At 60.1% G+C, this 115,343-nt stretch carries 79 protein-coding genes, 1 tRNA gene, 1 pseudogene and 1 riboswitch (2 of these 82 running past the window's edge); of the genes and pseudogenes, 58 read left to right on the forward strand and 23 right to left on the reverse strand.

Annotation, left to right across the window (positions count from 1 at the left end; genetic code table 11):
• The 8 genes from KSX58_RS03285 to ilvC (KSX58_RS03320) form a co-directional block, all read left to right on the forward strand.
• Positions 1-768, forward strand: partial view of a LamB/YcsF family protein gene (locus tag KSX58_RS03285; RefSeq protein ID WP_035010513.1) — the 3' portion only. 18 nt of this gene lie to the left of the window's left edge; the window shows 768 of its 786 coding nt (coding positions 19-786); its start codon lies beyond the left edge, outside the window; its stop codon occupies positions 766-768.
• Positions 769-780: 12 nt separating this feature from the next.
• Entirely contained in the window at positions 781-2,592 is a 1,812-nt protein-coding gene (locus KSX58_RS03290; protein WP_070122335.1) for an urea amidolyase family protein, read from the forward strand.
• Positions 2,592-4,559: a biotin carboxylase N-terminal domain-containing protein gene (locus KSX58_RS03295; RefSeq protein WP_195561017.1), complete on the forward strand. Its 1,968-nt coding sequence runs from the start codon at positions 2,592-2,594 to the stop codon at positions 4,557-4,559. The genes KSX58_RS03290 and KSX58_RS03295 overlap by 1 nt, the downstream gene beginning before the upstream one ends.
• A gap of 109 nt (positions 4,560-4,668) precedes the next feature.
• Positions 4,669-5,592, forward strand: a complete 924-nt coding sequence (locus KSX58_RS03300) for a DUF4392 domain-containing protein (RefSeq protein ID WP_195561018.1) — start codon at positions 4,669-4,671, stop codon at positions 5,590-5,592.
• Between the two features lie 253 nt (positions 5,593-5,845).
• A complete protein-coding gene (gene gtfA / locus KSX58_RS03305) occupies positions 5,846-7,360 on the forward strand; it encodes a sucrose phosphorylase (RefSeq protein ID WP_195561019.1) in 1,515 nt (504 codons plus the stop codon).
• Positions 7,361-7,651: 291 nt separating this feature from the next.
• A complete protein-coding gene (locus KSX58_RS03310; RefSeq protein ID WP_117838142.1) occupies positions 7,652-9,244 on the forward strand; it encodes an MFS transporter in 1,593 nt (530 codons plus the stop codon).
• A gap of 477 nt (positions 9,245-9,721) precedes the next feature.
• Positions 9,722-11,071, forward strand: coding sequence for an MFS transporter (locus KSX58_RS03315; RefSeq protein ID WP_011742628.1), 1,350 nt, complete (start codon positions 9,722-9,724; stop codon positions 11,069-11,071).
• 286 nt (positions 11,072-11,357) lie between these two features.
• Positions 11,358-12,410 (forward strand): ketol-acid reductoisomerase, encoded by a 1,053-nt coding sequence (gene ilvC / locus KSX58_RS03320; protein ID WP_003807354.1) that lies wholly within the window; start codon positions 11,358-11,360, stop codon positions 12,408-12,410.
• Positions 12,411-12,606: 196 nt separating this feature from the next.
• Here the strand turns inward: ilvC (KSX58_RS03320) and ilvC (KSX58_RS03325) are convergent, their stop codons facing one another.
• The gene (gene ilvC / locus KSX58_RS03325; RefSeq protein WP_217735778.1) at positions 12,607-13,647 is read right to left on the reverse strand and encodes a ketol-acid reductoisomerase; all 1,041 of its coding nucleotides are present in this window, start codon (positions 13,645-13,647) and stop codon (positions 12,607-12,609) included.
• A gap of 426 nt (positions 13,648-14,073) precedes the next feature.
• On the opposite strand from ilvC (KSX58_RS03325), the gene KSX58_RS03330 reads away from it, so the two are divergent.
• Positions 14,074-15,924 (forward strand): sialate O-acetylesterase, encoded by a 1,851-nt coding sequence (locus KSX58_RS03330; RefSeq protein WP_217735779.1) that lies wholly within the window; start codon positions 14,074-14,076, stop codon positions 15,922-15,924.
• 137 nt (positions 15,925-16,061) lie between these two features.
• Here KSX58_RS03330 and KSX58_RS03335 read toward each other — a convergent pair whose 3' ends face one another.
• Entirely contained in the window at positions 16,062-17,591 is a 1,530-nt protein-coding gene (locus KSX58_RS03335; RefSeq protein WP_217735780.1) for an amino acid permease, read from the reverse strand.
• 352 nt (positions 17,592-17,943) lie between these two features.
• Here KSX58_RS03335 and KSX58_RS03340 point away from each other — a divergent pair, with 352 nt between their 5' ends.
• Entirely contained in the window at positions 17,944-20,940 is a 2,997-nt protein-coding gene (locus KSX58_RS03340) for an ABC transporter permease (protein ID WP_217735781.1), read from the forward strand.
• An 18-nt stretch (positions 20,941-20,958) separates the two neighbouring features.
• On the opposite strand, the gene KSX58_RS03345 is transcribed toward KSX58_RS03340, so the two are convergent.
• Positions 20,959-22,425, reverse strand: coding sequence for a cation:proton antiporter (locus KSX58_RS03345; RefSeq protein ID WP_038443838.1), 1,467 nt, complete (start codon positions 22,423-22,425; stop codon positions 20,959-20,961).
• A 705-nt stretch (positions 22,426-23,130) separates the two neighbouring features.
• Between KSX58_RS03345 and KSX58_RS03350 the strand changes: the two genes are divergently transcribed.
• The 5 genes and pseudogenes from KSX58_RS03350 (at position 23,131) to KSX58_RS03370 (ending at position 31,442) form a co-directional block, all read left to right on the forward strand.
• The gene (locus tag KSX58_RS03350; RefSeq protein WP_237976388.1) at positions 23,131-24,309 is read left to right on the forward strand and encodes a class C sortase; all 1,179 of its coding nucleotides are present in this window, start codon (positions 23,131-23,133) and stop codon (positions 24,307-24,309) included.
• Positions 24,310-25,035: 726 nt separating this feature from the next.
• Entirely contained in the window at positions 25,036-27,291 is a 2,256-nt protein-coding gene (locus KSX58_RS03355) for an FctA domain-containing protein (protein ID WP_254882472.1), read from the forward strand.
• 96 nt (positions 27,292-27,387) lie between these two features.
• On the forward strand, positions 27,388-28,965 hold the full coding sequence (locus KSX58_RS03360; protein ID WP_217735783.1) for a SpaH/EbpB family LPXTG-anchored major pilin: 1,578 nt from the start codon (positions 27,388-27,390) through the stop codon (positions 28,963-28,965).
• Between the two features lie 207 nt (positions 28,966-29,172).
• Positions 29,173-29,788 (forward strand): annotated as a pseudogene (locus KSX58_RS03365) (hypothetical protein).
• A 115-nt stretch (positions 29,789-29,903) separates the two neighbouring features.
• Positions 29,904-31,442: an amino acid permease gene (locus tag KSX58_RS03370; protein WP_237976390.1), complete on the forward strand. Its 1,539-nt coding sequence runs from the start codon at positions 29,904-29,906 to the stop codon at positions 31,440-31,442.
• A 180-nt stretch (positions 31,443-31,622) separates the two neighbouring features.
• Here KSX58_RS03370 and KSX58_RS03375 read toward each other — a convergent pair whose 3' ends face one another.
• The 3 genes from KSX58_RS03375 to thiS form a co-directional block, all read right to left on the reverse strand.
• The gene (locus KSX58_RS03375) at positions 31,623-32,537 is read right to left on the reverse strand and encodes a thiazole synthase (RefSeq protein WP_021912915.1); all 915 of its coding nucleotides are present in this window, start codon (positions 32,535-32,537) and stop codon (positions 31,623-31,625) included.
• Positions 32,538-32,693: 156 nt separating this feature from the next.
• Positions 32,694-33,407, reverse strand: coding sequence for a sulfur carrier protein ThiS adenylyltransferase ThiF (gene thiF, locus KSX58_RS03380; protein ID WP_026646632.1), 714 nt, complete (start codon positions 33,405-33,407; stop codon positions 32,694-32,696).
• Between the two features lie 52 nt (positions 33,408-33,459).
• Positions 33,460-33,654, reverse strand: a complete 195-nt coding sequence (gene thiS / locus KSX58_RS03385; RefSeq protein ID WP_055308902.1) for a sulfur carrier protein ThiS — start codon at positions 33,652-33,654, stop codon at positions 33,460-33,462.
• A 227-nt stretch (positions 33,655-33,881) separates the two neighbouring features.
• Positions 33,882-33,985: riboswitch (TPP riboswitch) on the reverse strand.
• Positions 33,986-34,089: 104 nt separating this feature from the next.
• Between thiS and KSX58_RS03390 the strand changes: the two genes are divergently transcribed.
• From KSX58_RS03390 to KSX58_RS03410, 5 genes are all read left to right on the forward strand, one after another.
• Positions 34,090-35,121 carry an aldo/keto reductase gene (locus tag KSX58_RS03390; protein ID WP_217735784.1) on the forward strand — a complete coding sequence of 344 codons (1,032 nt, stop codon included), beginning with the start codon at positions 34,090-34,092 and terminating at the stop codon, positions 35,119-35,121.
• Positions 35,122-35,304: 183 nt separating this feature from the next.
• Entirely contained in the window at positions 35,305-35,796 is a 492-nt protein-coding gene (locus tag KSX58_RS03395; protein WP_003807375.1) for a MarR family winged helix-turn-helix transcriptional regulator, read from the forward strand.
• Between the two features lie 126 nt (positions 35,797-35,922).
• On the forward strand, positions 35,923-37,674 hold the full coding sequence (locus tag KSX58_RS03400) for an ABC transporter ATP-binding protein (RefSeq protein ID WP_117805447.1): 1,752 nt from the start codon (positions 35,923-35,925) through the stop codon (positions 37,672-37,674).
• Positions 37,675-37,685: 11 nt separating this feature from the next.
• Positions 37,686-39,527: an ABC transporter ATP-binding protein gene (locus KSX58_RS03405; RefSeq protein WP_217735785.1), complete on the forward strand. Its 1,842-nt coding sequence runs from the start codon at positions 37,686-37,688 to the stop codon at positions 39,525-39,527.
• 170 nt (positions 39,528-39,697) lie between these two features.
• Entirely contained in the window at positions 39,698-40,678 is a 981-nt protein-coding gene (locus KSX58_RS03410; protein WP_217735786.1) for an aldo/keto reductase family oxidoreductase, read from the forward strand.
• 13 nt (positions 40,679-40,691) lie between these two features.
• Here the strand turns inward: KSX58_RS03410 and KSX58_RS03415 are convergent, their stop codons facing one another.
• Positions 40,692-41,714, reverse strand: a complete 1,023-nt coding sequence (locus KSX58_RS03415; protein WP_217735787.1) for an FAD:protein FMN transferase — start codon at positions 41,712-41,714, stop codon at positions 40,692-40,694.
• Positions 41,715-42,892: 1,178 nt separating this feature from the next.
• On the opposite strand from KSX58_RS03415, the gene KSX58_RS03420 reads away from it, so the two are divergent.
• The 7 genes from KSX58_RS03420 (at position 42,893) to KSX58_RS03450 (ending at position 51,116) form a co-directional block, all read left to right on the forward strand.
• Positions 42,893-44,599, forward strand: coding sequence for an FTR1 family protein (locus KSX58_RS03420; RefSeq protein ID WP_237976406.1), 1,707 nt, complete (start codon positions 42,893-42,895; stop codon positions 44,597-44,599).
• 73 nt (positions 44,600-44,672) lie between these two features.
• Positions 44,673-45,341 carry an iron transporter gene (locus KSX58_RS03425; RefSeq protein WP_026646624.1) on the forward strand — a complete coding sequence of 223 codons (669 nt, stop codon included), beginning with the start codon at positions 44,673-44,675 and terminating at the stop codon, positions 45,339-45,341.
• A gap of 232 nt (positions 45,342-45,573) precedes the next feature.
• Entirely contained in the window at positions 45,574-46,845 is a 1,272-nt protein-coding gene (locus KSX58_RS03430) for a DUF2318 domain-containing protein (RefSeq protein WP_217735789.1), read from the forward strand.
• 25 nt (positions 46,846-46,870) lie between these two features.
• Positions 46,871-48,370 carry an ABC transporter permease gene (locus KSX58_RS03435; RefSeq protein ID WP_021913206.1) on the forward strand — a complete coding sequence of 500 codons (1,500 nt, stop codon included), beginning with the start codon at positions 46,871-46,873 and terminating at the stop codon, positions 48,368-48,370.
• A 30-nt stretch (positions 48,371-48,400) separates the two neighbouring features.
• Entirely contained in the window at positions 48,401-49,717 is a 1,317-nt protein-coding gene (locus tag KSX58_RS03440; protein ID WP_195524676.1) for an ABC transporter permease, read from the forward strand.
• Positions 49,718-49,734: 17 nt separating this feature from the next.
• Positions 49,735-50,565, forward strand: a complete 831-nt coding sequence (locus KSX58_RS03445) for an ABC transporter ATP-binding protein (protein WP_217735862.1) — start codon at positions 49,735-49,737, stop codon at positions 50,563-50,565.
• Complete coding sequence (locus KSX58_RS03450; RefSeq protein ID WP_217735790.1) at positions 50,562-51,116, forward strand: FMN-binding protein; 555 nt, start codon at positions 50,562-50,564, stop codon at positions 51,114-51,116. The genes KSX58_RS03445 and KSX58_RS03450 overlap by 4 nt, the downstream gene beginning before the upstream one ends.
• Positions 51,117-51,181: 65 nt before the next feature.
• Here the strand turns inward: KSX58_RS03450 and KSX58_RS03455 are convergent, their stop codons facing one another.
• Genes KSX58_RS03455 through KSX58_RS03465 form a run of 3 tightly spaced genes read right to left on the reverse strand, consistent with a single transcriptional unit; the run spans position 51,182 to position 56,888 of the window.
• Positions 51,182-51,862, reverse strand: a complete 681-nt coding sequence (locus tag KSX58_RS03455; RefSeq protein ID WP_217735791.1) for a TetR/AcrR family transcriptional regulator — start codon at positions 51,860-51,862, stop codon at positions 51,182-51,184.
• Positions 51,859-54,054, reverse strand: coding sequence for a YhgE/Pip domain-containing protein (locus KSX58_RS03460; RefSeq protein ID WP_217735792.1), 2,196 nt, complete (start codon positions 54,052-54,054; stop codon positions 51,859-51,861). The genes KSX58_RS03455 and KSX58_RS03460 overlap by 4 nt, the downstream gene beginning before the upstream one ends.
• Positions 54,051-56,888 (reverse strand): YhgE/Pip domain-containing protein, encoded by a 2,838-nt coding sequence (locus KSX58_RS03465; protein ID WP_217735793.1) that lies wholly within the window; start codon positions 56,886-56,888, stop codon positions 54,051-54,053. The genes KSX58_RS03460 and KSX58_RS03465 overlap by 4 nt, the downstream gene beginning before the upstream one ends.
• 460 nt (positions 56,889-57,348) lie before the next feature.
• On the opposite strand from KSX58_RS03465, the gene KSX58_RS03470 reads away from it, so the two are divergent.
• A complete protein-coding gene (locus tag KSX58_RS03470) occupies positions 57,349-58,653 on the forward strand; it encodes a putative ABC transporter permease (RefSeq protein ID WP_217735794.1) in 1,305 nt (434 codons plus the stop codon).
• A 215-nt stretch (positions 58,654-58,868) separates the two neighbouring features.
• Here KSX58_RS03470 and KSX58_RS03475 read toward each other — a convergent pair whose 3' ends face one another.
• The gene (locus KSX58_RS03475; RefSeq protein ID WP_003807419.1) at positions 58,869-59,105 is read right to left on the reverse strand and encodes a glutaredoxin family protein; all 237 of its coding nucleotides are present in this window, start codon (positions 59,103-59,105) and stop codon (positions 58,869-58,871) included.
• A 539-nt stretch (positions 59,106-59,644) separates the two neighbouring features.
• Positions 59,645-59,717, reverse strand: a tRNA-Lys gene (locus KSX58_RS03480).
• Positions 59,718-59,820: 103 nt separating this feature from the next.
• Here KSX58_RS03480 and KSX58_RS03485 point away from each other — a divergent pair.
• Positions 59,821-61,425, forward strand: a complete 1,605-nt coding sequence (locus KSX58_RS03485; RefSeq protein ID WP_217735795.1) for a C69 family dipeptidase — start codon at positions 59,821-59,823, stop codon at positions 61,423-61,425.
• Between the two features lie 184 nt (positions 61,426-61,609).
• Here the strand turns inward: KSX58_RS03485 and KSX58_RS03490 are convergent, their stop codons facing one another.
• Together KSX58_RS03490 and KSX58_RS03495 are read right to left on the reverse strand one after the other, a co-directional pair.
• Positions 61,610-62,641, reverse strand: a complete 1,032-nt coding sequence (locus KSX58_RS03490) for a glycosyltransferase family A protein (protein WP_003807423.1) — start codon at positions 62,639-62,641, stop codon at positions 61,610-61,612.
• Between the two features lie 183 nt (positions 62,642-62,824).
• On the reverse strand, positions 62,825-63,700 hold the full coding sequence (locus KSX58_RS03495) for a TetR/AcrR family transcriptional regulator (RefSeq protein WP_035010331.1): 876 nt from the start codon (positions 63,698-63,700) through the stop codon (positions 62,825-62,827).
• A gap of 109 nt (positions 63,701-63,809) precedes the next feature.
• Here KSX58_RS03495 and ftsY point away from each other — a divergent pair, with 109 nt between their 5' ends.
• The gene (ftsY, locus tag KSX58_RS03500; RefSeq protein ID WP_217735796.1) at positions 63,810-65,081 is read left to right on the forward strand and encodes a signal recognition particle-docking protein FtsY; all 1,272 of its coding nucleotides are present in this window, start codon (positions 63,810-63,812) and stop codon (positions 65,079-65,081) included.
• 86 nt (positions 65,082-65,167) lie between these two features.
• Here ftsY and KSX58_RS03505 read toward each other — a convergent pair whose 3' ends face one another.
• On the reverse strand, positions 65,168-66,358 hold the full coding sequence (locus tag KSX58_RS03505) for a cation:proton antiporter (protein WP_011742657.1): 1,191 nt from the start codon (positions 66,356-66,358) through the stop codon (positions 65,168-65,170).
• A gap of 414 nt (positions 66,359-66,772) precedes the next feature.
• On the opposite strand from KSX58_RS03505, the gene KSX58_RS03510 reads away from it, so the two are divergent.
• The 8 genes from KSX58_RS03510 (at position 66,773) to KSX58_RS03545 (ending at position 77,053) form a co-directional block, all read left to right on the forward strand.
• A complete protein-coding gene (locus KSX58_RS03510) occupies positions 66,773-68,068 on the forward strand; it encodes an ammonium transporter (protein ID WP_003807439.1) in 1,296 nt (431 codons plus the stop codon).
• Between the two features lies 1 nt (position 68,069).
• Entirely contained in the window at positions 68,070-68,408 is a 339-nt protein-coding gene (locus tag KSX58_RS03515) for a P-II family nitrogen regulator (protein ID WP_003807443.1), read from the forward strand.
• A gap of 156 nt (positions 68,409-68,564) precedes the next feature.
• Entirely contained in the window at positions 68,565-70,391 is a 1,827-nt protein-coding gene (locus tag KSX58_RS03520; RefSeq protein WP_217735797.1) for a nucleotidyltransferase domain-containing protein, read from the forward strand.
• A gap of 387 nt (positions 70,392-70,778) precedes the next feature.
• On the forward strand, positions 70,779-72,236 hold the full coding sequence (gene dnaB, locus KSX58_RS03525; protein ID WP_011742660.1) for a replicative DNA helicase: 1,458 nt from the start codon (positions 70,779-70,781) through the stop codon (positions 72,234-72,236).
• A gap of 1 nt (position 72,237) precedes the next feature.
• Complete coding sequence (locus KSX58_RS03530) at positions 72,238-73,821, forward strand: Mur ligase family protein (protein WP_085380130.1); 1,584 nt, start codon at positions 72,238-72,240, stop codon at positions 73,819-73,821.
• A gap of 65 nt (positions 73,822-73,886) precedes the next feature.
• Positions 73,887-74,645: a type 1 glutamine amidotransferase gene (locus KSX58_RS03535; RefSeq protein ID WP_038443889.1), complete on the forward strand. Its 759-nt coding sequence runs from the start codon at positions 73,887-73,889 to the stop codon at positions 74,643-74,645.
• A gap of 148 nt (positions 74,646-74,793) precedes the next feature.
• A complete protein-coding gene (locus KSX58_RS03540) occupies positions 74,794-75,033 on the forward strand; it encodes a phasin family protein (RefSeq protein ID WP_021913220.1) in 240 nt (79 codons plus the stop codon).
• 139 nt (positions 75,034-75,172) lie between these two features.
• Positions 75,173-77,053: an AarF/ABC1/UbiB kinase family protein gene (locus KSX58_RS03545; RefSeq protein ID WP_021913221.1), complete on the forward strand. Its 1,881-nt coding sequence runs from the start codon at positions 75,173-75,175 to the stop codon at positions 77,051-77,053.
• Between the two features lie 166 nt (positions 77,054-77,219).
• Here the strand turns inward: KSX58_RS03545 and KSX58_RS03550 are convergent, their stop codons facing one another.
• Complete coding sequence (locus KSX58_RS03550; protein WP_021913222.1) at positions 77,220-78,239, reverse strand: LacI family DNA-binding transcriptional regulator; 1,020 nt, start codon at positions 78,237-78,239, stop codon at positions 77,220-77,222.
• Positions 78,240-78,723: 484 nt separating this feature from the next.
• On the opposite strand from KSX58_RS03550, the gene KSX58_RS03555 reads away from it, so the two are divergent.
• The 7 genes from KSX58_RS03555 (at position 78,724) to KSX58_RS03585 (ending at position 95,400) form a co-directional block, all read left to right on the forward strand.
• Complete coding sequence (locus KSX58_RS03555; RefSeq protein ID WP_021913223.1) at positions 78,724-80,049, forward strand: ABC transporter substrate-binding protein; 1,326 nt, start codon at positions 78,724-78,726, stop codon at positions 80,047-80,049.
• Positions 80,050-80,347: 298 nt separating this feature from the next.
• On the forward strand, positions 80,348-81,274 hold the full coding sequence (locus KSX58_RS03560; RefSeq protein WP_021913224.1) for a carbohydrate ABC transporter permease: 927 nt from the start codon (positions 80,348-80,350) through the stop codon (positions 81,272-81,274).
• A 19-nt stretch (positions 81,275-81,293) separates the two neighbouring features.
• Positions 81,294-82,112 carry a carbohydrate ABC transporter permease gene (locus KSX58_RS03565; RefSeq protein ID WP_003836777.1) on the forward strand — a complete coding sequence of 273 codons (819 nt, stop codon included), beginning with the start codon at positions 81,294-81,296 and terminating at the stop codon, positions 82,110-82,112.
• A gap of 130 nt (positions 82,113-82,242) precedes the next feature.
• Entirely contained in the window at positions 82,243-84,216 is a 1,974-nt protein-coding gene (locus KSX58_RS03570; RefSeq protein WP_085380132.1) for a glycoside hydrolase family 127 protein, read from the forward strand.
• Between the two features lie 407 nt (positions 84,217-84,623).
• Entirely contained in the window at positions 84,624-90,206 is a 5,583-nt protein-coding gene (gene hypBA2, locus KSX58_RS03575; protein ID WP_085408097.1) for a beta-L-arabinobiosidase HypBA2, read from the forward strand.
• Positions 90,207-90,315: 109 nt separating this feature from the next.
• Positions 90,316-93,729, forward strand: coding sequence for a family 43 glycosylhydrolase (locus KSX58_RS03580; RefSeq protein WP_236836775.1), 3,414 nt, complete (start codon positions 90,316-90,318; stop codon positions 93,727-93,729).
• A gap of 606 nt (positions 93,730-94,335) precedes the next feature.
• On the forward strand, positions 94,336-95,400 hold the full coding sequence (locus KSX58_RS03585) for a glycerophosphodiester phosphodiesterase family protein (protein WP_085380134.1): 1,065 nt from the start codon (positions 94,336-94,338) through the stop codon (positions 95,398-95,400).
• 160 nt (positions 95,401-95,560) lie between these two features.
• On the opposite strand, the gene upp is transcribed toward KSX58_RS03585, so the two are convergent.
• The 4 genes from upp to KSX58_RS03605 all read right to left on the reverse strand — a co-directional run bounded on the left by upp (position 95,561) and on the right by KSX58_RS03605 (position 100,765).
• Complete coding sequence (gene upp / locus KSX58_RS03590) at positions 95,561-96,202, reverse strand: uracil phosphoribosyltransferase (protein ID WP_003807463.1); 642 nt, start codon at positions 96,200-96,202, stop codon at positions 95,561-95,563.
• A gap of 354 nt (positions 96,203-96,556) precedes the next feature.
• Complete coding sequence (locus KSX58_RS03595) at positions 96,557-97,333, reverse strand: hypothetical protein (RefSeq protein WP_034984138.1); 777 nt, start codon at positions 97,331-97,333, stop codon at positions 96,557-96,559.
• A gap of 1 nt (position 97,334) precedes the next feature.
• Positions 97,335-98,423 carry an NUDIX hydrolase gene (locus tag KSX58_RS03600; RefSeq protein ID WP_046999020.1) on the reverse strand — a complete coding sequence of 363 codons (1,089 nt, stop codon included), beginning with the start codon at positions 98,421-98,423 and terminating at the stop codon, positions 97,335-97,337.
• 107 nt (positions 98,424-98,530) lie between these two features.
• Positions 98,531-100,765 carry an RNA degradosome polyphosphate kinase gene (locus KSX58_RS03605; protein ID WP_085379242.1) on the reverse strand — a complete coding sequence of 745 codons (2,235 nt, stop codon included), beginning with the start codon at positions 100,763-100,765 and terminating at the stop codon, positions 98,531-98,533.
• A gap of 889 nt (positions 100,766-101,654) precedes the next feature.
• Here KSX58_RS03605 and KSX58_RS03610 point away from each other — a divergent pair.
• From KSX58_RS03610 to KSX58_RS03645, 8 genes are all read left to right on the forward strand, one after another.
• On the forward strand, positions 101,655-102,446 hold the full coding sequence (locus tag KSX58_RS03610) for a P-loop NTPase (RefSeq protein WP_085380136.1): 792 nt from the start codon (positions 101,655-101,657) through the stop codon (positions 102,444-102,446).
• On the forward strand, positions 102,427-103,419 hold the full coding sequence (locus KSX58_RS03615; RefSeq protein WP_039774664.1) for a CpaF family protein: 993 nt from the start codon (positions 102,427-102,429) through the stop codon (positions 103,417-103,419). The genes KSX58_RS03610 and KSX58_RS03615 overlap by 20 nt, the downstream gene beginning before the upstream one ends.
• Positions 103,416-104,189 (forward strand): type II secretion system F family protein, encoded by a 774-nt coding sequence (locus KSX58_RS03620; protein WP_237976391.1) that lies wholly within the window; start codon positions 103,416-103,418, stop codon positions 104,187-104,189. Before KSX58_RS03615 ends, KSX58_RS03620 begins: the two co-directional genes overlap by 4 nt.
• Positions 104,186-104,701, forward strand: coding sequence for a type II secretion system F family protein (locus tag KSX58_RS03625; protein WP_003807480.1), 516 nt, complete (start codon positions 104,186-104,188; stop codon positions 104,699-104,701). Before KSX58_RS03620 ends, KSX58_RS03625 begins: the two co-directional genes overlap by 4 nt.
• A gap of 266 nt (positions 104,702-104,967) precedes the next feature.
• Positions 104,968-105,255, forward strand: coding sequence for a DUF4244 domain-containing protein (locus KSX58_RS03630; RefSeq protein WP_003807484.1), 288 nt, complete (start codon positions 104,968-104,970; stop codon positions 105,253-105,255).
• A 2-nt stretch (positions 105,256-105,257) separates the two neighbouring features.
• Complete coding sequence (locus tag KSX58_RS03635) at positions 105,258-105,623, forward strand: TadE family type IV pilus minor pilin (protein WP_003807487.1); 366 nt, start codon at positions 105,258-105,260, stop codon at positions 105,621-105,623.
• 79 nt (positions 105,624-105,702) lie between these two features.
• The gene (locus tag KSX58_RS03640; protein WP_237976392.1) at positions 105,703-106,095 is read left to right on the forward strand and encodes an Rv3654c family TadE-like protein; all 393 of its coding nucleotides are present in this window, start codon (positions 105,703-105,705) and stop codon (positions 106,093-106,095) included.
• Between the two features lie 97 nt (positions 106,096-106,192).
• Positions 106,193-107,308, forward strand: coding sequence for a diacylglycerol kinase family protein (locus tag KSX58_RS03645; protein WP_118234972.1), 1,116 nt, complete (start codon positions 106,193-106,195; stop codon positions 107,306-107,308).
• 103 nt (positions 107,309-107,411) lie between these two features.
• Here the strand turns inward: KSX58_RS03645 and KSX58_RS03650 are convergent, their stop codons facing one another.
• A complete protein-coding gene (locus KSX58_RS03650) occupies positions 107,412-108,008 on the reverse strand; it encodes a TetR/AcrR family transcriptional regulator (RefSeq protein ID WP_033499555.1) in 597 nt (198 codons plus the stop codon).
• 265 nt (positions 108,009-108,273) lie between these two features.
• Here KSX58_RS03650 and dnaX point away from each other — a divergent pair, with 265 nt between their 5' ends.
• The 4 genes from dnaX (at position 108,274) to KSX58_RS03670 (ending at position 113,036) form a co-directional block, all read left to right on the forward strand.
• Positions 108,274-110,718 (forward strand): DNA polymerase III subunit gamma/tau, encoded by a 2,445-nt coding sequence (dnaX, locus tag KSX58_RS03655; protein ID WP_085407476.1) that lies wholly within the window; start codon positions 108,274-108,276, stop codon positions 110,716-110,718.
• A gap of 116 nt (positions 110,719-110,834) precedes the next feature.
• Complete coding sequence (gene recR / locus KSX58_RS03660; RefSeq protein ID WP_085408101.1) at positions 110,835-111,437, forward strand: recombination mediator RecR; 603 nt, start codon at positions 110,835-110,837, stop codon at positions 111,435-111,437.
• A 178-nt stretch (positions 111,438-111,615) separates the two neighbouring features.
• Positions 111,616-112,377, forward strand: coding sequence for an aspartate kinase (locus KSX58_RS03665; protein WP_003807502.1), 762 nt, complete (start codon positions 111,616-111,618; stop codon positions 112,375-112,377).
• Between the two features lie 92 nt (positions 112,378-112,469).
• A complete protein-coding gene (locus KSX58_RS03670; protein ID WP_003807504.1) occupies positions 112,470-113,036 on the forward strand; it encodes an ACT domain-containing protein in 567 nt (188 codons plus the stop codon).
• Positions 113,037-113,251: 215 nt separating this feature from the next.
• Here KSX58_RS03670 and asd read toward each other — a convergent pair whose 3' ends face one another.
• Entirely contained in the window at positions 113,252-114,346 is a 1,095-nt protein-coding gene (gene asd / locus KSX58_RS03675; protein WP_085408102.1) for an aspartate-semialdehyde dehydrogenase, read from the reverse strand.
• Between the two features lie 197 nt (positions 114,347-114,543).
• On the opposite strand from asd, the gene KSX58_RS03680 reads away from it, so the two are divergent.
• Positions 114,544-115,176 (forward strand): DUF5701 family protein, encoded by a 633-nt coding sequence (locus KSX58_RS03680; RefSeq protein ID WP_085408103.1) that lies wholly within the window; start codon positions 114,544-114,546, stop codon positions 115,174-115,176.
• 13 nt (positions 115,177-115,189) lie between these two features.
• Here the strand turns inward: KSX58_RS03680 and KSX58_RS03685 are convergent, their stop codons facing one another.
• A protein-coding gene (locus KSX58_RS03685) for a metallophosphatase (protein ID WP_227561377.1) crosses the window boundary here: on the reverse strand, positions 115,190-115,343 show its final stretch. The gene runs 1,376 nt beyond the window's last position; the window shows 154 of its 1,530 coding nt (coding positions 1,377-1,530); its start codon lies off the right edge, out of view; its stop codon occupies positions 115,190-115,192.

Genomic DNA, 115,343 nt, shown 5'->3' on the forward strand with positions numbered 1-115,343 from the left:
AGCGATATGGGCGAAAGCTTCGGTCGTTGGACGCTCGGCGACGACGAGGCGCTGCTCGACGTGGTTTCCAGCGCGAACGTGGCGTGCGGCTTCCATGCGGGCGACCCGTCCGTCATGCTGAGAACGTTGTCATACGCGGCGTCGCGGGGGGTAATGGTCGGGGCGCATGTGGCGTACCGCGACCTGGCCGGATTCGGGCGCCGCTATGTGGACGAGTCCCCCGACGAGCTCAAGGCGGACGTGATGTACCAGATCGCCGCGTTGGAAGGCATGGCGCGGTCGGTCGGCGCGCAGGTGCGGTACGTGAAACCTCATGGCGCGCTGTACAACCGAATCGTCCGCGACGAATCGCAGGCCGCCGCCGTGGTCGAGGCTATCCGCAGCGTGGACGCATCGCTGGCGATACTGACGCAGCCGGGCGCCGTGGTCGGCCGCCTGGCCGCGCAGGCCGGGCTTCGTGTGTTCCACGAGGCGTTCGCCGACCGCGCGTACAACGTGGACGGCACGCTGGTGTCGCGCCGTTTGCCGGATGCAGTGATCGCCGATCCGGCCGAAGTGGCGGCGCGCGTGCTGCGCATGGTGTGCGAGCATGAGGTGGTGGCAATCGACGGCACCGTGGTGCCGCTCAACGCCGATTCCGTCTGTGTGCATGGCGATTCGCCCTCGGCTGTGGCGATGGCGCGTGCCGTCCGCGCCCGCTTGGAGTCGGAAGGCGTTGCGATACGCGCGTTCGCAGGCGACGCAGCCGCATCGGCCGCGCGGGATTAAGGCGGTGGCGACATGCGATTCCTGACCTGTGGCGCGGACGGCATACTCGTGGAGCTCGCCGATTTGGACGAGACCCTGCGGGTGTTCGCCGCGTTGCAGAGCGCCGTGAAACATGCCGTGGAACAAACTGCGGAATCGCCCGAGCGGGCCGCACAGCCGAGCACGACCTCCGTTTTCGCCGGCGTGAAACAACTCATTCCCGCTGCGCGCACCGTCTACGTCGCCTTCGATCCGCTGCTTTCGTCGCGTGTCGAACTGACCGCCGCGATTCGCGCGCTGAACGTTGCCGCCGACATGGAACGGCATTCCCGAATCGTTGAAATTCCGGTGATTTACGATGGCGAGGATATGGCGGACGTAGCCGACCTGCTGGGCATCTCCGTTGACGAGGTTGTGCGCCGGCATTGCGATACCGCCTGGTCCGTGGCATTCGTCGGCTTCGCGCCCGGTTTCGCATACCTGACCGGCGGCGACCCGATATTCGATGTGCCACGCCGCAAAGTGCCACGGCTGAGCGTGCCCGCGGGCGCGGTGGGGCTTGCCGGCACGTTTTCCGGCGTGTATCCGCGCGTCAGCTCGGGCGGCTGGCAGTTGCTGGGCCACACGGAAACGCCGATGTGGGACGAGCGGGCCGACCCGCCCGCGCTGTTGCAGCCCGGCGACACCGTGCGTTTTACGCCCGTGCGTGACGCCGTTTCCGGCGGTTCGGCTTCTGTTTCTGCCTCTGTGTCCGATTCCGTTCAAGTTTCGCAGGCGCCAGATTCCATGTCCGTCTCGGCCTCGACTCCGGCTCTCGAAGTCCTCCGCTCGGGCCTGCTCACCACCTTCCAAGATGATGGCCGTGTCGCCGCGAACATGGGCGTGACCGGTTCCGGCGCCGCCGATCGCACGTCTTCCCACTTGGCCAACGCACTGGTCGGCAACCCCGCTAATACCCCCGTGTTGGAAATCACCGGTGGTGGCGTGCGCATGCGTGCCATCGGCAGTGTGGTCGTGGCGGTGACGGGCGCTTCGGCGGATGTGACGATTACCGGAAGCCGGCAATCGCAAGATAGTCAAGGCGGCTCAAACGGCACGTTCACCCCAAATTCCCCCGGTGGATGCAGTGGCCGGACCGTCTTGAACGCATCGAACGATGCCGCCGACCGCACCACAATCGCCATGCAACAACCGGTTCTGCTGCGTGACGGGGACGTGCTGTCAATCGCCCCGCCGACCAGCGGCCTGCGCGATTATGTGGCCGTACGCGGCGGTTTCGGCGTCGCGACAACCCTCGGTTCGGCTGCAACGGACACGATGAGCGGCATCGGCCCGCGCCCGATCGCAGCCAAACAGCGGCTCGCCATACGTACCGCGTCCACGGCGTGCGATGCCGGCGTCGGCCTGCCGCAGCCATGGCCGACCGACCTGCCGAAACCCGGCAGACCTACGGATTTATACGTGCGATTGGGACCGCGCGACGACTGGTTCACCGCAGCCGGCCTGTCCGCATTCCTGACGCAAACGTGGACAGTGACCGCGCAGTCGAACCGTGTTGGCCTGCGACTTTCGGGAGCGGCACCCGTGGAACGCACCGACACGCGCGAACTGGCCAGCGAGGCCACGCCATCCGGCGCAATCGAAGTGCCGACCAGCGGACAACCGGTCATTTTTCTGCGCGACCAGCCTGTAACCGGCGGATATCCGGTAATCGCCGTGCTTGAACCGGAATCGTTGGACGTGGCCGGGCAGTTGCCACCAGGCGCATGCGTCCGCTTCCACGTCGTTTCCGCCCATGCCACGTCTACTCCGCAACCTGCGTACCCCACCAAGGAGGTTCGATAATGCCATCCGCATCGACTGCACCATCCGCAACGGCGCTCCCATCCCCGTCGCCATCATTGTCGTCGCCATCGCCCGCAACCCCGAAACTACGACGCATCCTCATCGCCAACCGTGGCGAAATCGCCATGCGCGTCATCCACGCCTGCCATGACACCGGCCGCATCGCCATCGCCGCCTATGCCGACCCCGACGCGGACGCGCTGTTCGTGCACGCCGCCGACGAGGCCTACGCACTGGGCGGATCCGACGCGCAAAGCACGTATCTCAACATCGCGGCCATCGTGGAAACCGCGCACAAGGCGCATGTCGACGCCGTCCACCCCGGGTACGGTTTCCTTGCCGAAAACGCGGAATTCGCGCAGGCGGTCATCGACGCCGGCATGACGTGGATCGGTCCGCAGCCCGCCACCATCCGCGCGCTCGGCTCGAAAGTCGAAGCGCGCCGCATCGCGGCCGAAGTCGGCGCGCCCATGGCCCCCGGCACCACGGAACCGGTGCACGACCCCGCCGAAGTCATCAAGTTCGCCAAGGAACACGGCCTGCCACTGGCCATCAAAGCCGTCTACGGGGGTGGCGGTCGAGGTCTGAAAGTGGTGCACCGGCTGGAAGACGTGCGCGAGGCGTTCGTATCCGCCACGCACGAGGCCGAGCTGGCGTTCGGCAACGGCGACTGCTTCATCGAACGATTCCTCGCCCGCCCGCGCCACGTCGAAGTGCAGATCCTCGGCGACGGCGCGGGCAACGTTGTGGCCGTCGGCACGCGCGACTGCTCGCTGCAGCGCCGCAATCAGAAACTCATCGAAGAGGCACCAGCGCCGTTCCTACCCCCTGAAACCACCCGGGCGCTGGAAGACGCGGCCGTCGCCATCTGCTCCCGTGCGCACTACGAAAGCGCCGGAACCGTTGAGTTTCTGGTCGATCCGGACGGCACGATGTCGTTCATGGAAGTCAACACGCGTATTCAGGTCGAACACCCCGTCACAGAAGAGGTGGCCGGCGTCGATCTGGTGGCCGCTCAGCTGGCGATCGCCGAAGGCGCGCATGTTACCGACATTCCCGGCTTGGAACACGGCACCCCCGTTCCGCATGGGCATGCGATCGAGTTCCGCATCAACGCGGAGGATCCATCCCTTGGTTTCGTACCGTTCCCCGGCATCGTCGAGCGGCTGAACGTGCCGACCGGACCGGGCATCCGCTTCGATCCCGGCGTTGCGCAAGGCGGCGCGATTCCGGGGCAGTTCGATTCGATGATCGCCAAACTGATCGTCTCCGCGCCGTCGCGTTCGGCCTGTCTGACGCGCGCCCGCCACGCATTGGATGAGCTGGCGATTGCCGGCGTGCCAACGGTCCGCAAATTCGACCAGGCCGTGCTCGAACAGCCAGCTTTCGTGGCGACGGACGGCGATTTCGGCGTCTACACGCGCTGGATCGAAGAGGAATTCCTGCCTTCCGTGGACGTGCGCACGCTGGCCGACGGCAAACCGGGTCGCCGGGCCGCAGCGCCCGAACCGGTGGAAAGCTGGGTCGAGGTCGATGGCAAACGCGTGCGATTGGGCCTGCCCGCTTCGCTCGCCTCCGTCGCCGCGCTGGGCGCGGGGCTGGCCGGATTGGCTGGAGCCGGCGCAACGGGGAGCCCTGCCCTCACGTCCGATTCTGGCGAATCGGTCATCCAAGCCCTGCTGAACGCCTATCAAAAGTCCGTTCCAGCAGGATCGGGCACGCAGATCGCCGCAAACTCGGATATCGCAAGCACCCAAGACACCCCTATCGAATCGACCATCACCGGCACGGTCGTCCGCTGGCTCGCCGATGATGGCGCGCACGTTGAGGAAAACGAGCCGATCGTCGTACTCGAGGCGATGAAGATGGAAATCGAAATCACCGCCCCCGTTGCCGGCATACTGCACCGATCGGCGCAGGTCGGCGACACCGCGCAATACGGCGACCCCCTCGGCGCCATCAGTTAACGCGGCGGCCGGCTGACACGGCTGCCGGCCGTCGGGTGAACCGCACGCCCCTTACGCGCAACGCATCGCAATCGCAAAAACAAAACCCAGACCACGGAAGGAACGCAACATGAGCATGCTGGATTGGCGGTATTATCCGAAAATCGCGCGTATCGCACGCATGGCGGGAGCCGACGTCGGACGCGGTTCCGAAACGTTGATGACGTATTCGCGCGGCGATTTGTTCCGATCCGCACGCCACTTGTCGGGCAGCAAGGAAGGTCGGCCCGCCCGCGCGCTGGTGGTCACCGGCTTCTACATTCCGAAGGCCGCGCAACCCGCTGCGGAAACGGACGGCCCGTTGGGTGCGCTGGAAGTATGCATGGCATTGCGTGCGATTGGCGGCGACGCATGGCTGGTCAGCGACGAATGCTGCGCGCCGGTGATTCGCCCGTCCGCATTGGGTTTCCTGCCGGACGACCACGTGCTGATCGCGCCGAATGCCAATCCCAAGGGCGGTTTTGACGCCTGGCTCAACGGCGTCATCGACCTTGCCAAAACCGAACATATCGATACGCTCGTCTACATCGAACGCGTCGGGCCGGCGCGCGACGGCAGCCCGCACAACATGCGCGGCATCGACATCACCGAATGGACCGCGCCGCTGAGCCAGCTCACGCTGCTCGGCCTGCACACGATCGGCGTGGGCGACGGCGGCAACGAGATCGGCATGGGCCGTGTGGAGGACTACGCCATCGAAGGGGTGGTCGACCACGGCGAGAACATCGCCTGCACGGTGCCGACCGACCAGCTGGTGGTGGCCGGCACGTCGAATTGGGGCGCGCACGCGCTTGTCTGTGCGATGCGCGCGTTGGGCAGCAACGCCGTCGACCCGTATCTTGAACCGACGTGGCAGGAGCGCGTGCTGGACGTGATCGTCGAATACGGCGGCCTCGACGGCGTGCATATGACGAACGTGGCGACCGTCGACGGCCTCGAACCCGACCGTTACTTTAAGCAGGTCGGCCAGCTTACGGACTGCGCCCGCAGCTGAAGTCCTGTGCCCAAGGCTGAGGGCCCTGCGTTCGCGGCTGCCCCCGCATGTCCGTCGTTTTCGAATCGGGCGCCGGAGACATGCGCCGCGATTCGGCCGAAAGCCGGTTCGACACGCCCGAACACCGGTTGCGGTTTTGGTGTCGAGCCCCATTTTGCGGTAATATCGAACCGGTTCGACACAACCGTGGGAATGGCCGTAAGGACTCCCGCGAAGAATCTCGCAACGACTTTTTGGAACCGAAGGAGGCTCCATGAAAAACAAGGTGCAGCTCATCACTTACGCCGACCGCCTTGGCGACGGCACCATCAAGTCGATGACCGACATTCTGCGCACCCGCTTCGACGGCGTGTACGACGGCGTTCACATCCTGCCGTTCTTCACCCCGTTCGACGGCGCCGACGCAGGCTTCGACCCGATCGACCACACCAAGGTCGACGAACGTCTCGGCAGCTGGGACGACGTCGCCGAACTCTCCAAGACCCACGACATCATGGTCGACGCCATCGTCAACCACATGAGCTGGGAATCCAAGCAGTTCCAGGACGTGCTGGCCAAGGGCGAGGAGTCCGAATACTATCCGATGTTCCTCACCATGAGTTCCGTGTTCCCGAACGGCGCCACCGAAGAGGACCTGGCCGGCATCTACCGTCCGCGTCCGGGCCTGCCGTTCACCCACTACAAGTTCGCCGGCAAGACCCGCCTCGTGTGGGTCAGCTTCACCCCGCAGCAGGTGGACATCGACACCGATTCCGACAAGGGCTGGGAATACCTCATGTCCATCTTCGACCAGATGGCGGCTTCCCACGTCAGCTACATCCGTCTCGACGCCGTCGGCTACGGCGCCAAGGAAGCCGGCACCAGCTGCTTCATGACCCCGAAGACCTTCAAGCTGATCTCCCGTCTGCGTGAGGAAGGCGTCAAGCGCGGCCTGGAAATCCTCATCGAAGTGCACTCCTACTACAAGAAGCAGGTGGAGATCGCCTCCAAGGTCGACCGCGTGTACGACTTCGCGCTGCCGCCGCTGCTCCTGCACTCGCTGAGCACCGGCCACGTCGAACCCGTCGCCCACTGGACCGACATCCGCCCGAACAACGCCGTCACCGTGCTCGACACGCACGACGGCATCGGCGTGATCGACATCGGCTCCGACCAGCTCGACCGCTCGCTCAAGGGCCTGGTGCCGGATGAGGACGTGGACAACCTCGTCAACACCATCCACGCCAACACCCACGGCGAATCCCAGGCAGCCACCGGAGCCGCCGCATCCAATCTCGACCTCTACCAGGTCAACAGCACCTACTATTCGGCGCTCGGGTGCAACGACCAGCACTACATCGCCGCCCGCGCGGTGCAGTTCTTCCTGCCGGGCGTGCCGCAGGTCTACTATGTCGGCGCGCTTGCCGGCAGGAACGACATGGAGCTACTGCGTAAGACGAATAACGGCCGCGACATCAACCGCCATTACTACTCCACCGCGGAAATCGACGAGAACCTCAAGCGTCCGGTCGTCAAGGCCCTGAACGCGCTCGCCAAGTTCCGCAACGAGCTCGACGCGTTCGACGGCACGTTCTCGTACACCACCGATGACGACACGTCCATCAGCTTCACCTGGCGCGGCGAAACCAGCCAGGCCACGCTGACGTTCGAGCCGAAGCGCGGTCTCGGTGTGGACAACACTACGCCGGTCGCCATGTTGGAATGGGAGGATTCCGCGGGAGACCACCGTTCGGATGATCTGATCGCCAATCCGCCTGTCGTCGCCTGACGGAAAATTTCTTGCGATTACGTATTTTCTTGCGATTACGTACGGCCTTGCGATTGCGTTCCACCTTGCGGTCGCGCACCCGGTCCGTCGCACCCGGTCCGTCGGGCGGACGGCAGTGGCCGCACGTGTTGGTATCGTAAGTTGCGTTGAAGAATCGCCCGAATGCGCTGAAGCAATGCGTCCGGGCGATTTTCGTATGTGTCGCTCGTAGCGGGCGGGCGCATGCGTAGAGTATCGAAGCACATGAAACGCGACAAGCAGAAAACGCGATAAGCCAAGAAAACAGCAGATATGACCGAAGACAATCAGAATAACGAATTCAAACCGCAGCCGCTGCCCGGCCAGGTGTTCATCCGCCCGGGCATCGACGATCGCCCCGATTATGAGAAGACCCTGACTCCCGAAGCGAAGGCGGCCATGCGCCGGCTGTCGGTGCAGCAGCATCCGCGTATTCCGGAAGCGTCCAACGAGCGTCCGGAAACCCAGGCCGCGCGCATCGCATCGGAAGGTGGAGCGCCCCTAACCGCGGCCGCGCATCTTGACGTGGCTGTGCCGAACCTCGAATCGTCCTTCCTCGACCTGCGCGACCCGATGACCGCTCCGGACGGCACCAGGCCGACCGCAATGCAGGCCAACCGGCTCGTTGCGGGTTTTGCGCTTGGCTCAATGCTGCTGTCCGCTCCGATGGCGGCGTTCAACACGGTGCTCATTCCGCAAACCGTCAGCCGTTTGTCGGGAATCAACCGCGTCACGGATTTGGCGATGCTCGTCATCGCAGGTGCCATCATGACGTTCCTGCTGAACGCATGCATCGCCGTCGGTTCCGACCATTCCTACTGCCGGTTCGGGCGCCGTACGCCATGGATCGTCAGCGGCAGCGTATTGGCGGCTATCTGCATGGCGATTCTTTCCGCATGCGATTTTCTCCCGTGGGCCGTGTTCTTCTGGCTGGCCACGCAGGCCGCGTATGCGATGGCGGCCATACCGTTCGCCGCCGCGTTCGGCGAACGTGTGCCTGACAAGTTCCGCGACCGCGCCGATTCGTGGCACGGCAAGGGGCTGGCGCTTGGCCAGCTGGTCGGCGTCGCCGTGGCTGTTGCGCTGACGCCGCATGCCGGTGGCGAAGGTTGGGATGGCACTACGGGTTTCGCGATGCTGGTATTCGCGGGTTGGCTTGTCGTCGCGGCCGTCGTTACGCTGTTGGTACTGCCGTTCGAAGGGGCCAGCAGCTACCTGCCGCGTAGGGATGTTGAGAAAGGCGATTTCTTCTCGCAATACCGTCCGCCGCAGAACGCGCCGAAGTTTTCTGTGGCATTCGCGGCCCGCATGTTCGCCGTTGCGGCCACAGCCGGAATCGCCGTATATCAGTGGTATCTGGCGCCGAATATCGTCGGCAATACCGATGAGGCCGGTTTGTTCGGCATTGCCGGTGCCGGATCGGTGGTTGTGGTCATGGCCATCTGCACGTTTGTCGGTGCTTTGATTGCGGCGTTGCTGCTTGGCCGTGTCGTCAGCCTGTTTGGTGATCTGCGTATTCCGGCCGTCGCGTCCGCCGTGTTGTTCATGGTCGCTGCGCTGCTGCCGTTGCTGATGGACGACGGTTTCCTGGCGGTTGCGCTGTACGCCCTGCTTGCCGGCTTCGCATACGTGGTGTTCGATGGCGCCAGCCAAAGCTTGGATCTTGCGATGCTGCCGGATGTGCGTTCCGTGGGCCGATCGCTTGCCGCTTATAGTCTGGCCAATACGTTCGGCACGATACTGGGCGTCGCTGCCTGCGCCGCGGTGATTGTGGCGACCGGTGCCACCGTGCTGATCTTCGCTGTCGCCACTGTTTCGATGCTGTTGGCGGGTCTGCTGACATTGCGGTTGAAATCGCAACAATGACGGCGACTATGACAGTGCTAGATCGCCAATGATTGGAAAATAAAGCGAAACGGCGCGTCCACATAGTGAACCTTTAGTGGATAGGGGAGATGGACGCGCCTATGTTTACGGCTTAGTTCGAGCGGAAATCCCGCCCGGGGAAAAGACTTTGCGAAAGGAGGTTCGCCAAGATGAACGGAATGGTCGCACACGTACTGCTGTCCGCACGAATTATTATTCCGCTTTCGTTGGCGGACTGATTCGAGCATAGCGGCTTCAATCCCTCGCCAACGAAGGCAGGGTTTGAGGCGCGCGTAACACACACGTTAATGGCCCTGCATGATGCGGGGTCTTTTTGTTGCAGCCCACAAGGCAGACGCAGCGAAAACCTTTTGAAGCCGGCCGGCATAGCGCACAACAGAAAACAGAAAAACTACAAACAACATCGTTATCGGCGGAAGTTGGGAGCCGGTAGCAGGACGTACAGGGAGTACATCAATGAGTACAGTCGAAGCGGCCGCTGGCAAAGCGCAGGCGATGGTCCGCGATTCGGTCAAAACCGTGATCGCAGCATCCATGGTCGGCACCGCCATCGAGTTCTACGACTTTTACGCATACGGCACCGCCGCTGCGAATTATTTCCCGAAGGTGTTCTTCGGAGACACCACCAATCCGACCGTCGCGCTGCTGGCCAGCCTGCTGACCTTCGCCATCGCGTTCATCGCCCGTCCGCTGGGCTCGTTGGTGTTCGGCCACTTCGGCGACCGTATGGGCCGCAAGACCACGCTGGTGGTCTCCCTGCTCACCATGGGCATTGCCACCTTCCTGATCGGCTGCCTGCCGACCTACAACCAATGGGGTGTCGCGGCCGTCGCCGTGCTGTGCCTGTGCCGTTTCGTGCAGGGCATCGGCCTTGGCGGCGAATGGTCCGGCGCCGCGCTGGTGGCCACCGAGAACGCTCCGGAAGACAAGCGCGCGCTGTACGGCTCCTTCCCGGAGCTGGGCGCCCCGATCGGCTTCTTCCTGTCGAACGGCACCTACTTCCTGCTGGAGACCTTCAACGACAATGACGCGATGCTTGCCTGGGGCTGGCGCGTGCCGTTCCTGCTGTCCTCCATCCTCGTGATCGTCGGCCTCGTCGTCCGCGTCCAGATGGAGGAGACCCCGATCTTCCGTATGGCCCAGGAGCAGAAGAAGGTCGTCAAGTCCCCGCTTACCGAAGTGTTCAAGAAGAGCTGGAAGGAAGTCATCCAGGCCACGTTCCTGGTGGCCGTCACCTACACGCTGTTCTACACGCTGGCAACCTGGTCCCTCGCTTGGGGCACCAAGACCGTCGAGCAGGGTGGTGGCAACCTGGGCTTCACCAACCAGGAGTATCTGCTCATGCTGATGATCGCCGTCTGCGTGTTCGCCGCGTTCATCGTGATCTCCTGCGTGAACGCCGACAAATTCGGCCGCAAGCGCGTGATCATCATCTCCTCCTGCTGCCTTATCGCGTTCGCCCTGCTGTTCCCGTTCCTGCTTGACCCGGCGGTCGTCGGTCAGCGCAACTTCGCCACCAACCTGCTGTTCCTGTGCATCGGCTTCGCTCTGATGGGTACCGCGTTCGGTCCGATCGGCGCCTTCCTGCCGGAACTGTTCGACGCGAACGTGCGTTACTCCGGCTCCGGCATCGGCTACAACCTGGCTGCCATCGTCGGCGCGGCCTTCGTGCCGACCATCGCCACTTGGCTGTCCCATCATTGGGGCGTGCATTCCGTGGGCCTGTACCTCGGTGTGATGGCCCTGTGCTGCCTCATCGCGGTGTTGAGCTGCAAGGAAACGAAGAACGTCGACTTCACCAAGTGACGCCGACCGGCTTGCCGGGCTGCTTCGCTTGGGGTGGCTCGGAGCCTTAGAAAAAACGTTTGACGTGAATATAGCCACTATGTGAACGCCAACAGACATCATAAAGAAAGCGGTACTAGAACAGTTCCGCAGGAGAGGCGGAGTGGTTCCTCGGACACAATCCGGGGGGAGCAACATCCTAGGAATCACTCGCCGTGATAACAACCGAAAAAAAGAATAGAAAATAGCGAGTTTGTTCGGAAAAAGCAAGTTCCGAATCGCAAAAAACAATAAAGGAGCGCCAATTATGGCAGCAACTATCTGGTACGAAAAGGACGCCGATCTGTCCGTGTTCGATGGCAAGAAGGTGGCCATCCTCGGTTACGGTTCCCAGGGCCACGCCCATGCGCTGAACCTGCGCGATTCCGGCGTCGACGTCGTCGTCGGCCTGCGTCCTACCTCCAAGTCCGTGGAGTATGCCAAGGAGCAGGGCCTTGAGGTCAAGCCTGTTGCCGAGGCCGTTGCCGAAGCCGACGTGGTGATGATCCTGCTGCCTGACCAGTACCAGGCCGCCGTGTACAAGAAGGACGTCGAGCCGAACCTGAAGCCGGGCGCTGCTCTGGCCTTCGCTCACGGCTTCAACATCCACTACGGCTACATCAAGCCGTCCGAGGACCATCCGGTCTTCATGGTCGCCCCGAAGGGCCCGGGCCACATCGTGCGTCGTGAGTACGCCGCTGGCCGTGGCGTCCCGGTCGTCGTGGCCGTCGAGCAGGATCCGGATGGCAAGACCTGGCCGCTGTGCCTGGCTTACGCCAAGGCTCTGGGCGCGCTGCGTGCAGGCGCCATCAAGACCACCTTCACCGAGGAGACCGAGACCGATCTGTTCGGCGAGCAGGACGTCCTCATGGGTGGCATCAACCACCTGTGCGATATGGGCTTCGATGTGCTGACCGAGGCTGGCTACCAGCCGGAGATCGCCTACTTCGAGGTGTTCCACGAGCTGAAGATGCTGGTCGACCTGGCCAACGAGGGTGGCCTGAACAAGGCCCGTTGGTCCTGCTCCGACACCGCCCAGTACGGCGACTACACCTCCACGGTCATCACCGAGGAGACCAAGAAGCGCATGCAGTACCAGCTCAAGCGCATCCAGGACGGTTCCTTCGCCAAGGAGTTCATGGATGACCAGGCCGCTGGCGCTCCGAAGTTCAAGAAGCTGCAGGAAGAGTACAGCCACCCGCACCTGGAGACCGTTGGCCCGAAGCTGCGCGCCATGTTCTCCTGGAACAACCAGGTGGACGCCGATGCCGATATGGCCGAGTCCTTCAACGGCAAGATCGCTCGTACCCAGGTTCAGTGAGATTGCTTCGCTAGCTGCATAAGCTATTTAGCGAATTAGAAAGCGTCGCCCGCTTCATGCGGACGGCGCTTTTTGCATATCGTCGTGCGTGCGACGGTTGCGTACGTTCCGGCATAACGAAAGGCCGCCACCCAACTTGGGCGGCGGCCTTCAATCGCAGTTAATGCGATTAATCGCAATGAATGCGAGACGTTACTCAGCCACGGGCGATCTTGCCGGTGAAAGTGGCCATGTCAGCGTCGTCATCCTTGCCGTTGTTCCAAGAGAACATGGCGCGCAGCTTCGGGCCAACGCTCTCGATACGCACGTTGCCGTATTCTTCCTGCAGCTTCTTGAACTTCGGAGCGCCGGCGTCCTGATCGTCGATGAACTCCTTGGCGAAGGAGCCGTCCTGGATGCGCTTCAGGTGGTACTGCATGCGCTCACGCACGTGCTCGTCGATGCAGGTGTTGGTGTAGTCGCCGTACTGGGCGGTGTCGGAGCAGGACCAACGAGCCTTGTTCAGGCCACCCTCGTTCATGAGGTCGACGAGCATCTTCAGCTCGTGGCAGACCTCGAAGTAAGCGATCTCCGGCTGGTAGCCAGCGTCAGTGAGGACCTCGAAGCCCATTTCAACGAGCTTGTTCACGCCGCCCATGAGCACGTTCTGCTCGCCGAACAGATCGGTCTCGGTCTCTTCGGTGAAGGTGGTCTTGATGGCGCCTGCGCGCAGGGCGCCCAGAGCCTTGGCGTAAGCCAGGGTGATGTCCCAAGCGTCGCCGCGCGGATTCTGTTCGACGGCCACGACGACCGGGACGCCACGGCCGTTGGCGTACTCACGACGCACGATGTGGCCCGGGCCCTTCGGGGCGACCATGAAGACCGGGTGGTCCTCGGTCGGCTTGATGTAGCCGTAGTGGATGTTGAAGCCATGAGCGAAGGCGACGGCGGCGCCCGGCTTGATGTTCGGTTCGATGTCGTTGGCCCAGATGGTGCGCTGGTACTGATCGGGAGCCAGAATCATGATGATGTCGGCCTCGGCGGCGGCTTCCGGAACGGACTTGACTTCCAGACCCTGCTCCTTGGCGTGCTCGACGGACTTGGAGGTCGGGCGCAGGCCGACGACGACGTCGACGCCGGAATCGCGCAGGTTCAGCGCATGGGCGTGGCCCTGGGAACCGTAACCGATGATGGCAACCTTCTTGCCTTCGAGGACCGAGAGATCTCCATCGTTCTCATACCAAATTTGTGCAGCCATTGTACTTGGCACTCCTTTTGTGTAGTGGGGTGAACGCTTGGAAAGCGTTCGGGTTTCTACCATTCGCAGATGAAATTCGTGGTTTCGTGCATGGATTTTGTCCTGCAAACTGGGGTCCATCCTACCGGAGCGGCTGTTTTGGTACGTATCCAGTCCACAAAGTGAGCCGCGAAATCGTAAAAAATTCGTCGCGGCGCAATCGTGATACCTTTCCTGCGAAACCCCTACGGAAGCGACGTTTCGGGCCGTTGGAATGTTGTTTCCGTTGGGAATTGCGATTAAGCCCCTACCGAAGCGACGTTTCAATCGCTGAAAATGACGTTTGTGTGGGCAAGCATGTGCTTATTTAGGTGACGCTTCATGCATTTTGGTAGGAAAGTGGCTTAGGATAGGCACGTAGGATTGTTTGATGAGGAAGCTGAAGCAATGGTCACTGCGACGGGGATTGCGCCTGGTTCCGAAATGACGGCGCAGATGGAGCAGGTGGAGGAGCGTAATGTCTCGGGCGTGCTGCATATCGCCTCGATCTTCGCCTCGCACATGGTATTGCAACGCAACAAGCCCATTGCGGTGTTCGGCGCATTAGCTGCCGATTGCGCCGGTATGGAGGTTGTGGCGGAAATACACGACTTTGACGGCTCCCTGATTGCGCAGGAACATGCTTATTCTTCGCAGAACGTGGTCAACGGCTTTTCGCAGTGGCGCGTGATGCTGCCCGCGCAACCGGAAGGCGGTCCGTACACGCTTCGTATCGTCGCGGGCAATGATGCCATCGAATTCGACGACGTGCTTATCGGCGAAGTGTGGCTCGCCGGCGGCCAAAGCAATATGGAACTTGAGTTGCGTAACAGCGAGCATGCCGACGAAGCACTTGAGGATTGCGCCGATCCGCTGCTGCGTTTCTACAATGTGCCCAAAACCGGTGTCATCAATCGCAATGCGGAAAATACGTCGAGTTGGCAGGAATCATCGCCGGAAAACAGTGGTGTGATGAGTGCCGTCGCCTACTATTTCGCACGCAAGCTGCGCTCCGAACTCGACCCCGATCTGCCGGTCGGCATTGTCGACTGCTATATCGGCGGCACGTCGATCAGCTGCTGGATGAGCGAGGACGCACTCAATTCCAGCGATGCCGGCCGCGACTATCTGACGCGCTACCAGCGTGCGATCGCAGGCAAGACGCAACAGCAGTTCGAGCTGGAAACCAGCGAATGGCAGTCGCAGATGGACGCATGGAACGCGGCTGTGGAAACGGTGCGTCAGACCAATCCGAACGCAACGAGCAGCGAGTTGAGCGAACAGTGTGGCACCTGCCCGTGGCCGCCGCCGCTCACCCCTACATCGCAATGGCGTCCGTGTGGCCCCTTCCACGCCATGCTGGAACGTATCATGCCCTACTCGCTGGCCGGTTTCCTGTGGTATCAGGGTGAGGAAGACGAGCAATACAGCGGTTCCTACCGCGAGCTGCTCGGCATGATGATCGGCGAATGGCGTGCGCTGTGGAGCGAAAATCTGCCGTTCCTCATCGTGCAGTTGCCGCAATGGATCAACGGCAAGACGGCTGCGGACGGCAACGATCCGATGCGCTGGCCGGTGCTGCGTGAGGCCCAATGGGACGCCGCGCAGTCCATAGACAACGTGTACGCCATCTGCACGATCGACTGCGGCGAATACGACAACATCCACCCGCTGGACAAGCGCACGCCCGGCGAACGCCTTGCCAATTGCGCGCTGCGGCAAATCTACGGCATGGATCGCGTTCCGGTGCACGGCCCGACGGTGCTGGGCTTCCGATGCGACCCGAACGGCCGCGTACGCCTGTTCTTCCGCTATGCGCACGGTTTGCATTTCGAAGGCACCACGCCCGGCGGCGGCGACGACGATGATTTCGATGGCCAGCTGCCGACTTTGGTGCGCGTACCGGAACATTCCGGCTTCGAACTGGCCGGTTCCGACGGTATGTTCCACCCGGCGACCGCCGCGATTTTCGTGGATTGCGACATCGATGATCTCGTCAATTCCAGAGTGAACGTGGTCGATTACAACGCTACGGAATTCGGCATTCCGATTAACAGCCGCAGCATCGGCACGATTACGCTGGCGACTCCGGATGTGCCGGAGCCGATGGCGATGCGATACGCCTGGCGCAGTTGGGGTCCGGCTCCGCTGTTCAACGACGACGGCCTGCCCGCGCAGCCGTTCCGTCTGGACCTGACCGACCATACCTCCCCCGTCGAGTCCGCCGAGCCCGTCACCCCCGACGGCACCGCTGACTGAGGCCGTCGGTCTGGCCACGCCGGTCTAATCGCCCCGTCTAATCGCAAAAACGGCATTCCCATCCGGCTTTTGTTACCGTAACCAGCCGATTCGGGTAACAAAAGCCGGAAGAGGAGGCCGTTTTGTGTTTCTTGCGATTACTCAGCGGTTGCAGCAGCCGCGTCAACGATCACTGCCGCTTCTTCACCCCGTTCGCTGCCGGACTTGCCAAGCGCAAGCTGGGCGGCGGCGAACAGCACCGCCAGCCAGATGACGCCGGCGATCACGGCGATGCGATAGCTTGCGGAGAAGCACATGAGCACCACAACCAGCAGCATGAACGCGATCACCACATACGGCGTCACATTGGCGAACGGCAGCTTGAACGCGATCTTGTCGAGCGCTTCCTTGCCCTTCAGCCCCTTAAGTTCGGCCGGGCCATCGCCAGCCGCAACCATGCGACGGAACTTAATCTCCGTAACCATGATCATGATCCAGTTGATCGCAGCCGCGATCGTGGCGATCGACATCAGATAATTGAACGCGAATTCCGGCCATACGAACACAACGACAACGGCAATCGCAATAATTATCGCGGAAGTGATAACACCCCCGACCGGCACGCCTTTCTTGCTGAGCTTACCCAGGTAAGCCGGCGCGTTGCCCTGCTTTGCCAGCGAATACAGCATGCGGGAGTTGGCGTACAGGCCGGAATTGTAGACGCTCATCACGGCGGTCAGGCACACGAAATTGAGGATGCCGGCGGCCGCGTGCACGCCGACGGAATCGAAGATCTGCACGAACGGGCTGGAATCGCCGTCGATCTTGCTCCACGGAATCACCGCCATAATCACGCCGAGCGCGCAGATGTAGAAGACGAGAATACGCCAGATGATGCCGTTCGTGGCCTTCGGAATGGTGGTGCGCGGATTCTCGGTTTCGCCGGCGGTGATGCCGATGAGTTCGGTGCCGCCGAAGCTGAACATCACCACGACGAGCGCCATCAGCAGGCCGGTCCACGTGCCGTCGGCGTTGCGGGTCATCAGGCCGTGCGGCAGGAATCCGCCGTCCACGGTGAACCAGTTGGCGAAGCTCGCGCGAATGCCCGAAGCGGTCGGCACATTGGCGATGATCACATACAGGCCGCCGAGAATCATGGCCAGCACGGCCACGATCTTGATGATGGCGAACCAGAATTCGAATTCGCCGAACTTGTTCACGCCCATGAGATTCAGCGCCGCGATGGCCACGAGGAACACCGCCGCCGACACCCACTTCGGAATGTTCGGGAACCAGTAGTTCACGAACGAGCCGACCACGGCAAGCTCCACCATGGCCACCAGCACGTAGTTGAACCAGTAGTTCCAGCCGGAAATGAAGCCCGCTCGCCGTGACCAGTAGCGCGTCGCGTAGTAGCTGAACGCGCCAGCCTTCGGATCCTCGACCGCCATCTCGCTCAGAGCGCGCACGATCATGAAGATCGCGAGACCGCCGACGAGGTAGGCGAGCAGAATGGACGGGCCGGCCAGCTGGATGGATTCGCTGGAGCCGTAGAACAGGCCGGTGCCGATGGCGCCACCCAGCGCGATGAGCTGGATATGGCGGTTTTTCAACGATTTACGGAGCGTCGGCGGAACCGGCACGTCGTCGGTTCCACGCGGCTTCTTTGCGGCGGTGACGTCGCTCATGGAGATTTCCTCTTCTCTGTTTCCTTGCGATTGCGCGTTGTGCGTTGCGCTCGCTGCTTGCGTTGCGTGCTGTTGCACGCTTGCATGTGCTTGTTTTGCTTGCTTTTTTGCGATTCGCCCTTTGTGAGGGAACGTTTCCGATTGTAGCGGGAAGCGGCGGGCAAAGTGTTGGTTTGTTCGTTCCGGAATGTCTGGTTTGCTTAACGGGTTGTTTGGTTTAGAAGTTCGATTCGCGCGATTGCTGTGCGATTCGAACGCGCGATTTGGACACGTGTTGCGGATGTGCGGTTTGGCGCGTCTTTCCAAGCTTCATGGTGTTCAATGGAATGAGGGGCTACGAACGGAGGTCGACATGGCATTCGTCAAGGACATGCTGCGAATGTGGGCGCATTCGTGGAAAAGATTCATTTCCATCGCCATGATCACGTTGCTCGGTGTGGCCGTGCTCACCGGCATTTACGCGGGCTGCCGTGACGCGTTCCGCAGCACCGATCGCTTTTTCGACGCGCAGGGCCTGCACGACGTCCAGGTGCTGTCCACTGCGGGCCTGTCGAACGGCGATATCGCCGCGTTGCGCAAGGTGAACGGTGTTGCGAAAGTGCAGGCGGAACGGTCGCAGGAAGTGACGTTCGATTTGGACGGCCGCAAGTCGGCGACCATGCAGGAAATCGGCACGAACGGCATTGACCAGCCATACTTGCAGGAAGGGCGCATGCCGAAGAAAGCCGGCGAAATCGCGGTAACCAGGAAATTTATTCGCGATTCGGGCAAGCGTATCGGCAGCCGCCTCACCGTAACCCCCGAATCGGCTTCCTCCGATACTTCCGATACGAACGATACGAACGGTGCGGACGGCACGAATGAAACGAACGGCACGGACGAGGCGCCGAGCTTCCCGACCAAGCTCACCATCGTGGGCGTGGTGCTCGATCCGCAGAACCTGAGCAACCCGGACGGCTACTCCGCCATGACCTCGTTCCGTTCCACCGCCACCACCGACTACACGTTCTTCGCGCCGTCCGATGGCGTGACCGGCACCCTCTACACGTCCGCCACGCTGCTCGTCAAGGGTGGGGCCGCCGAAAGCACGTTCGACGAATCGTACGAAAACACCGTCAAGCAGGTGACCGACCGCATCGACGGCACCGTGAAAACCGACCGCCAGAAGGCCCGTCGGCAGGAACTGCTCGACGCGGGCAACAAGAAGATCGCCGACGCGCGTGCGGAAGCCGACAAGAAGTTCGCGGACGCGCAGTCGCAAATCGACGCGAATCGGCAGCAATTCAACCAGCAGGTCGACCAGATTGTCAGCATGCAGGCGGGCGCGGCAGCTGCGGGAGCTGCGGCAAACGGCGCGGCCGCAGGTGCGGCGGCGGCCGCAGGTGCAACTACCCCCCAACTTGACGAAACCACGCGTGAAACAATGCGTGAAACCATCATCGCCGCTAGTCCCGAACTGACGCAAGCCAAGCAGCAGCTCGACCAGGCGCAATCGCAATTGAACGAGCAGAAGGCAAGTACCGAACATACGCTGAAAACCAAGGAAAACGAGCTGAAAACCAGCATTCCGCAAGTGCGCTGGTATGTGCAGGACCGGCAGTCGCTCGGGGGGTTCAGCGCGCTCAAATCCGACCTCGACTCCATCCAGTCGCTCGGCAACGCGTTCCCGATTGTGTTCCTGCTGGTGGCCGTGATGATGAGCCTGACCGCCATGGCGCGCATGGTCGAAGAGGACCGCTCGCTCATCGGCACGTACGTGGGGCTCGGCTACGGGCGGCTGGCGGTCGCGTCGCGCTACCTGCTGTTCGCGTTGCTCGCCTGCCTCATCGGCGGCGGCCTCGGCCTGATCGCCGGCTTCCTTGGCATTCCTGCGTTCCTGCTGGTCGTATTGCAAGGCATGTATGTGATGCCCGGCCTGCGGCTGGAATACGACTGGCTGTACGGCTCGCTCGGCATCGCGCTGTTCGTGGTCGGCGTGCTCGCCGCCACCATCTACGCGTGTGTGCAGGAAATGCGGCAGACGCCCGCCTCGCTGCTGCGTCCGAAAGCGCCGCGCGCCGGCTCGCGCATTCTGCTGGAACGGATTCGGCCGGTCTGGAATCGCATCGGCTTCCTCAGCAAAGTGACCGCGCGCAACATTTTCCGCTTCAAGTCGCGCCTCATCATGACGGTCGGCGGCGTCGCCGGCTGCACCGCGCTGATCGTCTGCGGCCTGGCCATCAACGACACCGTCGCAGACCTCGGCATCAAGCAATACCGCGACATCTACCAGTACGACCTGATGGTGGTTTCCGACGATTCGGACGCGTCGGCGATGCGCACGAAAGTCGCGTCAGACGGGCGCGTCACGTCATCGCTTGACGTGCGCATAGAATCGGGCGATTTGACGGTTGCGGGCAGTGGCGACGGTGACAGCGGCAAGGCCGGCAGCAGCGGCAGCGAAAGCATCCAGCTGGTCGCGGTGCCGGAAAAGCATCTGTCCGATTTGGGCGAAATGGTCACGTTGCAGCCGGTCTCGTCCGGCATGCTGGGCACGTCCGGCGTCGGCAAAACCGGTTCGCTGAAACTCGATGACGATGGCGTGATTGTCGCGCAGTCGGCGGCAAGCGCGCTGGGCGTCAAGGCCGGTTCCAAGGTGCGACTGACCAACGGCGACGGCGTGCAGGCCACGGCGAAGGTGAGCGCGGTGAATCGCAACCTCATCGGCTCGGATGTGTATGTAAGCGAAAACTACTACGCCAAGCTTTTCGACTCGAAAGACGCGAAGAACACCAAGAATTCCAAGAGTTCCGAGGATTCCGAGGCTCTGACGTGGAACGCCATGCTCGCCAAGCTTTCCGGCTCCGACACTTCGCAAACCGACTATGCGGAATCGCTCGAAGAGGACAGTTCGGTGATGAAGGCCGTAAGCTGCGCGCACATGGCCGACAGCTTCAAATTCGACCTCATGGGCGCGGTGGTGGCGCTGATCGTGGCGCTCGCTGGCGGTCTGGCGCTTGTGGTGCTGTTCACGCTCGCCAATACGAACGTGTCGGAACGCGTGCGCGAGATGGCCACGCTCAAGGTGCTTGGCTTCTTCGACCGCGAAGTGCACCATTACGTGAACCGTGAGATGATGATCCTCACCGTCATGGGCGTGATACTGGGCCTGCCGCTCGGCCGGCTCGTCGGCGGCATGCTGACGATGGCGCTCAACATGCCCTCGTTGTATTTCGAGGTGGAGGTCAAGCCGCTGAGCTACGTGATCGCGGCCGTGGCGACCATGGCCTTCGCGCTGCTCGTGCAGCTGTTCGTCAACCCCGTCCTCGACCGCATCGACCCCATCAGCTCCCTCAAGTCCGTGGAGTAGCGCCCCTCCGAAGCCCTCTCAGTTCTTCGGGTAGCGGTAGTTGTGAGGGAGTTGGGTGGTGAGCTGCGGGTCGAGGCCGAGTTCCTTGAGTTGGCGGTCGATTTCGAGGCGCGCACGTTCCACAAGTTCGGCGCGACGGCTGTCCAAACCGTTCAGCCCCTCCTGCTTTTCCAGCGATTTCAACGTCTCCGCCATACGCTTGAGCCGGTCCTGATGGTGCAGCAGCGCACGTACCTGCGCATGTTCGCGTACGATCGTCCGCCAATCGGATGGCGTGTGCGCAATCTCCCGAACCGCGGTGACGGGGTGTATGTCGGCCACCTGATACGTGATCGAGCCGAGCAGCGGCATCAGGAACACCGTAATCGCGCCGGCTGCGACCAGCGTCGACGCGGTGTCGCTCTGCATGGTGCCGACCTTCACCGCCAGCGACGTGACGGCGACGATGATCGGCAGCGCGGTCGTGCAATACAGGGCTACGGTGACGCGGTGATGCGATGACAGCGGATTCTTGCGTTTGTCGAGCGATAGCGCAACATATACGGGCACCGCGCGAATCAGCATGAGCATGACGATGAACGCGACGAGCAGCGCGGGCCGGCTTGCCACGGCGCGCACGTTGATCGCGGCGCCTGACACCACGAAAAACACAGGAATGAGGAAGCCGTAGCCGACACCCTCCAACTTCATTTCCAGCGACTTGCTGCCGTCGGGGATGATGTAACGCAGGATGAAGCCCGCGGCGAACGCGCCGAGCACCGCGTCAAGTTCGAACAGCGCGGAAATGGTGACAAGGAAGATGAGCAGGAATGTGGTCAGTCGCATGAGCGTTTGCGATGACGTGTTCGCATTTTCCGTAAGGAAACGGTACAGGCGATGGCCGGTTCTCAGTGCTTTCGTAGGTAGCATCGCGCACAGTAGGCAGATGGCAAGGAACGCGCCGAGCACGAGCATGGTTTGCCAGCCGGTTCGGGTGGATAGCAGGATGGCCATGGCAAGGATTGGGCCGAGTTCGCCCCACGTTCCGTACGAGATGATGGCGTCGCCGATGGGGGTGCCTTCGAGGTTGCGTTCCTTGAGAATCGGCATGAGCGTGCCGAGCGCGGTGGTGGTGAGTGCGATTACCGTGGCCACGCCGTTGATGCCTTGCTTGGTGAAGAACGGAAGGAATGTCACAACCAGCCAGGCGAGGCCTAGCGTGATTCCCCATGTAAGCAGTCCGACTTTGCCTTGATGTCCGGCGAGTCGTTTGGGGTCGATTTCGTAGCCGGCGAGCAGGAACAGGAACGCCATGCCGAGCTCGTTCAAGAGTTTCACGGCGTCGTTTACTTCGATCACGCCTAGTCCGTACGGGCCGAGCGCGGTTCCGGCGGCGAGCAGCAGCACGGTTTGTGGAATGAATCTTCCCGGAATCAGCTGCGCCACGATTGGGCTGACGGCCGCCACCGCCATGATGATGGTCAGGGAAACAAGCTCTTGCGTCATACCGTCGAGCCTAGTGAGCCATTGTGACCGGAGGTTGAAGAATGTGATTTCCGCTATCTGTGGCAGGTTTCTTCGGGGAAACCGACCTAGGGGGCATGATTCCTGCCCCCTAGGTCTGGATTTGCTCAAGGAACCTGCCACACATAACGCAAATCGTTTTCTTGTGAAGGGCGAATCTGCCACATATAGCACGTTTCACGACATTAAGGGGGTCGGTCGCGTTTGCGAGGCGGCCAACCCCTGGTTCTCGTCCGCCGCGCGCACACCGCCCGCCCGCCAAATGCTATCTAGCTTATAGATGGCGGGTGGTTCGCCCCATTTGCCAGTTCGGGGGTGTAAATCATACCCCCGAACCGCCTATTCTCGTCTAGCACCCGCCATCTATAAGCGAAATACCTTTCCGCAAAGCCCCAAATCCGCCATCTATAAGCCAGATAGGCCCATCGGTTTGACCATGGGCAGACTCGGTTAGAGATGCTCTTGGCAAAAATGCCAATTTCGGCCTCCTGCAAGGGTTTTGCTGGGGCTAACCCACGATTTGCGTAAGTCCTAACCCATGATTTGCGTAAAACGTGGTTCGCTCAGAGCTGTGGCCGGAGACCGTCCAAGTTCGACCGACATTATCGGAATCGTTAGGGAAGAAGGCACGCGGGCGGAGTGCAATATAATGTTCCCTATGGCTGGCAGTTCAAGGGGGCAAGACTGATGGCAGTTTTTCCGCATGGGAGCGCGCGCGGCGGGTCGAGAAGCGACGGTCCTCAGCAAATTAAGGACTTACGCGCCGACGATTTTTATGGCGATTCGCACGATGGCAACGACGGCTCGCGCGGTTCGCACGACACCACGCGCAACACGCGCACCTACGTTCCGCCGACGTTCGCCGAGGCGACCGATGTGTCCGAAGAAATTCGCGAGCGTCGCGCCGACGTGGGTAGATCCATTGCCCTGCGTGTGCTTGCGGCGGTGCTGATTTTCTCCGCAATCGGCATTGGTCTTTTCCCGAAAGTGCTGCAATACCAGTCCGCGCAAAAGCTGGCGAGCACGTCCGCCCGTTCCGAACAGAGCGTCGCGGGTTGGCCGTATCCGCAGGCCGACGAGGCATTCGCCGCGGCTGGGGCGTACAACAAGCGTCTCGCCAAGTCGGGGCAGCCGGTGATTGGCGAGGCTGAGGATCCGCTCGCCGAGTTGTACAACAACAATCAGTCCGACTCCAGCGATGGTTCCGGTTCCAGCTCGACGAGCGCAGACGCCACCGGCGATGGTAACAAGGATTCCGCTAGCTCCAAAGACGCGGAATACCAGCGTTTGCTGGATACTGGCGATGGCGTGATGGGTTCCATCCGCATTCCAAAGATTTCTGTGGATTTGCCGATCTACCATGGCACGTCGGAGCAGACGCTTGCGTCCGGTGCGGGGCATTTGTATGGCAGTAGTCTGCCGGTGGGTGGCAAGGATGCGCATGCGGTGATTACCGGACATCGGGGTTTGGTTGAAGCCTCAATGTTTACGCGTTTGGATGAGATGCGGGTTGGTGATTACTTCTATATCGATGTGATGGGCCATACGCTTGGCTATATGGTGGATCGTATTACCGAAATCGAACCTAACGACACATCGCAATTGAAGATTACCTCTGGCGAGGATCGGGTCACGTTGATGACATGCACTCCGTACGGTGTGAATACGCATCGTCTGTTGGTTTCGGCATTACGTTCCGCCATTCCCGAAGAGATTCCCGCGGAGGATGATGCGGCAAAAGATGTGCGTGTGATTGCGGGCGTGGTGTCAGCTGCCACGTTGCTGGTCGGTTTGTTGTTGGTTTGGCTGCTCCGCTGTCCGTGGTATGTCCGTAGGCATGCCGCTTGGTGGCCAAAGCGCAACTAGGGGTTGATGGCGTTAATGTTGCACTTGACAGATGCTTTTTTGTCGGGGAAAATTCTGAAAGAGGCATGACAACGTTTGCTTATAGTTTTTGCATCGCGATTTACGGGGGCAAGAATACTCTAGAATCGCGATGATATGTGCGATTTCAAGGAAAGTATATCCCCTTGATTACCTCGTTGGGAGGGTATGTATCCCTCTGTTTTTCTCCTTAAGGTTTAGGCAACGAAGCGATTGTCGGACGGTATGTGAAGCGAAGACGCATCAAATATACCGGTCGAAGGAGGAAGGTATTTCCCCGATCGCTTAACGGTACAAGGGGGTTGACGTATGAGACACGTCTTTGAGCGAAACAGGGCGAGGGGCACAGGTCTGTTCACGCGTCGTGTCATTGCGGCCGTCGCGACGGTCGCAATGCTCGCCGGCGTGGGGTGCGTCACTGCTTCGTCAGCGGCGGCGGAAGATGCCACGGGAGCCTTGGAACAACAAATCGAGCAGCCGGTATTGCAAGAATCTGGGCAAGAGGATTCACAGCCGGTGGAACAAAATTTGATGGTGGGAGAAGAGCAGCCGTCAGAGCAAGAGCAGCCGTCAGATCAAGAGGCTTACCAGCAAGTCGAACAAGAAACGGAACAAGAAACGGAAGAAGAGACTGAGCAGTGGGTTGAGCAGGAGGTTGAACAACAATCTGAACAACAATCTGAACAACCTGATGAGCAGCCAGTTACGTTGTCCGCTCAACCGATTGCGCGAGCAAATCGGGCGCAGTCGGTTGCGCAGAACGAGACCGGTTCTCAGTTGGGCGCTCCGGAGAAGCATAAGCGCATCAAAAAGAACAATGATGGCAGTTACACCGTGAACGTGGATGTGAAGGGCGCTGCCAGCAGCACCACGGTCACCACCACCCAGCCGATCGACTTCACGCTGGTGCTGGATGTGTCCGGTTCGATGGACGATCCGATGAGTAAGACGGATCGGACCAGGCGGTTAGACGCACTGAAAGAAGCGGTTAAAGCATTTCTTGATGAAGCTGCGAATACTAATACGGAGGCCGGTTCCGAACTGGTTCGCGTTGGACTGGTGAAGTTCGCCGGCAACGAAAAGGACAAAATCGGGGATGACACGTACCGAAGTGGTGGGTACACCTACAACTACTCCCAAATCGTTAGCGATCTGACTGCGGATATGAACGGTCTGAAGAACAAAGTCAGCAAACTCAAAGCCGCTGGCGCCACCCGAGCCGACAATGGATTCAATCTTGCGGCCAAGATGATGGGCAGTGCTCGAACCGATGCGAAGAAGGTCGTTATCTTTTTCACGGATGGTTCGCCTACATCGTCTAGTGGCTTCGAGGGTAAAGTGGCAAATAAGGCCGTCGAAGCTGCCAAGGAATTGAAAGATGGTGGCGCCACGGTGTATTCCATCGGTGTTTTTTCCGGTGCTGATCCCTCCTCGATCCAAGGTAACGAGAACCAGTTCATGCACGCGGTGTCCAGCAATTTCCCAAAGGCAACGAAATACAACCAGCGCGGTGAAGGGAATATCAAAGCCGGCTATTATAAAAGCGCGACGAACGCTTCGGAGCTGAATGCCATCTTCGACGAGATTGAGAAGAGCGAGACCACCACATCCGCATACACCAAGGTGACCATGGAGGACACGCTCTCCGGCTATGTCGAGCTTGCGGATAACAACTACAGGGTCGTTGCCAAGGATGCTTCCGGCAAGGTGGTCTCCTTGACTAATGTCGATTACACCTTGACGTATGACGCGAGCACGAAGAAATTCACGGTCGCATTCCTGAAGGCTCTGGCCCACAACGTGACATACACGCTGGAATACAACGTGAAGCCCACGCAGAAGGCATATGACGAGTATGCCGCCAACCTGAATGCCGGCAAGGATGGATATGACGGCGTAAAGGGTAACGCGAACACCGATCTGCCGGGAAACGCCACGTCCTCGAACCAGCCGGGTTTCCATACGAACGATTCCGCATGCTTGACCTATACGGCCGATGGCGAGACTCATGAGTGCAGGGAGAACCCGTATCCGCACCCGGTGGTGCAGGTAGTCTCCTCGACGTTGCACATCGACAAGCAGTGGAGCGGTAACGGCCAGAAGCCGGAAAGCATCACGGTGGATATCAAACAGGGCAACGATACCTATAAGACGGTCACGCTGAAGCGTGACGATAGCGGCAAATGGTCCACCGACGTGATTATTCCGGCAGGCGCCCAAAAGACGTACACGGTGACGGAAGTCGAACCGGACAGCCACTTGTGGAAGGCTTCCTACCAGCACAAGGTCGGCGATGGAAATCTTGCTGACGGCAATGTGGTGACGGTGCCGGAATCCATGGCATCGCAGAACGCCACAGTAGTCATCACCAACACGTTGAAGCAGACCATGCTGACGCATGCGATTGGCGTGCAGAAGGAGCTGGTCGGCCGCGATTGGAAGGATTCCGACGAGTTCACCTTCAAGCTGAAGGCAGACGATTCCAATCCAGACGCGCCGATGCCAGCTTCCTGCAAGAACCAGTCGGCGTGCACGGTGACGGTGAAACGCGATTCGTCTGACGATCACGTTGCTTACTTCGGCGACATCACTTACAACGCAGGTGAAGCCGAGTACACGTATCTCGTGACGGAGGACGCTGGTGATGCTTCCGCAATGTATTACTCGCAGGCGGAATACCGGGTGGTCGTGTCCGTGATGAAAGACGGAACGTCCGGTGAATGGAAGGCCGTTGTCGAATCCGTGACCCAGCTGAAAACCGATTATGGTGCCGCTGGTTCGAATTGGGACGAGACCCAGCCAATGCTGTTCACCAACCAATACATTTCGGCATCGTCACTGCCATTGACGGGCCGCATGGGTGCGGAACGATGGTGGCAGATTGCGGCCGGCGGAGTTGGCGTGCTGGCATTGCTCGCCGTCGCTGCGGCCGACCAGTGGAGACGCAAGAAGCGGCTCAGCTGAATAACACAGGATTTGCGGATCGCGGGGGCATGTTGGGTTCCCGCCTCCCGCGATTGCAGAACACAGTAACCAACAATCAAGGAAGAGGAGATTCTCATGAAGATGAGGAAGCTTTTCGCAGGGCTGGCCGCCGCGGCAACGTTGCTGAGCGGCATGGCCATCGGCGTCGCCGCCGCACAGGCTGATGATGCTCCATTGCTGCAAGTTAACCACGCACAGGAAGGCCATACGTACACGCCATACAAGTTTGCCACGTTCGAGAATCCTGGCGATGGCTCGGTCGAAGTGAAAACGGTTGACGCATGGAAGGGAGCTGTGACCACCGCTGCTGACGCGGCTGATGGAAGCCACAACGGCATCCCGACAGAGTACAAGGATAATCCAGCCGCCTATGTGGCGACGTTCACTGCGGATCAGCTCCGTGTCTTCGCCAAGACCTTGGCTGGAATTACTCCGCCGGCAGGACCTGATGGTACTGGCCTGACCGTAACTACGGAGCAGGCAAATACGAGCCAGGCGGTCAATGTGAACGGAGAAGGCTGGTATCTGGTGAAGGATACGTTCACCAAGGCTGGCGAAACGACTGTGACGTCGGGAACTCCGGCTGTGGTGGCCACCACCGTCAATGGACTGTCCAATCTGAGGATTGCGGCCGATACGACGACCGGTCAGGGCAACATCACGACTGAAGGCCAGTTCAACGCGAAGAACGCGAATCCGACCGACAAGCCGCTCAAGTTCGCCCGGATGAATGACGTGGATGTGAACGGTAAGAGCGTAAAGGTGGGCGACACCGTGGACTTCACTGTGGCCGCGGACGTTCCTCATGCTGCGGCTGGCTGGGATGCGTACCCCTTTACCATTACCGATACCGCGTCCAAAGGTTTGCGGATTGCGGAAACGAGTGACTTCAAGGTCCAGTTCGGAGATCATACTACTGTGAATCCCGATCTGTACACGATAACGCAGGAAGGCAATGCTCAATCCGGCACCACCACGACCATCTATTTTGCCGATGCCACAACGCTGGCCGGTAGGACGATCGTCGTGTCGTACCAGGGCACCGTCACCAAGGATGCGTTGGATGGCTTGAGCGGCAGTGTGGACAACAAGGCCACAATCACCACCAAGGATGGTACCAGCGGTGAAGGCAAGACTGTCCTTAAGACCTACGGTTTCCAGTTCACGAAGATTGGCAAGGAAGGGAATGAGGCCAAGCCTCTAGCCGGCGCCAAGTTCGTTGTCAAGAATGCGGAGGGCAAGTTCCTTAAGCAGGCTGAGGACGGTGCGTGGTCGTTTGTTTCCGATCAGAATGATGCCAAGACGTTCATTACTGAGAATGATGGTTTGGTGAAGGTCGCGGGTCTTGCGGCAGGAACCTACACGGTTGTGGAGACTCAGGCTCCGACCGGCTACGCCCAGAACTTCAGGGTCACTTTCAATGTGAAGATCACAGATGAAGGTCTCGTCACTTTCGAACAGGATGCCCTTCGTCAGGTCCAACCGGTCGATAACACCACTGCGAATGCCACCGCTACCGTGCTGAACGTGAAGAATGTCACTCAGCTGCCGCTGACTGGTGCTGCGGGAACCGTGCTGTTCACGGTCGTGGCGCTGCTGGTGGGTGGCGCTGGCGTGGCTGTGGCGGTCAAGAGCCGTCGCCGCACGTACTGAGCGCATGCGTTCGGTGTGAGTGAGTTGTGAATTGACTCACTCGCAATAAAAGTCAATGCGGGCGGTTGTGGATATTCCATAATCGCTCGCATTGACGTGTGACCGACCGGTTGAAGTGATATACGGTCAGCAATATTTGAAAAGCTGCTTGTGAGAAGTCGGATATACACTTGCTTCATCACGGGGCATAGCAAAGGGGGTAAAACGATGCGCGGTGGAGGATCATTCAGCATGGACGAGCTCCAAATGTTGCGGGATCTGCCGGCGGTGGCCAACGTATCGAAAGACCGCATCACGTACTCCAACGCTTTCAAACAGGTGTGTGTCATACGGTATCTTGCGGGGGAATCGCCGACCAAAATCTTCCGCGAGGCGGGATTGCCGCCGGAACTGATTGGGTATAAACGTATAGAACGAAGTGTGGCGCGTTGGAAGGCTGCCGTCCTCAAATCCGTGAGTGGTAGCAGTAACATGAGTAACGGCGAAATCATTACGGAGCTCGTCAACCTGTATGTTCATGCGGTGACGCGCAAGGAGAAACTCGACGACATCGCAGGAATCGCCAATCCCGATAAGGCGAACATTGGAAATGCTCCGCATCCGCTGGACGGGGCGAACGTGTCGGGGGGGGTATATATCCGCTGACGTGCCCGTCCCGTCCGATGCGGCTGCCATCGCCGTGCCGCCTGCACCTCTCAGCGCGAGCAGCGGCCTTGACAGCGAGACGGCGCTTGTCATCATCAAACAACAGGCTCGGCGCATCGACGAGCTGGAACGCGAAAACGAATCGCTCCGTGGCAAGCTGAAAACCTTGGCAAGCTGACTCCACCCGTCGCAAAGCGTTTTTTGGAAAAGATGCGAATCTGCCACATATAGCGCATTTCGCGGTGCGAACAACGGCGGAGATTGTGCGGTTGGCGCGGTAGGGTGTGAACATTATGACTTTTGGGAATACGAAAACCGGAAAAACTGGTACAAGCACGTCCGAAGCGACGGAAACCGCGCAAATCAAATCCATCGAAAGCCTCGACAAAGACAACGACATGGAACGCGGCCTGAAAAACCGCCACGTCCAGTTCATCGCCATCGGCGGCACCATCGGCACCGGCCTGTTCCTCGGCTCCGGCAAGTCGATCGCGCTGACCGGACCGAGCATCATCCTCGTGTACATCGGCGTGGGCCTCATCATGTTCCTGCTCATGCGCGCCATCGGCGAAATGATGTACAGCGACCCAAGCCAGCACACCTTCATCAACTTCATCACCCGCTACCTCGGCCGCGCGTGGGGCAAATTCGCCGGCTGGACGTACTGGATCGTGCTCATCCTGACCGGCATGACCGAAATCACAGCCGTCAGCACGTATTTCGTCACGTTCTTCGGTACGTTCGGCATAGACCTCAAATCATGGAAATGGCTTATCGAACTGTGCTTCCTCGTGGCGCTCACCGGCATCAATCTCATTGCCGTGAAAGTGTTCGGCGAGGCGGAATTCTGGTTCTCCATGATCAAAATCACACTGATTGTGGGTCTGATTGTCACCGCCGTGGTGATGCTGTTCCTCGGTTTCAGCTACCCGGCCACGCATATCGAAGGCGTGGACGGCACGGTTTCCGGTGCCACTGTGAGCCTTACGAACATTGCCGACGGCTTCCAGCTTGCGCCGAATGGCTGGATGAACTTCTTCATGAGCTTCCAGATGGTGTTCTTCGCCTACCAGCTCATCGAATTCGTGGGTGTGACCGTGTCCGAAACCCAGAACCCGCGCAAAGTGCTGCCGAAGGCCGTCAACGAGTTGATCATGCGCATCCTCATCTTCTACGTGGGCGCGCTCGTGGCCATCATGGCCATCGTGCCGTGGCGCAACTTCCACCAGAACGCGGACGGCTCGTTCGGCTCCCCGTTCATCATGGTGTTCAAATACGCTGGCCTCGACTGGGCCGCCGCGCTCGTGTTCTTCGTGGTGATCACCGCAGCCGCGTCGGCACTCAATTCGCTAATCTACTCGGCGGGCCGCCACCTGTACCAGCTTGCGCAGGACTCCGAATCGCCGGCCATGCAGCGCTTCGGCGAAGTGTCGAAACGCAAGGTGCCGGCGAAGGCGATCATCGTGTCCGGCTGTATGATCCTGTTCTCCCCGCTGGTTAACGCGATTCCGGGCGTTTCCGGTGCGTTCGTGCTGTTCGCTTCGGCCGCCAGCGCCGTCGTGATCTTCATCTACATCCTGACGATGCTTGCGCACCGCCGCTACCGTCAAAGCGCCGACTTCCTGCCGGACGGCTTCGTCATGCCGGCATGGCAGGTGTGCGACTGGATTGCGATTGCGTTCTACGTGTTCGTGTACGTCACGCTGTTCCTGTCCGCAGATACGCGCGGTTCCGCGATCGCCGGTCTGGTTTGGCTCGTTGCGTTCGGCGGCTACTGCCTGCTGCACGAGCGCTTCCAGAACCGCGACCTGAAGGCGGCTCTAGGGAAGTAGACGTATTGCCTGTCGCTGCGGTATGCGTGGCATGCGCGTGTTGCGCTACGTGCCGCGCATCCGACGAAAGAGGGTCGGTGGAAACCTTGCGAAAATGTGCGTTTCCACCGACCCTCGTCGTGTAATCGCAATAAAACAGTGCGAAACGTTAGTGCACGAATCGTACGAAATCGGCGCGAATCAGCCGATGTAGTCGGCCTCGTTCGTCGGGCTGGACGGGACGGCGTGGTCCTCCGTAACCTTTCCCAGGCCGGACAGGTACGCTTCACGGCCGGCCTCGATCGCATTCTTGAAAGCGCGCGCCATCAGCGGAATGTTGCCGGCGGATGCGATCGCCGTGTATGCCATCACCGCATCCGCACCCATCTCCATGGCCTCCGCGGCCTGGCTCGGCCGGCCGATGCCCGCGTCGATGATCACCGGAACGTTGGAGTTCTTGATGATCACCTCGATGAAGTCACGTGCGCGCAGGCCCTTGTTCGAGCCGATCATCGCGCCGAGCGGCATCACGCAAGCTGCGCCCGCGTCCTCAAGACGCTTCGCTGCGATCGGGTCCGGGAACATGTACGGCATGACCACAAAGCCCTCCTTGGCCAGCTTTTCCGTGGCCTTGATGGTCTCCTCGTTGTCTGGCAGTAGATACTTCGCCTCGTGCTCGATTTCCACCTTCACGAAGTCCGTCTGGCACACTTCGCGGGCCAGACGTGCGATGCGCACCGCCTCCTCGGCGTTGCGCGCGCCCGACGTGTTCGGCAGCATGGTGATGCCCTTCGGAATGTAGTCGAGCAGGTTGTTTTCGGTGGTGCGGCAGCGGCGCAGCGCCATGGTGACGATCTGCGTGCCCGCGTTCTCGATGGTCGCCTTGATGAGGTTCAGGTCGTAACGACCGGAACCGAGGATGAAACGGCTCGTGAACTTGTGCCCGCCGAGAATCAACGGATCGGCGTCTCCTGTGGCGATCTCGTCGTACGCGTGCGCGTCCGGCTCTGGCAGAATCGCCGTGTTCGTGGTGGTGCCGACCAGCTCGTCAAGCGTGGCGTTCGGTGCGGCCGCAACATCGGCGGCTGCGGTGGTGATGGTGTTTTCGGTGCTCATCGTCGGTTCCTTTCGTTGGGGTGTTTGGTGTTGCTGTTGTTGCGATTGCTGTGCTGCTGTTGTGTTGCCGTTGCATCGCTGTTGTGTTGTGTGCAACGTGCGTTTGTAATCGCAATAAAAATTTCGATTACGGCAGTGGAGTAACGTAGCAGTGCGTCAGGCGTCTTCCTCGCCGAGGATCAGTCGCGTGATCATGTTCGCTTCGTGGCAGGCGACCACGCCCACGCGCGGCGCCATCAGGCCGGCACCCGGTACCGGAGCCGTCTCGCCATCGCCACAGAAGTAGAAGTTCTTCGAAACGCGACGCGTGCTCACCAGGTTGGAGCTGCGGAAGCCGGCCATGCCGGACGCGCTGACGAGCTTCTTGCCCGGCAGATTCTCCAGCACCGCGTTGACGAGCATCGTCTTGTTTTCCGGCACGTCGAACGCCTCGCAGATGATGTCCTCGTTTTCGAACAGCGTCGGCACGTTCTCGTCGGTCACCTTGACGGTGTCGATGGTGATCTCGATGAACGGGTTGATTTGGCGCAGATTGCTGCGCAGCGCCTCCGTCTTGTACTGGCCGAGGTCCTTCAGGAAATACTGCTGGCGATTCAGGTTCGTCATATCCACGCGGTCGAAGTCGATCAAGTGCAGGTGGCCGACGCCGATGCGGGTCAGCGCCACCGCGATGGTGGAGCCGAGGCCGCCGCAGCCGCAGATGGCCACGTGCGCCGCGTCGAGCTTGTCCTGCGTGGCGGCGGTGTGGCGGTCGAGCAGGGCCGCGCGGATCTCCTCGCGGCTGACCAGCGTGGCCGGGTCGGGCTGGTTGTCGAAAGCGTGCTGGCGGGCGTCGATCTGCGCCTGCGATGCGGATGGTTCAAAAGTCATGGTTGTTCTCGTATTCTCGTTTCCGTTCGTATGGTTTGTTTCGCTGCTGTGCTCAGCCGCCCTGCACGAACGTGACGATTTCCAACGTGTCGGTGCCCTTGAGCTGCGTCTGCGCACGCTGGGTGCGAGGCACGATTTCACCGTTGAGCTCCACGGCCACGCGGTCGGCGCGCAGACCGCGCTGCTCCACTAGTTCGGCCACGGTGATCGGCGTGGCGACGTCCTCTTCTTTGCCGTTGATGATCATTTCGGTTCCCTTCTGTATGTCAGGCCCCACGAGTGCCGTTCCCGCCGAAACGGACGTTCAGAACTGCTTTGTGGGCTTCCGAGCGTCTGCTTCCGGTGAATCGGACATTCACGGTTGGTACGAAAAAAGGGTCGCCGAAGGAACCGTACCCTATGAGGTGGTGCGCCCCTCCGTGACCCTAATCACGCGATATTCGGTTATCGCGAACGGAAATGAGATGCGCCTCGCGGCGCGAACAACCCGTCTCCTTACGGCGGCATTACCCGCATCAAGTCCTCGGTCGAAGCTCGTCGAGCTCCCTCTCAGCCTTCCGGCTCCCGTTCGGTTGTGCCCTCATCTTCCCGCACCCGCCCGACAACCCGCTCCGCGCTGTTTTGTGCGAGAATGGGTGGCGGATTTTGTAGCGACGGATGTGGCGACGGAAGGGAGACGGTTATGACGACCGCACGAAACATGGGCGAATTGGCGGGATTTGCGATTCCACGGCTCGGCATGGGCACGATGGCTTTGGCGATTGAGGGGCGTCCGGACCGCGATACTGCGATCCGTACGATTCACGCCGGCTTGGACGCGGGCGTGCGATATCTGGACACCGCCTGGTCGTATTACCTGCCAAGCCAACCCGGCACCGGCACCGCCGAAGACCTGGGCTACGGCGAAAAAATGGTGCGCGACGCGCTCGCCAGCTGGGACGGCCCTCGCGATGAAGTGCTGGTCGCCACGAAAACCGGCTATCGACGCACCATGGAGGTTCCCGCTTTTGTTGCTCCTGTGTCCGATTCGCCAGAATCGGACACTCAGGGGCGGGATTCCGAGGGCTGCAGTCGTCGGCCTGGCGGGGAACGCCAGCATTTGCAGGCGGCGGGCAGTCAATACGGGTGGATGGCGGATTCGCGCCCCGAAACCATGATTCGTGACGCCAAGGAATCCGCGCTGCACTTGGGCGTCGATACGCTCGACCTGTTGTATTCGCATGGCCCGGACCCGGAAGTGGCTTATGAGGATCAGGTCGGCGCGCTCAAGCAATTGCTTGACGAAGGCGTGATTCAGTACGCGGGCATCTCCCGTGTTGACAACGCGCAGATCGACACTGCCCGTGAGATGCTTGGCGACAAGCTGATCGCCGTGCAGAACCAGTTCTCGCCCTCGCACCCCGACCCTGAGCATACGATGGAGCACTGCGCGGAACTTGGACTCGCGTTCGTGTGCTGGAGCCCCCTCGGTGGCTTCCTCGACGCGTTCGACCAGCGCGCGTACGACCCGTTCCGCACGGTCGCCGGCAACCACGGCTGCTCCTACCAGCGCGTGGTGCTCGCCTGGGAACTGAGCCGCTACGAGCGGTTGTTCACCATCCCCAGCGCCCGCAATCCTCAGGAGATCAACGATTCCTTCGCCGCCACCGAACTGACGCTCACGCAGGATGAGCTGGCGATGCTGAACGCCTCCGTCGACGCCCGTCGCGGCTGAATTCCGCGCAATACGTACGATTGGCCGCGCCCGATTCCGCACAATAATCGCGATTCGGGCCGCGGCCTTTTTCGTGCCTTCTGTAGCTTGCTCGCTGCAAAATCGCCCTGGGAATAACTTACACTGTAAAATGTTTACACTGTAAGATATTATGACGGCGATTGCGACGGAAGGAGGTGCCGCGTGGGCTTTGAAGAGGAACTGTTCCACGAATTGGCGACCAACACATGGGACAAACGCTCGCGCATGCAGCAGGAGATGGTGAAAGGCGCGAAGGGCGAACCCTTCGCCGTGCAGGAACTCTATAGGAAAGGCCCGCTGACGCCATCGCAGCTCGCCTCTTCAATGAAAACCACCACCGGACGCGTGTCCACACTGCTGTCCGCGTTGGAGAAAAAAGGCCAGATCACACGCGAATCCGACCCCGACGATCGCCGTGTGGTGCACGTGAACCTCACCGAAGCCGGCAGGGAACGCGCCGAACGGCAGCGCGAAAGCATGCGCGAGGCGATCTGCTGGATCTTCTCGCAGATGGGGGAGCGCCGCGCGCGCGAATTCGTTGAGCTCACCGAGGAATTCACCACGTACATGTCGCTGTGCATGCCCGGCAAACCGCGCCCCACGGCGGACGAGGTCAAAGCCGCGTTCTCAGGAAACGCACAGGAAGACGCGTAGTATCTTACGCTGTAAATAATTCACAGTGTAAGTAATCGCAATCCAGTAATCGCAAAAACCGCGAAAAATCGCAAAAACTAATCGTAAGAAAACAAGCAAAACACAAAACAAGAGAAGGAACCAAGCATGCTTCGCATCGTACGATACCTCTCCAAAGCGGAGATCGGTCAGATGCTCGTCGCGCTGGTCAGCATCGTCGGTCAGATTTGGCTTGACCTGACCCTGCCGGATTATATGGCCGACATCACGCAGCTCGTCGAAACCCCCGGCAGTGAAATGCACGACATCTGGGTGGCCGGCGGCAAAATGCTGCTCGTCTCGCTCGGCTCGGCGGCCTGCGCCGTCGTCACCGGCTTCATCGCCGCGCGCGTGGGCGCCTCGTTCAGCCAGCGCCTGCGTTCGCTCGAATTCAACAAGGTGGAAAGCTTCGGACCGGCGGAAATGAACCGTTTCTCCACCGCGTCGCTCATCACCCGCTCCACGAACGACATCACGCAGATCCAGATGTTCATCACCATGGGCCTCATGATGATCGTCAAAGCGCCGATCATGGCCGTGTGGGCCGTGTGCAAGATCGCAGGAAAGGGCTTCGATTGGACGCTCGCAACCGGCATCGCCGTGGCCATCCTGCTGGTGGTCATCGCCGTGCTCATGCACTTCGTCATGCCGAAGTTCAAGGCCATGCAGCGCCTGACCGACAACATCAACCTTGTGGCGCGCGAGAACCTCACCGGCCTGCGCGTGGTGCGCGCGTACAACGCCGAGGACTATCAGGAAGCCAAGTTCACCGAAGCCAACAAGGAACTCACCGAAACCCAGCTGTTCACCAACCGCGCCATGGCCATCATGATGCCGTTGATGAACACCATCATGAACGGCCTGATGCTCGCCGTCTACTGGATCGGCGCGTACCTCATCGACGCTGCCGACGCCGTCGACAAGCTCACCACCTTCTCCAACATGGTGGTGTTCTCCAGCTACTCCATCCAGGTCATCATGAGCTTCCTGCTGCTGAGCATGGTGTTCGTGCTCTGGCCGCGAGCCGACGTGTCCGCGCAGCGCGTGCTCGAAGTCATCGACACTGAGCCGATGGTCACCGACGGCACGCAGGACGCGGGCAAGCCGGGCGAGGAAGGCGAAATCGAATTCCGCAATGTGAGCTTCGCCTACCCCGACTCGCGTCACGCCATGCTCGAAGGCGTCAATTTCAAGGCGAAGAAGGGTCAGACGGTGGCGTTCATCGGCTCGACCGGCTCCGGCAAATCGTCCCTCATCAACCTCGTGCCGCGTTTCTACGACGCCACGCAAGGCGAGGTGCTCGTCGACGGCGTCAACGTGCGCGACTACAAGCTGAAGGCGTTGCGCGACAAGATCGGCTACGTGCCGCAGCAGTCGTTCCTGTTCAAGGGAACGATCGCCAGCAACGTCGCGTACGGAGATACGGACCGCGACGACGACACCGTGCGCCGCGCATGCGACGTCGCGCAGGCGACGGAATTCATCGACAAAAAGCAGAAGAAGTACGATTCCGGCATTTCGCAGGGCGGTTCCAACGTTTCGGGCGGGCAGAAGCAGCGTCTGTCGATCGCACGCGCCGTCTACCGTCATCCGGAAATCCTGATCTTCGACGATTCCTTCTCCGCGCTCGACTTCAAAACCGACCGTGCCGTACGTGACGCGCTCGAAAAGGAAGCGAAGGATTCCACGAAACTCATCGTCGCGCAGCGCATCGGCACCATCATGAATGCCGACCGCATCATCGTGCTCGACGACGGCAAAGTGGTCGGCCAGGGCACGCACGAGGAACTGCTCGACACGTGCGAAGTGTATCGGCAGATCGCCGAATCGCAGTTGAGCGAAGACGAACTGAAGCGCTGAAAGGGGGAGACATGCCAAGAGGAATGGGACGCGGACGTGGGGCCGTGGAAAAGCCGAAGGACTTCGGCGGAGTGATGAAGAAGCTCGTGAAATTCTGCAGCCGGTACATTCCGGTGATGATTCTCGCGCTGGTTCTGGGCGCTGCCGGCACGGTGTGCCAGATCATCGGCCCGGACAAGCTCAAGGACATGACCAACGAGATCACGAAGGGTCTGCCGGCCATGGTGCACGGCAAGCCCGTCATGAATTCGATCGATATGGACGCGGTGTCGCGCATCGCATGGCTGCTCGTCGCGCTGTACGTCGGGTACGCGCTGCTGAGCTACCTGCAAAGCTGGCTGATGGCCAACGTCACGCAACGCACGGCACAGCAGCTGCGTGAGGCGATCAGCCAGAAAATCAATCGCCTGCCGCTGAAATATTTCGACAAAGTCAGCTACGGCGACGTGCTGAGCCGCATCACCAACGACGTCGACGCGATCGGACAGACGCTCGGCCAGTCGGTCGGCTCGCTGATCACTTCGATCACGCTGTTCTTCGGCGCGCTCATCATGATGTTCTACAACAACGTGACCATGACGCTGTGCGCCATCGGCTCCGCGCTGCTCGGCCTGATCGTGATGGGCCTGATCATGAAGGTCTCGCAGAAATACTTCGCCCAGCAGCAGATCGCGCTCGGCGACGTGAACGGGCACGTGGAGGAGATGTACTCCGGCCACACCGTGGTCAAGGCATATTGCGGCGAAGAGGACTCCATCAAGCGCTTCGAAAAGTACAACAACGACCTGTACGTTTCCGGCTGGAAGAGCCAGTTCCTGTCCGGCCTGATGATGCCGCTGATGAACTTCATCGGCAATTTCGGCTACGTGGTCGTGTGCGTGGTGGGCGCGGCGCTCGCCATGGATGGCAAGATCGAATTCGGCGTGATCGTGGCGTTCATGATGTACATCCGCCTGTTCACCCAGCCGCTCTCCCAGTTCGCGCAGGCCTTCCAGAACCTGCAGCGTTGCGCGGCTGCCTCCGAGCGCGTGTTCGGCTTCCTTGACGAGCCGGAACTGGCCGACGAATCCGGCAAGCGGGCGTTGCTCGGCGTTGACGCGGACGGCAAGCCGCAGCCGGTGCGCGGCGACGTGGAATTCAGCCATGTGCGTTTCGGCTACGATTCGGACAAGACGATCATCAACGACTTCTCGGCCTCTGTGAAGTCCGGCCAGAAGATCGCCATCGTCGGCCCGACCGGTGCCGGCAAGACCACGATGGTGAACCTGCTGATGCGCTTCTACGAGATTTCCGGCGGTTCGATTTCGATCGACGGCGTGGATACCAAGTCCGTGCCGCGCTGGAACGTGCACGACCAGTTCTCCATGGTGCTGCAGGACACGTGGGTGTTCCGTGGAACAGTGCGTGAAAACATCGCGTATTCGAAGTCCGGCGTCACCGACGAGCAGATTGTGGCCGCTTGCAAGGCCGTTGGCCTGCACCATTACATCATGTCGCTGCCGGACGGGTACGACACCGTGCTGGACGACAAGACCTCGCTGTCGCAGGGGCAGAAGCAGCTGCTCACCATCGCCCGCGCCATGGTGGAGGACGCGCCGATCCTGATCCTTGACGAAGCCACCTCCTCGGTCGATACGCGTACCGAAGAACTGATTCAGAAGGCCATGGACGCGCTGACCGTGGGGCGCACGAGCTTCGTGATCGCGCACCGCCTGTCCACCGTCCGCGACGCCGACATGATTCTGGTGATGAACGGCGGCGATATCGTCGAGCGCGGCACCCATGAGGAGCTGCTCGCGAAGTCCGGCTTCTACGCCGACATCTACAACAGCCAGTTCACGCTGGCCGAGTGAGGTTGGCGTGCTGACTCGCTAAAAAATCCGGAGGGACCACTCCTCCGGATTTTTGCGTTTTGGCTTCGGCATTTTTATTGTGTTGCGCTGACGGGACGGCGGATTTACCATTGAGGTGACTGACGTCAATCGATTGACGTATTTGAAAATCACAAAGAAAGTGGGCAGTCATGAAAAGCATCGAAATCGGCAAATCGGCAGTGGTCGCATCGCAAGTGGCGTTAGGCGTGATGCGCATGGACGCGCTGGACGCGGACGCGGCGGCGGAAGTCGTGCGCACGGCCGCCGAGCATGGAGTCAATTTCTTCGACACGGCGGACATCTACGGATTCAACGTCAACCGCGACCATGCCAGCTCGCGTGTGCTCGGCCGCGCGTGGAAGGACGCCGGGCTCAAGCGCGAGGACATCTTCCTGCAGACGAAGTTCGGCATCAACATCGACTTCAGCGACCCGAACAACGTGCACGCCACCCGCTACGACTTCTCCGCGAAGCACCTCATCACGCGACTCGACGAGGAACTGGAGGCGCTCGGCACCGATTACGTGGACTTCGCGCTCCTGCACAGGCCCGACACTCTGATGGAGGCCGAGGAGATCGTCGAAGCGTTCACCACCCTGCACAAGGCGGGCAAAGTGCGTCACTTCGGCGTGAGCAACGTGAACCCGTGGCAGGCGGAACTGCTGCAATCCTGGCTCGGAGACGACCCGGCCATGAGGCTCGAGGCGAACCAGCTGCAGTTCGGTCTGATGCACGCGCAGATGGTCAGCGACGAGCTGATGACCAATTCCGGCGCCGAAGGCATGGTCGTGGCCAACCATTCGGACGGACTGCTGTCCTACTCGCGACTGCGCCACATGACCATCCAGGCATGGAGCCCGTTCCAGTCCGGCACGGAATACGGCCCGTTCGTAGGCAACGAGCACTTCCCGGAGTTGAACAAGGCGCTGGACGAAAAGGCCGCCAAGTACGGTGTGAGCGCCAACGCCATCGCCACCGCATGGGTGCTCAGGCATCCGGCGAAGATTCAGATCGTGCTCGGCTCGATGAACCCCACCCGACTGGGCGAAATGCTCGACGGCGCGGACATCGACCTCGACAAGCAGGATTGGTGGGACCTGTACGTAGCCGCCGGCAACCTCATTCCGTGAGTTCTGTTGGAAATCAGAAGAAGCGGCCGGGGAAACCGGCACTGATGGTGGCGTGACGGTCGGCGCCCAACGTGGCGCAATCGAAAGCGAAAGTGCTGCTCAGCTCGCTCGGATCCGCAACGAACAGCGCCGTAGCCAACCCGTCCGCCACCGCAGTCGGATAGCCGCCAAACGACGCGGATCGCACCGCAACCCAGGTGGCCTCCGTCTGCTGCACGGGCAGGCCGTCGATGGCGTTGAGCAGGTGGTGGATCGCCAGATGCGTTTGCTCGCTGACCGCCACCTCCCAATGGCGACGGCTGGGCGCGCTCGCGCAGAACGCGCCATCGCTGATCCGCGCGACGCCAACCGCGCGGGACGGATCGTCCGGATCCTCAAGCGCCACACGAATCGGCTTGTTCGTGCGCACCAGCAGATCGCCGCCCGCATCGATCACAAATTCCGGGCCGGCGCTTTTGCGCTTGCCGCCCGAGGTGGCGGGCTGATGCGCGGAGCCGGGCGCCTTGGCCGAATCGGTGAGCAATCCGCCCAGCGAATCAACCAGATAGCCTTTGCCGCACGCGCCGAAATCCATATGAACCGGGCCGCGCGTGACCAACGTCGTACCACCCGAACGAACCACATCCCGACCCCATACGGCCCGACCGTGCAGTGCGCCCAGGCACTCGCCGGCGCCGGCTTCAACGGTGAAACTCAACGCGGGATCGTAGCCGAGGAGAATCAGATCCTCGCCCACGCACGGGTCGATCGCGCCGCGCGTGGCGGTGTGCAGCGCGTCGTACAAATCGAACAGCGGACCGGCCCAATCGGGAAAATCGAAATGCCCGCCGTGCTCGGCGTTGCCAATGCGCGCAACCAGTGAATCGGCGCGGAATCGCGAAAGCACATGCTCGTATTCGTCGATGAATCGTCCTATTTCGGCGCGCAGTTCCAGGGCGATTGGGCGAGGCGTCGAAATCAGCAGCCCCGTGCCGAGCGCCTTGGGGAACGCGGCAGTGTACGGCATGCGATGCGCGAGCGGTGCGAGGGAATCCATACCCACGATGCTAGCGCGTGCCCGGCTTGGCGGAGTTCGTGCCTGGGCAACCTGATATGCGCTATATGTGGCAGATTCCTGGTGTCCGCGAAAATGATTTGCGCTATATGTGGCATTTGTCTCGGCGAAGCTCATGCTTAGGGGGTGGGAATGATACCCTCTAAGCGCGTTCGCCCAAGGGAATCTGCCACACATAGCGCATATCACTTTCCGCACATGCGGGAATCTGCCACACATAGCGGGTTTCGCCTTCTACAACGAGCGTAAGGTGCTCGCCATGCTGAAGCAGTGAGCTTACTGTTGACGAAAAACGTAAAGTATACTTTCACATTTTCTGGAGGAGCAGACGCGCAGACGGGAGCTGTCCGACGCATTTCCCCGCATGGTCATCACGCTTGACCAGTTCAGCGCGGGCGTCACCGAGGATGGTATCCGCATTGTCAATGCCATTGATTGGCTGTTGGGTGATTGAAACGGTTGAGCCAATTGAGACGTGTATCTCGCTTATAGATGGCGGATTCCGGGGCTCGCCCGGTGCTATCTCGCTTATAGATGGCGGGTCTCGGCGGAGAAACGAACCTAGGGGGCATCTTTTCGCCCCTCTAACCCTTGTATCTCGCAAAGGGGCCGCCATCTATAAGTGAGATACCAACTGTCACCCTGCCAAATCCGCCACTCATAAGCGAGATGTTTTTTCGTGGGTGTGGCATGAGGCATCGCCTTATTTTGATACCCCCGTAGCTTTGTATAGTTACGATTATACTAATCGTGATTATACAAGTCGCGATTATACAAACCGACGCTTTGGCATGGAGTTCGCTTCACGTTTTCGGGCGGACGGAGGTGTTGCGGAACGGCGGTGAGCGTCACAATGTGAGACGACACGCGGAAGACGGGAAAAATAAAAACGGCGGAATTCCGCCGTTTTTCCATGCGCGATACAACAAGACCAATCAAAAATCAAGACTGTTATTCAAAAAAGTTTCGTTCTATCTTGGCTTCCGATGCGCGCTTCGTACGTCGGGCACGTCGGGGAAAAGCGCGCCGAAAAGATTTGCGGAAGAAAGGTTCGACCCATGTCATCTCGCGTCGCGCAGCGCCACGCAGCCGGTTCCTACGATTCGTGCGATTCGCGCGTCTCGGCTTCCGGCCGTCTCGTCACGCTCGTCGCCGCGCTGATGATCGCGCTCGCCACGCTGTTCGCCGGCACCGCGATGCCGCGGCAGGCGTCCGCCGCCGACGACAGCCAGACGAATTTCGATTCCTGGACCGCCGTCGCGCAGAACATCGCCAAGCAGCTCGCCACCGCCGAAAAAGACTACAACGACGGCGATTACGGCCAGGCCGGCACCGACTTCCAGACCGCGCATTGGATCGGCTACGACGCATCCAACTTCTCGAAGGCCGTCAACGACACCATCTCCGCCGACAAACAGGCCGAACTGCTCAAGCAGTTCACCGACTTGGAAGGAATCGCCTACCAGCAGGGGCAGGGTGACGCCATCTCCGGCGCCGTCGACGCGTTGAACACCGACCTCGCCGCCGCCGCAAAGACGCTCGACGCGAACACCAGCCTCGCCAAACCGCGCGACTACGCCAAACAGCGCGCCGCCGAAACCGCCAAGGAACGCAAGACGCTCGACGCCGCCAAGAAGAACTCCTCCAAAGGCAAAGGCGATCGCACGTGGAGCGACGTGGCCAAGGAAATGAACGTCATCCTCGACAAGGCATACAAGGCCGCCATCTCCGGCAAGGGTGCAGAAGGCTCCAGCCTCGTCAACAACGCGTACTACCAGTACTACGAAAAGCTCGGCTTCGAAAAGAACGTCATGAACGCCATCTCCGGCAACCGCGTCTCTCAAGTCGAATACCAGTTCAAAATGACCCGCAAGACCATGCGTGACGGCGGTTCCGACAAGGAGATCAAGAAGCTCGTCGACGACCTTAAGAGCTGGCTCGTCGAAGACGCCGCCACCCTCGACGGTGGCGCGTCCGGCAACGTCAACGGCTTCACCAAAGCCGTCACCAGCTCTGCCGGGCAGGCGTTCCTCATCCTCATCCGCGAAGGTCTCGAAGCGCTGCTCGTCGTGGCCGCCGTCGTGGCCTACCTCGTCAAATCCGGCAACCAGCGTTTCACCAAGTGGATTTATCTCGGCGTGCTCGCCGGACTCGCCGGCTCCGGACTGATTGCCGTGCTCTTCACCTTCCTGTTCGGCGGCTCCGGTCCGATCCAGGAAATCTCCGAAGGCGTATGCGCGCTCATCGCCATGCTCATGCTGCTGTGGACCAGCAACTGGATGCTCAACAAAAGCTCCGTGGAAGCATGGAACCGCTACATTAAGAACAAAACCGAAACCGCCGTGGCAGACGCGCAAGGCAAGGTCGAAGCCGGCGAAGGCGTGAGCCTGGGCATGGTCGTCTCGCTCGCCATGCTGAGCTTCCTCGCAGTATTCCGTGAAGGCGCCGAAACCGTGATCTTCTACGAATCCATCTACTCCATGAGCCAGGATTCGCAAGGCATGTGGATCGGCGGCATCGCCGCGGCCGTAGTGCTGCTGATCATCTTCCTCGTGCTGCGCTTCACCTCCGTGAAGATCCCCATCGGCCCGTTCTTCCTCGTCACCTCGATTCTGATAGCCGTGCTCGTGGTCATCTTCGCCGGTGGCGGCATCCATGCGCTCATCGAAGGCGACCTCATCGACGGCCACTATCTGTCGAGCGTACCGACGAACGACTGGATCGGCCTGTATCCGTACGTCGAATGCCTTGCCGCCCAAGCCATCGCCGCCATCGCAGTGATAGCGCTGTTCATCGTCGGCTTCGCGCGCAAACGCAGACTGCGTACGGCGGCCGATACGGGCGATACGGGCGCGGCGCACGCCTGACAATGGCGATTCGCAATCGCAACAAATTTCCAAAATTTTTCCTCACCATCCGACAACACAGAAGGAAAGAGAAATGAAGAATAAGAAGATCGCCGCTCTGCTCGGCGTCCTGCTGGCCGGCTCCATGGCCTTCTCCCTGTCCGCATGCGGCGGCTCCGACAACGCCGCCTCGTCGGACAAGTCCAGCACGTCCACGTCGGACACGGCGAAGGACACCAAGGCCGCCGACGATTCCAGTTCCGACGATTCCGGCGCCGGATTCGAGGAGATCCAGGTCGACGAGAAGCATTCCGACCAGGAAGTCGGCCCGCTGACCGTCAACGCCGTGTACTTCCAGCCCATCGACATGGAACCGTCCGGCATGGGCCTCAAGGCCGCCGATGCGAGCTTCCACCTCGAAGCCGACATCCACGCCAACAAGAAGGGCACCGAACTCGGCTACGGCAAGGGCGACTTCGTGCCGGACCTCACCGTCAACTACGACATCATCGACAAGACCTCCAACAAGTCCGTCGGCTCCGGCACCTTCATGCAGATGAACGCTTCCGACGGCCCGCACTACGGTGCCAACGTCAAGCTCGACAAGGCCGGTGCCTACAAGCTCGTGCTGAAGATCGAATCCCCGGAGAAGAAGGGCTGGATGCTGCACGTCGATCCGGAGACTGGCGTCAAGGGACGCTTCTGGACGGAACCGATCGAGGTCACCTTCCCGGACTGGAATTACACGCCGCAGGAATGGTGATTCGCTCCTTGTAATGGTTGCCGTTCGCGGCCGCGCCATATGTTGCTCGACACACTCAAGGCCGTTCGGCCAAGCTTACGGTCGAGCAACATACGGCGCGGCCGCTCTCTCGCGTTTTAAGGGAGCGACTTATTCCTTGCGATTGCAGGGTGGAAAGGCCGGGAACTCCTCGATTTTGGGGGAGGGATGATTGGGAACTCCTCGGGTTGGGGAGGGACGAAAGGATTTTGGGATGCTGCTGCAGTTTGTGACGGTGTTGCAGGGCGTATTGGCGCCCGCTCTGCTCGTCATGGCACTGAACGTCATGCTCACCGTCGGTGAGGGACGGGACAAGCCGTTGAGCGCATATTGGAGACTGGCCGGCTTCGTTGTCGGATTCGCCGGTGCCATCGTCTTCGCCGCCTTGCGTGCCACGGCCGTCATCACGCAGCGCACGTTCGTCAACTATCCGACCTTGTGGTGCTGCGTCGTCTTCGACGTGGCCGTGTTCGTCGTCGTCATCCTCGCCCGTCGCATCACTACCGACTGGCATCGCCACCGCGCATTGCTGGACGTTGCGAATCTCGTGGCCGCGCTGGCGATCGCCGCCACCACCTTCCGCGCGCTGCCCGACGTGATTCTGCGATTGACGATTTTCGTCGAGCCCGGCGATCCGATCTTCACTTCCGACATGCTGCTGCGCGCGCTCGGCTTCGCGCTGGGCGCCGCCGTCGCGATCATCGCGGCGCTGATATTCCGTACAATGCGTTCCACCGCCGTACGCTGGTCGTTCACCACGGCGGTGCTGCTGTTGGTCGCGCTGTTGTTCGCACAGCATTTCACCGACCTTGCGCAGATCCTCCAATCCAAACGCATCGTCAGCTTCCCGACCGCCGCCTTCCTCGCGCTCGTGTGGGGCATCAACCATCAGCGCAGCCTGACCATCGCAATGGCGCTCGTCTTCGCCATTCCGGCAATCGCCAGCATCGTCATGGGCTTCAAAGTCAAGCCGACCGGCGCCAACGAGGCGATCGCACGCACGCATATCGCGTTCCGCCGCCGCGCGAAAGCGGCCGGCGCGTTCAGCCTGGTCGCCATGATCTGCGTCACCGTGGCCCTGACGTACGGCGTCGCGCAAACGCAGAAAGTCGTCACGCTGTCGCCGCCGGAAGACTACTCGCTCGCCGACGGCGTGGCCACCATCAAATTCAGCCAGATTTCCGACGGCCACCTGCACCGCTTCGAATACCGCGCGAAGGACGGCACCTCCATGCGATTCATCATCATCAAGAAGAACGGCGGCGCGTACGGCGTCGGCCTCGACGCGTGCGACAACTGCGGCGACGCCGGCTACTACGAGAAGGACGGCAAAATCATCTGCAAGAAGTGCGATGTGGCCATCAACCTCGCCACCATCGGCTTCAAAGGCGGCTGCAACCCGATACCGTTCGACTACCAGGTCAAGCCGGGCAAAATCGTCATCCAAACGTCCACGCTCGACGCGCTGTCGAGCCATTTCCAGTGAGCGCCGAGAAAGGTAAGGGGGTGCCATGTTCTTCCTGAAAATGATCTCTCGCTCGTTCAGCCGGCAGTTCAAACGCCGTCTGCTCATCGCCGTCACCGTGTGCCTGTCCGCCACCGTCAGCGTGGCCATGCTCGGCGTGGTGTTCGACGTGGGCGACAAGCTCAACGCGGAGCTGAGCACGTACGGTTCGAATATCGTCGTGCAGCCGAAGTCCGATGCTGTGGTGAGCGATTTGTACAATACCGGCGATTCTGCTGGCTCGGCTTCGGGTAGTTCGTCCGGTTCGGACGGGGGTTCCACTTCCGACGGCTCGGCTGCGGCGGACAGCGCCGACCCGACCGCGTTTCTGAAGGAGTCGGACGCGCAGAAGATCAAGACCATCTTCTGGGCGTTCAACATCACCAATTTCGCGCCGGAATTGAACATCCACGCGGATGCGGGGTGTGTCGGTTCGGGGGCTGGTTCGGCTGGCTCTGCTGGAACGGCTGGTGCGTCAGGTGCGGCTGCTTCCGCGGCGAAATGCAAGGCGACCAACGTGCCGATCGTGGGCACGTGGTTCGCGAAAACCCTGCACATGGACTCCGGCGAGTCCACCGTGGCCGGCATGAACGGCATGCGCTCATGGTGGAAAATCAACGGAACCTGGCCGAAAGACGACAGCGAGCAGGCGATGGTCGGCAGCGCGCTCGCCGCGAAACTGGGCGTGAACGTCGGTGACAGCGTCACGCTCGACAAGACGATCGCCGTCGGTGCGGACGACAATACGAACGGAGGTACCGGGAAAACCGGCAAATCCTCCACCGAACGCAATCGCGTGAAAGTGAAAATCGTCGGCATCTTCGATTCGGGCGATTCCGACAACAGCGCCATTTATATGCCGTCCATCGCCGCGCAAACGCTTGCGAATCTGCCGAATTCCATCGACAAGATTGAAGTCAAGGCGCTCACCACGCCCGACAACGACCTCGCGCGCAAGGCGTCGAAGAATCCGAACGCGCTCACGCAGGACGAGTGGGAGACGTGGTATTGCACCGCGTATCCGTCGTCGATCGCGTACCAGATCGAAGAGGTGCTGCCGGGCGCGGTGGCCAAGCAGGTGCGCCAGGTGGCCGCGCTGCAGGGCGATGTGCTGAACAAGACGCAGGCGGTGATGGTGCTGATGACCGTGCTGTCGCTGGTTGCCGCCGCGATCGCCGTGGCGAACCTGATGGCCGCGTCGATTGGCGAACGCGGTTCGGAATTGGCGCTGTTGAAGGCGATCGGCGCCACGGACGGCGCGGTTTCGCGCCTTATGCTCGCCGAAACGGCGGTGATTTCGCTGGTTGGTGCGATTGCCGGTGCGCTGCTTGGCTCGGGCGTTGCACAGATCGTGGGGCACGTGGTGTTCGGCTCGGGCATCACCATGCGTCCGATGGTGTTCGTGTTGGTTTTCGTGTTGCTGGCGGTCACTGTGCTCGTGGCCTCGCTTTCGTCGATTCGGGCGATTCTGGGCTTGCGTCCGGCGGAGGTGCTGCATGGTAGGTGAGTTGTGCTTGGCTTTCGTAGGGGGTGTGCGATGACGAATCGCAAGATGTTCTTCACTATGCTGTGGGGCGCGGTGTTCCGCCGTCGCTCCCGTGCGATGATGGCCGTGATCGCGTCGCTCGTCGGCGCGGCCACGCTGTTCTGCCTTGCATCCGTGTGCGTCGCGGTGCCGCAGCAGATGAACGAGGAAATGCGCGCGTACGGCGCGAACCTGATCGTCACGCCCGCGTCCGCAACGGGCAAATCGCAAGGCATCGATACTGCAACCGTACGCAACGTGACGGCGCTCATCGGCGCCGGACACAGCGTGAAATCAGCCGCATACCGGTATGAGAGCGTGCGCATCAATTCCGCGCCGTACACCATCGCCGGCGTGGACGTGAAAGCCGTCCGCGCGCTCAATCGCCATTGGAACGTGACGGGCGATTGGCCCGGCTCGGGCAACGTGATGGTCGGCCGCGACGTCGCCGACGCGCTCGGCGTGAAGGTCGGCAGCCGCGTCACCATCGGCTACCGCGCCGCCGACGCGTCTGCTTCAGCGTCTTCTTCCGCGTCCGCAAAATCCGATTCGGACGAATCAACTGAAACGGCAGAATCGTCCGCGCAGGGCACGCAGAGTACGCAAACTACGCAAGGCGAACAGACCACGCAAGCCACGGAAAACGGCCGCGTCTCGTCCGACATCATGGATAACAACGGCACCGAATTCCGTATCGCCGGCATCGTCGACACCGGCGGCAACGAGGATTCCATCATCTACGCCACCACCGCGGACGTGGCCAAACTCGCCGGTTCCAAGCGCGGCGCCGACGTGGTCGAATACTCCGTGAACGCCATGGGCGACGAGCTCAACGACATCGTCAACAACATCAATCGCAGTGCCGACAAAAACCCGAACAGCGCCGTCAAAGCGCAGACCGTCACCAGAATCACCTCGTCCGACACTCGCATCATCGCCATGCTGCAGACCCTGTTCTGGATTGTCTCGCTCGTCGTGCTCGTGCTGACGCTCGTCGGCGTGGGCACCACCATCAGCTCCATTGTGAGCCAGCGTCGCAACGAAATCGGCCTGCGCAAGGCCCTCGGCGCCGATTCACGCGCCATCGGCGTCGAATTCTACGTGGAATCCGGCATCTACGGCTTGATCGGCGGTCTGCTCGGCACTGCTATCGGCTATGTGCTGGCGCGTGTGCTGTGCTCCACCGTTTTCGGCCGTGCGCTCGGCCTCAACTGGCTGCTTTGCGTTGGATCGCTGTTGCTTTCCGTGGCGATCGCCGTCATCGCCTCCATTCCGCCGGTCCGCCGCGCCACCCGTATCGACCCCGCCATCGTTTTGAGGGAGGAATAATCATGGACAACGAACATATGCTGCTGGAACTCGACCACATTTCCAAGATTTACGGCGATCTGCACGCCGTCGACGACCTGAGTCTGACCGTTCCGCAAGGGCAATGGCTGGCGATTGTCGGCTCGTCCGGTTCCGGCAAAACCACGCTGATGAACATGATCGGCTGCATGGATACGCCGTCGAAGGGTTCCGTCATGCTTGAAGGCCGGCGATTGGAGGATTTGAACGCCCGCCAGCTCGCCGACGTGCGCAAGAACATGATAGGACTAGTGTTCCAAAAGTTTTACCTCGTGCCTCATCTGACGGCGGTGGAGAACGTGATGGTGGCGCAATACTACCATTCCGTGGTCGACGAGAAGCAGGCGATGGAAGCGCTGGAACGAGTGGGATTGAAGGAGCGTGCGCATCACCTGCCCGGCCAGCTGTCCGGCGGTGAGCAGCAGCGCGTGTGCATCGCCCGCGCGCTCATCAACTGCCCGAAGCTGATTCTCGCCGACGAGCCGACCGGCAACCTCGACGAGAAGAACGAGAAGATCGTGCTCGACCTGTTCCGCCAGCTGCACGAGCAGGGCACCACGATCATCGTCGTCACGCATGACGCGCTCGTCGCTTCCTGCGCACAACGTGAGATCATGCTTAACCATGGCGTGCTCGTCGGCGAACAGTGGAACGACGAGGAGGCGAAACGTGCGTACGAGGCGGCCGGTGGCAAGCCTGCGCACACCGGTTCCGCCGAGGAAGGCGCGCAGAACGGGGGTATTGCGATTTCGTTCGCCGACCCTACGAAGGCCGCAAAAACCGGAGATACGGACGCGGACGCCGACGGCACGGAAGGGGAGCGCGCATGAGCGCCGCACAATCGAACGCAATCAAAGTCATCGCACTGTCCGCGGCGAGTATCGCGCTGTTGTCGGCATGCGGCGAACCGAAGGCAACGCCGATGGACGACGAATACGCCGGCAATTCCGGTGAAAGCGTGCAATCGCAGGAAGAGAAGTCGAAAACTGACGGCAAGGCGTTCGGCGACACGGCAGACGACGGCGACGCCACCAAAAACCGTGCCGACGCGAATTCCGCAACATCCGACAAGCAGGACACCGGCAACTACGCGGATGGCGACTATTCGATCAACGGCCAGTACGGGCCGGTCGGCGAGGACACCATCGACGTGCATCTGACCGTTAAGGACCAGAACGTGACGGCCGTGGAAATCGTTGGGCATCCGTTCACGTCCATCTCCAAAAAACATCAGAACGACTTCGCCAAAGCCGTACCTGACGTGGTGGTGGGCAAACCGTTGAAGGATCTCAAAGTAGACAAGCTCGCCGGCGCCAGCTGGACCTCCGAAGCCTTCAACAAGGCGTTGGAAGTGGCGCGTCAGGAAGCGTCAATCCAATAGCCCATTCCTTCTGAAACCGACGCGGCACGCCCGTCTTGCGTCGGTGCGGACGGTTTTTCCTGTGATTACCGTGCGGATTCGGCGCATACGTTCGGCCAGAGCAACGTGGCCATGTTCTCGGCCCAGGAATCAGGCTTGCGTTCCTTGCCGGATTGCCGTTCCCCTCCGGCTTCCTGCCCCGCCAACGCTTTGCAAGCCAGCATGGAACCCAGCACCGTGCTGAACAGGAACGTGTAGTCCAAACGGTTTTGAAACACTCCGTCGGCGATGCCACGTTCCATGAACCCCACGAACCGTTCTTCGGCCGGCGCTAGAACTTGTGAGGCAATCGCCTTCAGCGTGGCGTTATCGGAAGACAGCACCACGCCCACGGCTTTCAATCCGAGTTCGCTGTCGAAGCAGTCCTGGATGCGTCGCAGCATGGTGGCCAGTCCGCTCCGCGACGGCTTCAAATCGTTGAAATTCGGTAGTCCGGCAACTTCCGGTTGGATGCGTTGCAATAAATCGTCGGCGTTTCGGTAGCGTCGGTAGATTGTGGTCTTTGCTACCCCTGAACGTCGTGCGACCTCTTCGATGGTCACCGCTCCGATACCATCGGAAATCACTATCCCCAATGTGGCTTTCATGATTTTGCGGTCGGTTTGCTCCCGTAATCGCTCACGTCGGCCACGTACTGTGCCGACGTCTTCCTGCGTGGTTTTTTGCACCGTCTTTCGCGTGCCCTCTTGCGTGGTTCCGCCCATCATGCCGCGATCACTTTCGTGCTTTCCAGCTTGCTTACGTACCAATGGTTGAACTTGACCAGTGGAATGCGCAGTAACAGGCCTATCAGCAGCAGCGGCGGAATGAACAGCAGTAGCGCGCCAATCGCAAACCAGTAATCGTTACTGTAGATTCCGCCGATCGCCGCACGCATTGCTGTGATTGAATGCGTCGCAGGCAGGAACGGGCTGATGCCGCTGATGATTTTCGGCAGCACGGCCAGCGGATATGCGCCGTTCGCTCCGGAGATCTGCATGACGAGAAACAGCACGCCGATGGCTTTGCCGACGTTGCCGAAGCTGGCCACGAGCGTGTAGGTGAAGAACGAGAACACTAGGCTGCTCACCCAGCCGGACAGCATGAACAGCAGCGGATGCACCGCCTGGACATGGAGGAACAGCAGACTGCCTCCCAAGGAGAACGTGCTCTGCAATAGTCCGATCACGCCGAACACACCGTAATGTCCGAGAAACAGCTGATGCGGTTTCGGGTCGCCGAGTTCCTTGCGCACCTTACGCGAGACGGTGGTCTTGAGCGTCACTGCCATGAGCAGCGAACCGACCCACAGTGGCAGGATCGTGTAGAACGGTGCCATCTGCGAACCGAAATTCTTGACTGGGAACACCGCGTTGCGTTTCACTTTTACAGGGGCTGCAAGCGCGGCGGCCAACGAGTCGGTATTATCGCTGAGCACATCTTTGACGGCGCTCATATCGCCGCTGTTCAGCGCATCGGTCAATGTTCCTGTGAATGCGCCCAGTTTTTTGCCCGCGCCGGCCAGACTATCGGCGGTGGAATCCAACACGCTGCTGATGGCGGTCAGATTCTTATCCGCGGTCTTGGTGGTGCCGTTCAGATTGCCCAGCGCGCCTTTCAGATCGGCCGCTGTGGCATTGAGCGCGGTGGTGGTGCTGGTAATGGACGTGGCGATATCGTCAAGTTGCGGTTTCAGTTGGCTCTCATAGTCGGTTTTGATGCCACTGACGGACGTTGCCGCCTGCTGCGCCAGTTTCTTGATCTCCGCACGTTCGGCCGTGGTATCGCTTACTTTGGCGTCGATGTTGTCGGCGCTGCCATTCAGCGCCGATGCTAGGTCGTTGAGCTGTGTGATGGTGGTGCCGACGTTGGTTTTGAGATGGTCGATGGCGTTCCTCACCGCTTCCGGCAGCTTTTCGTTTGCGCTGAGCGCGTCGAGCGAATCATAGATCTGCTGGTAGCTTTGCGCCTGCTTGCTGATGTTCGTGGCCTGGTTGCGTAATGCGTTGGCGGTGTTGCCGGCCTGCGTGCCCGCATTGCCGAATAGGCTGTCCACATCTGCTTCCATGGCTGTGAAGCTGTTGGCGGAATCAGTCAGAGCCGTGCCCAGCGCGGTGGTGCCGGTCTTCAACGCGCCCGTCAGATCCTCCACGCCGCTGCCGGCTTGCTTGAGTGTTGTTCCTACGCTTTTCGCATTGCCGCTGACATTGGCGATCAGACCGTCGGAGGACTCAAGCAGATGCCGTGCGCTTTGGGTCAGCGTGCTGAACGTGCGGAGCGTTCCGGAAGCGTCGGTGAGCGTTTCCGCGAAGTCGCTGATATTGCCGTTGAACTGCGTGAGTTGTTCCTGCGCGGCTGGCTTGTCGAGTTGGTTGGCGAGCTGCGATGCCACACTCAGCGCGGTGCTGGTCAGTGTTTCGGAGAACGTCTCGTTGACCTGCGCGCTGACCGTATCGGCGCCTTGGCCTGTGATCTTCGGAGCCAAGGCGTTCTTCTTTTCATTGTTGTAGTAGGCGATTTCGGCGTGGTCGCCATCGGATGCGAAGAACGTCATCATACGGGTGCTGAAGTTCTTTGGAATCACCACAGCTGCGTAATATTTGCCGGATTTGGTGCCGTTGATGGCTTCTTTTTTGGTGGTGAAGGTCCAGTCGAGCTGATCGTTGGAACGCAGCGTGTTAACCACTTGGTCGCCGATGTTGATCTTCACTGGAATGAGGTCGGACCGGTATCCGTCGTCCTCATTGGCTACGGCGAATTTCAGATTGCCGGTATTGGCGAACGGGTCCCAGCTGGCGGCCACGTTGAACCATGTGAAGATGCCGGGGATCACAACGAGTCCGATGACGATGATGATGGAGACGACGTTGCTGGTGATTCGCCGGATGTCGCCGATGAACAGTTTCCAGATGGTTTTCATGCGTTGCTCCTTTCCTCGTTGTTTTCGTTGTTTTCGGTTGTCTCGGTTGTCTCGGCGGTCTCGGCGGTGTCCGTGGCGGCATCGTTCGCGGCGGCGCTTGGACCGGTCGTCTGCATTTTCTGCATTTTCTGCACCAGTATGGCGATTCCGTCATCTTCATTGTGGTTGACGCCCGTCACGTTTTCCGTCGTTTCTTTGATGACGCTGGTATTGCGATTATCGGATGTCGTGCGTTTGCCGCTGGTGCGTCTCCGCGTTTTGCGCAGCAGTCTGTTCCGCCGTTCCTGTTGCGCCCGCTTTTTGCGACGGATGCGTGCCGCTTGGCGCTCCACCAGCATGGATTGGATCGATTCATCGCTCAAATGGCCGAGCTCCACTTGACGGTTCAGATTATCGCGCATGTATTCGATGACCATGAGGAAGCCCATGATGAGCAGAATCCAGACGACCCACGTGGCCAGTACCACCACTTTCTCTCCGTTGGTGAACGAGAACACCGCCGCCAGAGTTACCGGAACTACGAATCCGATCACCAGAGCTCCGCGCTTGAGTTTCGGGTACAGTTCCGCGAACCGACTTGCGCGTTCCTCGATCACCTCGCGGTAGCCGCCTTTGTCGGCCAGCACCTGAATGGCTTGGGACATGTTGTATCCGCGTTCCGGAAGCTCCACTTCCTCGCCGATAATCATGTCGCTTTCCTTGATTTCGCGGGCGAAGAGTCGGTTGAGGTTGACCAACAGAGGACGGACCACCAGGCCGATGACGAACGCCATGGCGGCAAACAGCAGCAGCGTGCCGATCGCCTTGATCCAATGGCCGTCGTAGAAGCCGGCGATGGTCTCGCGGAATGCGTCTATCGAATAGCTGAATGGCACGAACGGATAGACCATGCGGAAGAACTTCGGCATCATCTCGATCGGATACAGGCCGGAAGCGCCTGGAATCTGCACGATCACCAACGCCACGCACAGGCCCTTGCCGATGTGCATGAACGTGGTGGACAGCGCGTACGTGATGCTCAGATATACCAGCGATGTGATCATGCCGGTCAGTATGAACAGTGGCGCGCAAGCCGTCTGCACGCCGAGTATCAGATCGCCAACGGTGCAGATCGCGCCTTGAATGACGCCCATCGTGCCGAGCAACAGGTATCGGGCCAGATACTTTTCGGTTGCGGTCGGATCGAGACCCTCAAGCCCCTCGTCGTCCACCTCCACTTTGTAGATCACCACAAAGGCGAACGCGCCCACCCACAGTGCCAGATTGGTCATCAGCGGAGCCATGCCGGAGCCGTAGGAGTTGACGGGATACACGTTCTTCGTGTCGATTACGGTCGGGGACTCCATGAACGAGGCGATCTTATCCGCGTCAAGCGAACTGCTGCCGGTCAACGATGCGAGCAGATCCGTAGTGCCCAGCGCCTTCAGGTCGGTGCTGACGGTGGTGAGCTTCGTCTCCATCTTCGCCAGCTGCTGGTCGGTTTGCTCAAGGCCGATGCGGGTGTCTGACGCCACTTGGTCGAGTTGGTCGAGCACGATGTTGGTTTGCCTGACCACGCTGTCCTGGCTGGTCACGGTGCCGGCAAGTGTTCCGGCCGTCCCAGCCAGCGAGCCCAGCGCGGAATTCAGTCGCGGCAGTGCGCCTGAATTGATGGCGTTGCGCGCCGTGCCTGCGCTTTTGAGCGAGTTCTGCGTGCCTATGTTGAAATCGGTGGACAGTTTGGATACGCTGCCGGCTGTGGCCTGTGTGTTCTCGCTCAGGGTTTTGAGGTCGGCGAGTGTTCCGGCTGCCGTGTTGTTGGTATTCTCCAGTTTGCTGATGATTTGCTGGTATTGCGCGTTGTCGCTGGCGGATTTGAGCTTCTCGAGCAGTTTCGCATTGCTGTCGGTGATGTTTTGCATGCCGGTCACCGCCTGCTGCGCCGATCCACTTGCCGCGGATACCGCCGACGAGATCTGGTTGATGCTGGCTGTGGATTGCGCCGTCGCTTGGGAAACAAGTCCGGATCCGGTTTCCAGCGCGCTGTTGGCGTTGGACGAAAGCGTGTTGAGCTGGGTTTGCGCTGTGCCGATGGCGGTGGATGCGCCTGCTAGTCCTCTGCCTGCGCTCGCCGCGGCCAGCTGCACGTCGTTCAGGGCATTGCGTGCTGCTTTTGTCTGCTGTGGCACATTGGCTAACTGGGTGTCGAGATCCGCGATTGCGGAGCGGATCGTGCCTACGTTCCGCTTGGTGTTGTCGAGTTCGCCGATGGTTTCGTTGGCGATGGTGTTGGTGTTGCCGCTGATGGTGCTGTTGGCTGAGTTGACGGCTTTGACGAGCACGTCGCTGACGGTGGAGACGAAGGTGTTGTTGACGGTGCGGTCGACCACGGTCGCGCCTTGGTCGGTGATTTTCGGCGAAATCGGACTCGCCTTCTCGTTCACGTAATATTCGAGCGTGGGGCGATGCTTGCTGTTGGTGACGACGTTGGCCAGATCTTCGCTGAAGTCGGAAGGGATGACGATTGCGGCGTAGCAGTCGCCCGACTCCACCGCTTCCATCGCGTTGGCTTTGCCCATGAACTCCCAGCCGAGCTGGTCGTTGCTCTTCAGCGTGCCTTCGATTTGATCGCCGAGATTGACTTTGCCAAGCAGCGCGTTGTCTGTGCCTTCGTCCATGTTGGCCACGGCCACTTTGATGCTGTCCGTGTTGCCATAGGGATTCCAGAACCCGTAGATGTTGAACCATGCGTATAGCGGGGGAATGAGAATCAGGCCGATCATAATCACCCACGCGGCGGGTACGGTGACCAATCGTTTGAAGTCACGGCGCAGGATCTGCAGTACGTTGTGCATTGTCTCTCCGGGTTGGTGAATCATTCCTCTCATAGCGATACGTATTTCGTAGCGCTACGCGGTACGTATCGTATAACGCGCTCCGGGACAATCGCCATCGCGTTTCATGGATGACGGAAATCGGGTCGAGTACTGCGGCAAAGCCTCGGCAAAACCATCGCCGGCTGACGTAGCCCCTTCCGCTCACGTCCGTGACAAATCGCCATTTCTGTATGTCCGTGAGCGAAAGGTGGTAATAAATCGCTATTTTCCGTCCGTATTTATACCCCCATTCGCTCACGATGCGCTATACATCGCCATTTCTTGCGGACGTGAGCGAAAGGTGGTGTGCGAATGGCGATTGCAGCCAGCTGACGTCCCCCTCTTTTGCTCGCGTCCGCCAATAATCGCACCTGAACCGCTTTTCTTGCGGCGGATATTGCCTACGTTTGGTAGCGTGGGCTGAAGGAAGGAGCGGCATATGAGCGAAACCGCACAATCTGAATCACGATCCGAGGATTCCGCCGCGGGCAAGACGGATGGAGAAATCAAGGCGATTGCCGCCGAAACCGAAATCGCGGCTATCGAAGAAGGCGGAAAGCAGGGCACTGGCGAAGTCGGCAATCCCGCTGACCGTCGTCTGCCGTTAATCGTTCGCATTTACGGCATCGTCATGCTTATTGAAGGCGTGGTGACGCTGCCGTTCATCGTGCTGTCGTGCCTGTACGTCGTGCAGGCCGTGCTTTCCGGCGATATGACGTTCGACGCGCTGAGCCTCACCACGATTCTGTCGGCGATTCACGCGGTCGTGCTGATGGTCACCACCGCGTGCCTGACGGTGTTCGGCGTGCTGCTTTTCAGGAACAAACGCCGGCACATCGCGCAATGGACGTACCTGCTGATTCCGCTTACGCTCGCCGAAGGCCTGCTGTCGCTGGCGTTGAAGGGGCTTGGCCTGAACCTTGTCAGCCCGGCTGTCCAGCTTGTCGTGCTGATCGCCCTGCACATCACCGCCGACCCATCGCTGCGGGAGGAGCGCCGGCTGCAGTTCGCGTTGCGGCGCATGGACGCCCGCAGCGCGTATGAGAACGCCGCCTCCCAAGGCATGGCCGGCCGCGACCTGACCGGCAAAGGCTATATTTCGCTGGATTTCTTCAATTTGTTCTGGTTGTTCGCCATCGGTTGTGTGTTCGGTTTGGTGATCGAAACCATCTACCATTTCATCCTGTTTGGCGAATACCAGGACCGTGCGGGCTTCCTATGGGGGCCGTTCTCGCCCATCTATGGTTTCGGCGTGGTGATCGTCACCGTGTTGCTCAACCATTTGTGGCAGTCGAATTGGTTGCTGATTTTCTGCTCAAGCGCGGTGATCGGTGGCGCGTTCGAATATTTCACCAGCTGGTTCATGCAGGCCGCGTTCGGTATTCGCGCATGGGATTACACGGGGCAATGGCTTTCGATTGACGGGCGTACATCCGGCAAATACATGTTCTTCTGGGGCGTCCTCGGCTTGGTTTGGGTCAAGTTGATTCTGCCGCGATTGTTGCGATTGATCCAGCGTATTCCGTGGAAGATTCGCTATTCGTTGACGCTGGTCTGTTTCATACTCATTTTCGTCGATGGCGTGATGACGCTGATGGCGCTTGACGCTTGGTATTCCCGCATGGCTGGGGTTGCGCAGAATTCTCCTGTTTCGCAGTTTTTCGCCACGTATTTCAATGACGATTTCATGGCCCACCGATTCCAGACCATGAAGATCGACCCGTCCACTGCCGGTCGTATGTAGGCTGGTTTTTGCGTTTTGCGGGTTTTGCTAAGCGGCTGGTCGGGCGATGTTCCGGCTGGCCGCTTTGCTTTGGGTGGCTGATTTTGAACGATTTCGGACGATTGCAGTGGGGTTTTGTTGCGGGTTTTGCCGCGGGGGATTTGATTCTTCCGGATTATTGCCGTTTGGGATTCGTGCCTTCCGGCTGTTTGGATGCTTGACTGCTGTTGCCGCGCCTACGCCGCGATGCTTTGCGCCAGCTGGCGGATGAGGTCGGGGCGATGTCCGCTCCATGAGGAATTCGGTGAGATGACGACCGGAATTTGCTTGAAGCCGGCGTCCTTGATCTGTTCGAATGTGGACGGATTCTGCGTCAAATCGACCGCCACGTACCGCACTCCCAGTTTGGAAAGCTCTTGTTCGGTGGCCTCGCATTGAGGATTGTTCGGATTGGTGAAGACGGTCACGGTCATTCTTTTCCTCCCTATGCAAATCGGCTTCCTTTGGTGCGGAAGATCTTGTCGGCCACGTTTTTTGATTTTGCCTGGCTGAGCAGGCCGTTCATCAGTATACACTACCTGTAGTGGCGTTTCGTACGTTTGCCCACTGTATATAGTGGGGAATTTCCCGTAATACCGAATCTATACGAACAAATGTTCGATATATTCGAGTCTATCATTATCCTCGATTGCGCCACGCCGGTTGCATGCGTATGGTCCGTCCGCGAATCGCCCGCGGGCTGTTCGCTATTCATTTCGGAACACATATTGCGATTTCGCTCGTTTTCTTACGATTGTGAGCGAAAGGTGGTGCCGCATAGTGCGGTAGGGGGTATAAATCGCCTTATTTTCCATACTTTTCGGCGCACGTCGCGAAATAATCGACCGAAATTGCGATTCGTGAGCGAAAGAGGGTGCGCGATATGGTGCGTTCCGTATTGAAGTGCTGAGACCTCATCCCGAAACAAATGAAAAAGTCCTGAGAACCATCGGCTTCCAGGACTTCGAACCTGTGCCCCCCGTGGGATTCGAACCCACAACCCACGACTTAAAAGGACGCTGCTCTAACCGTTGAGCTAGAGGGGCAACAGCAACACAGTATACAGCATATTCGGACCAATCGCCACCACGGGCGTCGGACGGGCGTCGAAATGGCCTTCGGAGTGTTGGTGTGCCTACAATCGAAACCATGTCATGTACCACAATTCTTGTAGGCAAAAAAGCAAGTTACGACGGTTCGACCATCATCGCCCGAGATGACGACTCTGGTTCGGGACGTTACGATCCCAAGAAATTCGTAGTCGTCGCACCGCAGGAGCAGCCGCGGCACTACCGCAGTGTGCTGAGCCACGTTGAAATCGACCTTCCCGACAATCCATGCCGGTACAGCATCGTACCGAACGTGCTTCCAAATCGTGGAATCCTTGCGGAAGCTGGCGTCAGCGAACGCAACGTGGCCATGAGCGCCACCGAAACCATCGCCGTCAACGAGCGCGTGCTCGCCGCCGACCCGCTGGTCGTATTGCAGCCAGCCGACGAGGCCGACGGCAAGCCGGAAGTGCCCGGCGGCATCGGCGAGGAAGACATCATCACCCTCATATTGCCGTATGTCAGCACCGCCCGCGAAGGCGTGAAGCGCCTCGCCGAACTGCTTGAAACGTACGGAACGTACGAATCGAACGGCATCATCATTTCCGACGTGGACGAAATCTGGTACGTCGAAACCATCGGCGGCCACCACTGGATCGCCCGCCGCGTGCCGGACGACAAATGCGCCATCATCCCCAACCAGCTCGGCATCGACTATTTCGACTTCGACGACGCCTTCAGCGACGCGCGCGAATTCATGTGCAGCGCCGACCTGACGGAATTCATCGAAACGCATCATCTCGGCCGCGCGGCCGGCACGCAGGGCGGCATGAACGGCGGCCACTGCAACCCGCGCGTCGTGTTCGGCACCGCCACCGCGAAGGACCATATCTACAACACGCCTCGCGCCTGGTACATGTACCGCTATCTCGATCCGGCCGACGCGGAAAACCTTACCCCTGAATCGGACGACATTCCATGGTGTCTCGAACCGGAGAATGCCGTGACCGTCGAGGATGTCGACTTCCTGCTCGGTTCGCACTTCGAGGGCACCCCGTACGACCCGTATGGCACGCAGGGGACTGAGGAAAGCCGCCATCGCTATCGTCCGATCGGCATCAACCGCACCGGACACATGGTGGCCATGCAGATTCGCCCGTACGCGCCCGTCGAAAGCCGTTCGATCATGTGGATTTCGTACGGTTCCGGCGCGTTCACCACGTCCGCCCCGTTCTATGCGAACGTCGACGACACCCCCGCCTACCTGCGCGACACCACGCCGGAAGTCTCCACGGACTGCCTGTATTGGACGAACCGCCTGATTGCAACGCTCGCCGACGCGCACTTCTACGAGACCAGCAACGCGGTCGAGGGCTTCTCGGAAGATGTCCGTTCCTTCGGCCACCGTCTGGTGGAACGTACGGATGATGCGCTTGCGATTGGTGGGTCGGCGACTGGGGCTGGTGGCGCTGGTTCTGGTGCCGGTTCTGCGGTTGGCGGTTCTGGTTCTATGTCTGGTGCTGCGGTTGATTCCGGTTCCGATGGGCTTGCTAGTCCTACATCTGTTCCGGCCCGTCTTGCGGCGGCTAACGACGAAATGGCGGAATACCTGCGATCGCGCAATACGAAGCTGCTCGGCGACGTGCTGTACACGTCCAGCAATCTCATGCACAACAGTTTCGCCATGTCGGATCGCTGGAACTAAGCCCGCTGGTGCTTTCCGTGTCCGTTTCTCCCGAATCGGACACACAGGCATCAAAATGAAGCGCTCCTGTGTCCGAATCACCAGAAACGGACACAGGAGCGCCTAGCCGATCGCAATAATCGCAATACTCACGCAATATCGCGTAAACCCTCTATCGCGCGAAACCTGCGAAACCCGCGCGAAATCAGTTGAACCCGACCACATGTTCCGCCACGAAATATCCCTTTCGAATCACAAACCGGCCGAGCGAACCATGTAGGTTCAGCGCGCGCGACATCGCCTTCTTACGCACGTCCTTGTAAATCGTCGGCGAATACGCCTCGATATCCGCCCACATGGCCTTCTTCTTCTCGTAATTCTCCGGATCGCGCGACAAAATCATGAAAACGCTCGCGACGGAACTCTGAATCGCCAGAAAATGAATCATGTAGCGGTATAGGCCGTCTGGCACCGTACCTCGTTCGGGGGTGGCGCGCACCATGCACTGGTTGACGAGCCGCAGCTGGTCCACGCGTCGGATCATCACGTCCGTCTGCACGCTCTGCCCGTCGCGGCCGATGAAATAGTGGTAGAACGGCGTATCCACGTATTGCAGCGACTTGACCCACGGGAACGGCTGGTACGCGTAGATGAAGTCCACGTAGAACGTGTGTTCCGGCAGCTGCATCTTCGATTCGCGCACCACGGCGGTACGGTAGATCAGCGCGTGCATGAGAATGTATTCGGTCAGGCCGAAATGTCCCAGATCGTCCCAAGTGAGCCGCTTGCCGGGCTCCATGGCGTGACGGAAGTTCACGACGTGCTTGTTGCGCTTGCCCACCTTGTCATACACATAGTTGGTGACGAGCATGTCGAGCGGCTCGTCCTTGCCGACCTCGCCGCGCAGCACGGCCATGACCTGTTCGAGCGATTCCGGGCCGACCCAATCGTCCGCGTCCACGACCTTCACGTACATGCCGCTCGCCGCCGCGATGCCGGTGTTGACCGCGCCGCCGTGGCCCTTGTTCTCCTGATGGATCGCGCGCACGATTCCCGGATTGCGCGCCTCGAACGTCTTCGCCATCTCCAGCGTGCCGTCGGACGAGCCGTCATCCACGATCAGCACTTCGATGTCGTCGTTGCGCTTCGACGCGATCAACGATTCGACGCACCGTTCCAGGTATTCCGTCATGTTGTACGCGGGCACCACGAAGGTGAGCGTCTTCTTCTCCTGCATATTCTTCCTCGGATCGGGCTCGTGTCGGGCCGTGCGGCTGGCCGACCGCTCCGGCCAAAAGCATAACGAAACTAACGTAGCACCATGTGCGGTTCCGGGGCACGGTTTTGCGCACAAACGGCACCCTGAAATACGCAATCTGCACCTGAAATTTCCCCTAGGGTCATTTCGGGTGACGGTATGTCAGTTTTCGTCAATTGTTGATTGTTTTTGCGATTCGTGCGGGCTTTGCGGGTTTTGCGATTCGTTCGTCTCGTCTGATTCGTTTGATTCGTCTGCCGCTTGCGATTTGCCTACTGCTTGCGATCCGTCCGTCACGGTCGTCCCGTCCGTCGCGTCATCTCCCGCAGCAACCGCCTTCTCCTGCGATTTCGCGGCCTTCTTGCCCTGCTTCTCCTGCTTGGCGATCGCCTTCGCTTCCCGCGCGGCCTGCTTTTCCGCCTCGCGGGCGGCCTTTTCGCTTTCGTAGCGCAGTTCCGGCTTGGCTTCCATGCGGCTCAGCCCATACCATGCCAGGTTCACGATGTGCGCGGCGAGCTGCTCCTTGCTGAGCTTGCGCTGGTCGGCCCAATATTGGCAGGTGTACACGGTCATGCCGATGAGCATCTGCGCGTAATACGGCACGCTTTTGGCCGGCAGATGCTGGCGTTTGAACGCGTCGGTGAGAATGTCCTCGACGCGTACGGCGATGTCTCCAAGCAGCGAATTGAACGAGTTGGACGGGTCGGTTTTCGGCGAATCGCGCGTGAGCACGCGGAAGCCTTCGGCGTTTTCCTCCACGTAGGTGAGCAGCGCAAGCGCGGTGCGTTCCACGATTTGGCGCGGATGCGCCTGCGGGTCGGACAGCGCGTTGATGAGAACGTCGGTGAGCGCGCGCATTTCGCGGTCCACCACCACGGCGTACAGGCCTTCCTTTCCTCCGAAATGTTCGTAGACGATGGGTTTCGACACTTTTGCGGTCGAGGCGATCTCTTCCACGCTCACTGCTTCGAATCCCTTGGCCGCGAACAGCGATCGACCGATTTCGATGAGCTGCTCGCGCCTCTGATACGACGTCATTCTGGATGTATTGGCCATACTGCCCAGTTTTTCACGCCCCGTGGATAGCCCCATTGCCTGCCCTGGCAGAGATGAGTGGCGTGTCCGTTGCGCTTTTTAGGCTGGAACCATGGATACGAATGTGATTATTGCGATTGTCGCGGTCGTCGTTATCGCGGCATTACTTGCGATTGGCGGATGGTGGTTCGGTAAGAGCCGCAAGTCCGCCGTGGACAAGTCCACTGAAGCGGCGAAGGCGAAGGCCGATGCTCGTTTGGCTACGGAGAAGTCCGCCGCGCAATCTGCCGCCGCAAGTGCCGAAAACGCTGAGAAAACCAAGGAAACCGCGGAATCCGCAGCGACGGAAGTGGAATCCGCGACTTCGTCTGCCACACCTGAATCGCCAGTGGCAACTGAACCAACTCCGGTCGGGTCAGCCGTAACTGAATCCGCGACCCCAGCCGTCGAAACCCCTGAAGCTGCCGGCACCCGCATGCAGCGCCTCAAGGCGCGCCTGTCCAAGTCCGGCAATCCGTTCGGCAAGGCCCTGTTCAACATCCTCGCCAAGGACCAGCTCTCCGAAGCCGACTGGGAGGACGTCGAAGACACCCTCCTGCTCGCCGACGTGGGCGCGGAAGCCAGCGAACAGCTCGTCGAGGAACTGCGCAACGACGCCCGCATCGCCGGCCAGTCCGATCCGGCCGAAGTGCGTGCGGCGCTGAAGGACAAGCTGCTGAAGCTCGTCGGCACCGACGTCGACCGCCGTCTCAACGCCGACAAGGAAGGCGCGAACAAGCCGAGCGTCATCATCATGGTCGGCGTGAACGGCACCGGCAAAACCACCACCGCGGGCAAGCTGTCCCGACTGCTCGTCTCCGAAGGCAAGCAGGTCATGCTGGGCGCCGCCGACACGTTCCGCGCGGCCGCGGCCGACCAGCTGGAGACTTGGGGCGCCAAGGTGGGCGTGCCGGTCGTGCGTTCCGACAAGGACGGCGCCGACCCGGCGTCCGTCGCGTTCGAAGCCAGCGCCAAAGCCAAGGAAGAGAACGCCGACGTGCTCATCATCGACACCGCCGGCCGCCTGCAGAACAAGGCGAACCTCATGGACGAGCTCGGCAAGATCCGCCGCGTTACCGAAAAGAATCTTCCGGTCGACGAGGTGCTGCTCGTGCTCGACGCCACCACCGGCCAGAACGGCATGACGCAGGCCAAGGTGTTCGCCGAAGCCATCGGCATTACCGGCGTGGTCCTGTCCAAGCTCGACGGCTCCGCCAAGGGCGGCATCGTCATCTCCGTGCAGAAGGAGCTTGGCGTGCCCGTCAAGCTCGTCGGCCTCGGCGAAGGCCCGGACGACCTCGCCCCGTTCGATCCGGAAGGCTTCGTCGACGGCATCCTCGCCTGACGTTCCCATATTTTCCGGATTTGCGATTTCCGTAGCGAAAACCTCCCGTCACGTTCCGTACGTGGCGGGAGGTTTTCGTATTGCGATTACTGCTCAGCGCCAGCCGTACCGGCAGCCGCAGCCCCCACTCCCGGCACCTTCCGGATCGTCAGCTTCAGCAGCAGCGGCGCGACCAGCGTCACCAGCGAAATGATGAAGATGATCGTCGAATAGTATTCGCTGCCGAGCACATGCTCGTTGAAGCCGATTTGCGCGGTAATCAACGCCATCTCGCCACGCGGTACCATGCCCGCGCCGATCATCAGCGCCGAAGCGCCGCCAAAACCGGCCATGCGGCCACCCAAACCGCAGCCGACGACCTTCGTGATCACGCCGAGAACCGTCATGATCGCAATGAACACAATCATCTTCGTATCATCCACGCCTGTGGTCTGCAGGCCGATGCCCACGAAGAACACCGGCACGAACAACGTGTCTCCAACCGGCTCGATATACCGGTCCGCGTCCTCCGCGTAATCGCTGTTGCTTACCGCGATGCCGGCGAAAAACGCGCCCACCGCGTAGCTCAACCCGGCCAGATTCGACGCCCACGCCATCGCCAGGCAGATGATCACGGCCATCACCGCGATGCCGGACGGCGCCTTCAGCACGCCAGCCAGCGTCATCAGCGCCGGCGCCACCCAAACCACCACCACGGCGGCCGCCACAAAGAACAGCACCTGCTTGAGCAGAATCAAACCCAGCCCTGCCACGTCCACGCTGCCGGTGTTGACGAGCGTGCACATCACGGACAGCAGGATCACGCCGATCACATCGTCAGCCACGGCCGCGCCGAGAATCGACACGCCTTCCTTCGAATCAAGCAGTCCGGCTTCCTTCAGCACCGCCACGGAAATCGACACGGACGTGGCGGAGAACACCACGCCGATGAACGCAGCCGGAATCGGCTTGAAGCCAAACAGCAGGCTCACTCCACCCATCACCGCCACGGGGAACACCACGCCCATGCACGCGATGATGACCGCCGCCTTCGAATATTTCTTCAGCAACTGCAGGTCGCAGCCGACACCGCCCAAAAACATGAGGATGATGATGCCGAGGTCGCTGAACAATGACAGCGAATCGCTCATGTGCATCACGCCCAGCAGCGAAGGGCCCACGAGAATGCCGACGAGGATCTGCCCGATCACTTCCGGCAGCTGCGCTTTGCGGCAGATCAGCCCGGAAACCGTGGTCAGCATCAAAATGGCGCACAGTGAAATGATGAACGTTGCCATGGTCCTCGCCGCTCTCTCGTTACGCGCGCCATACGTTCGCCGCACCGCGCGTTCGGTGTACATGCCACGCGCTCGCCGTACGCGGCGTTCTCCCGTCGCGTGCCACGCGTGTTCCGTAAGTTTCAGCTACCCAACTTACTCCGTCCGCAGCGTTGCCCGCCGCTTCCGTCCACCGTCGCAATTTCATATTGCGATTGCCGGGCGATTATGCCTTCCGTATTTCCGTACCGCCAGTTTCGTTGGAATTCCGCCATTTTTCGGCGTAGGTTGACGTTCCGCGCGGATGGCGTTACGTTGGCGTAACACGTCGTAACGTTTTCAAAACGCGGCCGGCGTTCCATATCGTTCTGTCAGCCCCACACGATGGGGACGGAAATGTTGAACCAAATATAGAGAAAGAAAGAGGAGGGTGACATGGGCCAGCTTGATTCTGGAAATGCCGCGTGGATATTGACTTCCGCGTCCCTTGTGTTCCTCATGACGCCTGGTGTGGCGTTCTTCTATGGTGGCATGGTCCGCGCCAAGGCCGTGCTGAATATGATGATCATGGAGGCGGCCGCACTGTCCGTCACGATGATCATGTGGGTGCTGTGGGGTTGGTCGATCGCCTACGCCGGCACCTCGGTCGGCGGCATCTTCGGCGACCCGGCAACCGGCTTCCTGCTGAAGGACACCATGGTTTCCGATAAGGGCGTCTTCACATCGGCCGCACTGAACGGCAACAACTACCCGGTCAGCGTCGACGTGGCCTTCCAGTCCGCGTTCGCCATGATCACCGTCGCGTTGATCTGCGGCGCCATCGCCGAACGTGTGAAGTACTCCACGTGGATGATTTTCGTGGCGCTGTGGATCACGTTCGATTACGCTCCGCTCGCCCACATGGTGTGGAATGGCGGCCTGCTGTCCGCTGACGGCGCCATTTCCCAGGCGATCGGCGCAGCCGCCCACGATTTCGCAGGTGGTACGGTCGTCCACATCAACGCCGCAGTCGCCGCTCTGGTCATCGTGCTGATCATCGGCAAGCGTAAGGGCTTCGGCACGCAGCCGTTCCGCCCGCACAATGTTCCGTTCGTCATGCTCGGCGCCTTCCTGCTGTGGTTCGGCTGGTTCGGCTTCAACGCCGGTTCCGCCTTCGCAGCCAACGGCACCGCCGGCTACGCGTGGGTTTCCACGTCCGCTGCAACCGCTGCGGCAATGCTCTCCTGGGGCTTCACCGAGAAGATCCGCACCGGCCACTACACCGCAATGGGTGCCGCTTCCGGCATCGTCGCGGGCCTCGTCGCCATCACCCCGGCCGCCGATGTGGTCTCCCCGCTGTGGGCCATCGTCCTCGGCGCCATCGCCGGTGTGCTCACCTGCCTGGCCTGCGGTCTGAAGTTCAAGCTCGGCTATGACGATTCCCTCGACGTCGTCGGCGTCCACGGCGTTGGCGGCTTCACCGGCACCGTGCTCATCGGCTTCTTCGGCGAAGGCACCGGCCTGTTCGCAGGCGGCGACTGGAGGCAGCTGGTCGTCCAGCTCATCGTCGCTCTCGTGGCCATCGTCTGGTCCGCCGTCATCACCGGCATCATCGCCTTCGCTCTGGAGAAGACGATCGGCTGGCGCGTCACCGAAGCCCAGGAAGTCGGCGGCATCGATCTTGCCGACCAGGGCGAACGTGCTTACGATTTTGCTGGTACCGCCAGCTCCGTCCTCAAGGAGGTGAAGTGAGATGAAGCTCATTACCGCTATCATCCAGCCCCATAAACTCGACGATGTCAAGGAAGCCCTCGCAGCCGCGGGCGTGCACGGCCTGACCGTGTCCGAGGCAAACGGTTATGGCCGTCAGCGCGGCCACACCGAGGTCTACCGTGGCGCCGAATACACCGTGGATCTCATTCCGAAGATCCGCATCGAGGTGCTGTCCGACGACGCCGATGCCGAAACCCTGGTTGGCGTGATCGTCAAGTCCGCCGGCTCCGGCACCATCGGCGACGGTAAGGTCTGGGTGGCTCCGCTTGACTCGGTGACCCGCGTGCGCACCGGCGAAACCGGTTCCGCCGCCATCTGATCCGTCCGGCCTTGTGATCGGGCCGATTCGGACAAGATGAAATAAAGACCCCCGGGCTTGAAGTTCGGGTTATCAATTACGACACATCCCCGTACGTGCCTCGCGCCGTGCGGGGATTGTCATAAGTCGTCATAGGTTTCATAAGGAACGTGCGTTATGACTTCAGCAGTCGATGGTCTCAAACAACGGTTCATGGCCATGAGCCAGCCCGACGCCGACGGCGTCTACCGCAATGGCGCGGCGAAACGCAAAGCCCGCACGGAATTGGCCATGGGCAATCTCACACAGTTGTGGAACGAAGCCTGCGAGGCGGTTTCCTTCGATGTTCCGGCAACCGGCATCGGTCTCGGCGCGGTCGGTTCGCTGGCACGTGGACAGGTGGGCCCCAGCTCCGACCTTGATCTGGCGGTCATCTACGAGCCGCACGCGCTGACCGACCAGCAGCTCAACGAGCTCGCCAACAAACTGTGGTATCCGATTTGGGATTCCGGCCTCGACCTCGACCAGTCGGTACGTACCGTCGCGCAATGCGAGGCCGTCACCGACCGCGACCTGCCCGCAGCTATGGGATGGTTGGACGTGGTGCCGATCGCGGGGGACACTGGACTTATCGAAAGCACAGCCGTATCCATATTGGAACGATGGCGCAAGGCCGCGCGCAAACGTCTGCCGGAACTGCTCGGCTCCGCCAAATCGCGCCTCGACGAATTCGGCCGCATGGCCTACATCAACCAGCCGGACATCAAGGAGGCACGTGGTGGCCTGCGCGACTCCGTATTGGTGTCCGCGCTCGCCGCATCCTGGCTTGCCGACCGTCCGCACGGCACGTATGACGACGCCGTCGAACGGTTGCTGGACGTGCGCGACTGCATCCATCTGGTCGCCGGCAAAGATACGAACATGCTGCTATCGCCCTACCAAGCCAAAGTCGCGGCGATGCTCGGTCTGGCCGATCCGACGCTGCCCGATGGCGAACGTGAGGCGAAGTCGATCGACGATCTGCAAACGTTGCTGGCACGCGTCGGCCGTCAGATCGCGTTCTCCCTTGATTCCACCGCGTCGCGCGCCGAGCATTCGCTGACGCACGACAAGCCGCGATTCGCCTTCTTCCAAGTGTTCCAGCCGCGCGGTGGCGGCAAACGTCAGGCACCGACCTTCGATGTGATCGCCCCCGGCGTGGCCAAGCATGAAGAGGAAATAGTGCTCGCTCCGGGCGCGGAACCGGCCGCCGACCCGAACCTCGTGCTGCGCGTGGCCGTCGCGGCCGCGGAATTCGGCCTGCCGATCGCCCCGGGAACGTTGCGGAATCTCAAAAAGTGCCCTATCGGCGACCGCAACTGGACGGACGAATCGCGTGAACTGTTCATACGATTGCTGGCTTCCGGCCCCGCGCTGCTCAACGTGTGGGAAGACATCGATTTCATCGACGTGCCCGGCAAGCTCATCCCCGAATGGTTGGGCGTGCGCAACCGGCCAAGCGCGTCCGCCGCGCACCGCTATACGATCGACCGGCACATGGTGGAGGTCGTCACGCGGCTCGGCCGTGAAACACCCAGCGGTGGGCGGTACGACGACCGGCATTACGAGGCGTTGCTGCTCGCCGGCATCCTGCATGACATCGGCAAACGATCGGGGGTGGCCAACCATGCGGCGGAAGGCGCTCGGCATGCGACCGTGGTCGTGGAACGCATGGGATTCGACCGCGACATCGTCCGCTGGGTCACGCTGCTGGTACGCGAGCATCTGACATTGTCGGAGTTCGCCACAGGCCGCAATCCCAATGATCCCAACGTCGGTGATGATCTGGCCGGCCGGCTCGACCATAATCCCGTGCTGCTCGACATGCTGTTCGACCTGACCCGCGCCGACGGCTCCTCGTTGGGGGCCACGTCCGGCGAGACCATCTCCAAACAGTACGGGTGGAGCAAATGGCGTGAAACGTTGGTGCGCACCATGTACAACGCCACCCGATACCACATGTAAGCGCCGGTTTCTCGCATGCGCCAAGCCGATATGCCCCCGTATTTCTCGTCGTTTACGGAAAAGCGGGGTGCATATCACCTTCCGTTCACTTCGGCAAATCGAAATAAGGGAATCGGGGTACATGCTTTAGGATGTCCCCAAGTTGTCCACTCAGTTATCCCCACTCTGTGGATAAGTCGAAACGTTTTCCACATGGTTATCCCCAATATGTGGATAACTCGGCTTTTTTCGACTTTCTTATCCACACCAAAGCCATTCGCGCGTGTCGTTCGGTGGATGCGGAGATTCATCCATAATCTCAATGCAACACCGGTCGTGACGGCACGCACGTATTATGGTTTTCCTCGGTATTGAACACATTCGATTGACTGCTGCGGTTGGAGGGACATGGCGGAGAACGACTCTTGGAACAACGGTTCGGCGCAGAACCGCGGATTTTCGAACGCTGGAAACGGTGCGAACGGCATGAACGGCCGATCCGGCCAAGCCGTGCGCGACGCCCTGTTCGACCGCGTGCCGCCGCATGACGACGCCGCCGAAATGGCGGTGTTGGGCGGCATGCTGATGAGCAAGGACGCCATCGGCGAAGTATCGCAGATGATCGACGTGTCCGACTTCTACCAGCCACGCAACCAAACCGTGTACGAAGCGGTCATCAAACTGTTCTCGGCCTCCCAGCCGGTCGACGCCGTGCTGGTGGCCAACGAGCTGCTCGCCGAAGGCAATCTGGAAAAAGTGGGTGGCTCCGACTATCTGCACAGCCTGGTCGCATCGGTTCCGACCGCCGCAAACGCCACGTATTACGCCGACATCGTGCATCAGCGCGCCATCCTGCGTAATGTGATCGCGGCCGGCACCAAAATCGCACAGCTCGGCTACACCGCAGAAGGCTCGCAGGCCGAAGACGTCGTCAACCTGGCGCAGGCCGAAGTATATGAGATGTCCACCGGCAAAGTGCGGCAGGACTACGCGCCGATCGGCACCGTCATCGCCGATACGCTTGACCAGCTCGACCGTCTGCAAAGCGGCGAAGTGTCCCGAGGCGTGCCGACGGGCTTCCGCGACATCGACGACGTGACGCAGGGCCTGCAGCCCGGCCAGATGATCGTCGTGGCAGGCCGACCGGCCATGGGCAAGTCCACACTCGGTGTGGATTTCGCCCGTTCCGCGGCACTGCATCACGGATTGACGACCATCATCTTCAGCTTGGAAATGAGCAAAAACGAGTTGGCGCAACGTATCATCTCCGCTGAATCCAACATTCCGCTCGCCGCCATGCGCCGCGCGGACGACATCACGCCGGAACGTTGGGCCATCCTGAACGAGTTGCAAGGCAAGCTGCAGAACGCGCCCCTGTTCATCGACGACAGCCCGAACATGAGCCTGATGGAAATCCGCGCGAAATGCCGCCGACTGAAGCAGACGAACGATTTGAAACTCGTCGTCATCGACTACCTGCAGCTCATGACCTCCGGCAAGGCCGTGGAAAGCCGCCAGCAGGAAGTGTCCGACTTCTCCCGTGCGCTGAAGCTGCTCGCCAAGGAGCTGGAAGTGCCAGTGGTGGCACTGAGCCAGCTGAACCGTGGCCCCGAAATGCGTCAGGACAAGAAGCCGCAGCTGTCCGACCTGCGTGAATCCGGCTCTATCGAACAGGACGCCGACGTGGTGTTCCTCGTGCACCGTCCGGACGCCTACGACAAGGAGGACCGCCCGGGCGAGGCCGACATCATCATGGCGAAGCATCGTAACGGTCCGACCGACACGTTCAATCTTGCGTTCCTTGGCGCGTATTCGAAGTTCAAGGACATGCCCCAGGATTACCAGTCCCAGCAGGAGGCGGTGTGATATGGCTTGGAATTCCTTCGCGACCCCGTTGATCGGCAAGGCCGTGCGCGCGGCCTCCCGTTTGGCGCACGGCGGTGGCAGCGCGTTCCCCGGCAAAATCGTGGAACGCATCGACCCGCAATTCCTGTCGCGCACATTGGCGCAACTGCCGCTCGGCGTGGTGCTCGTCTCCGGCACGAACGGCAAAACCACCACCACACGCATGGTGGCCAGCATGCTGCAATCGCTCGGATTGAAGGTGTTCACCAACCCGACCGGCTCGAACTTCACCCGTGGCGTGGTTTCGTCGCTGCTTGCGGAAGTCTCGCTTTCCGGCAAACTCGACGCCGACATCGCGGTGCTGGAACTCGACGAGGCGTACGCCGTGCATTTCGTCAAGCAGGTGCCGCCCGACTACTGCCTGCTGCTCAACGTGATGCGCGACCAGCTTGACCGTTTCGGCGAGATCGACAACACCGCGCGACTGCTGTCCAAAGCTGCGGAAGCCACCACCGGTACCGTCGTGCTCAACCGTGAGGACCCGCGCATCGCCCGTCTTGCTGACGTGGCGCATACGGAAGACGGCGTGGAAGTACGCTACTTCGGCCTTGACGAATCGTTGCGCGGCTTCTTCCCGTCGGATGACGACATGAGCACCACTGTTGACGCGGAAGCGCACGACAGTGCGGAACATGGCGGAAATATTGGCGATTCGGGCAATGCCGGCGATACTGCCGATGCCGTTGCGGCTGCCGCGCCGGCCACATCGCAACCGCAGGACGGTCCCGACGCGCTGCCCGCCGACGTGACGTTGCGCGCCGTGGGCGACCACCGCGCCACCTTCGCGATCGACGGCGAAACGTATGAGACGGCCGTGAAACTGGAAGGCGTATACAACCTGTACAACGCGGCCGCCGCGCTCGCCGTGGTGCGCGCCGTCGCAGCGGACGCGCAGGCGATGTTCCTGCCGTTCGAAGACGCGCTCGCCGACAGTGTCGACGCGGACGGTGCCGATACCGGTACCGAAACGGACGGCAACGGCTCGCATGACGCCATCGACCAGGCCGCTGCGGACGAGATTCTGCGCGCGGCAGGCGTCTCACCCCGTATGATCGCCTTCGCGCACGCCACCACGCAGGCCATGATCGACACCGCCGGCGAGGTCACACCGGCATTCGGCCGAGGCGAGGTCATCACCGTGAACGGCACCCCCGTGGAACTGCTGCTCGTCAAAAACCCCATGGGCTTCCGCCTGTCGCTGGCCTCGTTCAAGCCCGAAGGCTGCGACACCATGATCTGCATCAACGACGAATACGCCGACGGCCGCGACATGAGCTGGCTGTGGGACGTGGACTTCACCTCGCTGCGCGGCACCGGCGTCAAAGCCGTGTCCGGCGTACGCGCGTGGGACATGGCCCTGCGCCTCGAATACGATCAGGTGCCGGTCGAATCGGTCAGCACCGACCTGGAGGAATCGGTCGTGGACTTCGTGAACGCGAATTCTGGCACCCCCAAACACATCTACTGCACGTACACGGCCATGCTGAAAACGCGTGCCGCGCTCGCCAAAATCGCCGACGTGGCCGACGCCGGCGTGGGCAAGTGAGCGCCGCGCGAAACGAAACCGCGCAATCGCAAAGCAAAACAGCGGAAGGAAGACGAGGAGACGATATGAGCCAGGTCATCGACATCGTGTCGCTGTATCCGAAGGATATGAACATCTACGGCGATTCCGGCAACGTGCTCGCCATCCAGCGCCGGCTCGCGCTGTACGGCTACGAGCCGCGCGTACACGCCTACAACCAGGGCTGCGACTGGCCCGAGCACGTGGACATGATTCTGGGTGGCGGCGGCCAGGACACCGGCCAGAAGAAGATCATCGACGACTTCTTCCAACGCGCCGACCTGCTGCGTTCGCTCGCGGCGGACGGCGTGCCGATGCTGATGATCTGCGGCCTGTACCAGCTGTTCGGCGAGTATTTCGAAACGGTCGACGGCTCCCGACTCGACGGCATCGGCGTGATCGGCGCGTACACGGTCGGCCAGGAAACACGCATGATCGGCAATCTTACGGAAACCTCCGCCGATTTCGGCAAGATCATCGGCTACGAAAACCATTCCGGACAGACGTTCCTGCGTGACGGCGTGCAGCCGCTCGGCACCGTCGAACAGGACGGCACCGGCAACAACGGCGAGGACCATACGGAAGGCGCGCGCGTCCACAACGTGATCGGCACGTACATGCACGGCTCGCTGCTGCCGAAGAATTCCGCGATCGCCGATTTCCTGATCCGCACCGCCGTCGAACGCCGTTACGGCACGTTCGATCCGGCCGCCGCCGGACAGACGGACGCGCAACGGGCCGCCCTGCATCGCATCGACGAAATCGCCGACCGTGCTCGCCGCGTGGCCATGTCCCGTCCGCGCTGACGGCTGCCATGCCGGTTCGCCGACAATCGCACCGCCCGCGCTGAACGCCGGATATCCGCCACTTTTTATGCGATTGACCGGTTTCGCTCGGCGCAGATGTGAAGAAAATGCGATAGAGTGGTACCACCATCACCTAAAGGAGGACATCATGGCTGATTTTAATTTTGGTGACGGCCTGCGCAAGGTCTTTCTCGCCGGCGTCGGTGCCTTGGCGACCACTGTTGAGAAGAGCCAGGAAATCGTTGACGACCTCGTCAAGAAGGGCGAGCTGACCGTCGAGCAGGGCAAGGCCCTCAACGCCGAACTCAAGCACAAGGTCGAAGAGGCTAAGGAAGCCCCTGAGTCCAAGGATGCAGCCCCGGCCGAAACCGAAGACAAGGCCGAGTAGCTCCAGTCTTTCGTATCGCCGTCTGCCGCGCATGTGAGCGCCCGGACGGCGATTTGCTATGCCCGCGCGACGCCGGCGAAACGTTCGTCTGGCATCGCGGGCTTTCCAGCCGATTTCCCAACCGTTTGCGAGCAGTGACATGTCTTTGAAACACCCATCCGACAAGCCGGACGCGGCACGCCCCGAAAGCGTGGAGCCCGTCACGCTGTCCGACAGGGTCAACGCGGTCATCAACCCCACGGCCGACCCTTCGCCGGACGCCGCCTCCCAAGCAAACGGACTGACGGATGAGCTTGCCCACGAATCCGCGGACGATGCCGGCGAAACGGACGATACCGGCAAAGCGGCCGGTGCCAACGCGCAATCGTCCGAAACCATCGGCATCTTCGGAGCGCGCAAAGACACGTTCTCCGCGCGCTACCATCTGACCCGCCGCGGCAAACTCCGGCGTCTTGCGCAAATCGCGCAGATCGCCAACAAATTCGACGTGGTTCACGGACTCACGCCCGTCAAAATGCGTCTCATGCTCGAAGCGCTCGGCCCCACGTTCGTCAAGGTCGGACAGATCCTGTCCATGCGCTCCGAAATCCTGCCGCAATCGTTCTGCGACGAACTGTCCAAACTGCGCGCCGACGCCGACCCCATGCCATACAGCACGGTGCTGCAGGTGCTTGAGGACGAATACGGCCGGCCCGTGGACGAGATCTTCGACCATATCGACCCCACCCCGCTCGGCTCGGCCAGCCTTGCGCAGGTGCATCGTGCGAAACTGCTCACCGGCGAGGACGTGGCCATCAAAGTGCAACGTCCGGGCGTGCGCGAAACCATGGCGCAGGACGTGTCCATCATGCGCACCATCGCGGGAATCGCCACCAAAACCATGCGCAGCGCGCAGGTGGTGGACCTGTCCGGCGTGGTCGAGGAACTGTGGGACACCTTCGAATCGGAAACCGACTTCCTCATCGAAACGCGCAATCTGGCGGAATTCAAACGATTCTGCGAACGCTACAAATACATGGACTGCCCGAAGCCGTACCCGGAACTATGCACCGAACACGTGGTGGTCATGGACTACGTGGAAGGCATCTCCGTCTCCCATCCGGACGAGCTGCTTGCAGCCGGCTACGACCTGAAGGAAATCGGCACCAAACTCGTGGACAACTACGCCACGCAGGTACTCGACGAAGGCTTCTTCCACGCGGACCCGCACCCCGGCAACATCATGGTGCGCGGTGGGCAGATCGTGCTGCTCGACCTGGGCATGACTGGCCGGCTCAACGCCAAAACCCGTTCCGTGCTGAAGGACATGATCTTCGCCGTGGCCGAGCAGGATTCCCCCAAGCTTGCCGACGGTCTGCTGCGTTTCGCCGGTGCCGAGGCCGATCCGGAGGATTATCCGGCATTGCTGGCCGATCTGGACGTGATCGTCAAGGAATTCGGCACAGTGGACCTGGCCGAACTGGACATCGCCGCCATGCTGACGGCCCTGACGCAGATGGCGCAACGCCACGGCATCGAAGTGCCGAGCACCGTCACCACGGTCGGCCGTGCGCTGGTCACGTTGGAGGGATTGCTTGACGAATTCATTCCCGACGTGAACATGATCCAGATCATCTCCGACCACATCGCGTCGAGCACGTCGAAGAAGGATTTCGCCAAGGACGAGACGAAATCGCTGGCTCTCGAAAGCCATCAGGCGCTGCACAGTCTGCTTGCCGCCGCCAACGAGCTGAAAGTGGCGTCCCGCATGCTCACGCGCGGCCAGCTGCGCGTCAATATGGAGATGGTCGGTTCGCAGGAGCCGATCCACCTGCTCGCCAACATGGTGAACAGGCTTACGATGGCGCTTATCGTGGTCGGCCTGTTCATCGGCTCGTCGATTGTGTATTACGCGGGCATCAAGCCGGTGATTTTCGGCATTCCGATTGTCGGTTTCCTTGGCTACGTGATCGCGTTCATCCTGTCCGTCTGGATTGTGTTCGACATCTACTTCAAGGGACGTTCCAACAAAAAACGGTAGTTTTTGTGGTTTTAGCGTCGGACGGCTGACCGGACATGCATACTTGACACACTCAAGGCCGTTCGGCCAAGTCTACGGTCGAGCATGCATGTCCGGTCCACCGTCCTTTGGGGAATCGAACCGTACGTTTATGGAGCTCTCTCCGAACTGACTGGGAGGGAGGGGATTAGTCTAACGGTAAGGTGGATTCGCGTTGGATGAGGCGGCAGGGAAGGTATTCCGTGCCGTGGTGGGGCTGGCCGTTGATGGCGTCCATCAGGTAGCGGGCAGCTTTGCGGCCGATGAGTTCCGTTTCATTGTCGATGCTGGTCAGCGGCGGGCGGGAGCTCTTGGTGAGCACGTCCCAATTATCGTGGCCGATCACCGCCACATCCTCAGGAATGCGTAGATGCTGCGACTTCAACGCGTCAATGCATCCTCGTGCCAGCTGATCGCTCTGGCATGCCACGGCGTCGAACTTCACGCCTTGGTCGAGCAGCAGTCTGGTGGCGGCACGCCCCCAATTCTCGTCCCAACGGCCATAGCGAATCGGGCCAGCCGGTTCCAAACCAACCTCGGCCAACGCTTCCAACGCGCCCTTGGTGCGGTCGGTGGAGGCCGTATACGTTTCATCACCGCCAATAATGGCGATACGGTTGCGTCCGCACGAAATCAGATGATTCACGGCCATGCGCCCGGCATCCACATTGTCACACGTCACCGAGCAATCGTTGATATCGGTGGAAGGACCATACACATACACCAGCGGCACGCCCCAATCACGCCCCAGCGACGGGCGCGGATTCGTCTCGCGCTGCACAATCAGCAGGCCGTCCACTTTCAGCGACAGCAGTTTCTCTACATGGCTGCGTTCCAGTGCATCGTCACCGCGAGCATTGGCAAGTAGTACTGATGTCGATTGTGCGCGCAGCTCGTTTTCGGCGCCAATAAGAATAGGCGTGGAGAAACGGCCTTGCAGATCGGAAGTGACCAAACCGATGGTTCCGCTTCTGCCGCTTGCCAACGATTGCGCCAGCTTGTTCGGGGAATAGTTGAGTTGCCGCGCTGCCTCCATCACGCGCTCGCGGGTGTCTTCACTGACGCGCGGTTTGCCATGCAGCGCCTTTGAAGCTGTTGCCAAAGACACGTTGGCCAGCGCTGCTACATCTTCAAGTCTTGCTGTTGAGTGAGTATCTGCAGTTGCCATGATGTTCCCCTTTTTTACGGTGTGGCGAAAACGTTGGCTGCGCGTCGATGCGCTTCGCCGCCCTTGTATTGCGTAATATTATACGACAAAACTGCGAAAGTTTTCGCATCGTGTCAAAAAGTGGACAAAACGGCTTTATATAGCCGATTGTTGACATTTTCACTTGCAAATTGCGAAACTTTCGCATTTGCGAAAATGAACACATTTTTCTTTCGCATTTTCTGCATCTCACGTCATTTTTACTGTCATAAACGATTCTTAAAATGCTAAGAATCGTTTATTTATAACGGTTTTATCGACATGAATACCTTTGCATTTTGATGTGCGAAAGCGATTTTGCAAAATCTGGAGAAAACCATATACTGAGAAAAGGCTTTCGCACTACGGTTCAATCGAAGGAGAACAACCGGAAATCGTGAAGGCAGACGGCGGAAGGCCCGCCGGATGGCTCAAAGCTGAGCGATACATAGAGAAAGAAGTAGACATGGTGTCTTTTAACAAGGTCACTCGCGTTATTGCCGGCATCGCGGCAACCGCGTTGCTTATTCCGATGGCTGCATGCGGCGGTGGTTCCAGCAGTGGTGGATCCGCGGCTCCGGCCGATATTCCGGCAGTCGGCACTGATGACGGCACTGAGATCACTCTGTGGACCCGTTCTCCGCTGGAGCGTCAGGCCAAGAACGCGGTGAAGGCCTACAACGCCTCCCACAAGAACCAGGTCAAGCTGGAAATCATTCCGAACGACGATATGGAAGGCAAGGTTGGTGGTGCTTCCCAGACCGATTCCCTTCCGGACATTCTCGCCGGTGACGTGGTGCGTATTCCGTACTGGGCTTCTGAAGGCATCTTCACCGACATCACCAAGCAGATTGACGGACTCGACAACAAGTCCGACCTGCAGCAGGGCCACATTGAAGCCGGTACCGTGGATGGCAAGGAATACACGCTGCCGTTCATCACCGACGTTTCCGTGATGGTATGGAACAAGAATCTGTACAAGGAAGCAGGTCTTGACCCGGAGAAGGGTCCGAGCAGCATCGACGAGTTCGTTGAGCAGGCCAAGGCGGTCGCGGCCCTCAACAAGGACGGCGTGGCAGGCTCCTACTTGGCCGGCCAGTCCGGTGGCGCTCTCGTGTTCGACCTGTTCCCGTCCGTGTGGGCTGACGGCGAATCCGTGATGAACGCAGATGGCACCGAAGCCACCCTCAACAACGATTCCATGAAGGCCGTGCTCGACGCCTACAAGGAACTCGCCAACACCACCAACGGCTTGGGCGCAGGTTCCAAGGAAGAAACAGGTGCCACCTGGACCGCTCCGTTCGCCAACGGCAACATCGGTGTGATGCCGTATCCGAACACCTCCTCCACCGCACTGTTCGAAGCTGAGAAGGACGGTGGCTTCGAAGTCGGTGTCACCCCGATCCCGGGCACCAAGGAAGGCAAGACCTCCACGTTCCTCGGCGGCGATGCCATGGGCATCTCCAAGGACTGCAAGCACGTCGCTCAGGCTTGGAACTTCCTCGCATGGCTCATGAGCGATGACGCCCAGAAGGAAGTCTTCGCAGCCAACGGCGACACCGCATCCAACATCCAGACCCTGAAGACCGCCTACGACGATGCCGATCTTCGCGTCCAGACCATCAACTCCGTAATCATCGACGGCAATGGCCAGACCCCGAAGTCCGCAGCTTTCAATGAGGCCTTCAACGCAGCCGGTTCCCCGTGGCAGCTGCTCATCCAGAACGCAGTCTGGGGCGATGGCGATCTCAAGGCCGACAACCAGGCCATCACCGACGTGCTGGGTCAGTGAGGTGAGCCACTGAAAACGAACTTCTCCTCCTTTTTCTCCTTTCCCCGATTTACATAACTTAAGAACAACTGAATATCGAATAACTGAATATCGAAAACAAAAATAGACAGACCACAGTTGTGGTCTGCCATGAAGATCGACAATAATTCAAAAACAATGTCGGTCTTCATGGCGGATTTCAACGGCCGCGCGAGACGGAATCGCACTGTCAAACGCATATCCAATCGCTTGGCCATTTATGGTCGAAAACCCCGAACGATTCAAGAGAGAGTCGCCAAAAGTGTTCCAAGGAGGGAATATGACTACTGTTTCCAAGAACGCTGCGCCAGTGAAGACGCATCGTTCCAAGGCCAAGGCGGAGGCAACCCGTCGTGGCCTGCTGTATGCGCTGCCTGATTGGCTGATGATCATCATGCTGTTCTTCGTGCCAATCGTGCTGCTCGTCATCATGGCCGGTTCCCGCTGGTCGTTGATGGGCGGTAACCGTGGTTGGAATTTCCCTGAGAATTTCGTCAAGGTTTTCGAAAATAAACTGCTCGGACAGTCGGTGTTGTTCACACTTGAATACACCGTGATCGTCACGATTTTCCTGCTGGTGCTTGGCCTTGGTCTGGCGCTGATCGTGCAGGAAAGCACCAAGTGGAACAATATGCTGCGCACGTGCTTCCTGCTGCCGTCCGCAACCGGTCTCGCCTCCGCTTCGCTGCTGTTCTACGCGCTGTACTCCCCGCAGGTGGGCCCCGTCACCAAGATCCTGAGCTTCTTCGGATTGATGGATGAGGGCGGCTCCGTGCTCGCCACCGGCCAGAGTGCGCTGTGGGCTACCATTATTGTGATCGTCTGGCGTTTCTCCGGCTACTACATGCTGCTCATGATGATCGGCCTGCAGGCCATTCCTGGCGACCTGTATGAGGCCGCGCGCATGGACGGTGCTGGCACGTGGCGCATTTTCCGTTCCATCACCCTGCCGCTGATGAAGCCGACCATCGTGATGTGCCTGATCTACTGCGTCACCGGTTCCATCCTCGCGTTCGACCAGTTCTTCATTCTGACCAAGGGCGGTCCGAACAATTCCACCATGACCGTAGTGCAGCTCATCTACAACTTCGCATTCGATTCCAAGAAGGATCTGGGCATGGCGGCCGCACTGTCGCTGATCGTGCTTGCGGCCCTCGTGGTGATCAATTCCATCCAGATGCGCGGTATGCGCGACAACACCAAGTGAGCAAGGGGAGGGAACTCACATGACTACTCCATTGTGGAAGCGCGTAATCGTCTATATTCTCGAAGGTCTGCTGGCTCTGGTCTTCATTTCGCCGCTGATCTGGGTGGTGGTCTGCTCGTTCAGTCCGCAGCCTGGTTCCGCACAATCCAAGGGCTGGGGTGTGAACAACTATCTGACGTTGTTCGGCTACCAGGAAGGCCTGCCGAAGTACCTGTTCAACTCGGTGGTGGTGACGTTGGTCGCCGTGGTGTTCTCCGTGGTGGTGTGCACGCTCGCAGGCTATTCGTTCTCCCGTTTCGACTATCCGGGCCGCAATCTCGGATTCATGGTGACGTTGTCCATTTTGATGGTGCCGTATGCGTCTCTGCTGATTCCGCTGATGGTGTGGTACAAGGATATTGGTCTGAACGATTCCTTGCTGGGTGTCGGTTTGGTTATTACCTTGTTCCAGCTGCCGATGAGCACGTTCATCATGCGTAATGCTTTCGATGCGATTCCGAAGGATATGGAAGAGGCCGCCATGGTCGATGGCTGCAACTCCCTGCAGTCGCTGATTAAGATTCTGGTGCCGGTCGTCAAGCCGTCGATGGTCACTGTCGGTCTGCTTGCTTTCCTTGAGGCATGGAACAATTTCATGATTCCGCTGTACCTGTCGAGTTCGTCGAACGCCACGCTGCCGCTCGCTTTGGTGAACATGCGTCAGCAGACTATGGGCGTCATTGATTACGGTGCCACCGAAGCTGGCGTCGTAATTCTGATGATCCCCGCAGCCATCCTCTTCCTAGCCCTCCAGAAGTACTACGTCAAAGGGTTTATGGCTGGAGCTGTCAAGGGCTGACATCTGGCGATGTCAGCCCTTGGGAGACAGTCCACTGGACTGTCTCCAGGCTCCAGCCTGAGCAGAACCGAAGGCGGAGTAGCCAAGAGCCGTCAAGGGCTGGCGAAGTCCTTAATCTTAAGGAAATATCATGAATGTAACTATTACTTCTCCTTTCTGGAAGCAGCGTCGCGACCAGATCGTTGAATCCGTCATTCCCTATCAGTGGGGTGTGATGAATGATGAGATTGCCACTGAAGTTCCGGATGATCCGGCCGGCAATCAGCTTGCCGATAATAAAAGTCATGCCGTGGAGAATCTGCGTATCGCAGCCGGTGATGAGGCCGGTGAATTTCATGGCATGGTCTTCCAGGATTCCGACATATATAAGTGGTTGGAGGAAGCGGCTTACGCACTGTCGTATCATCCTGATCCGCAATTGCGGGAACTGTGCGATAAAACCGTCGACCTCATCGCACGTGCGCAACAATCGGACGGATATTTGGACACTCCGTACCAAATCAAAACCGGTGAATGGGCGCATCGTGAGCGTTTCACACTGATTCAGCAAAGCCATGAAATGTATGTCATGGGCCACTATATTGAGGCTGCTGTCGCCTATCATGAGGTGACCGGTAACCAGCAGGCGCTTGACGTGGCGTGCCGTATGGCGAATTGCATCGATGCCAATTTCGGCCCGGAGGACGGCAAGATCCACGGTGCTGATGGGCATCCGGAAATCGAATTGGCGTTGGCGAAACTGTATGATGCGACCGGTGAGGAGCGCTATCTGAATCTGGCGCGGTATCTCATCGACGTGCGTGGTCAGGATCCGCAGTTCTACGCCAAGCAGATCGCCGCTGTCGACAACGACTACATTTTCCGGGATCTGGGATTCTACAAGCCCACGTACTTCCAAGCCGCGCAGCCGGTGCGCGAGCAGCAGACCGCTGACGGCCATGCTGTGCGCGTGGCCTATTTGTGCACTGGAATCGCACATGTGGCGCGTATTACCGGCGATCAGGGCTTGCTGGATGCGGCGCATCGTTTTTGGAACAACATCGTGTCGAAACGCATGTATGTGACGGGTGCGATCGGTTCCACACATGTGGGGGAGTCGTTCACGTACGATTACGATCTGCCGAACGACACCATGTATGGCGAAACGTGCGCTTCTGTGGCGATGAGCATGTTTGCCCGCCAAATGCTTCTGTTGGAACCGAATGGTGAATATGCCGACGTGCTTGAGCGTGAGCTGTTCAATGGTGCCATCGCGGGCATCAGCCTTGATGGCAAGCAGTACTACTATGTGAATGCGTTGGAGACTTCGCCGGACGGTTTGGACAATCCGGATCGGCATCATGTGCTTTCGCATCGTGTCGATTGGTTTGGCTGCGCATGCTGCCCAGCTAATGTCGCGCGATTGATCGCGTCGGTGGACCGTTATGTGTATACCGAACGTGACGGCGGTCGCACGGTGCTCGCTCACCAGTTCATTGCGAATCAGGCAAGTTTTGATTCCGGGTTGCATGTGGAGCAGCGTTCCGATTTTCCGTGGAACGGTCATATTGAGTACATGGTGGAATTGCCCGCTGAGGCGGCTGATTCGGTACGTTTCGGCGTGCGTATTCCCACATGGTCGGCTGATTCCTATGCGCTGACATGCGATGGTGTTGCTGTGAAGACGGCTCCGGAAAACGGTTTCGTATATTTCGCAGTTGCTCCGGGAACTGCATTGCATGTGGTGCTGGATCTTGATATGGCAGTGCGATTGGTGCGTGCCAACTCTCATGTGCGTTGCGATGCAGGTCGTGTTGCGGTGATGCGCGGTCCGCTCGTCTATTGCGCGGAGCAAGCCGATAATGCCGGCGATCTGTGGACGTACCGTCTTGCTGATGGCGTGGATGCTGCGGATGCCACGGTTACTTTCGAGAGTGATTTGCTTGGAGGTGTTGACGCGGTGACGTTGCCTGCCGTTCGTGAGGCTGCGGATGCCGTGGACGCCCCGTTGTACATGTCCGCTCAGCGTGACGCCTCAGATGAGCGGACGTCGCTCAAGCTGGTGCCCTACTACGCATGGGCCAACCGCGAACTCGGCCAAATGAACGTGTGGTTGCGCAGCTAAACAAAAGAAAGACTTGCTACCCGGCGCTATGAGTGCCATGGTGCCGGGAAGCGGGTGAGCGCGGCGTGATCGATTGGAGCCGAATGCGCCGCGCTGACTGGAATGAGAGACCGGCTGCCCCTTATGGGGTGGCCGGTTTTGTCATAGCCCCTAGTATAAAACGGGAAAATGCGAAAACTTTCCTTTTCGCATAAAAGCCATCGTATGGCAGTTCACTTAGAAAAGCATTGGAGAAAACTGAAAGAAAATTTGCGAAACCGTATTCGCGTCATGTATTCTTGAAATGTCGGTGGACGCTCCAATCTCATGTCCATCGCACGACTCTCATTCCTACAGAAAGAAAGTTGGATGCCAGGGAACGAGCCTTGGCAGCCAAGGGCCAACGATGGTCCATGTAGGAGGAATTGATGACACCATCAACAAGGAAGAAAGGGATTGTCACGTCATTGGGCGTGCTGACGGCAGTGGCCACACTGTTGTCTGGCGGTGTGACGACCGCATACGCCAATGACGCGCTGACCAATCCGAACTCTGCCATGGGGTATCCGAGTTTCAAGGGGGCCGCCGACCCGATTCCGGGCACCGGCGTCGCTTTCGATCCCTCGACAAGCTACCTCAAGCAGGTGTTCGATGCGGATGTTGCCAACGGTGCCGGAACCGACACTGCACACGACTTCTGGATCGACAAGATGCTGACGCGCACAGGCACCGCACCAAACGGTACCGGCACCAACGATGCTGGCGACTACAACTATGCGGGCGCAGACAAGAACGAATACCTGTTCTCACGTGGCCGTGCCGCATTCATGTACACGCATACGCCGGAAGCACTTGGTTTCGTAGGAGATGTCGCATACTGGGATCAGACCGGCAACGACGGCTTTACCGTTGAGGTAAGCATTGGCGGTTCCAAGCAGACCCTGCGCGAGAACACCGACAAGCGCAAGCAGACGCCAAGCTACTTCACCACGGAATTCACCAACGGCGACAAGACCATTACCGTCACCGAAGTCAAGTACATCACCTACACCAATGTGATGGTCGCGAATTTCACCATCACCAGCACCACCGGCGGTGACGTAACGCTGACAGCAGCCTCGCCATTCGCACAAGACGGCAATGACGGCGACACTGAACTGACCGGTCGCTTCAATGTGAAGAACGATCTGACCACCATCTATCCACGGTTCTCCGGCAACGGTTTCACCGTAAAGAACGGCAAACTCGCTTCCACCCTCACCTTGGAAGCGAACGTGCCACAAACCACCAAGCTGCAGCTTGGCCTGATCGCCAACGAGTTGCCGGACTCCACCGCGGAATACGAAGCCCGATTCAACGGCGATCTCACCGATCCGGCCGCTTCCTACAAGGATTCCGTGACCACCTACAACCAGTGGTGGGTCGATAACATTCCTTACGTGGAAACCCAGGAACACAATATCGACAAAACTGTGTTCTACCGCTGGTGGCTGAGCCGTTTCAACATGTTGGACGCCAATATGCCGGGCAATACGTTCCAGTATCCGACCTCCATCGAAGGCGTGCTCGGATACAACAACCAGATCGTGCTGACATCCGGCATGTTCATCAACGACACCAAGTGGTTCCGTAACGCCGAATACTCGTACGGCACTTGGGTGTCGGCCGGGCAGACAGCTAAGAAAGGCCAGTCCGGGTATTACTACTACCACGACAATCCGGGCGATCCAGCCAATTGGAACCACAGCTACACGCAGTACATCACCAAGGCCGGTTGGGACTCCTACAAGGTGCACGGCGGCCCGTCATCATTGGCTGAAGCGTTGGGTGATTACGGTTCCGAAGATGTCAAAGGTCTGCTCAATTCGCAAAGCGAGCCAGACAGCAACGACAACCAGAATAGCAACGGCAACAATCTGATCGACTGGTCGTGGTGGTCCATGACCGGCAACGATGCCGACGCGGTGTCGTTCTCCGAACCCGGTCGTTCCGGCCAGCGTATGGACCGTGCCGACGGTTCCGCCAACATGTGGGCCAACGCCAATGCCGCCGCGCAAGCATACAAGGCTGCCGGAGACACCGAAAAAGCCGCTGAAATGCAGCAGATCGCCGACGCCATCAAGCAGGATGTGCTCGACAACCTGTGGGATTCCGACAGCAAACTGCTGCTGCATAAGTGGCTGAACGACGGTCAATTCGCGAAATACAAGGAACTCAACAACTACTATCCGTATTCCGAAGGTCTGATGCCGACCGGCAATGATGATTACGATAGTGCGTTGCGCTTGTTCGAAGATGCCGACGAATTCCCGATTTTCCCGTTCTTCACTGCGAATCAGGCAGACAAGAAGGCGCTGAATTTCCCAGGATCAAACAATTTCTCCATTATCAATGCAACTCCGCTGCTGCAAATCTATTCTGCGGGAATCCGTGATTATAATGCTGCAGACAACGGATATATCACGAACGAATCGTTCAAGAAACTGCTGTATTGGGTTGCGTTCTCGCATTATCAAGGAGGCGACAACCAGTATCCGGACCAGAACGAATTCTGGAATATGGATAATAATTCCGCAGGAAGCACGATTCCGGAGAAGAACGCCGACGCCAGCAAGAGCGGTGGAAAAATCACCTACCGTTCCTGGATTCACCACACCCAGCTTGGCACCACCAACTGGACGATTGTGGAAGACGTGGCAGGTATGGTTCCGCGTGAAGACAACAAGATCGAACTCAATCCGATCGAGATTCCCGGTTGGAACCACTTCACCGTCAACAACCTGAGCTACCACGGGCAGGATCTGTCGATCGTATGGAACAACGACGGCACCTACAACGCTCCGAAGGGATATACCCTGTATGTGGACGGCAACGCCGTGTTCACCTCCGATAAGCTCGCCCACCTCATCTACGATCCGGCCAGTGGAACCGTTGAGGTTGCCGATGATTCCGGAGCGGTGATCACCGGCGCGACCACCGCCACAATGCCGAACGCCAACGAAGTGACCTATGCATCGAACAGCAGGGTTACGCAGATCTTCGCGCAGTCCGGACAGAACGTGGACGAAGCATCCAAGAGCCAGACCAACGTGGCCAAGGGCGCCGATGTGGAAGCCACTTACGAAACCAAGGGATACCCGGCAACCAATGTAGTGGACGGCAAGAACGTGATGGAATCCTTCTGGGGCACCAAGGGATCCAAGAACGCCAAGGATTCGCTGACCGTAACGTTCAAGAATGGCGTGCAGAACATCGACGACGTGCGTTTGTACTTCTACCAGACCTCGTCCAGCCAGACGATTTCCGGCTACAGTGAGCCGTCGGTGTACACGCTTGAATATCAGGATGAGGCCGGCGCATGGCATGTCCTGCCGAACCAGGTGCGTACGCCTACTTACGCGGGAGCCAACTACAACCGCGTGCAGTTCTCCAAGGTCGTGGCCAAAGCCATTCGTGCCACCTTCACTCCGCAAGCAGGTCAGGCCATTGGCTTGAAGGAGATTCAGGCCTACGAAACCGACATTGTGCCGGAAGGCGAAACTACGAACCAGGCGCCAAGCGTTGACGCCTACATTGCCAGCAGCACCTCGTCCGGTGCGCAGCTGGTGGGCACGGTGAAGGACGACGGCCTGCCGTCTGACACGCTCACCACCACATGGGAGCAGGTGTCTGGCCCTGAAAACGGCGAAGCGAAGTTCGTCGACGCAACCGCTGCCAACACTACGGTCACGTTCAACCGTGAGGGTGACTATGTGCTCAAACTCACCGCATTCGACGGTGAGAAGACCGGTTTCAAGGAAGTCACCGTTCACGGCATTCCTTCCGACGGCACGGTGAATGTGGCTTCACAGTCCACTGCGAGCGCCAGCTTCACCAATCCATATCAGGCGAAGGACAATGCCAAGAAGGTTATCGACGGTCAGGTGTTGTATACCAATACTCCGAATGAGACTTGGAATAATTGGGGTGACAATACCGGTACCGAGCCGTGGCTGCAGCTTGCCTGGGATGGCACTGTTCCGTTGAAGAAGGCGAAGCTGTTCTTCTGGACTGACGGTGGCGGTGTGCCGATGGTCAAGTTGTGGAAGTTGCAGTATGCGGATGAGAATGGCGATTGGCAGGATGTGAAGCTTGCCGCCGGCCAGTCTTATACCACGATGCAGGGTGAAGGCAATGAGGTTCGTTTTGCCGAAACGGTGGAGACGAACAAGTTGCGTGTGCTGTTCCCGAAGGGTGCCATTGTTGGTGCTACCGAATTTGAGGCGTATGCGCTTGATCCGGTGAGCGTGGATGGCGTGAATCGTATGGTGCAGACTGGCAGCAAGGCTGCCGATGTGAATCTGCCGAAGACGGTGAGTGCCAGCTATACGGACGGTTCCCGTCGTGACTTGAGTGTTGCGTGGGATGCCATCACTGACGATCAGCTTGCTTCCGATAGCGAGTTTGCGGTTTCCGGAACGGTTATTGGCGCGCTCGCTGGAACCAAGGTCACTATTGGCGTGCGTTCCGACGCGCAGTCTCAGACTGCTGGTGCGGCTCAGCCGATCGAACAGACGGTGTACCAGAATTCCAAGTCGGTGGCTTTGCCGTCTGTGGTTCCGGTGCGATTCCCCAACGGCATGCTTGACGATCGCACGGTTATGTGGGATGAGGCAAGTGTTGCCGGCGTCAAGTTGGACACCATCGGCGATTATGAGGTGTCCGGCACGGCTGAGGGTTCAAGCTCGCAGGCCAAGATTACAGTGCATGTGGTCGCCGATCCGAATGGTGGTGCCGATCCTGATCCTGAGCCGACGCCGGATCCCAAGCCGGAGCCCGATACTCCGTTGACTGGTTGGATTGAAGGCAGGGCCATTGACACCACGGTGAGTGCCGAGGCGAGCTGGTCTCCGGCTTCCGGCAAGCTCAACGATGGTGTGCTGGTTGACGATACGTGGCCGTCTGATGATGACGCCGATGTGAATGGCCGCGTGTGGGGCAGCTGGGGTCAAGCTTCCGCTGGCATGTACGCGCAGTACACCTGGAGCAAGGAAGCCACCGTCGATTCCAGCCGTGTGCAGTTCTGGGCCAACTTCGCGGAGCGTAATGATGCCAAGGGTGGTTTGGATGTTCCGGACAGCTGGAAGATTCAGTACTTGGCTTCTGATGGTATATGGAAGGATGTGGAGAATGCGCAATACTCCACCGTGCGTAATTCCCCGGCCTCACGTGCCTCTGACGATGCTCAAGGCTGGAGCGTGGCCACGTTCACTCCGGTGAAGACAGCGTCGTTGCGCTTGGTGCTTGATCCGCCGACCGCCGAGGGCGTCACCTTCGGTCTGGCGGTTGCCGAGTGGGGCGTGCATGCTGCGGAAAGCACTCCTGATCCAGAACCGACTCCTGACCCGGATCCAACCCCTGATCCGGAACCAAGCGTGGACAAGAGCAGGCTCGAATCCACCATCAACGCAGCCGGTTCCGTGCAACAAGCTAATTTCACGCCGAACAGCTGGAAGGCATTCTCCGAAGCCATGGGTAACGCTCAAAAGGTGTATGCGGACGAGAGCGCCACCCAGGATCAGGTGGATGCGGCCATCAAGCAGCTTGAAGAAGCCCAGCAGACACTGGTGAAGAAAGCCGATACCACTGAGTTGAAGACGGTTCTTGACCAGGCACAGGGCGTCAGCGGTGACCTCTACACCGAAGCCAGCGCCAAGAAGTTGGCTGAAGCAGTGGATGCCGCCTCCAAGGTGCTGAACGATGAGAACGCCACCCAAGCTGATGCGGATGCCGCAGTCAAGCAGCTGACCGAGGCCATCGCCGGACTTGAACTCAAGCCAGCACCGAAGCCGGACGACGACAAGACCGACCCCAAGCCGAATGCCAAGCCCGGAAACAAGCCGGTTTCCAAGTCTGAAGTCAGTGCCGCAATCAGCAGCACCGGCAGCAATGTCATCGGCATCGCCGTCGTAGGAATGATCGTCCTGCTGACGGGAGCCGCCATCATGCTGACGCGCCGCAACCGCGACTAGCACTAGCAATTGCTCAAGTCCTCTTACGGATCGCACGAGGAATACCAACGTAACCTAAGCAATCCGTAAGAGGACTTTTCAATATCCAATCGTGAAAACAGGAATATTCATGAGCTTTTCGCACATCTCACATGCGTCGATGAAGACGCTGGTGGCAGGCATCGCAGCCGCAGCCACCTTATGCACGGGAGCAATCGCAACCATGCAGACAGCCAACGCGGCCGACGCAAGTACCGCGCCCAGCGTCGCCGGACACGCCTACAACGATCTGCCGGTCGGCAATCCCGACGTCACCGTCACACAAATCGACAACAGTGCGTTGCCGGCAACCCTTCACAACCCCATCGGGCAGAACGAAGGAACCAATACCCCCAACGACCTGTCGCAAAACTACTATTCCGCAGACGCATCCACCCTTGAATACGATGGCAAACTCTTCGTATTCACAGGACACGACGAGGCCGAACCAACCTACGGGTCCTTCAATATGAAAGACTGGGGCGTCTACGTAACCGACAATCCGGAATCCGGCAAATGGACGCACTACAAGACCATCACCAAAGCCGACCTGTTCGACTGGGCAACCGGCGACGGAGCCTACGCAGGACAAGTAGTAGTCGACGATGCTGGCACCGCAGACACGGCCGACGACTGGTTTTACTACTACGTGCCAGTCAAAGACAAGAACGCAGCCGCGGGAGCCGACCCGTTCTCCATTGGCGTGGCCAAATCAAAAAGCCCCCTCGGACCATGGGTCGACGCCATCGGAGCGCCGTTGCTGACTACCACGCAGACGCAAATCGAAACCATCGATCCCGCATTCTTCGTGGACAATGACGGTACCGGATATCTGCACTTCGGCACCTTCAATAGCGAACTCGCCGTAAAAATGCAGCGGGACGCCAACACTGGCCGCACCTCATATGTTGCCGTGGAAACCATGGACGGAACGGCGGACGGAGCGCCGAAAATCTACAATATGCGTGACGCCGACGCGCTCGCCAACATACCTGACTACGATGCCAGCAAAGACGTGCTTGGCAGCGACTATGCGAACCAAGTGAACGCGTCGCTGACCTTGGGCAACAACGGCGGCGCTTATGCCAACGGGCCCAAAGGCTTCTTTGAGGCGGCATGGGTGTTCCGTGAAGGAGACACCTACTACAACGTGTACGACGGTGGCAAACCCGGGTCGGGAGTGGCGACCTGCGTGGAATCCAACTATCAGGCGTGCGTGCAATACTCCACGTCGGCAAGCCCTCTTGGGCCGTGGACGTACCAAGGCGTAATCGTCGAATCGGGATCGTCCACCACCATGCATCCGTCGATTCAACGATTCGGCGGCAAATGGTGGGTCACCTACCACACTGGAGACAAGACTGGTGGTACTGACTTCCGCCGTGCAGTCTGCATCGATGAAGTGACGTGGAATGGCGGGCGCATAAACGCCGTTTCACATCCGACCAAAGCCGAACGGTTGCAACCCTCACGCAACGTGGCCCCCTATGCGTCAGTGGACGCGACCTACACCGAAACACCCGCCTACAAGGGTTCCGTGAACGACGGGCGAGTGCTGGAAACTGCTGTAGTACCGCCGAACCATTGGACGAACTATCGAAAGATGCCACAAACACAATCCTCCGATTCACTGATCTACCAGTGGAGTGGCGCTGTACGTGTGAATGGATCGAAAGTCTGGTTCGATACCGATGCGAACGCATTGCGTGCCCCTGCCTCATGGAAACTGCAATATCTTGACGCAGACGGTTCCTGGAAGGACGTGCCCAATTTCAGCGAATACGGCGTGGATACAGGCAAGAACGCGCCTAATGAAGTGACATTCGACGCAGTGACCACCACTGCTCTCAAACTTGACATGACCGCGCAAGCCGTTGACGGGGGCTATGCTTCCGTTGGCGTTCCTGAATGGGAAGTATACGCGCAACAGGGAGCAGTTGTGGCTGAACAGCCAGCCGACGTCTACGCCAAGACCGGAGATGCGCCGGAATTGTCGAACACGGTGAAAGTCGCGTACGGCTCGGAAACAGTGGAAACTCCGGTTTTGTGGCGCACGGTGTCTGCTTCTTCGTATGCGCAGGCGGGTGAGTTCACCGTGCAAGGTGTGGTTGCTGGCATTGAAACCAAGCAGCAGGCTGATGATCTGACAGCCGGCAACGTAACCGTGACCGTACATGTTTCCGACGATTACGTAAAACCGGCTGATACCATTGCTCCTGCCGTGCGTGTGGCATTGGCTGGCACGGCTGGCAATGATGGTTGGCTGGTCACTTCACCGATCGCTCTTATTACGGCTTCCGACAATGCGGCTGCGCCGATCGCAAAACTCGAACTTGCGGTCGGGGATGGCGCATGGGCGACCGTCGGAACGAATGTGAACACTGCGGTAAAGGCTGTGACTGGCGAGGGTATAGTGAGTGTGCGTGCGCGTGCCACTGATGCGGCCGGCAATGTGAGCGAAATCGCTGCTGCGGAAGCGCGTGTGGATGCTACGGCTCCTACGGTAACCGCCTCGGTAGATGCGGCTTCCCGCACTATGACATTGACCGCCTCAGATGGTGCTGGATCCGGTGTGAAAACGGTGGAATACCGGGTTGGAAACGGCGAATGGCAGCAATATGAAGAAGGCGCGGCGATTACTGCTTCTTCGTCGAAGCGCGAAACGGTGAGCTATCGGGCTTCGGACATTGCTGGCAATATGTCGGCTGCGGGCGTCAAAGATATTCCATCCGATACGTCGGTGCCGTTGGCCGGCTATATCGAGCAAGATGCCGTTGCTACTGACGTGGACAAAAAAGCGTCTTCTTGGACAGCTGGTGTTGCCGCGCTTAACGACGGCAAAACCATTCCGGGCGATTGCACGGTTGATAACGCCTGCATTTGGGGTACGTGGCCGAATACCGGTGAAATGAAGCTCGACTACGAATGGGATCGCGAAGTCACCATCGATTCCAGCCGTGTGCAATTCACCTCCGATGGAGGGGGCTTGGGAATGCCGGCGTCGTGGAAACTGCAGTATTGGGATGCTGGAACGAATGCGTTTGTGGATATTCCCGATGCCACATATACATTGGTCACCAATGCTCCCGGCGCTTACGGTACCGATAACGGCGGATGGAGCGAGGCAACCTGGACTGACGCGGTGAAGACCACTAAGCTGCGCATGGTGATTCAATCCGGCAGTGCATCGCCGGCTGCCGCCGAATGGCAGGTTCATGCACCTGAACCGACTCCGGACCCGACCCCCGATCCGACGCCTGAGCCCGAGCCGGAACCAACGCCAACTCCAAAGCCGACTCCGGATAACAATAACAACAGCAAGCAGGACGGTAATAATGCCAAGCCTTCCGCGAAACCGCAATCATCGCAGCAATCTCAGTCTCAACGTAAGAAGAAGCTAAGCTCTACAGGCGTCGCTACTACGGCAATCGTCATTGCCATGACGGTGCTGGCCACGGCGGGGTGCTGCATCTTCGTAGCCAAGCGGGGCAAGCTGCGTAACTGAATCCAAAACATAAAAGTGGTAAGTTCTCAGCCTCGGCCTCTGGACTGAATATGTGTGCTCGACGCACTCAAGGTACCGCTACGCGGTCTTCGCGGCAAGTCGCTCACTTCGCCTGAGGAAAGCCCATTGGGCTTTCCTCTTCACGGCTCAGTGGCCAAGCCTACGATCAAGCACACGTATTCAGCCGCCGACCTTTGGGGCCGACCCCTACGTTTGTGTGAACTCGGACGTCATCGGACCCCATTTTGCTCATAACTCGCCTATGTATGGCAGATTTGCGGGTCTGTCAGGAAGCATCTCGCCTATATATGGCAGAGGACTTCGCTAAAAAGCCATATAGGGGGTATGAAAACGCATGTTTTCTGACTCCAGTCTGCCATACATAAGCGAGATGCCTCGTGACACAACTCGAAATCTGCCATATATAGTCGAGATATGGCTCGGCTGTTGGTGGCTTGAGACGGCGACATACGATCGCGGATTGCGTAGGTGGTCGCCGTTTTTGTGATTTATGGGCTAATCTCAGAAGAGACAGATTCGATGGCCGCGAACGGTGTGAACCAACGCGAGAGAATGCGCGAGCGGCCGCGTAAGGGAGGAAAGCCCATGTCCAAATCATTCGTCAACAAAGCGCTGCTCGGCGGTGCGGTGGCGGCGGGAGCCGCGGTGTGGGCGATCGCCCCGCGTTCCTTCTCCGACAAGCGCCGTCATTATGTGCCGGCCGTTCCGGACGTGTGGTACGCGCACCGCGGTCTGCATGACGCCGGTTCCGGACTCACCGCGCAATACGCCAACGAAAGCGGCGAATACGTGGCGCTCGCCCGCCGCATGGCCATGAAAGCCGGGTACGGCAGCCCTGATACACCCGGCGTGATTGCCCCTGAAAACTCGCTTGCCGCGTTCGCAGCCGCCTGTGAAGCCGGGTACGGTATCGAACTGGACCTGCAGATGACGCGCGATGGCGAGGTCGTGGTGGTGCATGACGGCGACCTGATGCGTGTTGCCGGAGATCCGCGCCGTATCGCCGATCTCACGTATGACGAGCTGACTCGTATTCCGCTGTTCCCGACCGATGCACCGGGTGCCTGCAAAGCCGCGCCGCTGCCGTTGGCATTGGAGAATCCGCCGCTGGTCACCACGCCGGACAACGCGCCGGAAGGCTACTACCAGCATGTGCCGCTATTCGCCGACGTGCTCAAAGTGGTCGCCGGCCGCGTGCCGCTGATCGTGGAATATAAGTTCGACGATAATTCGAAGTGGGATCCGCGCGACGTGGAGCTTATGGAGAAGGGCGACGCGTTGCTGCAGGCATACTCCGGCAAGTATGTGATCGAATCGTTCAATCCGGCGGCCGTGAACTGGTACAAGGAGAACCGTCCGGAAGTGTGCCGCGGCCAGCTGTCTTGGTGGCCGTACGGCGAGGACAAGCCCACCGATCCGGTGGCGCTCGGCAAGGAATACGCGGCCGGCGCGCTGGTATTCGACTGGATTTCCCGTCCTGATTTCGTTGCCTACGATTGGAAGGGCGGCAACAGCCCGCAGGTGAAGCTGGCCCGGTTCATGGGTGCGGTGCCGGTGTCGTGGACCGTGCGCAGCCGCGACGAATACGCGCAGTGCTGCGACCAGTTCGACCGCCACATCTTCGAAGCGTTCGTGCCCGACGAGCAGTAGTCGACTGATAGTTGCCTGGCGAGCGACAGCAGCCGGGCGCTAGTCGACGGACTATGGTCGACAGGCGACAGCCGGTTTTATATGGTTTCGGCCTGCCATCGCATGATTGGTGCGGTGGCAGGCCGAATTTTTATTCGATTGATTTATTCCGATTGGCAGCTCAGTCGATCACGCCGTACAGACGGTCGCCGGCGTCACCCAAGCCCGGCACGATGTAGCACTTGTCGTTGAGCTTCTCATCGACGGCGCACAGCACCAGCTTGAACTTGATGGACGGGTCGAGGTTTTCCTCAACGAACTTCAGACCTTCCGGAGCGCCCAGAATGCACACTGCGGTGATGTCCTTCGCACCGCGCTCGGCCAGATAGTGGGTGGCCGCAACGAGCGTGCCGCCGGTGGCGAGCATCGGGTCGATCAGGAAGCACTGACGGCCGGTGAGATCCTCCGGCAGACGGTTCGCGTACGTGATCTGCTGGGTCGGGTTCTCCTCGTCGCGCTTCATGCCGAGGAAACCGACTTCAGCGGACGGAATCATCTTGGTCATGCCGTCGAGCATGCCCAGACCCGCGCGCAGCACCGGCACGATAATCGGAGCCGGGGCGGCGATGTGCTTGCCGATCATCGGAGCCACCGGGGTTTCGATGGGCTTGTCCACGACTTCGATGTCGCGGGTGGCTTCGTAGGCCTCGAGCATCACGAGTTCGGAAACGAGCTCGCGGAACGTGGAGGACGGAGTGTTCTTGTCGCGAAGAACGGTGAGCTTGTGGTCCACCAGCGGGTGGTTCAAAACATGAATATCCATGGTTTCTAAGCGTAGTCCATGTATCGGCTGTTCGGCAACGCGCCGGTAGGTCGGTCAGATGAAACCCAGATGAGCGCCGATCGGATGGCAATCGAAAATCGCAAGAAAGCCAGAGAAAAATTCGAAAAACATCAAAAGAGGAGAAAAGCGCCGAACCACGAAAGCGCCTGTCGGCGCAAAGGCCGCTCGCAGCGGCAAAAAATGGAGCCCGGGGCTATGCATGGCCCGGCGCGAATTCCTATTGTACAGTCGCGCTCGACGCTTCGCAGCGCCGTGTCGTGTGGGGTATGAAACGGGGGAAAATTACGGAAAGCGGCGGTGGAAAGCAGTAGTGGAAAACGACAGTGGAACGGCCTATTCCAATCGTCCGCGCCGCCACAGATTCGCCCCGTGGCGGAAATCCTTGGCCGTGGCGAACAGGTTGCCGGCTGTGTGCATCAGTTTCGCAGCCTTCGCGCGCGCCCGCTTCTCAACGGCCGACGGGTGGCTGCCGGCCGCAGCAGACGCAGCGGAACCGTCGGAAACATCAGATGATCCGGCCTCGCTGGAACCGCCCAGCGAAGCCAGTTTGCGCGCTTCGATACGCAATCCCAACGCAACCACGTCGGTGAAGGCGGCGGCCCGCTCAAGTGCCACGGCGAAATCGCCTGTAAACGCGCCGGCCAAAATCGAATCGGCGGTACGTGCGATGTCGTCTTCCGTCGGTGCCTGGTCCACGCCGGCAATCGCGGAAGCGGTGGTGGCGACGGGCTCGCCGACGCGCCACAGTCGCGCGATCGATTCGCGGTTCTTCCGCATCCACGTACGCAGCAGATACAGTCGCCACAGAATGCCCGGCAGCGAGTCGGGGTCGGCATGGCTCCACAATTCGGCGATCACGTCCACGCCTTCGCGGTCCACCAGCGTCAGCACACGTTCCACCAGTTCGGCGTCCTGCGTGTGGTGCACGCGGTCAAGCAGCGCCGCGGCCGACGCATGGCACATTTCGTTGATTTCCGCCGGATCGGCGCCGCCGGCGATATTGTCGGCCATCATCTGGTCGAGCTGGCCGGGGCGTGCCGGACGCGGCGAACCGGTGTTCGTGAAACCGGCGGAACGGCTGGGAACGACTGAACCGGAACCGTAGTGCATGTTAGTAGACAATGGGGGAGACCTTCTGAATGTCGATGATGCTGGGGCCTTGCGGTGTGTCGATGATGAACAGCGACATGGCGGTGCCGGTAGGCATGTATGGCGATTTTGCGATGAGCTGCTTGGCAAGCTGCTTACGCGCGCACAGGCCGCGCAAATGGTCGTACATGCCGCCGATGACCGGCCGGTGCATGCAGATGGCCGTGGTTTCGCGGCTGTTGAGCGTCTGCGTGATCTGCTCGCGGAACGCCAGCCATGAGGCCGCCGGATGCTCGGCGAACGCGTCCTCCGTCAACGCGTTGATGTGTTCCATCGGCCGTTCGGTCTGCCAGCTCAGCACCTGCAACGTCTCCTGGCAGCGCAGCCACGGCGAGGTGGCCAGTCGCGTCGGGTTGAAACAGGCGAGCTCGCGGTTGAGGGCAAACGCCATCGCCGCGCCTTTCGGCGTGATCGGACGGTTCGCGTCGGTGCCCTTCCACGACTTGCGCGATTCAGCCTTCGCATGGCGTACAATCAGCAGATTCTGCGCGGTCGCGCCACCCTCCTGCACGCGGTCCACGAACACTGCCAACGTGTCCTTATCGGTCGAATGAGACAGTATTTTGCGCGCCTCACGCACGGAAACCCAGACGATATCGTTGATCTCGCCCACGTCCGCGCGGTGCACCGGGCCGAACGCGTCCAGCAGATGTTCGGCATCGTCGGCGGAAATCGGCTGCGCCATCCAATACAACGTGTGCTTGGTGTCGGCCGTGCAATCGTGCGAATGCCGGGTCTTCTTGCCCTCTTCGGACAACGGGTATTCGACTTCGCACAGATACGGTCCGAGTTTGACCGGCGACCCCGTCTCTTCGCCGATTTCACGCACCGCCGCATGCCGATGCGTCTCGTTCTGCTCGAGCTTGCCTTTCGGCCAGCTCCAATCGTCATACTTCGGACGGTGCACGATACATACTTCAATGCTGTCGAGCTGTTCCTGCGCAGATTTGCTACTGGCGATCGCAGGATCGTTCGCGATATCGCTGCCCGCCTTCCATCGCCATACGATGCCGCCGGCGGCTTCCACGATGCGTCTCATCTTTTCGCTCATATTGTCCTATTCTAGGCTGGGCCGGGCTGGCGGCGGCGCGTGACGTCCGAACATACAGAAAATGGCCGGGCCCGCAAGGTGCGGAACCGGCCATTCGCCTCGATCGATCAGTGCCTTACCGGTCGACGCGTGTGTTTCTTGATGAGGTATTCCTGGCTGTCGACCAGCGGTCGACCTTCCTCATCCTTGCAATGGCGCACATAGGTGCCATCGGCCTGCATATGCCAAGACGCGGTGGAATCGGCCATCTGCAGATCGACGTACTTGATGAGCTCGTCGATCTGCTCCGGAGCCACGATGCGGACCAGCGCCTCGACGCGACGGTCGAGGTTGCGGTGCATCAGATCGGCGGAACCAATCCACACTTCCGGACCGGCCGCAGGGCCTTCGCCGATCTGCGGGCCATCGGAGTTGGCGAACGCGTAAATACGGCTGTGCTCAAGGAAACGGCCCAGGATCGAACGCACGCGGATGTTCTCGGAAAGCCCCGGAACGCCCGGCTTGAGCGCGCAGATGCCACGTTCCACGATGTCGATCTTCACGCCGGCCTGGCTTGCACGGTACAGCGCGTCGATGGTCTTCTCGTCGACGATGGAATTGACCTTGATCTTGATCCACGCTTCCTTGCCGGCGCGTGCGGCGTCCTCCTCGCGGCGGATGCGCTGAATCAAGCCGGAACGCACGGTGCGCGGCGCCACCAGCAGACGGTGGAAGCTCGACTTCGGCGCGTAGCCGGACAGCTGGTTGAACAGGCGGGTCATATCCTGGCCGACCACCGGATCGCAGGTCAGCAGGCCCAGGTCGGTGTAGATGCGGGCGGTCTTCGGATTGTAGTTGCCGGTGCCCACGTGGCAGTAGCGGCGCAGGCCGTCGGCTTCCTGACGCACCACAAGGCTCAGCTTGCAGTGGGTCTTCAGGCCGACGATGCCGTACACCACGTGCACGCCCGCGCGTTCCAGCTTGCGTGCCCACGCGATGTTAGCGTCCTCGTCGAAACGCGCCTTGATCTCGACCAGCGCCAGCACCTGCTTGCCGGCATGCGCGGCGTCGATCAGCGCGTCGATGATCGGCGAATTGCTGGACGTACGGTACAGCGTCTGCTTGATGGCCAGCACCTTCGGATCGGCCGCGGCCTGCGCCAGGAACGCCTGCACGGACGTCGAGAAGGAATCGTACGGGTGGTGCAGCAGGATGTCGCGCTCGCGGATGGCGGCGAAAATGTCCTGCGCACGGGACGATTCGACTTCGGCGATCTGACGATTGGTGGTCGGAATGAACGGACGGTACTTGAGATCCGGACGGTCGATGCTGCCGAGCTCGAACAGCACGGTCGCGTCAAGCGGCGCCGGCAGGCGGTAGACCTCGTCGGCGCTCACGCGCAGCTGGTCGGCGAGCAGCTGGGACAGGAACGGGCTGGTCTCGTCGGAGATCTCCAAACGGATCGGCGGTCCGAAACGACGGCGCAGCAGTTCCTTCTCCATGGCGTTGAGCAGGTTCTCGGCATCATCCTCTTCCACGTCGATGTCCTCGTTACGGGTGACGCGGAAGGAGCGGGCCTCCTTGATGATCATGCCCGGGAACAGGGATTCCAGGTGGGCGATGATCAGGTTCTCCATGGTGATGAAGCCATAGCGCACGTTGGTGCTCTCGTCTTCGGTCAGATCGTCGACCGGCACGAGTCGGTTCAGGTTGCCAGGAACCTTCACGCGGGCGAAGTGCGACTTGCCGGATGCCGGATTCTCCACCAGCACGGCGAGGTTGAGGGAACCGCCGGAAATGTACGGGAACGGGTGGGCCGGATCCACGGCAAGCGGCGTCAGGACAGGGAACACCTGCTGACGGTAGTAGCGCGACAGGCGCTCCTGCTCGGCCGCGGTGAGCTTGTCCCAGCTCAGCAGCACGATCTGTTCCTTCGCCAGGTCGGGGAGGATGTGATCGATGATGTAGTGCGCGTGCTCGTCCTGCAGGCGGTGGGCCTGCTCGCTGATAGCGCGCAGCTGCTGCCTCGGGCTCAGTCCGGAAGCGGCCGTCACGGCGATGCCGGTGTCGATGCGGCGTTTCAGGCCGGCCACGCGGACCATGAAGAACTCGTCGAGGTTGTTCGCGAAGATCGCGGCGAAGCTCGCGCGTTCGATGACCGGCAGGTCCTCATCCTGGGCAAGCTCGAGGACGCGCTTGTTGAACTTCAGCCAGCTCAGCTCACGGTCGAAGAAACGGTCGTTCGGCAGCGGTTCCTCGCCTGCCTGAAGCTCGCGCTTATCGTTCTTATCGGTCTCAGCGATATGCTCAGCTATCTGGCTGCGCAGGATCGCCTTTGAGGGTGCGTCAAAAATCTGTGCCATAGTTATCTACTTTATCCTCAAGTGCTTGGAATGTCTTGCAGAACTCAGGAAAATTAAGCAGGAGTTAACATTCGTTCGCCGAGTTGGTGAAATATGCTTCCGACACGCCGTTTTTTCGGGGCAAATGAACGTGAATGAACAGGCAAGCGTTGCGATTCGCACAGCATGGAGCATTTTTGCGATTCTTGCGATCGGAAAGCAACAGTTGCGATAAATACGGAACATCGTCCCGTTTCGGTTTGCACTTGCCGCAATGGCGAGCATAATTACGAAGTACAAGAACAACTGAAGAGCAGAGCCCCACAAGGTGTGTATGACCGAGATAGGTTGTTACGTTGAACGGGCATTGGATAGACTTACCGTTACGACGATGTTGTTGTGCAGCGATTCTGCTCCGAAGATTCTTGCAGGAAGGCCCGCTTCGGCGGGTCTTCCTTTTTTGTTGCGTTGCGCCGTGCTGCGTTGCGTAATGTCTTGCGATGTGCCGAATCGCGTTGCGGTGGATAAGTGTGGATGACACGCCGAGGGTGTGGATAACCCACATTCTCCGACCACAGGTGCCGTTTCGGCTTGAACCCATGTGTGGTTTCGTTTTTCAATCGGCGGTATGAGCGATGCAATTTCTTCATTACAGGTCCCTCCGGTCCCATTGCCGTCATACGGAGGCCGTGACGCACGCGTGACGTGTTCGCCGAAAATCCGGTCGCAGCCAGCGGCCAGAGTGCGGCAGCCGACTCGATCCCAGCAAACCGTTCGGCGGGAAACGGTCTCGCCGCAACGGTTCTATACGCCGCAGAACGCCGTGGACGCGCGAACGTCGGCACGATGGGCCGGGCCTGCCGTGGCGGGCGGTTTCATGGGTTCGCCGTTGGAATCGTCATCCACACGGATGAAACCCGTTGAAGCGCAACCGGAACCTGCTCCACTCAACGTCGTGGTGGTCGGATCCGCCGTCGCCGGAGTCGGTGCCAGCACGTTGGCGGCGCTGCTGGCCCGCGAACTAACGGAACGTGGATGCAAAAGCGTGCTGGTAGACGCAGATCTCAACGGTGGCGGTCTTGACGTGCTGCTCGGTGTGGAAGATGAAGACGGTTCACGCTTCGGAGACATCAGCGCCCCGCTCGGCAAAGTGGACGGCAAAGCGCTGCTGCGAGAACTGCCCGTGTGGGATGGCGTGCCGCTGCTGGCCTGCAATCCCTGGCGAAGCGAAAACCCGCAATCCTGGGAGATCCAGGCATGCATCCGCGCGCTCGCGCAGGTGAAGGACGCGGTGATCGTGGACGCCGGGCAATGGCGTGGACTCGATGACGTTCCGGAACTGGCCCAGGCCACACACATCACCGTGGTTGAAATGACGGTGCTCGGACTGGCCCGAGCCAAAGTGTCCATGAAATCGCGTGGAACGGCGGAACGGCAGAAACATGGCCATATCGTCGGCGTTGAACCACGCGGCGTGGCGCGTGGACGTGGCGTGACCACGCTGGAAGAGACGGAAAACTATCTTGGCCATTCCCTCGCGGCGGTTGTCAAACCGGACGCCAAGCTATGCGGTGAACTGTTGGACGGCCTGGGCCTGCGCAGACCGAACCGCCAAACCGTCAAAGCCTTGGCCGCGCTCACGGATGAACTGCAGGAATCGTTGGAAGGCAAGCGGGTGAAGCATGGAACTCGGACCCCTTAGCGCCATCGCCTCGCAGCCGGGCGTCACGGACATCGCGGTGACCTGCGACGGCACGGTTTGGGCGGATTGCGGCCAAGGCATGCAGGAAGTATGTCTGCTGCGCAGATGCTTTCCGTCAGCGCAGTCGATTCGTGAATTCGCAGTGCGATTATGCTCGCAACTTGGCCGACGGCTTGACGACGCCTGCCCGATCGCCGACGCCTCCACCGTGGACGGTCTGCGCGTGCACGCCGTCATCGCACCACTGGTGCCGCAAGGCGCGGCCATCAGCATACGATTGCCCGATGCGGTCTCGCCCAATCTGGAATCGTTGGCGCGCAACGGCATGTTTCCAGCCGAATGGCTGCCCCTGCTGGCCGGACTGGTGTCCCGCAAGGCAAGCGTGCTGGTGACAGGCGGCACCGGTGCCGGCAAAACCACAATGCTCAAAGCCATGCTGATGCGATGCCCGCCGAACGAGCGCATCGTCACCGTCGAGGAAGTGCGCGAATTGGGCATGATCCAACATGCCAACCACGTGTCTCTGGTCACACGCGAAGCCAACACGGAAGGTGCCGGCGGCATAGGCCTTTCCGAACTGATCTGCGCGACGCTGCGCATGAGACCGGACCGCGTGGTGGTCGGCGAATGCCGTGGCGGTGAAGTCGTGGATCTGCTCAGAGCCTTGAATTCCGGGCATCGAGGCGGCATGACCACATTGCACGCCAATCAAGTGGAGGCGGTTCCGGCGCGATTGGTCTCATTGGGTTTGTTGGCCGGATTGGAGCCACGCGCCACGGCGGCGCTCGCCGAGGATGCGTTCGACGTGGTGCTTCATGTGGAACGTATCGCCGGCAGACGGCGCATTGCGCAGGTCGGCAGATTGGAAGCGGTGGAAGGGCGATTGCATGGGCGTCTGCTGGCCGCCTGGGATGGCCGTACGGTCCGTGCCGGCCAACGCTGGGATGGATTCATGAGCCGATGGAGCGCATGATGCGTGATGCGTGTGGTTGGGAATATTGCGCCGCATGGCTGGCGTCGATGGCCGTCTGGCTGTGGCTGAACCGGAACGCGGAATGGGCGGGATCGCGGCGATTGCAGCGTGTGCTGGTTCGCTTCGGGCTTCGTTCGGCTGACGATAGCGGCGGGGCCGATGGAGATGGGACCTGCGACGATGAATCCGACGGCCATGGCAGAACAGTCCGGAACGATGGGGAAAACCGGGATGCATCGCCACGGATGCCGACCATCGGCGCTGCCGCATGCGTGGCCGCGCTGCGGGCGTCCGTACGCAGCGGAGCTACCTTGGTCCAAGCGTTCGAGGAATTACAGGGCGCTCCTTTCGCAGTGCCTGAACTGACCCGTTTCCGTATTGACATGGCCGTACGAAGCCGCTGCTCGCTTCAGGAACAACACAAGCATGTGGATCAGCTTGGTGCGGAACTTCATGCGGCCTGCACGTTGAGTCTGCAGTTGGGCTGCGAGATGAGCCGATGCCTGGAGGCCGTCGCGGCGTCGTTGAAGCGGCGACGGCTGCTCGATGACTTGCGTGCCAACGCTTTTGCCATGCCGCAGGCCACGGTGAAGCTGCTGATGGCATTGCCGTTGCTGACGGTGATGCTAGGGGAATGCATGGGAGCCCATCCCTTGCGATTCCTTGTGGAAGACGTGAAAGGATGGATGTGCCTCGGCTTCGCCGGCTGCTGTTATGCCGTCGGCTGGTATTGGATTCGCAGGCTGATGCGGCAGGAGCATGTGCGATGAGCTTGGCATGGCCGATGCTGGCAGCGGTGGGCGCCGCTGGCGCGACATGGCTGTATGAATGGTCGCCAGCCAGAAATCCGCCCGATTCCGACGTGCGGTCATGCAATCTGCCACTGCCCTTGATATTGGAAATGTTGAGCGTGGCGATACGTCAAGGAGCGTCCATTCCACGCGCGCTGATTACGGTCGGAAACATTGTGGAAGGTGAGTTCGGCGGTGGATTGCGCTCGGCTGGAGAACGGCTGAATAGTGGCATGCCATGGAATGAGGCATGGCCTGACGATGATGATTGCGCCGTGGTCCGTGACGCGTTCTCCTCATCATGGTCGAGCGGCTCCTCGCCGGTGAATCGGTTGGCAACCGCAATCGAGCAGCTGGATTGGGATGAACGGTCGCGGATTGAACAGTCGGCGGCGAAACTGTCGATTCGGTTGTTGCTACCGACCGGCCTGTGCATGCTGCCGGCCTTTGTCGCCATTGGCGTGATTCCGGCGGTGATGTCGTTTCTGTAGCGGCCGATTCGCCATGGGGTAGTGCGGGTTGGTGCGAATTGGCTCAAATTTGCTCGAATCGGACCGCGGTCGGAATGACGGATGATGCGCGGTCCGTTCCGTCATGCCCTAATCGCTTGTGGATAAGTGTGGATGACACGCCGAGGGTGTGGATAACCCACGTTCTTCGACCACAACCCACGAAAACCATGCCATCGCCGATGCCAATACCTGACACTGAGCGTACCCGGTCAATCGGCCGGGATTAGCCGAATGAAAGGAGCGTCATGAACGACGCAATGTCAATCAATGTCGATGGTTCGCCGGGTCTGATGGGTCGCGTCGGCCAGAAGTTATGTGCGGCCAAGGAACGTGCCAATAAGGCGGTCTGCCTATTGGACGCGCGCATGCGCCTGCTGACCGCCGAGCCGGAGAAGGGCGCGGTCACCGCCGAATACGCGGTGGTGCTGGTGGCGGCCACGGCATTCGCCGCGGTTCTGATCGCCATCGTGAAATCGGATGTCGTGAAAACGCTGCTGACCGGCCTCATCAAGAAAGCGTTGAGCGTGGGGTAACCATGCTTGCGCGATGGTGGAGACGCCATGCCCGTGACGCCGATTGCGGAACCGTCACCGCCGAATTCGCGGTGGTGCTTCCCTGCGTGGCCGCGGTGGCGATTCTGGTGCTGTGTTTGGGGCGTGCCTCCATAGTGTCCATGAACTGTCAGGACGCTGCGGCCGCCGGTGCGAGGGCCATGGCGATTGACGCCGGCGGCGAAGCGAAAGCCCGCGCCGCGGCGCAAACCATTGCCGGTGGCGGTTCCACGGTGTCGTTCGCCGCCAATGCGAACAGCGTCACCGTTGTGGTGCGTTGCCCGGTTGCGGCGGATCCGACCGGCGTGCTGCCCGCCAGCGTCGTGGGCAAGGCAACTCGGTATTTCTGATTGCGATGTTCATGGCAGCGTGCTGTCCGTAACGGTTTTTGAAAGGCTTCCAATGCGCGGCAAGAAAGGAACGACTTCCGTGAAACATGACGTGAAACAGTATGTGCGACGAGTGGTGCATGTGTTGAAAGGCGCGGACGAAGGTTCCGGAACCATATCGGGAGTCGCGCTGATCGCAATCGTCGCGGCCATGCTCGGTGCGGTCGCCATGGCAGGCAATCTGCTGCTGTGCGTGCATCGCGCGCAGAATACGGCCGACTTGGCGTCGGTGGCCGCCGCGCAGTCGCTGCGTGACGGTGCCGCCGACCCGTGCGCGGCCGCATCGCGTACAACGTCGGGCAATGGAACCCGGCTCGAATCCTGTGCCATTGAAGGCGAGGATGCGGTGGTCGCCGTGCAGGCGGCCACGCAGGTACCGTTCGCACCGTGGGTCGTCCGGCAGTCACGTGCGGGGCCTATTGCCTGTGATTAGGAGATTGCCGGACAGTCGTTGCATGACGACACGGAATGTTCAGCTGAAGGTAATGGGCAATCTGGCGCTTGACGTGAAACATGGTTATCGTACAAGTATGAGCAAGACGTCACATGCGAATACGACCGTTGCCGTGGTCTGCAATCCGACATCGAACAAAGGCAAGGGCGCCCAAGTGGGCGGTCATGTCATTGATCTGCTGCGCGGAGCCGGACGCAAGCACGGCTTCGACGTAATCGATGTGACCGGCACAAGCTTCGACGATTCCCTGGCCAACGCCCGCCGCCGCGGCGACGAATACGATTATCTGGTCGCGGTCGGAGGCGACGGCATGGTCGCGTTAGGCGCCAACGCAGTCGGCTGCTCCGGCAAACCACTCGGCATCGTGGCCATCGGCTCCGGCAATGATTTCGCACGCGGACTGGATTTGCCGGTCAATCGCGTCGAAACCGCCGTTGAAGGCATTGTCGGTGCGATTGTGCGCGGCACGCATATCGACGTGGACATGGGCTTGGTGACTTCGTTGCCTGACGGTCATGCCATCGATTCGACCGACGGAACCGATGTTTCACAGTCGCGCTCGCCGATCGACCGCTATTATGCGGGCATGCTGTCGTGCGGTTTGGACGCAAGCATCAACGACCGCGCCAATCATTCGCATCTGCCGAATGGCTCGCTGCGGTATTTCGCCGCGGTCATCGTGGAGCTGACACACATGAAAAGCTACGGATACCACATCAAGGCCACGCTGGCCGACGGTTCGGTGGAGGAGCGGGATATCATCTCGCCACTGCTCACCGTGGCCAATTCCCGCCATATCGGCGGCGGCATCGAGGTGTCCCCGTATTCACGGTTCGCGGACGGACTGCTTGATCTGGTGTGGCTTGACCATGTGCCGAATTTCCGGGAGTGCGTGGACGCGGTGGCACGCGCCTACCACGGCCGACTGCTGGGCAGCCATGCTTTCGGATGGAAGCGGGTGCGCGACATCGAAATCACCCGCGCCACCGAAGGGGATGAGCCTCCGGTGTTGATGGCCGATGGCGAATACGTGGGCCATTTGCCGGTGAAGGTCTTAGCCAAGGACCGTGCGCTGCGTGTGCTGGTGCCGCCGGCCGTGGCGGAAGCGCAGGCGGCCGACAGCGAGGAACGGGTGTTGGAAACCATCAAACGTGACGGTCGTGACCCTCTTACCGGTAGATTCCTCGCCTGACGTCGTTTTCCGTCAGCCAGCCGGTGCCGCTCGATGCCCCTCCGGACGTTGAACGGCCGTTATATGTTGCTTGCCGGCGGGAATGACGCGTGTGAGAGCACCGTCACAGATATTCGTCCAAATGCAGCGTCTGTGCCGCCACCTGCCTGACAATGTCATCGTCAATGTCAGGATGCAGTCTGATCAGCGAGATCAAGCCGACGATCAGCGTGTAGAAGGTCTCATGCTCGTTGCGGATCGGCATGCCGTGCTTTTCCTCGAATTCACGTACCGTGGAACCGCACAGGTATTCGGAAATGCGGTCCGCGGCCCGGTCGATGAACCTCAGATACAGTGCAGCGTTGCCATCCTCGATGAGACGTTGGCTGAACGGGCCTTCATCGGCGATGAGCGAACGGGTCAGCCGCACCACATCGTCAAGCGCCTTCGAGATGTTGCCGGCCTCGCGATGCTCGTTCCACTCTTCCAGGCGGGCGATGACTTCGCTGATGACATCGTCGAGCACGGCATCCGCAACCTGGTCTTTGTCTTGGAAATAGTGGTAGAAAAGCGATCTGGTCATGCCGACCCGTTCGGCGATATCGCTGATCGTGATCTTCGAAAACCCTTTTTCCAAGCAGATCTCACGTGCCGCCTGCACGATCTGCAAGCGACGCGCGTCTCCAATGGTGCTGGTGGACGCTTCCGGTTTCCCGGTCATGGCTCTCTCCTCCCAATCGCGTGGCAACGCCTTGTGCGGCATGGTGGTGACGCACGGGTTTTAGGCGCGCAACAGTCAGCGTTCGTGACCGACGGTACGCCGATCACACGGTTCATGTCTGATTTCCAGAGTACCGGCTGCGCCGGTTGTAGATCAGACAGACACGCGATGGACTTGCGGAGATGGTCGGCCTCGGCGCTTCCCGATTGGCGAACGTGTCGTAATTCATCGATACTCTAGAACACTACGGCGGAAGGAATTTGCGATGGCACTGGCACTGTATAGAAGGTATCGTCCCGACACGTTCGATGGCGTGATCGGACAGGATCAGGTCACGGTTCCGCTGATGCGTGCGCTTGACGAGAACAAGCTCACGCACGCCTATCTGTTCTCCGGACCGCGCGGCTGCGGTAAAACGAGTTCCGCGCGTATTCTGGCCCGTTGCGTCAACTGCGCCAAAGGTCCGACCTCGCATCCGTGCGGTGAATGCGCCAGCTGCCGTGACCTTGCCACCGGCGGCCCCGGCTCCATCGACGTGGTGGAAATCGACGCCGCCTCCCATAACGGTGTGGACGATGCCCGTGAACTGCGTGAACGTGCCGGATTCGCCCCGGCCCGCGATCGCTATAAAATCTTCATCCTCGACGAGGCCCACATGGTCACGCCGCAGGGCTTCAACGCGCTCCTGAAAATCGTGGAGGAGCCGCCGGAGCATGTCATGTTCATCTTCGCCACCACCGAACCGGACAAGGTGATCGGCACCATTCGCTCCCGCACCCACCACTATCCGTTCCGTCTGGTGCCACAGGAGGTCATGGGCCCGTATCTTGAGCAGATCTGCGCCGACGAGCATATCGAGGCCGAAGCGGGTGTGCTGCGCTTGGCCATGCGTGCCGGCGGCGGATCCGTACGTGACACGCTGTCCGTGCTCGACCAGCTGATGGTCGGTGCCGTCGACGGCAAGATTCCTTACGATTCCGCGGTCGCGCTGCTTGGTTTCACACCGGACGCGCTTATCGGCGAGGCAATCGACGCCGTCGCCGACAAGAACGGCGAGGCGCTGTATGGCGTCATTCAAAAGGTCGTGGTCGGCGGATTCGACCCCCGACGTTTCGTTGAGGACCTGCTGGCGCGCGTGCGCGACCTGTTGGTGCTCACCTTGGGCGGTGAGCGTGCGGAAAGCGTGCTGTCTGACGACACCGCGACCGAGAACATGGACGATCTGCATCGCCAGGCGGCTTCGCTGGGATTGGCCGCGCTTACGCAGATGGCGGATACGATCAACGCCACGCTGGCCAACATGACCGGTGCGATTTCGCCGCGCATGCGCCTGGAACTGCTCGCCGCCCGCCTGCTTGCCGGTCGTGAGACGGGCGTGGTCGCGCAAGCCGCCGCACCATCGTCCGGCATGCCGGAAGCTGGGCATGCGGGCGGTGCCGCAGCGTCTGAATCGCAACGTCCGTCCGGTTCCCGTAGGTACGCCGCGCAATCGGCACGTGGAAGGCATGCCGTGGAACCGTCCGCGGCTCCCACGAATCCGGCCGATGCCGTCGTTTCCGGAGCGGCCTCCGTATTGGCGGAAGTCCAGCAGGCGATGGGTGGACCTCTGTCGGAAGGCAGCGAGCCGGCCGCTTCAGCCGAGTCCAAGCCGGTTGAAACGCAGTCTGCGCCATCCAAACTATCCAATGCCGAAGCTTCCGCTCCCACCCAGTCCGTGGCTCAGTCCGCGCCCCAGCCTGCGGCAACGGACGATCGCACTCCCGATCAGAAGTGGGACGCGATCGTTGCCGGCCTGCCTGAGGATGTCCGTCGCTACGTGGACCGCGAGAAAGTGCCCCGCGTGCTGCTGGACGGGGCCAAAGGCCGACTGTGGATTAAATTCGACAAGTCGTTGAGCAAATACGCGTTCGCCAAGGCCGTGGCCAAGGAAGCGGTCGACGGCACCACCAATGTGGTGCAGATCGTGCGCGGCGAAGTGCATAAGGTGTTCGGCCCCGATGTCACTCTCGCGCCGGCCAAGAAGCTTGCCGACGGTTCCACCGCGGTGCCGTGGAGCAAGCTCAGCCCGGAAGAGCAGAGCAAGATCAACGCGCAGCTGGTGCAGGAACAGCTGAAGGCCGCCACATTGCTGACCGCGAACCTCGGCAAGGAGGTTGCCAAGGAGCCGGAAGACGACGATCCGTGGAACACCCCAATTCCGCAGACGCCCATCGCCGAAGGCAACGCCAACGACGTACAGCCGCCGGAACACCACGTAAAACATGTGGACGTGCCGGATGTGAGCGATGACGTCGATCCGTGGGCCACGCCACTGCCCACGCCGCAGACGGACGATCAGGAGCAAGACCAACCGAATGGGCCGGAGCAGCCGCGGCAAAACCAGCCGGAACAGCACAGCGAACGACATAGCGCACGGCAAAGCGCCCGCGAAATGCAATCGCAACAGGCCCAGCAGCCGGCGTCATCGCCGGCAGGATTCGCGGATGACCCATGGGGAGCCCCCATGCCGGTGCAGGCGGGACCGCCGGAGCCTGAAGTCGCCCCGGAAGACGACGAATACTCCATGAGCGACGAATCGATCGGCGCATCGAACGCTTTGGACATGAACGACCTGAACAGGGTGTTCGAAGTGAAGAAAGTCGAGGAATTCAGCTCGGACGATCCGCATAATCCGCGCAACATGCAGGTGAAGAAAACACTTGACGACTGACACCGGCCACCGCACGTCGCATGTCGCTTATCGTACGGCGAGTACCGGGCGCTGGCCATCAGACGTCAGTTGTCCGGAACGTGGCTGCGGCAACCAGTCAACGAAAGGTATGAACCATGGCTTTGGCCTATGACGGCGCCATCCAACGACTCATCGACGCGTTCGCCAACCTGCCCGGCATCGGGCCGAAAGGCGCGCAACGCATCGCCTTCTACCTGCTCAACGCGCCCGACGAGGAATCGCAGGCACTGATCGACGCCATCACGGAAGTCAAGGAAAAAGTACGGTTCTGCGATATCTGCGGCAACGTGTGCGAAACCAGCCCATGCCCGGTATGCGCCGACCCACGCCGCGACCACAGCGTGATCTGCGTGGTCGAAGAGCCGAAGGACGTGATGAGCATCGAACGCACCCGCGAATACCGGGGCATGTACCATGTGCTGGGCGGCGTCATCAACCCGATGGCCAACGTGCAGCCGAGCGACCTCAACATCGCGAAGCTCCTTGAACGGCTTAAGGACAGCGAAGTCAAGGAGGTGATCCTCGCGCTCAACCCGAACGTGGAGGGCGAGGCCACCACCAGCTTCCTCTCGCAGCTGTTGAGCCAGACCGACATCAAGGTAACAAGGCTCGCCAGCGGCCTGCCGGTGGGCGGCGACCTCGAATACGCCGACGAGATCACCCTGGGCCGCGCGCTCGCCGGCCGTCGCGCCGTATGAGCTCCGCTGGCATGGCCTCCGCGAGCCGTCGGTCCCGCGCCCAGCTCATACTCAACCGCTGTCCAGCAACGTGTTCCGCATGTTGGGCGCGGTTGGACTTGACAAAATGGATGTTTCCTATAATAGGCTTCACTTGCCGAATCGGGCAGGTGATACGTTGAAGAAGATTGGATAAGTTGTGGCTCTCATCGTGCAGAAGTTTGGCGGCTCTTCCGTAGCCGATCCAGAATCGATCAAGCGCGTGGCCCGACGCATCATCGAAACGAAGAACGCCGGCAATGACGTGGCCGTCGTGGTCTCCGCCATGGGAGACACCACCGACGACCTGATCGATCAGGCGCTCAGCATCGATTCCAACCCGCCGGCGCGCGAGATGGACATGCTGATGACCGCAGGCGAGCGTATTTCGATGAGTTTGCTCGCTATGGCGATTCATGCGGCCGGTTCTCATGCATACTCGTTCACCGGTTCCCAGGCTGGTTTCATGACCGACGCGCAGTTCGGCACCGCGCATATCAAGGCCGTGAAGCCCGATCGCGTGCGTCGTGCATTGGATAAGGGTTCTGTGGCGATCGTGGCCGGTTTCCAAGGCGTGAACGAAGGCGGCGACGCCACCACGCTCGGCCGTGGCGGTTCCGATACTTCCGCAGTCGCGCTCGCAGTGGCGCTGGATGCCGACATCTGCGAAATCTACACCGACGTCGATGGCGTGTTCACCGCCGATCCGCGTATCGTGCCGACCGCCCGTCGCATTCCCGTCATCGACTACGAATCGATGCTGGAAATGTCGTCCTGCGGTTCCAAGGTGCTGGCATTGCGTTGCGTGGAATACGCGCAACGATTCGGCATGCCGTTGCACGTGCGCAGCTCCTTCTCCCACCGTCGCGGCACGCTGATCGTGCCGGAAGGCGTCGATCCGCGCACCCTGCCGAACATCTGAACGGCAGCCGGGCGGTGTAATCGCAGGCAATCGCAAATACTTGCAAGACAACGCGAAAACGAAAATAAGACTTTACAAACAAAGGTAAGAACATGAGCGAAAACAACAACCAGTCCATGGGCGACCTGTTCCCCGACCTGGGGCCGGAAGTGCCGATCATCTCCGGCGTCGCGCACGACAGCACCGAGTCGCTGGCCACCGTGCGCCGCGTGCCGAACGAGCCGGGCATGGCGGCGAAGGTGTTCACCATGCTGGCCGAGGCCGGCGTGAACGTGGACATGATCGTGCAGGCCTCCGCCTCCACCGGCACCGCCGACATCTCCTTCACCGTGCCGGGCACCGCTGCGGCCAAGGTCCAGGAAGTGCTGCAGGAGAAGCAGGGCGAGCTGGGCTTCCAGTCCTTCGACGTCGACCCGAACGTCGGCAAGGTGGCCGTGGTCGGCGTGGGCATGAAGACCCATTCCGGTCTGGCCGCGAAGTTCTTCAACGCGCTGAGCGACAAGGGCGTGAACGTGCTGATGATCTCCACGTCCGAAATCCGCATCGCCGCGCTTGTGCCGCTTGAGCAGCTCAACGACGCCGTCAAGGCGCTGCACACCGCCTACGGTCTGGACGCCGACCAGGTGGAAGCCGTGGTGTACGGCGGCACCGGCCGCTGATAGTGCTGGCTTCAGTTTCCCAGTATTTTTAAAGGGCATGGTTTTGCGACCATGCCCTTTTCGTTTGCTTTTTACGATTCACGCCGTACGTTGCATACCGTGCCAAGCAGTCCCCGAACAAGCAAAAGGCCGGCTCCGAAGAGTCGGCCTTTTGCCTGGCTATGGCTCGTCTATGCGGCTTACGGTTTAGCTACCCAAGCCGCATAAACGTCGCATCACTTCTTGGTGATGTAACCCAACGCCTTAAGCATTTCTGCGCTTTCCAGCGCGCCGCCGGCGGCGCCACGCAGGGTATTGTGCGCTAATCCCACGAACTTCCAATCGAAAATGGAATCCTCACGCAGACGGCCGATGGAAACACCCATACCACCCTCGTAATCCACATCCTTGAGCACCTGCGGACGGTCGTCCTCGGTCAGGTACTGGATGAAATGCTTCGGAGCGTGCGGCAGGCCAAGCTTGGCGGCCTTGCTGGTGTAGTTGACCAGACGGTCGATCAGCTCGTCCTTGGTCGGGTTCTTACCGAAGTTGATGAACACGGTGGCGGTGTGGCCGTTGAGCACGGGCACGCGGATGCACTGCGAGGTGATGCGCAGCGGACCGTCGAACGGCACGATCTCGCCCTTGGCCTCGTCCACATGGCCGAAGACCTTCAGCGGCTCCTTCTCGGACTTCGCTTCCTCGCCGGAGATGAACGGAATGATGTTGCCCACCATTTCCGGCCAATCCTTGAACGTCTTGCCCGCGCCGGAAATGGCCTGGTACGTGCTCACGATGACCTCGTGCGGCTCGAATTCCTTCCACGCGGCCAAAGCCGGAGTATAGGCCTGGATGGAGCAGTTCGGCTTGACGGCAATGAAACCGCGCGTGGTGCCGAGACGCTTCTTCTGATGTTCGATGACCTCATAGTGCTCCGGATTGATCTCCGGCACCACCATCGGCACGTCCGGAGTCCAGCGGTGGGCGCTGTTGTTGGACACGACCGGGGTCTCGGTCTTCGCGTATTCCTCTTCGATGGCGCGGATCTCGTCCTTCGGCATGTTCACCGCGGAGAACACGAAGTCGACGTCCTTGACCACGTCCTCGACGTCGGCCACGTTCTTGACGACCATGTGCTTGACGAACTCCGGCATCGGGGTTTCCATCTTCCAGCGGCTGCCGATGGCCTCCTCGTAGGTCTTGCCGGCGCTGTGCGCGGACGCGGCAAGGGTGACCAGTTCGAACCACGGATGGTTTTCGAGCAGCGTCACGAAGCGCTGTCCGACCATGCCCGTAGCTCCGAGAATGCCAACCTTAATCTTTTCGGACATAACAACCTTTCGCTTATGCTGGAACGGTTTTCCAAGTTTTGCAAGTTTGATTTTGCTTACGCTTGAGGTCGACCAGCCGGCCCCAAACGACGTCGTGGGCGGCCACACGCGTTGTTCAATCTTACGAAAACATGCCGTCATGTCCGCCGAGCTATCCGTATGCTGGTCGGTAAACGCGCTCGCGTACACTGGTAGACATGTCGAAGGCATCAGAAGAAGCGCAGAAGCAGCTGGATCGTATCGTGGCGTTGGGGTATCCGGATGTGGCCGATATGTCGGCAGCCGCGTTCCGCTCGCTTGCGCGCCCGCTTATCCGTGCGTTGGAGGATTGCGGTGATGAAGCTGGATTGGGCACGCAGATCCTTCTGGTACCTACGCGCGAGCTGGTGTCTCCTGAATCGCTGATCGCCCGAACCTCCATCAACCGCATGGCGGGGTTCACCACCATGCCGCCGCGCGATATCGCCAGCTTCCTGCCGCAGGATGGTTTCGAGCCGCCGGAGGGGCCGTTCTATCTGGTGGTCGAACCGCACACCGGCACCTGCTATATCAACCGCGAGCCGGACGTGGCACGCAAGCTGATCGATTCCGACGAGCGCCTGCCGCTCACATTGGAGGAAGGTCTTGCGATTGCCACACAGCATCCGGAATGGTTGCTGGAGAAGAACGGCTTCAATCTGCTGGGCTCACGTTCCGCGGACGGCCGCGTGCCCAGCATCTGGATGAGCCAGAACGCGCCGCGTCTGGGCGCGGTCTGGCCGAATTCGCGCCACACGTGGCTGGGCAACGCCTACTGCGTGGCCCGTCGCGGCGTCAGTCTCTTTCGCTGATTCGGATAAGCCGTTATTTTCTCGCGGGCCTGCGCAGCAGCTCCCGCGCCGCGTAGCCGATTGCGCCGCAGGCCACCGCGCCCGCGCCCAATAGCGTGGCGCTGACCTGCGGCCTGCGCAGCTCGTTGCGCACGCCGATCAGGTCCGTCACGCAATGGTCCTCGAAG

The organism is Bifidobacterium sp. MSK.17.10 (assembly GCF_019129655.1).
Lineage (GTDB): Bacteria > Actinomycetota > Actinomycetes > Actinomycetales > Bifidobacteriaceae > Bifidobacterium > Bifidobacterium adolescentis.

Bases quoted from the DNA above. Each gene is read 5' to 3' on its own strand.
- KSX58_RS03290 (WP_070122335.1), top strand. From the start codon at position 781: ATGCGATTCCTGACCTGTGGCGCGGACGGCATACTCGTGGAGCTCGCC.
- KSX58_RS03295 (WP_195561017.1), top strand. From the start codon at position 2,592: ATGCCATCCGCATCGACTGCACCATCCGCAACGGCGCTCCCATCCCCG.
- KSX58_RS03300 (WP_195561018.1), top strand. From the start codon at position 4,669: ATGAGCATGCTGGATTGGCGGTATTATCCGAAAATCGCGCGTATCGCA.
- gtfA (WP_195561019.1), top strand. From the start codon at position 5,846: ATGAAAAACAAGGTGCAGCTCATCACTTACGCCGACCGCCTTGGCGAC.
- KSX58_RS03310 (WP_117838142.1), top strand. From the start codon at position 7,652: ATGACCGAAGACAATCAGAATAACGAATTCAAACCGCAGCCGCTGCCC.
- KSX58_RS03315 (WP_011742628.1), top strand. From the start codon at position 9,722: ATGAGTACAGTCGAAGCGGCCGCTGGCAAAGCGCAGGCGATGGTCCGC.
- ilvC (WP_003807354.1), top strand. From the start codon at position 11,358: ATGGCAGCAACTATCTGGTACGAAAAGGACGCCGATCTGTCCGTGTTC.
- ilvC (WP_217735778.1), bottom strand. From the start codon at position 13,647: ATGGCTGCACAAATTTGGTATGAGAACGATGGAGATCTCTCGGTCCTC.
- KSX58_RS03330 (WP_217735779.1), top strand. From the start codon at position 14,074: ATGGTCACTGCGACGGGGATTGCGCCTGGTTCCGAAATGACGGCGCAG.
- KSX58_RS03335 (WP_217735780.1), bottom strand. From the start codon at position 17,591: ATGAGCGACGTCACCGCCGCAAAGAAGCCGCGTGGAACCGACGACGTG.
- KSX58_RS03340 (WP_217735781.1), top strand. From the start codon at position 17,944: ATGGCATTCGTCAAGGACATGCTGCGAATGTGGGCGCATTCGTGGAAA.
- KSX58_RS03345 (WP_038443838.1), bottom strand. From the start codon at position 22,425: ATGACGCAAGAGCTTGTTTCCCTGACCATCATCATGGCGGTGGCGGCC.
- KSX58_RS03350 (WP_237976388.1), top strand. From the start codon at position 23,131: ATGGCAGTTTTTCCGCATGGGAGCGCGCGCGGCGGGTCGAGAAGCGAC.
- KSX58_RS03360 (WP_217735783.1), top strand. From the start codon at position 27,388: ATGAAGATGAGGAAGCTTTTCGCAGGGCTGGCCGCCGCGGCAACGTTG.
- KSX58_RS03370 (WP_237976390.1), top strand. From the start codon at position 29,904: ATGACTTTTGGGAATACGAAAACCGGAAAAACTGGTACAAGCACGTCC.
- KSX58_RS03375 (WP_021912915.1), bottom strand. From the start codon at position 32,537: ATGAGCACCGAAAACACCATCACCACCGCAGCCGCCGATGTTGCGGCC.
- thiF (WP_026646632.1), bottom strand. From the start codon at position 33,407: ATGACTTTTGAACCATCCGCATCGCAGGCGCAGATCGACGCCCGCCAG.
- thiS (WP_055308902.1), bottom strand. From the start codon at position 33,654: ATGATCATCAACGGCAAAGAAGAGGACGTCGCCACGCCGATCACCGTG.
- KSX58_RS03390 (WP_217735784.1), top strand. From the start codon at position 34,090: ATGACGACCGCACGAAACATGGGCGAATTGGCGGGATTTGCGATTCCA.
- KSX58_RS03400 (WP_117805447.1), top strand. From the start codon at position 35,923: ATGCTTCGCATCGTACGATACCTCTCCAAAGCGGAGATCGGTCAGATG.
- KSX58_RS03405 (WP_217735785.1), top strand. From the start codon at position 37,686: ATGCCAAGAGGAATGGGACGCGGACGTGGGGCCGTGGAAAAGCCGAAG.
- KSX58_RS03410 (WP_217735786.1), top strand. From the start codon at position 39,698: ATGAAAAGCATCGAAATCGGCAAATCGGCAGTGGTCGCATCGCAAGTG.
- KSX58_RS03415 (WP_217735787.1), bottom strand. From the start codon at position 41,714: ATGGATTCCCTCGCACCGCTCGCGCATCGCATGCCGTACACTGCCGCG.
- KSX58_RS03420 (WP_237976406.1), top strand. From the start codon at position 42,893: ATGATCGCGCTCGCCACGCTGTTCGCCGGCACCGCGATGCCGCGGCAG.
- KSX58_RS03425 (WP_026646624.1), top strand. From the start codon at position 44,673: ATGAAGAATAAGAAGATCGCCGCTCTGCTCGGCGTCCTGCTGGCCGGC.
- KSX58_RS03430 (WP_217735789.1), top strand. From the start codon at position 45,574: ATGCTGCTGCAGTTTGTGACGGTGTTGCAGGGCGTATTGGCGCCCGCT.
- KSX58_RS03435 (WP_021913206.1), top strand. From the start codon at position 46,871: ATGTTCTTCCTGAAAATGATCTCTCGCTCGTTCAGCCGGCAGTTCAAA.
- KSX58_RS03440 (WP_195524676.1), top strand. From the start codon at position 48,401: ATGACGAATCGCAAGATGTTCTTCACTATGCTGTGGGGCGCGGTGTTC.
- KSX58_RS03445 (WP_217735862.1), top strand. From the start codon at position 49,735: ATGCTGCTGGAACTCGACCACATTTCCAAGATTTACGGCGATCTGCAC.
- KSX58_RS03450 (WP_217735790.1), top strand. From the start codon at position 50,562: ATGAGCGCCGCACAATCGAACGCAATCAAAGTCATCGCACTGTCCGCG.
- KSX58_RS03455 (WP_217735791.1), bottom strand. From the start codon at position 51,862: ATGATGGGCGGAACCACGCAAGAGGGCACGCGAAAGACGGTGCAAAAA.
- KSX58_RS03460 (WP_217735792.1), bottom strand. From the start codon at position 54,054: ATGAAAACCATCTGGAAACTGTTCATCGGCGACATCCGGCGAATCACC.
- KSX58_RS03465 (WP_217735793.1), bottom strand. From the start codon at position 56,888: ATGCACAACGTACTGCAGATCCTGCGCCGTGACTTCAAACGATTGGTC.
- KSX58_RS03470 (WP_217735794.1), top strand. From the start codon at position 57,349: ATGAGCGAAACCGCACAATCTGAATCACGATCCGAGGATTCCGCCGCG.
- KSX58_RS03475 (WP_003807419.1), bottom strand. From the start codon at position 59,105: ATGACCGTGACCGTCTTCACCAATCCGAACAATCCTCAATGCGAGGCC.
- KSX58_RS03485 (WP_217735795.1), top strand. From the start codon at position 59,821: ATGTCATGTACCACAATTCTTGTAGGCAAAAAAGCAAGTTACGACGGT.
- KSX58_RS03490 (WP_003807423.1), bottom strand. From the start codon at position 62,641: ATGCAGGAGAAGAAGACGCTCACCTTCGTGGTGCCCGCGTACAACATG.
- KSX58_RS03495 (WP_035010331.1), bottom strand. From the start codon at position 63,700: ATGACGTCGTATCAGAGGCGCGAGCAGCTCATCGAAATCGGTCGATCG.
- ftsY (WP_217735796.1), top strand. From the start codon at position 63,810: ATGGATACGAATGTGATTATTGCGATTGTCGCGGTCGTCGTTATCGCG.
- KSX58_RS03505 (WP_011742657.1), bottom strand. From the start codon at position 66,358: ATGGCAACGTTCATCATTTCACTGTGCGCCATTTTGATGCTGACCACG.
- KSX58_RS03510 (WP_003807439.1), top strand. From the start codon at position 66,773: ATGGGCCAGCTTGATTCTGGAAATGCCGCGTGGATATTGACTTCCGCG.
- KSX58_RS03515 (WP_003807443.1), top strand. From the start codon at position 68,070: ATGAAGCTCATTACCGCTATCATCCAGCCCCATAAACTCGACGATGTC.
- KSX58_RS03520 (WP_217735797.1), top strand. From the start codon at position 68,565: ATGACTTCAGCAGTCGATGGTCTCAAACAACGGTTCATGGCCATGAGC.
- dnaB (WP_011742660.1), top strand. From the start codon at position 70,779: ATGGCGGAGAACGACTCTTGGAACAACGGTTCGGCGCAGAACCGCGGA.
- KSX58_RS03530 (WP_085380130.1), top strand. From the start codon at position 72,238: ATGGCTTGGAATTCCTTCGCGACCCCGTTGATCGGCAAGGCCGTGCGC.
- KSX58_RS03535 (WP_038443889.1), top strand. From the start codon at position 73,887: ATGAGCCAGGTCATCGACATCGTGTCGCTGTATCCGAAGGATATGAAC.
- KSX58_RS03540 (WP_021913220.1), top strand. From the start codon at position 74,794: ATGGCTGATTTTAATTTTGGTGACGGCCTGCGCAAGGTCTTTCTCGCC.
- KSX58_RS03545 (WP_021913221.1), top strand. From the start codon at position 75,173: ATGTCTTTGAAACACCCATCCGACAAGCCGGACGCGGCACGCCCCGAA.
- KSX58_RS03550 (WP_021913222.1), bottom strand. From the start codon at position 78,239: ATGGCAACTGCAGATACTCACTCAACAGCAAGACTTGAAGATGTAGCA.
- KSX58_RS03555 (WP_021913223.1), top strand. From the start codon at position 78,724: ATGGTGTCTTTTAACAAGGTCACTCGCGTTATTGCCGGCATCGCGGCA.
- KSX58_RS03560 (WP_021913224.1), top strand. From the start codon at position 80,348: ATGACTACTGTTTCCAAGAACGCTGCGCCAGTGAAGACGCATCGTTCC.
- KSX58_RS03565 (WP_003836777.1), top strand. From the start codon at position 81,294: ATGACTACTCCATTGTGGAAGCGCGTAATCGTCTATATTCTCGAAGGT.
- KSX58_RS03570 (WP_085380132.1), top strand. From the start codon at position 82,243: ATGAATGTAACTATTACTTCTCCTTTCTGGAAGCAGCGTCGCGACCAG.
- hypBA2 (WP_085408097.1), top strand. From the start codon at position 84,624: ATGACACCATCAACAAGGAAGAAAGGGATTGTCACGTCATTGGGCGTG.
- KSX58_RS03580 (WP_236836775.1), top strand. From the start codon at position 90,316: ATGAGCTTTTCGCACATCTCACATGCGTCGATGAAGACGCTGGTGGCA.
- KSX58_RS03585 (WP_085380134.1), top strand. From the start codon at position 94,336: ATGTCCAAATCATTCGTCAACAAAGCGCTGCTCGGCGGTGCGGTGGCG.
- upp (WP_003807463.1), bottom strand. From the start codon at position 96,202: ATGGATATTCATGTTTTGAACCACCCGCTGGTGGACCACAAGCTCACC.
- KSX58_RS03595 (WP_034984138.1), bottom strand. From the start codon at position 97,333: ATGCACTACGGTTCCGGTTCAGTCGTTCCCAGCCGTTCCGCCGGTTTC.
- KSX58_RS03600 (WP_046999020.1), bottom strand. From the start codon at position 98,423: ATGAGCGAAAAGATGAGACGCATCGTGGAAGCCGCCGGCGGCATCGTA.
- KSX58_RS03605 (WP_085379242.1), bottom strand. From the start codon at position 100,765: ATGGCACAGATTTTTGACGCACCCTCAAAGGCGATCCTGCGCAGCCAG.
- KSX58_RS03610 (WP_085380136.1), top strand. From the start codon at position 101,655: ATGAAACCCGTTGAAGCGCAACCGGAACCTGCTCCACTCAACGTCGTG.
- KSX58_RS03615 (WP_039774664.1), top strand. From the start codon at position 102,427: ATGGAACTCGGACCCCTTAGCGCCATCGCCTCGCAGCCGGGCGTCACG.
- KSX58_RS03620 (WP_237976391.1), top strand. From the start codon at position 103,416: ATGATGCGTGATGCGTGTGGTTGGGAATATTGCGCCGCATGGCTGGCG.
- KSX58_RS03625 (WP_003807480.1), top strand. From the start codon at position 104,186: ATGAGCTTGGCATGGCCGATGCTGGCAGCGGTGGGCGCCGCTGGCGCG.
- KSX58_RS03630 (WP_003807484.1), top strand. From the start codon at position 104,968: ATGAACGACGCAATGTCAATCAATGTCGATGGTTCGCCGGGTCTGATG.
- KSX58_RS03635 (WP_003807487.1), top strand. From the start codon at position 105,258: ATGCTTGCGCGATGGTGGAGACGCCATGCCCGTGACGCCGATTGCGGA.
- KSX58_RS03645 (WP_118234972.1), top strand. From the start codon at position 106,193: ATGAGCAAGACGTCACATGCGAATACGACCGTTGCCGTGGTCTGCAAT.
- KSX58_RS03650 (WP_033499555.1), bottom strand. From the start codon at position 108,008: ATGACCGGGAAACCGGAAGCGTCCACCAGCACCATTGGAGACGCGCGT.
- dnaX (WP_085407476.1), top strand. From the start codon at position 108,274: ATGGCACTGGCACTGTATAGAAGGTATCGTCCCGACACGTTCGATGGC.
- recR (WP_085408101.1), top strand. From the start codon at position 110,835: ATGGCTTTGGCCTATGACGGCGCCATCCAACGACTCATCGACGCGTTC.
- KSX58_RS03670 (WP_003807504.1), top strand. From the start codon at position 112,470: ATGAGCGAAAACAACAACCAGTCCATGGGCGACCTGTTCCCCGACCTG.
- asd (WP_085408102.1), bottom strand. From the start codon at position 114,346: ATGTCCGAAAAGATTAAGGTTGGCATTCTCGGAGCTACGGGCATGGTC.
- KSX58_RS03680 (WP_085408103.1), top strand. From the start codon at position 114,544: ATGTCGAAGGCATCAGAAGAAGCGCAGAAGCAGCTGGATCGTATCGTG.